This window comes from Kribbella sancticallisti (assembly GCF_039530625.1).
GTDB lineage: Bacteria > Actinomycetota > Actinomycetes > Propionibacteriales > Kribbellaceae > Kribbella > Kribbella sancticallisti.
Genome location: NZ_BAAAOS010000041.1, coordinates 1 through 113,684 on the forward strand (window position 1 = coordinate 1; position 113,684 = coordinate 113,684).

At 68.4% G+C, this 113,684-nt stretch carries 107 protein-coding genes and 1 tRNA gene (1 of these 108 running past the window's edge); 50 read left to right on the forward strand and 58 right to left on the reverse strand.

The features are described from left to right. The first annotated feature begins 79 nt into the window (after positions 1–79). Positions 80–1,150 (forward strand): helix-turn-helix domain-containing protein, encoded by a 1,071-nt coding sequence (locus ABD255_RS27145; RefSeq protein WP_344218832.1) that lies wholly within the window; start codon positions 80–82, stop codon positions 1,148–1,150. A 27-nt stretch (positions 1,151–1,177) separates the two neighbouring features. Here ABD255_RS27145 and ABD255_RS27150 read toward each other — a convergent pair. After that, positions 1,178–1,250: transfer RNA gene (locus ABD255_RS27150), tRNA-Thr, on the reverse strand. A 317-nt stretch (positions 1,251–1,567) separates the two neighbouring features. Between ABD255_RS27150 and ABD255_RS27155 the strand changes: the two genes are divergently transcribed. Beyond that, positions 1,568–1,810, forward strand: coding sequence for a hypothetical protein (locus ABD255_RS27155; protein ID WP_344218834.1), 243 nt, complete (start codon positions 1,568–1,570; stop codon positions 1,808–1,810). Here ABD255_RS27155 and ABD255_RS27160 read toward each other — a convergent pair. The 7 genes from ABD255_RS27160 to ABD255_RS27190 all read right to left on the reverse strand — a co-directional run bounded on the left by ABD255_RS27160 (position 1,794) and on the right by ABD255_RS27190 (position 11,541). After that, a complete protein-coding gene (locus ABD255_RS27160; protein WP_344218836.1) occupies positions 1,794–3,086 on the reverse strand; it encodes an MFS transporter in 1,293 nt (430 codons plus the stop codon). The two genes, ABD255_RS27155 and ABD255_RS27160, sit on opposite strands and share 17 nt — an antisense overlap. Positions 3,087–3,186: 100 nt before the next feature. Further along, on the reverse strand, positions 3,187–3,711 hold the full coding sequence (locus ABD255_RS27165) for a gamma carbonic anhydrase family protein (protein WP_344218838.1): 525 nt from the start codon (positions 3,709–3,711) through the stop codon (positions 3,187–3,189). Positions 3,712–3,721: 10 nt separating this feature from the next. After that, on the reverse strand, positions 3,722–5,011 hold the full coding sequence (locus ABD255_RS27170; protein ID WP_344218840.1) for an MFS transporter: 1,290 nt from the start codon (positions 5,009–5,011) through the stop codon (positions 3,722–3,724). Positions 5,012–5,229: 218 nt separating this feature from the next. Further along, positions 5,230–6,582: a GH1 family beta-glucosidase gene (locus tag ABD255_RS27175; protein ID WP_344218842.1), complete on the reverse strand. Its 1,353-nt coding sequence runs from the start codon at positions 6,580–6,582 to the stop codon at positions 5,230–5,232. After that, on the reverse strand, positions 6,572–7,258 hold the full coding sequence (locus ABD255_RS27180) for a YbjQ family protein (RefSeq protein WP_344218844.1): 687 nt from the start codon (positions 7,256–7,258) through the stop codon (positions 6,572–6,574). Before ABD255_RS27180 ends, ABD255_RS27175 begins: the two co-directional genes overlap by 11 nt. A gap of 27 nt (positions 7,259–7,285) precedes the next feature. Continuing rightward, positions 7,286–10,474, reverse strand: coding sequence for a penicillin acylase family protein (locus ABD255_RS27185; RefSeq protein WP_344218846.1), 3,189 nt, complete (start codon positions 10,472–10,474; stop codon positions 7,286–7,288). Between the two features lie 131 nt (positions 10,475–10,605). Further along, positions 10,606–11,541: a neutral zinc metallopeptidase gene (locus tag ABD255_RS27190; protein WP_344218848.1), complete on the reverse strand. Its 936-nt coding sequence runs from the start codon at positions 11,539–11,541 to the stop codon at positions 10,606–10,608. Between the two features lie 124 nt (positions 11,542–11,665). Here ABD255_RS27190 and ABD255_RS27195 point away from each other — a divergent pair, with 124 nt between their 5' ends. Further along, on the forward strand, positions 11,666–12,799 hold the full coding sequence (locus ABD255_RS27195; RefSeq protein ID WP_344218850.1) for an aminotransferase class V-fold PLP-dependent enzyme: 1,134 nt from the start codon (positions 11,666–11,668) through the stop codon (positions 12,797–12,799). A gap of 30 nt (positions 12,800–12,829) precedes the next feature. Here the strand turns inward: ABD255_RS27195 and ABD255_RS27200 are convergent, their stop codons facing one another. Further along, positions 12,830–14,908, reverse strand: a complete 2,079-nt coding sequence (locus ABD255_RS27200; RefSeq protein ID WP_344218852.1) for a DEAD/DEAH box helicase — start codon at positions 14,906–14,908, stop codon at positions 12,830–12,832. Positions 14,909–15,325: 417 nt separating this feature from the next. Here ABD255_RS27200 and soxR point away from each other — a divergent pair, with 417 nt between their 5' ends. The 3 genes from soxR (at position 15,326) to ABD255_RS27215 (ending at position 18,630) form a co-directional block, all read left to right on the forward strand. After that, positions 15,326–15,802 carry a redox-sensitive transcriptional activator SoxR gene (gene soxR / locus ABD255_RS27205; RefSeq protein WP_344218854.1) on the forward strand — a complete coding sequence of 159 codons (477 nt, stop codon included), beginning with the start codon at positions 15,326–15,328 and terminating at the stop codon, positions 15,800–15,802. A 152-nt stretch (positions 15,803–15,954) separates the two neighbouring features. Next, the gene (gene snpA, locus ABD255_RS27210) at positions 15,955–16,620 is read left to right on the forward strand and encodes a snapalysin (protein WP_344218855.1); all 666 of its coding nucleotides are present in this window, start codon (positions 15,955–15,957) and stop codon (positions 16,618–16,620) included. Positions 16,621–16,845: 225 nt separating this feature from the next. Then, positions 16,846–18,630: an exo-alpha-sialidase gene (locus ABD255_RS27215; RefSeq protein WP_344218857.1), complete on the forward strand. Its 1,785-nt coding sequence runs from the start codon at positions 16,846–16,848 to the stop codon at positions 18,628–18,630. Between the two features lie 173 nt (positions 18,631–18,803). Here the strand turns inward: ABD255_RS27215 and ABD255_RS27220 are convergent, their stop codons facing one another. Next, positions 18,804–19,829, reverse strand: a complete 1,026-nt coding sequence (locus ABD255_RS27220) for a LacI family DNA-binding transcriptional regulator (protein ID WP_344218859.1) — start codon at positions 19,827–19,829, stop codon at positions 18,804–18,806. 234 nt (positions 19,830–20,063) lie between these two features. On the opposite strand from ABD255_RS27220, the gene ABD255_RS27225 reads away from it, so the two are divergent. Further along, a complete protein-coding gene (locus ABD255_RS27225) occupies positions 20,064–21,143 on the forward strand; it encodes an ABC transporter ATP-binding protein (protein WP_344218861.1) in 1,080 nt (359 codons plus the stop codon). Between the two features lie 97 nt (positions 21,144–21,240). Here ABD255_RS27225 and ABD255_RS27230 read toward each other — a convergent pair whose 3' ends face one another. Continuing rightward, positions 21,241–22,251, reverse strand: coding sequence for a glycosyltransferase family 2 protein (locus tag ABD255_RS27230; RefSeq protein WP_344218863.1), 1,011 nt, complete (start codon positions 22,249–22,251; stop codon positions 21,241–21,243). Between the two features lie 201 nt (positions 22,252–22,452). Here ABD255_RS27230 and ABD255_RS27235 point away from each other — a divergent pair, with 201 nt between their 5' ends. Then, complete coding sequence (locus ABD255_RS27235; RefSeq protein WP_344218865.1) at positions 22,453–24,981, forward strand: YfhO family protein; 2,529 nt, start codon at positions 22,453–22,455, stop codon at positions 24,979–24,981. On the opposite strand, the gene ABD255_RS27240 is transcribed toward ABD255_RS27235, so the two are convergent. Together ABD255_RS27240 and ABD255_RS27245 are read right to left on the reverse strand one after the other, a co-directional pair. Then, positions 24,974–25,963, reverse strand: a complete 990-nt coding sequence (locus tag ABD255_RS27240; protein ID WP_344218867.1) for an ABC-2 transporter permease — start codon at positions 25,961–25,963, stop codon at positions 24,974–24,976. The two genes, ABD255_RS27235 and ABD255_RS27240, sit on opposite strands and share 8 nt — an antisense overlap. Then, positions 25,960–26,916: an ABC transporter ATP-binding protein gene (locus ABD255_RS27245; RefSeq protein ID WP_344218869.1), complete on the reverse strand. Its 957-nt coding sequence runs from the start codon at positions 26,914–26,916 to the stop codon at positions 25,960–25,962. Before ABD255_RS27245 ends, ABD255_RS27240 begins: the two co-directional genes overlap by 4 nt. 217 nt (positions 26,917–27,133) lie before the next feature. Between ABD255_RS27245 and ABD255_RS27250 the strand changes: the two genes are divergently transcribed. The 4 genes from ABD255_RS27250 to ABD255_RS27265 are packed head-to-tail and all read left to right on the forward strand — an operon-like array spanning position 27,134 to position 30,964. After that, the gene (locus ABD255_RS27250) at positions 27,134–27,442 is read left to right on the forward strand and encodes a metal-sensitive transcriptional regulator (RefSeq protein WP_425554539.1); all 309 of its coding nucleotides are present in this window, start codon (positions 27,134–27,136) and stop codon (positions 27,440–27,442) included. A gap of 32 nt (positions 27,443–27,474) precedes the next feature. After that, complete coding sequence (locus tag ABD255_RS27255; RefSeq protein WP_344218871.1) at positions 27,475–27,711, forward strand: heavy-metal-associated domain-containing protein; 237 nt, start codon at positions 27,475–27,477, stop codon at positions 27,709–27,711. After that, positions 27,708–28,712, forward strand: coding sequence for a hypothetical protein (locus ABD255_RS27260; protein ID WP_344218873.1), 1,005 nt, complete (start codon positions 27,708–27,710; stop codon positions 28,710–28,712). Before ABD255_RS27255 ends, ABD255_RS27260 begins: the two co-directional genes overlap by 4 nt. A 14-nt stretch (positions 28,713–28,726) precedes the next feature. Beyond that, the gene (locus tag ABD255_RS27265) at positions 28,727–30,964 is read left to right on the forward strand and encodes a heavy metal translocating P-type ATPase (protein WP_344218875.1); all 2,238 of its coding nucleotides are present in this window, start codon (positions 28,727–28,729) and stop codon (positions 30,962–30,964) included. Between the two features lie 45 nt (positions 30,965–31,009). On the opposite strand, the gene ABD255_RS27270 is transcribed toward ABD255_RS27265, so the two are convergent. The 6 genes from ABD255_RS27270 to ABD255_RS27295 form a co-directional block, all read right to left on the reverse strand. Beyond that, the gene (locus tag ABD255_RS27270) at positions 31,010–32,554 is read right to left on the reverse strand and encodes a glycoside hydrolase family 13 protein (protein ID WP_344218877.1); all 1,545 of its coding nucleotides are present in this window, start codon (positions 32,552–32,554) and stop codon (positions 31,010–31,012) included. 25 nt (positions 32,555–32,579) lie between these two features. After that, positions 32,580–33,551: a carbohydrate ABC transporter permease gene (locus ABD255_RS27275; RefSeq protein WP_344218879.1), complete on the reverse strand. Its 972-nt coding sequence runs from the start codon at positions 33,549–33,551 to the stop codon at positions 32,580–32,582. Continuing rightward, a complete protein-coding gene (locus ABD255_RS27280) occupies positions 33,548–34,411 on the reverse strand; it encodes a carbohydrate ABC transporter permease (protein ID WP_344218881.1) in 864 nt (287 codons plus the stop codon). The genes ABD255_RS27275 and ABD255_RS27280 overlap by 4 nt, the downstream gene beginning before the upstream one ends. Positions 34,412–34,500: 89 nt before the next feature. After that, a complete protein-coding gene (locus ABD255_RS27285) occupies positions 34,501–35,841 on the reverse strand; it encodes an ABC transporter substrate-binding protein (RefSeq protein WP_344218883.1) in 1,341 nt (446 codons plus the stop codon). A 275-nt stretch (positions 35,842–36,116) separates the two neighbouring features. Beyond that, complete coding sequence (locus ABD255_RS27290) at positions 36,117–36,848, reverse strand: hypothetical protein (protein ID WP_344218885.1); 732 nt, start codon at positions 36,846–36,848, stop codon at positions 36,117–36,119. A 209-nt stretch (positions 36,849–37,057) separates the two neighbouring features. Then, a complete protein-coding gene (locus ABD255_RS27295; protein WP_344218887.1) occupies positions 37,058–38,068 on the reverse strand; it encodes a LacI family DNA-binding transcriptional regulator in 1,011 nt (336 codons plus the stop codon). Positions 38,069–38,155: 87 nt separating this feature from the next. Between ABD255_RS27295 and ABD255_RS27300 the strand changes: the two genes are divergently transcribed. The 3 genes from ABD255_RS27300 to ABD255_RS27310 are packed head-to-tail and all read left to right on the forward strand — an operon-like array spanning position 38,156 to position 41,098. Next, positions 38,156–39,382, forward strand: coding sequence for a DUF4032 domain-containing protein (locus ABD255_RS27300; protein WP_344218889.1), 1,227 nt, complete (start codon positions 38,156–38,158; stop codon positions 39,380–39,382). Between the two features lie 58 nt (positions 39,383–39,440). Next, a complete protein-coding gene (locus tag ABD255_RS27305) occupies positions 39,441–39,968 on the forward strand; it encodes a SigE family RNA polymerase sigma factor (RefSeq protein ID WP_344218891.1) in 528 nt (175 codons plus the stop codon). After that, positions 39,965–41,098 carry a hypothetical protein gene (locus tag ABD255_RS27310; protein WP_344218893.1) on the forward strand — a complete coding sequence of 378 codons (1,134 nt, stop codon included), beginning with the start codon at positions 39,965–39,967 and terminating at the stop codon, positions 41,096–41,098. Before ABD255_RS27305 ends, ABD255_RS27310 begins: the two co-directional genes overlap by 4 nt. 5 nt (positions 41,099–41,103) lie before the next feature. Here the strand turns inward: ABD255_RS27310 and ABD255_RS27315 are convergent, their stop codons facing one another. The 3 genes from ABD255_RS27315 to ABD255_RS27325 all read right to left on the reverse strand — a co-directional run bounded on the left by ABD255_RS27315 (position 41,104) and on the right by ABD255_RS27325 (position 43,512). Continuing rightward, positions 41,104–41,451 carry a type II toxin-antitoxin system VapC family toxin gene (locus ABD255_RS27315; RefSeq protein WP_344218895.1) on the reverse strand — a complete coding sequence of 116 codons (348 nt, stop codon included), beginning with the start codon at positions 41,449–41,451 and terminating at the stop codon, positions 41,104–41,106. Positions 41,452–41,596: 145 nt separating this feature from the next. Next, positions 41,597–42,364, reverse strand: coding sequence for an SDR family NAD(P)-dependent oxidoreductase (locus tag ABD255_RS27320; protein ID WP_344218897.1), 768 nt, complete (start codon positions 42,362–42,364; stop codon positions 41,597–41,599). Beyond that, positions 42,361–43,512: an acyl-CoA dehydrogenase family protein gene (locus ABD255_RS27325; RefSeq protein WP_344218899.1), complete on the reverse strand. Its 1,152-nt coding sequence runs from the start codon at positions 43,510–43,512 to the stop codon at positions 42,361–42,363. Before ABD255_RS27325 ends, ABD255_RS27320 begins: the two co-directional genes overlap by 4 nt. Positions 43,513–43,598: 86 nt before the next feature. On the opposite strand from ABD255_RS27325, the gene ABD255_RS27330 reads away from it, so the two are divergent. From ABD255_RS27330 to ABD255_RS27350, 5 genes are all read left to right on the forward strand, one after another. Beyond that, on the forward strand, positions 43,599–44,183 hold the full coding sequence (locus tag ABD255_RS27330) for a TetR/AcrR family transcriptional regulator (protein WP_344218901.1): 585 nt from the start codon (positions 43,599–43,601) through the stop codon (positions 44,181–44,183). Positions 44,184–44,277: 94 nt separating this feature from the next. Further along, positions 44,278–45,189 (forward strand): S1 family peptidase, encoded by a 912-nt coding sequence (locus ABD255_RS27335; protein ID WP_344218903.1) that lies wholly within the window; start codon positions 44,278–44,280, stop codon positions 45,187–45,189. A gap of 41 nt (positions 45,190–45,230) precedes the next feature. Further along, a complete protein-coding gene (locus ABD255_RS27340) occupies positions 45,231–46,877 on the forward strand; it encodes a DUF7800 domain-containing protein (protein WP_344218905.1) in 1,647 nt (548 codons plus the stop codon). Between the two features lie 150 nt (positions 46,878–47,027). Next, the gene (locus ABD255_RS27345) at positions 47,028–47,909 is read left to right on the forward strand and encodes a S1 family peptidase (protein WP_344218907.1); all 882 of its coding nucleotides are present in this window, start codon (positions 47,028–47,030) and stop codon (positions 47,907–47,909) included. Positions 47,910–48,090: 181 nt separating this feature from the next. Next, entirely contained in the window at positions 48,091–49,005 is a 915-nt protein-coding gene (locus ABD255_RS27350; RefSeq protein ID WP_344218909.1) for a type IV toxin-antitoxin system AbiEi family antitoxin domain-containing protein, read from the forward strand. A 108-nt stretch (positions 49,006–49,113) separates the two neighbouring features. On the opposite strand, the gene rlmB is transcribed toward ABD255_RS27350, so the two are convergent. Both rlmB and cysS read right to left on the reverse strand, forming a co-directional pair. Continuing rightward, entirely contained in the window at positions 49,114–50,073 is a 960-nt protein-coding gene (gene rlmB, locus ABD255_RS27355) for a 23S rRNA (guanosine(2251)-2'-O)-methyltransferase RlmB (RefSeq protein ID WP_344218911.1), read from the reverse strand. A gap of 1 nt (position 50,074) precedes the next feature. Next, the gene (gene cysS / locus ABD255_RS27360; protein ID WP_344218913.1) at positions 50,075–51,508 is read right to left on the reverse strand and encodes a cysteine--tRNA ligase; all 1,434 of its coding nucleotides are present in this window, start codon (positions 51,506–51,508) and stop codon (positions 50,075–50,077) included. A 100-nt stretch (positions 51,509–51,608) separates the two neighbouring features. Here cysS and ABD255_RS27365 point away from each other — a divergent pair, with 100 nt between their 5' ends. The 3 genes from ABD255_RS27365 (at position 51,609) to ABD255_RS27375 (ending at position 54,771) form a co-directional block, all read left to right on the forward strand. After that, on the forward strand, positions 51,609–52,814 hold the full coding sequence (locus ABD255_RS27365) for a neutral zinc metallopeptidase (protein WP_344218915.1): 1,206 nt from the start codon (positions 51,609–51,611) through the stop codon (positions 52,812–52,814). A gap of 34 nt (positions 52,815–52,848) precedes the next feature. Next, on the forward strand, positions 52,849–53,409 hold the full coding sequence (locus ABD255_RS27370; protein WP_344218917.1) for a GNAT family N-acetyltransferase: 561 nt from the start codon (positions 52,849–52,851) through the stop codon (positions 53,407–53,409). 72 nt (positions 53,410–53,481) lie between these two features. Next, entirely contained in the window at positions 53,482–54,771 is a 1,290-nt protein-coding gene (locus ABD255_RS27375; protein ID WP_344218919.1) for a peptidase C39 family protein, read from the forward strand. A 239-nt stretch (positions 54,772–55,010) separates the two neighbouring features. Here the strand turns inward: ABD255_RS27375 and ABD255_RS27380 are convergent, their stop codons facing one another. Further along, positions 55,011–56,699: a DUF2207 domain-containing protein gene (locus ABD255_RS27380; RefSeq protein WP_344218921.1), complete on the reverse strand. Its 1,689-nt coding sequence runs from the start codon at positions 56,697–56,699 to the stop codon at positions 55,011–55,013. Between the two features lie 388 nt (positions 56,700–57,087). Between ABD255_RS27380 and ABD255_RS27385 the strand changes: the two genes are divergently transcribed. Both ABD255_RS27385 and ABD255_RS27390 read left to right on the forward strand, forming a co-directional pair. Next, a complete protein-coding gene (locus tag ABD255_RS27385; RefSeq protein ID WP_344218923.1) occupies positions 57,088–58,221 on the forward strand; it encodes a neutral zinc metallopeptidase in 1,134 nt (377 codons plus the stop codon). 1,131 nt (positions 58,222–59,352) lie between these two features. Continuing rightward, positions 59,353–60,237 (forward strand): neutral zinc metallopeptidase, encoded by an 885-nt coding sequence (locus ABD255_RS27390; RefSeq protein ID WP_344218925.1) that lies wholly within the window; start codon positions 59,353–59,355, stop codon positions 60,235–60,237. Positions 60,238–60,301: 64 nt separating this feature from the next. Here ABD255_RS27390 and ABD255_RS27395 read toward each other — a convergent pair whose 3' ends face one another. Continuing rightward, positions 60,302–61,987, reverse strand: a complete 1,686-nt coding sequence (locus tag ABD255_RS27395) for a DUF2207 domain-containing protein (RefSeq protein WP_344218927.1) — start codon at positions 61,985–61,987, stop codon at positions 60,302–60,304. Positions 61,988–62,061: 74 nt separating this feature from the next. On the opposite strand from ABD255_RS27395, the gene ABD255_RS27400 reads away from it, so the two are divergent. The 4 genes from ABD255_RS27400 (at position 62,062) to ABD255_RS27415 (ending at position 69,055) form a co-directional block, all read left to right on the forward strand. Further along, a complete protein-coding gene (locus ABD255_RS27400; protein ID WP_344218929.1) occupies positions 62,062–63,237 on the forward strand; it encodes a neutral zinc metallopeptidase in 1,176 nt (391 codons plus the stop codon). Positions 63,238–63,304: 67 nt separating this feature from the next. Then, entirely contained in the window at positions 63,305–67,237 is a 3,933-nt protein-coding gene (locus ABD255_RS27405; RefSeq protein WP_344218932.1) for a Pls/PosA family non-ribosomal peptide synthetase, read from the forward strand. After that, on the forward strand, positions 67,237–68,619 hold the full coding sequence (locus ABD255_RS27410; RefSeq protein ID WP_344218934.1) for a M1 family metallopeptidase: 1,383 nt from the start codon (positions 67,237–67,239) through the stop codon (positions 68,617–68,619). The genes ABD255_RS27405 and ABD255_RS27410 overlap by 1 nt, the downstream gene beginning before the upstream one ends. 43 nt (positions 68,620–68,662) lie before the next feature. After that, positions 68,663–69,055 (forward strand): RidA family protein, encoded by a 393-nt coding sequence (locus ABD255_RS27415; RefSeq protein ID WP_344218936.1) that lies wholly within the window; start codon positions 68,663–68,665, stop codon positions 69,053–69,055. On the opposite strand, the gene ABD255_RS27420 is transcribed toward ABD255_RS27415, so the two are convergent. After that, positions 69,033–69,914, reverse strand: coding sequence for a LysR family transcriptional regulator (locus ABD255_RS27420; protein ID WP_344218938.1), 882 nt, complete (start codon positions 69,912–69,914; stop codon positions 69,033–69,035). The genes ABD255_RS27415 and ABD255_RS27420 overlap by 23 nt on opposite strands. 71 nt (positions 69,915–69,985) lie before the next feature. On the opposite strand from ABD255_RS27420, the gene ABD255_RS27425 reads away from it, so the two are divergent. Beyond that, positions 69,986–70,954, forward strand: a complete 969-nt coding sequence (locus tag ABD255_RS27425) for a nitrilase family protein (RefSeq protein ID WP_344218940.1) — start codon at positions 69,986–69,988, stop codon at positions 70,952–70,954. Here ABD255_RS27425 and ispF read toward each other — a convergent pair. Genes ispF through ABD255_RS27440 form a run of 3 tightly spaced genes read right to left on the reverse strand, consistent with a single transcriptional unit; the run spans position 70,947 to position 72,658 of the window. After that, a complete protein-coding gene (ispF, locus tag ABD255_RS27430) occupies positions 70,947–71,426 on the reverse strand; it encodes a 2-C-methyl-D-erythritol 2,4-cyclodiphosphate synthase (protein ID WP_344218942.1) in 480 nt (159 codons plus the stop codon). The genes ABD255_RS27425 and ispF overlap by 8 nt on opposite strands. After that, positions 71,423–72,118, reverse strand: a complete 696-nt coding sequence (ispD, locus tag ABD255_RS27435; RefSeq protein ID WP_344218944.1) for a 2-C-methyl-D-erythritol 4-phosphate cytidylyltransferase — start codon at positions 72,116–72,118, stop codon at positions 71,423–71,425. Before ispD ends, ispF begins: the two co-directional genes overlap by 4 nt. Positions 72,119–72,172: 54 nt before the next feature. Then, positions 72,173–72,658 carry a CarD family transcriptional regulator gene (locus ABD255_RS27440; RefSeq protein ID WP_012918679.1) on the reverse strand — a complete coding sequence of 162 codons (486 nt, stop codon included), beginning with the start codon at positions 72,656–72,658 and terminating at the stop codon, positions 72,173–72,175. A 254-nt stretch (positions 72,659–72,912) separates the two neighbouring features. Here ABD255_RS27440 and ABD255_RS27445 point away from each other — a divergent pair, with 254 nt between their 5' ends. Next, complete coding sequence (locus tag ABD255_RS27445) at positions 72,913–73,467, forward strand: hypothetical protein (protein WP_344218946.1); 555 nt, start codon at positions 72,913–72,915, stop codon at positions 73,465–73,467. A 73-nt stretch (positions 73,468–73,540) separates the two neighbouring features. Here ABD255_RS27445 and ABD255_RS27450 read toward each other — a convergent pair whose 3' ends face one another. The 3 genes from ABD255_RS27450 to ABD255_RS27460 form a co-directional block, all read right to left on the reverse strand. Continuing rightward, positions 73,541–74,554, reverse strand: coding sequence for an iron-siderophore ABC transporter substrate-binding protein (locus ABD255_RS27450; protein ID WP_344218948.1), 1,014 nt, complete (start codon positions 74,552–74,554; stop codon positions 73,541–73,543). Between the two features lie 104 nt (positions 74,555–74,658). Then, entirely contained in the window at positions 74,659–75,336 is a 678-nt protein-coding gene (locus tag ABD255_RS27455; protein WP_132189066.1) for a response regulator transcription factor, read from the reverse strand. Next, positions 75,333–76,553: a sensor histidine kinase gene (locus tag ABD255_RS27460; RefSeq protein WP_344218950.1), complete on the reverse strand. Its 1,221-nt coding sequence runs from the start codon at positions 76,551–76,553 to the stop codon at positions 75,333–75,335. The genes ABD255_RS27455 and ABD255_RS27460 overlap by 4 nt, the downstream gene beginning before the upstream one ends. Before the next feature lie 208 nt (positions 76,554–76,761). On the opposite strand from ABD255_RS27460, the gene phoU reads away from it, so the two are divergent. After that, positions 76,762–77,472, forward strand: coding sequence for a phosphate signaling complex protein PhoU (gene phoU / locus ABD255_RS27465; protein ID WP_344218952.1), 711 nt, complete (start codon positions 76,762–76,764; stop codon positions 77,470–77,472). A 101-nt stretch (positions 77,473–77,573) separates the two neighbouring features. Here the strand turns inward: phoU and ABD255_RS27470 are convergent, their stop codons facing one another. Genes ABD255_RS27470 through ABD255_RS27485 form a run of 4 tightly spaced genes read right to left on the reverse strand, consistent with a single transcriptional unit; the run spans position 77,574 to position 80,503 of the window. Then, positions 77,574–78,320: a phosphoglyceromutase gene (locus tag ABD255_RS27470; protein WP_344218954.1), complete on the reverse strand. Its 747-nt coding sequence runs from the start codon at positions 78,318–78,320 to the stop codon at positions 77,574–77,576. A 10-nt stretch (positions 78,321–78,330) separates the two neighbouring features. After that, a complete protein-coding gene (locus ABD255_RS27475) occupies positions 78,331–78,819 on the reverse strand; it encodes a type III secretion system chaperone family protein (protein ID WP_344218956.1) in 489 nt (162 codons plus the stop codon). Next, complete coding sequence (gene mshA / locus ABD255_RS27480; RefSeq protein ID WP_344218958.1) at positions 78,816–80,105, reverse strand: D-inositol-3-phosphate glycosyltransferase; 1,290 nt, start codon at positions 80,103–80,105, stop codon at positions 78,816–78,818. The genes ABD255_RS27475 and mshA overlap by 4 nt, the downstream gene beginning before the upstream one ends. 47 nt (positions 80,106–80,152) lie before the next feature. Next, entirely contained in the window at positions 80,153–80,503 is a 351-nt protein-coding gene (locus ABD255_RS27485; RefSeq protein ID WP_344218960.1) for a hypothetical protein, read from the reverse strand. A gap of 353 nt (positions 80,504–80,856) precedes the next feature. On the opposite strand from ABD255_RS27485, the gene ABD255_RS27490 reads away from it, so the two are divergent. Next, positions 80,857–81,606, forward strand: coding sequence for an SDR family NAD(P)-dependent oxidoreductase (locus ABD255_RS27490; protein ID WP_344218962.1), 750 nt, complete (start codon positions 80,857–80,859; stop codon positions 81,604–81,606). A 156-nt stretch (positions 81,607–81,762) separates the two neighbouring features. Here the strand turns inward: ABD255_RS27490 and ABD255_RS27495 are convergent, their stop codons facing one another. Then, positions 81,763–82,398 (reverse strand): TetR/AcrR family transcriptional regulator, encoded by a 636-nt coding sequence (locus ABD255_RS27495; protein WP_344218964.1) that lies wholly within the window; start codon positions 82,396–82,398, stop codon positions 81,763–81,765. Between the two features lie 332 nt (positions 82,399–82,730). Here ABD255_RS27495 and typA point away from each other — a divergent pair, with 332 nt between their 5' ends. Beyond that, a complete protein-coding gene (typA, locus tag ABD255_RS27500) occupies positions 82,731–84,593 on the forward strand; it encodes a translational GTPase TypA (RefSeq protein ID WP_344218966.1) in 1,863 nt (620 codons plus the stop codon). A gap of 125 nt (positions 84,594–84,718) precedes the next feature. Beyond that, positions 84,719–85,291 carry a L,D-transpeptidase gene (locus ABD255_RS27505; RefSeq protein ID WP_344218968.1) on the forward strand — a complete coding sequence of 191 codons (573 nt, stop codon included), beginning with the start codon at positions 84,719–84,721 and terminating at the stop codon, positions 85,289–85,291. Positions 85,292–85,340: 49 nt separating this feature from the next. Here ABD255_RS27505 and ABD255_RS27510 read toward each other — a convergent pair whose 3' ends face one another. Then, positions 85,341–85,835, reverse strand: coding sequence for an O-acetyl-ADP-ribose deacetylase (locus tag ABD255_RS27510; RefSeq protein ID WP_344218970.1), 495 nt, complete (start codon positions 85,833–85,835; stop codon positions 85,341–85,343). 104 nt (positions 85,836–85,939) lie between these two features. On the opposite strand from ABD255_RS27510, the gene ABD255_RS27515 reads away from it, so the two are divergent. Continuing rightward, on the forward strand, positions 85,940–86,758 hold the full coding sequence (locus ABD255_RS27515) for a L,D-transpeptidase family protein (RefSeq protein WP_344218972.1): 819 nt from the start codon (positions 85,940–85,942) through the stop codon (positions 86,756–86,758). Positions 86,759–86,806: 48 nt separating this feature from the next. On the opposite strand, the gene ABD255_RS27520 is transcribed toward ABD255_RS27515, so the two are convergent. The 5 genes from ABD255_RS27520 to ygfZ all read right to left on the reverse strand — a co-directional run bounded on the left by ABD255_RS27520 (position 86,807) and on the right by ygfZ (position 90,525). Then, positions 86,807–87,160, reverse strand: a complete 354-nt coding sequence (locus tag ABD255_RS27520) for a DUF2516 family protein (protein WP_344218974.1) — start codon at positions 87,158–87,160, stop codon at positions 86,807–86,809. A gap of 91 nt (positions 87,161–87,251) precedes the next feature. Beyond that, positions 87,252–87,785 (reverse strand): hypothetical protein, encoded by a 534-nt coding sequence (locus ABD255_RS27525; RefSeq protein WP_344218976.1) that lies wholly within the window; start codon positions 87,783–87,785, stop codon positions 87,252–87,254. Between the two features lie 45 nt (positions 87,786–87,830). Next, complete coding sequence (locus ABD255_RS27530) at positions 87,831–88,292, reverse strand: helix-turn-helix domain-containing protein (RefSeq protein ID WP_344218978.1); 462 nt, start codon at positions 88,290–88,292, stop codon at positions 87,831–87,833. 98 nt (positions 88,293–88,390) lie between these two features. After that, the gene (locus tag ABD255_RS27535) at positions 88,391–89,392 is read right to left on the reverse strand and encodes an asparaginase (protein ID WP_344218980.1); all 1,002 of its coding nucleotides are present in this window, start codon (positions 89,390–89,392) and stop codon (positions 88,391–88,393) included. A gap of 125 nt (positions 89,393–89,517) precedes the next feature. After that, positions 89,518–90,525, reverse strand: coding sequence for a CAF17-like 4Fe-4S cluster assembly/insertion protein YgfZ (ygfZ, locus tag ABD255_RS27540; RefSeq protein WP_344218982.1), 1,008 nt, complete (start codon positions 90,523–90,525; stop codon positions 89,518–89,520). A 258-nt stretch (positions 90,526–90,783) separates the two neighbouring features. Between ygfZ and ABD255_RS27545 the strand changes: the two genes are divergently transcribed. Further along, on the forward strand, positions 90,784–91,182 hold the full coding sequence (locus ABD255_RS27545; RefSeq protein ID WP_344218984.1) for a hypothetical protein: 399 nt from the start codon (positions 90,784–90,786) through the stop codon (positions 91,180–91,182). Positions 91,183–91,362: 180 nt separating this feature from the next. Here ABD255_RS27545 and ABD255_RS27550 read toward each other — a convergent pair whose 3' ends face one another. Then, complete coding sequence (locus ABD255_RS27550) at positions 91,363–92,745, reverse strand: cation:dicarboxylate symporter family transporter (protein ID WP_344218986.1); 1,383 nt, start codon at positions 92,743–92,745, stop codon at positions 91,363–91,365. A 183-nt stretch (positions 92,746–92,928) separates the two neighbouring features. Here ABD255_RS27550 and ABD255_RS27555 point away from each other — a divergent pair, with 183 nt between their 5' ends. Together ABD255_RS27555 and ABD255_RS27560 are read left to right on the forward strand one after the other, a co-directional pair. After that, complete coding sequence (locus tag ABD255_RS27555) at positions 92,929–94,185, forward strand: sensor histidine kinase (RefSeq protein ID WP_344218988.1); 1,257 nt, start codon at positions 92,929–92,931, stop codon at positions 94,183–94,185. A 13-nt stretch (positions 94,186–94,198) separates the two neighbouring features. Beyond that, positions 94,199–94,855 (forward strand): response regulator, encoded by a 657-nt coding sequence (locus ABD255_RS27560; protein WP_344219108.1) that lies wholly within the window; start codon positions 94,199–94,201, stop codon positions 94,853–94,855. Here ABD255_RS27560 and ABD255_RS27565 read toward each other — a convergent pair. Beyond that, positions 94,852–95,346: a heme-binding beta-barrel domain-containing protein gene (locus tag ABD255_RS27565; RefSeq protein ID WP_344218990.1), complete on the reverse strand. Its 495-nt coding sequence runs from the start codon at positions 95,344–95,346 to the stop codon at positions 94,852–94,854. The genes ABD255_RS27560 and ABD255_RS27565 overlap by 4 nt on opposite strands. Before the next feature lie 168 nt (positions 95,347–95,514). Between ABD255_RS27565 and ABD255_RS27570 the strand changes: the two genes are divergently transcribed. Continuing rightward, on the forward strand, positions 95,515–95,877 hold the full coding sequence (locus ABD255_RS27570) for a DsrE family protein (protein ID WP_344218992.1): 363 nt from the start codon (positions 95,515–95,517) through the stop codon (positions 95,875–95,877). 56 nt (positions 95,878–95,933) lie between these two features. Here the strand turns inward: ABD255_RS27570 and ABD255_RS27575 are convergent, their stop codons facing one another. Continuing rightward, entirely contained in the window at positions 95,934–97,598 is a 1,665-nt protein-coding gene (locus ABD255_RS27575) for a putative sodium/potassium/calcium exchanger (protein ID WP_344218994.1), read from the reverse strand. Continuing rightward, complete coding sequence (locus ABD255_RS27580; RefSeq protein ID WP_344218996.1) at positions 97,598–98,161, reverse strand: hypothetical protein; 564 nt, start codon at positions 98,159–98,161, stop codon at positions 97,598–97,600. The genes ABD255_RS27575 and ABD255_RS27580 overlap by 1 nt, the downstream gene beginning before the upstream one ends. A gap of 277 nt (positions 98,162–98,438) precedes the next feature. Between ABD255_RS27580 and ABD255_RS27585 the strand changes: the two genes are divergently transcribed. Then, positions 98,439–99,593 (forward strand): molybdopterin-dependent oxidoreductase, encoded by a 1,155-nt coding sequence (locus ABD255_RS27585; protein ID WP_344218998.1) that lies wholly within the window; start codon positions 98,439–98,441, stop codon positions 99,591–99,593. Further along, a complete protein-coding gene (locus ABD255_RS27590) occupies positions 99,590–100,090 on the forward strand; it encodes a hypothetical protein (protein ID WP_344219000.1) in 501 nt (166 codons plus the stop codon). Before ABD255_RS27585 ends, ABD255_RS27590 begins: the two co-directional genes overlap by 4 nt. Here the strand turns inward: ABD255_RS27590 and ABD255_RS27595 are convergent. Further along, the gene (locus ABD255_RS27595; RefSeq protein WP_344219002.1) at positions 100,027–100,857 is read right to left on the reverse strand and encodes a beta-keto acid cleavage family enzyme; all 831 of its coding nucleotides are present in this window, start codon (positions 100,855–100,857) and stop codon (positions 100,027–100,029) included. The two genes, ABD255_RS27590 and ABD255_RS27595, sit on opposite strands and share 64 nt — an antisense overlap. A 126-nt stretch (positions 100,858–100,983) precedes the next feature. Between ABD255_RS27595 and dtd the strand changes: the two genes are divergently transcribed. Beyond that, positions 100,984–101,409, forward strand: coding sequence for a D-aminoacyl-tRNA deacylase (dtd, locus tag ABD255_RS27600; protein WP_344219004.1), 426 nt, complete (start codon positions 100,984–100,986; stop codon positions 101,407–101,409). Positions 101,410–101,589: 180 nt separating this feature from the next. Here the strand turns inward: dtd and ABD255_RS27605 are convergent, their stop codons facing one another. Continuing rightward, positions 101,590–102,816, reverse strand: a complete 1,227-nt coding sequence (locus ABD255_RS27605) for a choice-of-anchor P family protein (RefSeq protein ID WP_344219006.1) — start codon at positions 102,814–102,816, stop codon at positions 101,590–101,592. A 287-nt stretch (positions 102,817–103,103) separates the two neighbouring features. Here ABD255_RS27605 and ABD255_RS27610 point away from each other — a divergent pair, with 287 nt between their 5' ends. Then, positions 103,104–103,829, forward strand: a complete 726-nt coding sequence (locus ABD255_RS27610; RefSeq protein WP_344219008.1) for a LamG-like jellyroll fold domain-containing protein — start codon at positions 103,104–103,106, stop codon at positions 103,827–103,829. Positions 103,830–103,891: 62 nt separating this feature from the next. Here the strand turns inward: ABD255_RS27610 and ABD255_RS27615 are convergent, their stop codons facing one another. The 5 genes from ABD255_RS27615 to ABD255_RS27635 all read right to left on the reverse strand — a co-directional run bounded on the left by ABD255_RS27615 (position 103,892) and on the right by ABD255_RS27635 (position 107,144). Next, on the reverse strand, positions 103,892–104,188 hold the full coding sequence (locus ABD255_RS27615) for a DUF1416 domain-containing protein (RefSeq protein WP_344219010.1): 297 nt from the start codon (positions 104,186–104,188) through the stop codon (positions 103,892–103,894). Positions 104,189–104,190: 2 nt separating this feature from the next. Continuing rightward, positions 104,191–105,039 (reverse strand): sulfurtransferase, encoded by an 849-nt coding sequence (locus ABD255_RS27620; RefSeq protein WP_344219012.1) that lies wholly within the window; start codon positions 105,037–105,039, stop codon positions 104,191–104,193. Positions 105,040–105,051: 12 nt separating this feature from the next. Beyond that, positions 105,052–105,504 (reverse strand): DUF4395 domain-containing protein, encoded by a 453-nt coding sequence (locus ABD255_RS27625; protein WP_344219014.1) that lies wholly within the window; start codon positions 105,502–105,504, stop codon positions 105,052–105,054. A 284-nt stretch (positions 105,505–105,788) separates the two neighbouring features. After that, positions 105,789–106,613, reverse strand: a complete 825-nt coding sequence (locus ABD255_RS27630; RefSeq protein WP_344219016.1) for an RDD family protein — start codon at positions 106,611–106,613, stop codon at positions 105,789–105,791. A 45-nt stretch (positions 106,614–106,658) separates the two neighbouring features. Next, positions 106,659–107,144 (reverse strand): TlpA family protein disulfide reductase, encoded by a 486-nt coding sequence (locus ABD255_RS27635; protein ID WP_344219018.1) that lies wholly within the window; start codon positions 107,142–107,144, stop codon positions 106,659–106,661. Between the two features lie 178 nt (positions 107,145–107,322). Between ABD255_RS27635 and arfB the strand changes: the two genes are divergently transcribed. From arfB to ABD255_RS27655, 4 genes are read left to right on the forward strand one after another with little or no spacing between them, the layout of a single operon-like run. Further along, a complete protein-coding gene (gene arfB / locus ABD255_RS27640) occupies positions 107,323–107,748 on the forward strand; it encodes an alternative ribosome rescue aminoacyl-tRNA hydrolase ArfB (RefSeq protein WP_344219110.1) in 426 nt (141 codons plus the stop codon). A 57-nt stretch (positions 107,749–107,805) separates the two neighbouring features. Then, the gene (locus ABD255_RS27645; protein ID WP_344219020.1) at positions 107,806–108,441 is read left to right on the forward strand and encodes a hypothetical protein; all 636 of its coding nucleotides are present in this window, start codon (positions 107,806–107,808) and stop codon (positions 108,439–108,441) included. Further along, positions 108,438–109,016 carry a hypothetical protein gene (locus ABD255_RS27650; protein WP_344219022.1) on the forward strand — a complete coding sequence of 193 codons (579 nt, stop codon included), beginning with the start codon at positions 108,438–108,440 and terminating at the stop codon, positions 109,014–109,016. The genes ABD255_RS27645 and ABD255_RS27650 overlap by 4 nt, the downstream gene beginning before the upstream one ends. Next, a complete protein-coding gene (locus tag ABD255_RS27655) occupies positions 109,013–109,624 on the forward strand; it encodes a hypothetical protein (RefSeq protein WP_344219024.1) in 612 nt (203 codons plus the stop codon). Before ABD255_RS27650 ends, ABD255_RS27655 begins: the two co-directional genes overlap by 4 nt. Here ABD255_RS27655 and ABD255_RS27660 read toward each other — a convergent pair. Further along, positions 109,587–110,960 carry a hypothetical protein gene (locus ABD255_RS27660; RefSeq protein ID WP_344219112.1) on the reverse strand — a complete coding sequence of 458 codons (1,374 nt, stop codon included), beginning with the start codon at positions 110,958–110,960 and terminating at the stop codon, positions 109,587–109,589. The two genes, ABD255_RS27655 and ABD255_RS27660, sit on opposite strands and share 38 nt — an antisense overlap. 54 nt (positions 110,961–111,014) lie before the next feature. Next, a complete protein-coding gene (locus ABD255_RS27665; RefSeq protein WP_344219026.1) occupies positions 111,015–111,725 on the reverse strand; it encodes a winged helix-turn-helix domain-containing protein in 711 nt (236 codons plus the stop codon). Positions 111,726–111,886: 161 nt separating this feature from the next. On the opposite strand from ABD255_RS27665, the gene ABD255_RS27670 reads away from it, so the two are divergent. Further along, a complete protein-coding gene (locus ABD255_RS27670) occupies positions 111,887–112,126 on the forward strand; it encodes a MoaD/ThiS family protein (protein ID WP_344219028.1) in 240 nt (79 codons plus the stop codon). A 217-nt stretch (positions 112,127–112,343) separates the two neighbouring features. Beyond that, complete coding sequence (locus ABD255_RS27675) at positions 112,344–112,586, forward strand: hypothetical protein (RefSeq protein ID WP_344219030.1); 243 nt, start codon at positions 112,344–112,346, stop codon at positions 112,584–112,586. Between the two features lie 152 nt (positions 112,587–112,738). Here ABD255_RS27675 and ABD255_RS27680 read toward each other — a convergent pair whose 3' ends face one another. After that, on the reverse strand, positions 112,739–113,684 hold the 3' portion of the coding sequence (locus ABD255_RS27680; RefSeq protein ID WP_344219032.1) for a bifunctional metallophosphatase/5'-nucleotidase. Its footprint extends 830 nt past the window's final position; 946 of the gene's 1,776 nt are visible here — the last part of the coding sequence; the start codon falls outside the window, past its right edge — the gene reads right to left on this strand; the stop codon is at positions 112,739–112,741.

Below are 113,684 nucleotides of genomic sequence, written 5' to 3' on the forward strand. Positions count from 1 at the left end.
ACCCAGACCGCCAAATCACCGACTCAACCGAACATCACGAACTCCGGCTGTAGTACTAGGTGAGGCGACGCCGCCCCTGATGGACAAGGTCGTCACTGCAATTAGAGACGAGGTCGGCGCGGTATCGGCGAAGACATGCAAGACGGTCATCTCCGGAGTCTTCTCTCTCGCGGTACGGCAGGGGGCTATCCAGGCGAATCCGGTGAGGGAGTTGGAGTCCCTGGACGCCTCCCCGCTCAAGGCCCCGCGATCGTTCACAGATGACGAGCTCGCCAAGTGGTTCGCGATGGTGAGTCAGGATCGGCGTGCAGTTCTCGCTGATGTCCCCGACCTGTCGATCTTTCTACTCGGAACAGGTGTTCGCATCTCGGAGTCATTGGCTGTGTTGTGGAGTGAGGTGGATTTTGCGAGCAACGAGGTTCACGTCAATTCCCAGATCAACCGAGTCAAAGGCAAGGGGCTGGTAAGACGCCGAACCAAGTCGCGGGCGGGGCAGCGAATCCTCACGCTTCCCGAGTGGGCGATGGACATGCTTCGCCGCCGGTTCAGTGCCGACGTTCGGCCGGATCAGCCGATTTTTGCCGATGCGATCGGTGGTTTCAGGGATCCAAACAACGTGCGCAAGAGCCTTCGGATGGCACGCCAGCCCGTTGGGTCAGATCGCCGCCGTGAACTCGGCAAGGTACTGGCTAAGGCCCGGAGAGATGCGGGGCTTACCCAGGTGGATGCCGTGCAGCGACTGGGGTGTCCGAAGAACCGGATCAGTCTCATTGAGACAGGGCGGGTGCGGGTCGACGTCCCTGAGGCTCTGATGCTGGCCCAGACGTACAGACTCTCTGCCGCGCCGCGGAAGGCGCTGCTGGATCTCGTGGCGGAGGCTGGCGAACCATCGATCGCGGACGAGCTGGATTGGGTGACCTCTCACAACTTCCGGAAGACGACGGCGACTCTTCTCGACGAGGCCGGCCAAACGCCACGGCAGGTGGCGGACCAGCTTGGGCAGTCGCGCCCGTCGATGACGCAGGACGTCTATTTCGGCCGGAGGGCGCGAAACCCGGAGGCTGCAAGCGCTCTGGCGAAGGTCATGCCGACCGAAGGAACAGACCAAAAGCATGGGGTAAAGCATGGGCAGGAAGGTTCTGGTTCATGAATCTTCAGGCATATGCCCTGCTCAGAGAGCCGACGAGGGGACTCGAACCCCTAACCACCGCTTTACAAGAGCGGTGCGCTACCAATTGCGCCACGTCGGCGGGCTTGCTGTGGAGTCATCTTAGAGGATCGAGGGGCGGGGGCTGGAGAAGGGCGGGCGGGCGGGTGGGCTGGGCAGGTGGCAGGCTGGCGCGGCGGGGCTGAGGGGTCAGGGCTGGGCGCTGGGTGCTGGAGGTGCGGGGCTCGGTGGTGGAGGCGGGGCGGGTCGACTCTGGCTGGGGCGGGGTGTGTTCCGGGGTGGCTCATCGCCCGGCTTTGCGATCAGCAGTCTGGGTAACCCTTCACCGGCTTGGCCTGGGCGGTTTGGGGCGCGCTTGCCCTATAGAGCATTTGGGGAGTCGGCATCGCCGCGCTCGACTTGGCGATCGACATGCACCTGCAGCGCGTCGTACCGGCGGCGGTCGGATGGAACGCTTCGGTATCGATGCCCCGCGCGTGGACGGGTTTCGACAACCTGTATGGCGCGATCGGGTGGCCGCGGGATCTTCTTCGTGTTCGGTGGGCGCTCCTCGAGCACATGGATGCGCGGGTCACCTTCATTGTCGCCGGCATCGGTGGGCTGCTGGCAACGGTGGCTGCTGCGGTCAGGGTGGCGTGTTGAGTTCGGCGATAGGTTTTCGAAGCGCCCGAGCGCCCGGTACTGCGACCAACGCGACCGCCGCCAGCACCAGGAACGCGGCCGTCGGGTGATCCACCAACAGCCCGACCACCACCGCGACGAGAAGGCCGCCGAGGTTGCCCGCCATCCAGATCAGGCCGGCGGCGGTGCCTTCGGCTTCGCCTGTGCGGCGTTCGACTATCTCCAGGACTATCGGGAGCGCCGGCAGGAGGAGGAAGCCGATCAGGGTGATGGCTACGAAGGCCGTCAGGGTGGTTGGGAGGAACGCCAGGGTGGCGCAGGCCACGGCGGTGGTGGTCAGGCTGGTTACCAGGAGGGTGGATTCTGCTTTGTGGCGGGCGACCAAGACTGGAAGGGTGGCGCTGCCGATGACGCCGGCTACTACGTTGACGAGCAGGATCGTGCTGGCGATGTCTGCGCTGACGCCGGCCGGCTCCAGTAGTGCTTGGGCGAAGGTGGTCATGGCTACGAAGACGCCGAAGGGGAAGATCGCCAGTACGCAGAGCCGTCGGATCAGCGGATCGCCCCAGGCGAGCTGCAACGCGCCGCGCCTGGCATCGACAGGAGCAGGCTGGTGTCCGGTCTGGTCGGTGAGCAGGCTGGTCGCTGCGGCGGTGCCTTCGTGCTGAGCCGGGCCGGCCGCGAGACTACGTTGCTGCAGTTTGTGGAGGCCGGGTTTGCGGAGGGCGGCGATCAGGAGGAGGGCGGCGAGGGTCGAGAAGATCGCGGTGAGTGTCAGCATGGTGGGGATTTGGTTGCTGTCGGCAAATACTGCGGCTAGGAGGAAGGCGATGACCATGCCGGCGAAGATGCTGGCGGTGCCGGTTGCGATGCCCGTGGGGCGGTCCTTCTCGGCTAGGTAGCGGCCGGTGATTCCGGTGACGGCGTTGAGCACCAGGGGTTGGGCCACCGACGCCACTAGTTGGCCGGCCAGGAGCCAGCTGTAGTCGTCGCCGAGCAGGCGCAGTACTGCGCCGAGGGCGGTCAGGACGGCGCCTGCGATCAGGCCCGAGCGGAACCACTTGTCGAGGATGAGGCCGGCCGGGATCGCCAGTACGACGTACAGGAGGGGAAAGACCTGCGCGAGCCAGCCGATCGCGTTTTCGGAGACGCCGTAGCGGTCGGCGGCGACCGTGGTTACGCCGGCGAAGTTGAGCCAGACGAGTTGGGTCGACGCTCCGACCAGTGCGAACGCGACGATCGGGGCCCACCGGCTGCGGACCCCGGTTGGCGCTGCGTGGTGCTGTGTCTCGGCCATCTACTGTCCCTCCCTTCCCGAACAGTAGTGGGAACCCTCCGAGGGCGCACTGAACTGGAAGTGCACCCACGCGGACCTTTTCAGGAACTTGGGGTGAGCGCTACTCCTCGACTAGTTCGACGGAGGCTGCATGGCGGCGGGCGAGGTTGTGATAGACGGCGGCGTTGTGGTCGACGAAGAGTTTGGCGGTGCCCTCGAGCGGGATGATCTTCTTGGCGGGGCTGCCGAGCGCGACCGACTCGGCTGGGATAACGGAGCCGGGAGTGACGGTGGCGCCCGCGGCTACCAGGGTGCGCTCCCCCACGACGGCGCCGTCGAGGACGATGGCGCCGTTGCCGATCAGGGCCTGTTCGCCGATGGTGCAGTCGTGGACCAGGCACTGGTGGCCGACGGTGGCGTTCTTGCCGACCTCGCAGACCCCGCTGCCGACGTGGATGACGGAGTTGTCCTGGATGTTGGCGCCCTCCCGGATGACGATCCGGCCGAGGTCGGCGCGGATCACCGCGCCGTACCAGATCGACGCGTCCTTCTCGACGACCACGTCGCCGACGAGGGTGGCGGTGGGGGCGATCCAGGCTTCCGGGTGCACGGTCGGGCTGACGCCCTCGAAGGAATACAGCGGCATGGCAAGCAGACTAAGCGACCGAGCGGATATTGCGGACTAGTACTGCGCCTAGCAGGGTGACGGCGGCGGCTAGTGCGTACAGGACTGGGTAGCCGCCTAGTAGGCGGACTACGGGGGCTGCGATCGCGGGGGCTATCACCTGTGGGAGGGAGTTCGCGATGTTGATCATGCCGAGGTCCTTCGCTCGATCGCGGGCGCTGGGGAGTACTTCGGTTAGCAGGGCGAAGTCGACCGACAAGTAGACGCCGAAGCCGATTCCCAGAATCACCGCGCCGATGAGGGCGGCTGTCCAGGTCGGCCAGATCGCGAGGATGAGGGCGCCGGCTGCCATCACTACGCCTGACCAGGTGACGAATACCTTCCGGCGGCCGAGGCGGTCGGACCAACTGCCGGAGGACACCGCGGTGAGGATCACGCAGAGGCTGTAGATCGCGGTGAGGATCAGTACTCCGGTGTCGGGGTCGCCGTACTCGACAGCGTCTTGCAGGAAGAAGAACAGGTAGAGCGTGCCTAGGGCGTTGCCGAGGTTGAGGAGGAAGCGTGTCAGCCAGGCCCAGCCGAAGTCGGGGAAGCGGCGGGGACTGATCCAGAAGCCGGCCAAGAACTCGCGCCAGATCAGTGGAGGGCTTTCGGTCAGGCGTTGGTCGTTGCTGGTTAGTAGGTATGGGATCACTGAGAGCAGGAGGAAGACTGCGCAGGCGATGAAGCCGGCGGTGATTCCTCTGGCGGCTGTGGCGAGTCCTACGCCTACTAGGGCGCCTAGGGTTTGGGCTAGTGCTACCCAGCCGCCGACCGTGCCGCGTTGGAGTCTGGGGACGCGGTCGGGGACGGCGGCGGTGATTGCTGCTAGCAACGCGTTGCAGAACAGTTGCACTAGGCACCAGCCGAGGAGCATCCAGGCGACTGCGTGGGCGCCGGCTAGTACTAGGAGGCCGATGGTGCCGCCTACTGCGCCGCCGAGGACCCAGGGGACGCGGCGGCCGAAGCGGGAGTTTGTTCGGTCGGAGATGGCGCCGAATAGAGGGTTGGCGATGACGGAGACTGCTGCTCCTGCGCCGGTGACTAGGCCGAAGACGAACTCTTTGTTGCCGGGGGCGATGGCTTCGGACTGTTTGGCTAGGAGGATCTGGATGGGGCCGAGGAAGGCGGCGAAGACGCCGACGTTTGCCAGGACGACGGCGGTTGTCCAGCGGCGGGGTACGGGCGTGGTGGGTTCGGAGAGAGCGCCGGGTGGTTCGGGGGTGGCGCGGGGCGCTGACGGGTGGAGGGTGGTTGTGCTCTGGTCAGCGATGGGGGCCACGCCGCTGGCGGCGGGCGAGGGCTGGGAGGAGCTGGGCGAGGGCTCGGATAGAGCGGCGAGTGGTTCGGGGGTGGCGCGGGGCGCTGACGGGTGGAGGGTGGTGGATGTGCTCTGGTCAGCGATGGGAGCCACGCCGCTGGCAGTGGACTGGGGCGGGGACGAGCCGGACGTGGGTGAGCCTGGTGGCTGCTGGCGTGAGCCGGGTGGGGGCTCGGGGGTCATTTGCGGCTCTGGGTGATGAGGTCGCGGTACCAGTGGTAGGAGGCTTTGGGGGTTCTTTGTTGGGTTTTGTAGTCGACGTGGACCAGGCCGAAGCGTTGGGAGTAGCCGGCGGACCATTCGAAGTTGTCCAGGAGGGACCACTGGAAGTAGCCGCGGACGTCGATGTCGTCTGCGATGACCTGTTTGAGGGCACGTAGATAGCCGTCGAGGTAGTCGATCCGGCGTTGGTCGTCGACGCCGTCGTTGATCGCGCAGCCGTTTTCGGTGATGTAGATGGGAGGTAGGCGGTCACCGTAGCGGGTCTTGAAGGTGCGGAGGATCTCGGCGAAGGCGTCCGGGACTACCGGCCAGCCGAAGTCGGTTTTCGGATAGCCCTCCAAAGGACGGGGTTCGAACGGGAGACCCGGAGGAAGCGGGATGCCGTCGGTGGCGGCGGTGTCGGGGTCGCCGGTGGGGGCTCCGACCAGGACCGGGGCGTAGTGGTTGAGACCGAACCAGTCCAGCGGCGTGGAGATCACCGACAGGTCCTCGGCGACAGGCCCGGGCATCGCCTCCCCCATGCCAGATGGATATTCGCCGAGCAGGACCGGATCGGCGAAGAGCCAGTTGACCAGGTTGTCGTAGAGCCCGGCTGCCTCCACGTCTTCGGGGCTGTCGCTGGCCGGCCAGGTCGGGGCGTGGTTGGACGCGATCCCGATGTTCGACGCACCCCCAGCACGCAGAGCCTGTACTGCGCGCCCATGCGCCAACAGCTGGTGATGCGCCACCGGCAACGCCTCGAACCCGAGCGAACGACCCGGCGCGTGCCCGCCCACGGCGTACCCGAGCAGCGTGAGCACCACCGGCTCGTTGATCGTCATCCACATCGGCACCCGATCGGCGAAGCGACCGGCGAGGATCGTCGCGTAGTCGGCGAAGCGGGAGGTGATGTCGCGCGACGTCCAGCCGCCGGCGTCCTCCAGCGCCTGAGGCGTGTCCCAGTGGAACAGCGTCGGAGCGGGCTGGATGCCGGCGGCAAGCAACGAGTCGATCAGCCGGTCGTAGAAGTCGAGCCCGGCGGCATTGGCCGGACCGGCGCCCGACGGCTGGATCCGCGGCCAGGAGAAGGAGAACCGATAGACGTCGACCCCGAGGTCCCGCATCAGTGCGACGTCCTCGGCGTACCGGTAGTAGTGGTCGCAGGCAACGGCACCGGTATCGCCGTCGAGGACCCGGCCGGGCTCGGCGCAGAACGTGTCCCAGGTCGAAGGACCGCGACCGCCTTCGGTCACGGCCCCCTCGATCTGGTACGCCGACGTCGAGACTCCCCAGCGGAAGTCAGGGCCGAAGGCAAGCGGTTCAGCCGTCATTCGCATCATCCTCAGCGGCAGAAGTAGGAGGAGTAGAAGCAGAACCCTTGTCCTGCGGCCGCGCAACCTCGACCGGGCGGACGATCACCGCGGTGCCGTAGGCGGCGACCTCGCTCATCGTCTGGGCGATCTCGGTGCAGTCGAAGCGCATCGCCAGGATCGCGTTCGCGCCCATCTGCTGGGCCATCTGGCACATCCGCATCACGGCGACGTGCCGCGACTCGGCCAGCATCTGGGTGTACTCCGGCACCTCGCCGCCGCCCAGCGACCGGAAGCTGGCGGTGAAGTTCGACCCGAAGTCCCGGCTCCGCACGGTCAGCCCGAACACCTCGCCGAACACCTTGTCGGCCGTGTACCCGGGCAGGTCGTTCATGGTCGAGACCAGCACCGGGTACGGCGAACCCTGCGGCGCCACGTGTGGCACGTTCTGCTGCTGCGTCGGCCGATACCCACCAGGCCCCTGGCCATACCCGGGCTGCCCGTACCCCGGCTGCCCATAACCCGGCGGCGGCCCCTGCGGCGGCATGCCCTGCGGCGGCCCCTGCGGAGGCTGCCCCTGCTGAGGCCGGCCCTGTTGGTAACCACCAGGCGGGGCGTACCCCGGCGGCGGCCCCTGCTGATAGCCCTGCTGCGGCGGGTACGGCTGGTTCGGATTCGGAGGATAGTTCTGGCTCATGCGGTCATCTTTCCAGGCCCCCGGTCGTCATTGTCTGAAGACCTGGAACTCGTACAGCGAGTACCCGTACGACGTCGCCCGCGTCGTCCCGGTGATCCGCACATACCGCGCCTGGACCGGACCGAACCGCGTGACATCCTCCCCACCGTTCCCGGTAATAGTCGCGAACACCTGCTGCCAGTTCACGTTGTCCCGCGACACCTCCAGCCGGTACGCCGTGCCGTACGCCGCTTCCCACTGGAGCACCACCCGGCGGACCGTCTGCTCACTCCCGAGGTCGACCTTGAGCCATTGCGGGTCGGACCATCTACTCGCCCAGCGGGTCGACAGATTGCCGTCCACGGCTTTAGCAGGAGGCGAGTTGAACAGTCCGCTCTCGTAGCTACTGGCCGTCGCCGTCTTCCCCAGCGCCTGGTTGCTGACGTCATCACCCCGCCGCGCGGGGAACTCGATCACCTGCTGGTACGTCGGCCGGTTGACCCAGGCCATCCGGTCCTGCGTGATCCCGCCCATCGGCTGGTGAACGATCTGGTCCGCGCAGAACTGGTCCCCCGCAGTACAGTCGCCGGTGGCCGGATAGGTGTTCGCGGCCGGCACTTTCGTTGCTGCGAGCAAGGAATCGGCGAGCACGGAACGACAGGTCGCCAGCGAACCGCCACCGCAGTACGTCACCGGCTGTTCGGTTCGCACCGGATCGCCGAGCACCTTGCGCAGGTCGCGCTGGACGAATCCCCACCAGCCGCTCTGGAAGGCGGAGCCCTGCGCACTCGGTCGTTCGTCGATTTTCTGAGCCCGCACCAGCGCGGTGTAGAGATCCGGACCGAGCCCCTGGAACTGTGCCGGCACCAGCAACGGCCACCACGCGTCGAGGATCCGGATCGCCTCGGCGTGATCGTAGGTCTTCGAGGCCTCGCTCGGCGTCTTCCGATGACTTCCCGCGGCTTGCCACGCTTCCAACTTCGCCACCGCTGAGGCAACCGCAGGATCGGTCAGAGGCGCGCTCTTCAGCACCCGCAACAGATACGGCAACACCTGGTCGGCGCGCAGATCCACGGTCGCCGCGTCCTCCATCGCCTCGACGAGCCTGCCGCGGGTGAACTTCTGCCCGGATCCGATCACCGCCTCGATCCGATCGTCCAGCGGCTGGCTGCGATACACCGAGTTGTAGCCGAAGTTCCCGTCCGCCGCCGAGAAGCCGGGCGCCTGCTTGTTGTTCCAACTGGTCAGATAGTCCTGGTTGACCACCTGCGGATGCTCGGCGATCGGCGTGTACGTCGCCCGGTTCGTGGCCGGGTTCCACCCCTGCCACTCGTACGTGCTCCAGGTCGGCAGGTTCGGGTCGGCGCCGGCCGCGCGGACCGGGTTGTCGCCGGAGTTGAAGTACGCGATGTCGTTCTTGTCCGTGTAGAACCAGTTGAACGTGTAGCCGATGGTGCTCGCGGCGTTCTTGAAGTCGGTCGAGGAGTGGATCGCGTCCGGGTCGTTGAAGAGCATGAACCCGAGCGCCGAGCCCGCCTCGTTGCCGTAGGTCGCCCGGTTCTTGGTGAACAGCACCGGCCGGCCGCCGACCGTACCGCGATGCGTGACGATCCCGTACTTCGTTCGCAGCGCGACCAGCGTGTACGACCCGGCCGGCTCCGACGAGCCCAGGCTCGGGTACCACGCGTTGTGCCGTTCCAGCTTCTCGATCGGGGTGCACTGGTCCCGGAACAGGTAGTGCGTCGAGTTCTTGGTCGGGGTACCGCCGCCGGGTTCGCACAGCGGCACGGCGTACGTGTCGGTGATGTCCTGACCGGCCGAGGTGGCGCTCCACGAGTAGTCGGCGCCGCGGCCGATCAGCGTGTAGAAGTTGAGTCCGGCGAACGCGACGCCGCGCGAGCTGACCCCTGGGCCCTGGAGTTCTTGGCGGAGCAGGAGCTGCGGAGCGAAGTACCCGGTCTGCGGGCCGTAGACGGCGACCGGGTTGCCGCTCTCGGTGTGGGCGCCGGACACCACCAACGCGTTCGACATGCCCTTCGGGCCGAAGCCTTCGGGGAACATGCCGCCGTCGAGAATGCCACGCAGGGAATCCTTGCCCTGGGCCCGTTTCGGCGGCTTGACGTTGTCGCTGCTCAAAGGCTTCAGGCTCATGGTCGCGGCGGATCCGGTCTGGTCGACCACCTGCGGCTCAGGAGTCACCGAGCCGCGGTCCGGCATCGCGCGACCCGCCGGATCCGGCCCGACCACGCCATACGGAAAGGTCGCGCCGTTGTGCACGGTGGTGTTGGCCTCCGGGTCGTTCTGCGAACGGAACGACTCCCACACCTTGGTGCCCTGGGCAACGCCGTACTTCGCCTGCGCCTCGAGCAGGGCCAGCGCCGACGCCATCTCGCCGCCACCCCCGGTCCCGAAGATGCCGGCCACCACAGCGGCAGTGGCGACCACGTCGGTCACCTTCCACGGCCGCGGCGTCGGCAGCCCGAGCGCGACGTACTCGCCGGGATACGCGATGCCGACCGTGTTGATGTAGTGGTTGACGCCGTCCACCCAGGCCTGGATGTCCTTCTGCATCTTCAGCCCGTTGGCGCCGTACCGCTCGTCGGCGTCGTCGAACTGCTGTTGCAACTCGGCCTCGGTGTACGGCGCGGTCCGCCAGAACTGCTGCTCGAACGCGCGGTTCCCCGCGGCGCCACCGGCGAACGGTGTCAGTTGGCCGCGGCCGAGATGCCGGAACACGTCCATCACGAACAGCCGGTCCTGCGCCCCGGCGTACCCGGCGCCGAACATCGTGCCCTCGCGGGTGCTGCCGGTGATGTGCGGGATGCCGCGCGACTTGTCCCGCACGATCGTGACGTCCGCGCGGGGTTTCACCGTGCCGGCCACGTCACTCGGCGCAACCCCGAACGACGCGTCGTCGAAGTACGGATCGAGGCCGTCGTCGGTGATGCCCTGGGAGTTCCAGACCAGCCGCTCGTACGGCTTGACCGTGTCGCTGAAATGCGGCGGGCGGACCCCGAACCCCTTGAAAAGAAGGAGATCCGTGAAGGTCGCGTTGCCGTTCTGCCCCGGCGGCACGATGTCGGCACACTGCCCGACGCAGTAGTCCACCGGTACCGCGACCGCGGCCGGTCTTGCCTGACTGGTGGTGGACAGACCGCCAGCCAGTACTGCGCTGACGGCGAGCGCGGCGGTCGTCGTACGGACGGCACGAGCGAGTTGAACGGGGCGGCGCGTCACGGGTCCTCCCTAGAAGCATCGAGGTGATGACGGCAGGGATCGTCAAAAACTGAATATGACTCACCAGTAAGTTGAGGTCAAGAGTCCCGGACACTTGACCTCGAAGCCGGACCGTGGAAGGCCCGTCCTGGTCAGCTGACGGACGCGGCCTTGACCGCGAAGGTGTTGCAGGCGGCAGGATCGGCGGCCTCGAAGCCGGCCCGGGACCAGCGGCTGTGGTTGTTCTTGTGGCCGTGGGTCCGTTGCGGGTTCCATTCGTCACCACGGTTGCGGACGGTCCAGCGCCACTTCTGCAACCAGGTACCGCGAGCCGGGAAGAACTGCTTGTCGGCGCCGAGGTAGACCCCGCTCAGGCACGAGGCCTGCAATTCGCGGCGCCTGCTCTCGACCAGTTGCGCGTCCTTCCCGCTGATGTGGTTCTCGCGGGTGTGCGACGCCTCGAGGATTCCGGTCATCGCCTGGACGTGGTGCCCGTACTCGTGGGCGATCAGGAACGCCATCGTCGTACGGGTCCACAGCGGGTCGTAGGAGCGCTGGTTCTTCAGGTCGTAGTCGGCGTTCATGTAGATGATGCCGTTGCAGTAGACCGCCGTACTGGTGAGGTTGCAGAACTGGTTGGCCGGCTTGCCGGAGTACACCTGCAACTGCGGCGGGTAGAACTGGAACCCTGCCTCCCGCATCACCTGGGCCCAGGCCTTGTTCAAGCAACTGAGGAACTGGGTGTAGTAGGTCCGCACCTTGCTCACCGAGGTCGCCCGGGAGGTCGGCTCCTTGCACTTGGAGGCAGGGATGCGGCCGACCTGGTAAAGCGGGTTCTGCAGGACGGTCCGGTTCTCCGCGGCCAGCGGCGGCACCTTCGCGGTCGGGCCGGTCGGCTCTGGCGTCGGTGTCGGTGTCGGTGTCGTTTTCTGTGCTTGGGGCGGGGTCGTCGGAGCAGAAACAGTCGCCACCGAAGAGGTCACTGGACCGTCCGCGCCCGTCCGCCGTACCGCCACCACTCCCGCGGTCGCCGTGACCCCGAGGGCGGCGCAGATCAGCACCACACCGCTCCACCTGCTCTTGCGCACCGGGTGACCTTAACCCGCCGCCGGGCGAACCAGTTGCGCCGGCGCCTTTCGGCCATCCGGCCGCAACTTTTAGTGACCGGACCATGGCAGACGGATGCTCAGAGACACTATGGTGAATCGCACCATGGGCACACATGAGCGGCATCGGTTGACCGAGGTCATCAACGCCAGGGGTACGTTCACGCCGCTCGGCGTCTCCCGCAGCTCGGCCACGGTCGCTGCCGCGGTGGCGGAGGCGCTGCCCGAGTTCTTCGCGATGGAGGAGTTGGCCGACCGGGTCAGCGAGGCCATCGCCCACGCCACCGGCGCCCAGGCCGGCGCGCTGACGCACTGCACCTCGGCGTCGATCACCCTCACGGTCGCGGCCGCCATGGCCGGGTCCGATCCCGACCGCATCGCCGCATTGCCGGACACGACCGACATGCACAACCGGGTCGTACTCCCGGCCTGCCACGTCATCGACTACGGCCAGTCCAGCCTGCAGGCGATCCGGCTGGCAGGCGCGAGCGTGGTCCTCGCGGGCGACGAGAACCGTTGCAGCATTGACGATCTGGACGACGAGCTGGCTGGTAACGATGTCACCTGCCTGCTGCTGACGTCGTCGCGCCTGGTGCATGCGGAGCCGATCGATCTGATCGCCGCGGTGCGGGCCGCGCACCGGCGCGGCGTGCCGGCGATCATCGACGGCGCGGCCCAGTTCCCCCGGACCGCGGATCTGGTCGCGACGGGGGCGGACGCGGTACTGATCAGTGGACAGAAGTATCTGGCGGCTCCGACCGCCGGGCTGGTGGTCGGAACGCAGCGGCTGGTGCGGGCGGTTCGCGCGCAGGAGAAGGGCATCGGGCGCGGGATGAAGCCGACCAAGGAGGCGATGGCCGGCGTGCTCGCGGCGCTGGAGGAGTGGCAGGCGATGGACCGGGCGAAGTGGGAGGCGGACCAGGCAGCCAAGGTGGCCGCCTTCGTCCAGGCGGCCGACAAGCTGCCCGGACTCTCGGCCACCGATCTTCCCGACCCGACCGGCCTGCCGCTGTCCCGGGTCGCGATCTCGGTGGACGACGGCATCGATGCCGTCGTGCTCGCTTCGAGGCTCGAGGCGGGGCATCCCCCGATCTATGTGATCACTGATCAAGCCGCCGCCGGCGTGCTGGTCCTCGAACTGGTCCCCCTCGACGAGGACGAGCTCGAAGTACTGCTCACCCGGCTCGGCATCGAGGTGCAGGCGATGGAGATCAGGGCAACAGAAAAGCCCCCGGCCTGAGCCGGGGGCTTTCACTGATCGATCGAAACGTCAGCGCTGGTAGGACTTTCCGCCCTCGTAGCGGTTGCCGTCCGTACGGCGGGGTCCGCTGCCGGAGCGCTCCGGACGACGGCTGCCGCCGTTACCGCCACGGCCTTCGTAGCCGCCGCTGGGACCCTCGTAGCCACGGCCGCTCGGGCGGCCACCGCCGCCACCGAACCGCTTGCCGCCCTTGTTGAAGCCACCGCCGCCACGCGTCGGCTTGGGAGCCGGCAGCTTGACCGGGTAGCCCGACGGCTTGGAGCCACCGGTCAGGTCGGTCACGACGACGTCACCCGGACGGGCCCGGACCGGCTCGGTCTGGACACCGGCCGACTCGGCCAGGCGCACCATGCCGCGCCGCTGGTGCGGCAGGACCAGCGTGACGACGGCACCCTTGCCGCCGGCGCGCGCAGTACGGCCGGCGCGGTGCAGGTAGTCCTTGTGGTCCGCCGCCGGGTCCGCCTGGACGACCAGGCCGACGTCGTCGACGTGGATACCGCGGGCGGCGACGTCAGTTGCCACCAGCACCGGTACCGAACCGTCCTTGAACTGGTCCAGGGTCCGGTTGCGGGCGCCCTGGGTCAGGCCACCGTGCAGCGCCGCGGCCATCACGCCACGGTCGCGCAGCTGGGTGGCGACGCGGTCGGCGCCCAGCTTGGTGCGGACGAAGACGATGGTGCGGCCGTCGCGGCTGGCCAGCTCGGCCGTCAGCGACTGCTTGTGCGCGGGCTCGATCACGAGCATGTGGTGCTCCATCGTGCTGACCGACGCCTGGCCGGACTCGGTCGAGTGCGTGACCGGGTCCTTCAGGTAGGTCTTCACGATGGTGTCGACGTCGTTGTCCAGCGTCGCCGAGAAGAGCAGACGCTGACCCGACGGCGGGGTCATGTCGAGCAGCGTGGTGACCGCCGGCATGAAGCCCATGTCGCACATGTGGTCGGCCTCGTCGAGGACGGCGACCTCGACCGCGCCCAGGTCGGCAGCGCCCTGCTCACACAGGTCGATCAGCCGGCCGGGGGTGGCGATCAGCAGGTCGACGCCACGGCGCAGCGCGTCGATCTGCTTCGGGTAGGGCAGGCCACCCGCGATCAGCTTGATCGAGACGCCCATCACGTGGGCGAGCGGCTCGAGCGCGTCGTGCACCTGCATGGCGAGCTCACGGGTCGGCACCAGCACCATGCCGCGCGGACGGCGCGACTCGGTGTGGCCACCGGCCAGACGCATCAGCGTCGGCAGGCCGAACCCGAGGGTCTTGCCGGAACCGGTCTGACCGCGGCCGAGCACGTCCCTGCCGGCCAGCGCGTCCGGGATGGTCGCTTCCTGGATCGGGAACGGCGCGGTGATGCCGTCGCGAGCCATCCGCTGCACCAGCCGCGGGGCGAGCCCGAGGGCGGCGAAGCCATTGCCCTCAGCAACCGTGCCGAGGTCGGCCGGGGCTTCGGTGCGCGGCTTGGCGGCCGGCCGCTCCCGCTGCTCGAACTTGCGCTCGGGGCGCTCGTACGAACGGTCGTTCGTCCGGTCGGCGGGCCGCTCGGCGCGGGGGTCGCGGTCGAAACCGCGGCTGTCCCGGTCGTTGCGGTAGGCCGGCTTGTCCGAAGAGCCGCGGTCGTACGAGCTCTTCTGGTACGAGCTCTTCGGGTACGACGTGGCGTCGGTGCGGGTGCTCTTCGGGTACGAGGTGGTGCGGCTGTCAGACGTGGTACGGCTCTCCGAGGTAGGGCGGTTCTGCGAGTACTGCGGGCGGTCGGTGCGCGAGGTGTTCGTCCGCTCCGCGGCGCGATAGCCACGGACCGGGCGGTCGGTGCCACGGCGGTCGTCGCGCCGGTCACCGGAGGGGGCGTCGCGGCGCTCGCCACGGCTGCCACGGTCGGAGTACTGCGACGGGCCGCCGCGGCGCTCGGCCACGACCGGCCGCTCGACCCGGGCCGAACTGCGGTCCGTGCCGGGGGTGTTCGGGGCGTCCAGCTCAGCGGCCATCCGCTCGCCGTACGACTGGGTCTGGAACTTCTTGTGGCGCGGCTTCTTCACCCGGTCGGCGGCCTCGCTGCCGTCGGCGGGAACAAACTGGTCCTGGTGGTGCTGGGACACGCAATCTCTCTCTCAACGTCACGGACGGATGCCGGATCGGAGCCGCACGCAAGCGCCGGCCACAGAAATGGCCGGACGGGACGTGCTGGGCAGGAGATAGGCATCGACCTGCGGGTGCTATCGCGTTGCACCCATGTCGCCGGTGGTCCATCAGCGGGATGCTGAAACCGACGGGTCGGAGCGCCTGGGAAATGCTCTGGTGACGCGACTCGCGCACCGACGCCGAAAAGTATACCCCGTCCGGCCCCCGCTCTTGACCACACCCGGATTGAGGCGTAGGTCCCATCCGCTCCACCGTGTCCAACACCCGGCCCACTCCACCGATTCCCGAGGTCCGGTCCCGGCGCCTGAGGAGGCTCGGCGGGAGCAGGGCTCAAGTTCGCTTCAGGTCTTGTGTGGGCGGCCTAGGGTGGCGGTATGGCGGAGGAGACCATTCCCAGCAAGGACCACTGGCTGTCGATCGGGGAGATCGCCCATCGTTCCGGCGTCGCCGCGTCGGCCTTGCGTTTCTACGAGGACCAGGGCCTGATCGCCTCCCGGCGGACCGCCGGGAACCAGCGGCAGTACCTGCGCAGTACGTTGCGGCGGATCGCCTTCGTGCAGGCCGCGCAGCGGGTCGGCCTGGCACTGGCCGAGATCAAGGCCGCGCTGGACTCGCTCCCCGACGACCGGACTCCCACCCGTGCGGACTGGAGCCGCCTGTCGAAGACCTGGCGCGGCCGGCTCGACCAGCGGATCTCCGAGCTCGAGCGGCTGCGTGACGACCTGGACGGCTGCATCGGCTGCGGATGCCTCAGCCTGCAGCGCTGCAACCTCTACAACAAGTCCGACCGGCTGGCCGAGCGTGGACCGGGTGCCCGCATTCTGAACGTCGGCATACCCGGCGAGTTATGAAGGACATAGAGCCGGCGACGGCCAACGCGGGTTAACCCCTGCCTTTTTCCCGATCTGCTGTGGTTTTCCGCAACCCTTGGCAAGCTCCCGATCTGTAGCGAACAGTAATCCGCTGATCGCTTTCCGCCACAGACACGGAGTGAGGCCCTCCCATGTCGCATCGCCGTATCCTGACGTCCCTGGCCGGGCTGGCAGCCGCCGCCCTGGCCGTCCCAGCCTTCGCCGTCACCCCCACGGCCGAGGCCCCTGCCACGACCTCCGCCCCCACGACGGTCGCGGCGTACACCGGTTCGCCGCAGGACGAAGCCGCCACCAAGGCGTTCTACGACGCGGTGATGAAGTCCGCCCGCGCCAAGCAGGCCAAGGCCGGCAACGCCACCGCCGCGGTCACCGTCACCTACGCGGTCGACGCCCCCACCTTCGCCTCCCAGATCAGTTCCAGCACGCAGATCTGGAACTCCTCGGTCAGCAACGTGACCTTGGTTGAGGGAAGCAACTACGACTTCTACTACACCGAGGGCAACGACCCGCGCGGTTCGTACGCCTCCACCGACGGCCACGGCAGCGGCTACATCTTCCTGGACTACGCCCAGTCCCAGCAGTACGACCCGCTCCGCATCACCGCCCACGAGACCGGTCACGTCCTCGGCCTCCCCGACCACTACTCCGGCCCCTGCAGCGAACTGATGTCCGGCGGCGGCCCCGGCCCGTCCTGCACCAACCCGAACCCCGACGCCAACGAACGCTCCCGCGTCGACCAACTCTGGGCCAACGGCTTCACCAGCACCGGCAAGCCCGCCTTCCACACCTCCAACTGAGGTACCCCCCCCCACCTTCGGCTCGGACCGCCCGCCAGTGGACGGCCCCGAGCCGAAGTTCCTCCCCCAGGCGATCGATCTGGGGAGGATGACGTCCGCTCACGGGACTGGAATCCACCCCGGTCCTGCCAAGAGAGGAGCAACGAGGTCAAGGAGGACATAGGACGTACTATGACACGCCGGTGAGACGCGCGGTGACGAGGTTTCTTCGGGAGAGTTGTCGTCGTGACTCTCCGACGAATCACCCTCGCGATCCTCCTGGTGATCACGGCCTGCCTGACGCCGCCCCCGGCGCATGCCGCAGGTCTGGAAGGCAAGGCGATCCTGTCGCCCGGCACCGCCGGCTACAAATGTTTCCGGATCCCCGCCTTGGTCAAGGCCAACGACGGCTCTCTCATCCTTTTCGCCGAAGGGCGGAAACCCACCTGCGGTGACACCGGCACTCATGACGTGGTGATGACCCGCTCAACCGACGGCGGCGCGACCTGGAGCACGTTGCAGGTCGTACACGCCGGCGTGGATGTCACCGCCCACAACCCAGCACCGGTGGTCGATGCCCGGACCGGCCGGATCGTGCTGCTCACCACGCGGCAGTACAACACTGTCTGGGCACAGCACAGCGACGACAGCGGCCGGCACTGGACCTCTCCCCGGGAGATCACCGCCGACGTCAAACTCCCCTCCTGGAGCGGGTATGCGACCGGCCCGTCGCACGGCATCCAGTTGCTGCGCGGCGCGCACGCCGGGCGTCTGGTGGTGGGAACCCATTTCAGTACGGCAGCCGACGGCCGCAAGGGTGGCGCGCTCGTCTACAGCGACGACGGCGGCGTCACCTGGCACCTTGGCGCGCATGACGACACCGCCGACCCTGAACTGAGGGTGCAGGAACTGTCGGTCTTCGAACGCCCGGACGGCTCGCTGCTGGCGCTGGCCAGGGACGAGAACGGAAGCAGTACGTCGACTGTGGCGTCCGCCGTCTCCAGCGACGCCGGCGAGACCTTCTCCCGCGGGTTCCAGGCCCGCGCGGCCGAGCAGAGCCTCGCAGTACCGACTGTTCAGGCTTCGACCTTGGCACTGCGGGCCACCGACCAGGGCGACCGGTACAACCGCGTACTGCTGGCCTCGCCGACCAGGCAGGGTGAGACCCGGGAGAACCTGACCATCCGATCGACGTTCAAGGGCGGCGACGAGTGGGTCGATCCCCAGGGTGGCACGGTGATCTACGGCGGCATGGCCTCGTACACGGACATGACGTTGATCGACGACAACACCGTGGGCCTCGCCTACGAGCGGGCGGTGAACTGGTCCCACGGCTACATCTGGTTCACGAAGTTCACCGAGGCCGACCTCGGACTGCCGGACGGCAGCACGAGCGGCGTACCGACGACTACCGATGCCTCGGGCAACCAACTCGACGGGTACCTGCGCGGCGCGCCGGTCGCGACCGCGGGCCGCTTCGGCCGGGCCCTGACCCTGGACGGTACGGACGACTACGTGCAACTGCCGTTCGCCGAGAACCTCGCGGTCGGCAGCGGGGACTTCACCTGGACAGGATGGTTCAACTACGGCGCGAGTACCGCCGACCAGCCGCTGATGTGGGCCTACAACCAAGGCGCTGTGTACTCGCAACTCTGGCTGCGCGCCGAACCTGCGAGCGGGCGGATCCGAGCGCTGGCCCAGAGCGGCGAAACAGCTGTCGTGGTCGCCACCACCAAGGCCTACAACGACCGGACCTGGCACCACTTCGCGTTGCGGCGGCAAGGGTCGGTCTTCACCATCTACATCGACGGCGCCGCCGCCGCGTCGGCCACCGGAAGCCTCGGATCCGTGAGCCCGAAGCGCCCGTTCCAGATCCACCTCGGCCGGCGCCTCGACGGCCTGCAACATCTCCGGGGTTCGTTGGACGACATCCGCCTCTACGACCGAGCACTCACGCCCACGGAGATCGCCGCAATCCACACAACGAACAGCACCACACCAACCGGCCTCCGCCTCAGATACCCGTTCTGACAAAGAATAAGAACAAAGAAGAACAAAGAGAGAGAGACGCAGCGTCGACGGAGGTGCGGGCGGTGCCGCGGAGCGAGATCGACGGATGGCACCAACCACGACCGGCCTCTGCCCGCGGCACCGCCTTCATCCGCGCCTGGCAGCGTCTCTCTCCTTGTTCTTTGTTCTTGTTCTCAGGGTTGGCGGTGGGCGCCTGTGGTGTTGCGGACTACTAGTTCTGGGCGGAAGAGGAACTCGGTGTGGGGGGTGGCGTGGCCGCGCACCTCTTCGAGGAGGGATTGGACGGCGGCGAGCGCCATCGCGTTGACCGGCTGGCGGACCGTGGTCATCGGCGGATCCGTGAACTCCATCATCGGGGCGTCGTCATAGCCGACTACCGAGATGTCGTCGGGGACAGAGAGGCCGCGCTGGCGGGCGGCGCGGATCACGCCCAGCGCCATCATGTCGGAGCCGCAGACGACCGCACTGACGCCGACGTCGAGGAGGCGCTGGGCCGCGGCGGCGCCGCCTTCCACGCCGAACATGCTGAGCTCTACCAGCGGGTCGACCTCGGCGTCGGTCAGGCCGAGTTGAGCCTTCATCGCGGTGCGATAGCCGGCCAGCTTGCGCTGGACCACGATGAAGCGTTCCGGGCCCGAGGCGAAGCCGATCCGGCGGTGGCCGAGGGCGACCAGGTGGGAGACGGCCAGTTCCATCGCGGCGTACTCGTCGGAGGAGATGAAGGGAGCCTCGACGCCCGGCAGCCAGCCGTTCACGAACACGACGGGCAGGTTGCGGTCCACCAGCGACTGGTACCGGGCGTGGTCGGCGCCGGTGTCGGCGTGCAGGCCGGAGACGAAGATGATGCCGGAGACGCCGCGCTCGAGGAGCATCTCGACGTACTCCTCCTCGGTCGCGCCGGAGGGTGACTGCGTGCACAGGACCGGGGTGAAGCCGCGCTGGGACAGCGCCGACTCGATCACCTGGGCGAACGCGGGGAAGATCGGGTTGATCAGTTCCGGCATCACCAGCCCGATCAGGCCGGCCGAGCGGCGCCGCAGCCTGGTCGGCCGCTCGAACCCGAGCACGTCCAGCGCCGTCAGCACCGCCTGTTTGGTGTCCTCCGCGACGCCGGGTCTGCCGTTCAGGACCCGGGACACGGTCGCTTCGCTGACCCCCGCCTTGGCCGCGATGTCCGCCAGCCTCGCTCTGCTGCTCACGGCCGCACCCTACCGACCGATCGTTGTTCTTGCAGCAAGAACCTGCAAGAACTTGCAGACTGAACCGGAGCCGGGTCTGCGCGGAAGTGTCCAACTGGTGAACAGTACGGACATCTCACACGCCGTACGCCTTGTCAGGAGCTGCGGCTCAGGTGAGGATGGGCGCACCCCCGACCGGGGGCCTTTACTCGGATCGTCCGGCACGTTCCTGCCGGTGAAGGAAGGTACACAGTCATGGCTACTGTCTCGTTCAAGGCGGCGTCCCGGGTCTACCCCGGTTCTGAGACGCCCGCCGTCGACAAGCTCAACCTCGAGATCGAGGACGGCGAGTTCATGGTCCTCGTCGGCCCGTCGGGTTGCGGCAAGTCCACCTCGCTCCGGATGCTCGCCGGCCTCGAAGAGGTCAACGAGGGTTCGATCTACATCGGCGACCGCGACGTCACCCACCGCCCGCCGAAAGAGCGGGACATCGCGATGGTGTTCCAGAACTACGCGCTCTACCCGCACATGTCCGTCGCGGACAACATGGGCTTCGCGCTGAAGATGCAGGGTGTCTCCAAGGAGGACCGCGCCAAGCGGGTCCAGGAGGCGGCCAAGCTGCTCGGCCTGGAGGACTACCTCGACCGCAAGCCGAAGGCCCTGTCCGGTGGTCAGCGTCAGCGGGTCGCCATGGGTCGCGCCATCGTGCGTAACCCGCAGGTCTTCCTGATGGACGAGCCGCTGTCGAACCTCGACGCCAAGCTCCGGGTCCAGACCCGCACCCAGATCGCCGAGCTGCAGCAGCGTCTCGGCGTCACCACCGTCTACGTCACCCACGACCAGGTCGAGGCCATGACGATGGGCGACCGGGTGGCGGTGCTGAAGGACGGTCTGCTCCAGCAGGTCGACACCCCGCTGAACCTGTACGACAACCCGAAGAACAAGTTCGTCGCCGGCTTCATCGGCTCGCCCGCGATGAACCTGCTCGACGCCGCCCTGGTGGAGGGTGGAGCCCAGCTCGGCGATTACGTCGTCCCGGTCAACCGCAGCATCCTGGCCAAGGCCGGCAACGACAAGACGCTGACCCTGGGCGTCCGGCCGGAGGCGTTCAAGGTCTCCGACAAGGGCCTGCCGGTGCACGTGGCCGTCGTCGAGGAGCTCGGCGCCGACGCGTTCCTCTACGGGACCGCGGAGCACAACAACGAGCACCAGCAGATCGTGGCCCGGATCGACGCCCGGATGCCGGTCGAGAAGGGCTCGACCATCCACCTGGCCGCCGACCCGGAGAAGCTGCACCTCTTCTCCACCTCCACCGAGGAGCGCCTGATCGCCTGATCTCCGGATCCGGTACTGCGTACGCCGGCCCCGGGTGGTTCGTCCACCCGGGGCCGGCGTTTGCTTTCAACAGGTACAGCCTTGTGACAGGTACGGCTCAGTCGGCGCGATCGAGGCGGACGTCGTCCGCCGAGCGGCTCTGCAGCCGGTAGGTGGACGTCGCGGCGCCACCCAGCACCACCCCCGGCGGAGCCAGGTTGCTCTCCTTGATCAGGTAGTGCGGCCGGTGCTTGGACTCGTAGTAGATCCGGCCGATGTACTCGCCCATCACCCCGAGCATCACCATCTGCAGACCGCCCAGCCCGGTGATCGCGGCGATCAGGGTGACGTACCCCGGCATCTCCACGCCCTGGGTCGCGGCGACGATGATCACCCAGATCGCGTAGGCGACCGCGATCAGTGTCAGCAGCATGCCCATGTAGATCGCCGCCCGCAGCGGCTTGTTGTTGAACGACAGCAGACCGTCCAGGCCGTACTCGAACAGCTTGCGGAACGACCAGCGGCTCCGGCCGTCCTCGCGCTTCACGTTCTCGTACTCGAAGACGATCGACTCGAACCCGATCCAGGCGAACAGGCCCTTGGAGAACCGGTTGTACTCCTCCAGTTTCAGCAGCCCGTCGACCGCCCGGCGCGAGATCAGCCGGAAGTCGCCCACGCCGTCCATCAGTTCGACGTCGGCCCACTTGTTGATCATCCAGTAGTAGGTCCGGGCCAACAGCGTCCTGGTGGCGGGATCACCGGCCCTGGTCCGGCGCGCGATCACCTGGTCGAAGCCGCGGCCGTGCAGTTCCAGCATCCGCCCGATCAGCTCGGGTGGGTGCTGCAGGTCCGCGTCCATCAGGATCACCGCGTCGCCACCGGCGTGGCGCAGGCCGGCCAGCATCGCCGCCTCCTTGCCGAAGTTCCGGCTGAAGGACAGGTAGCGCACGGACGGGTCGGCGGCGGCGATAGCGGCCAGCGCGTCGAGCGTGCCGTCCTTGCTGCCGTCGTCGACGTAGATGACCTCGTACGGCTCCTCGGTGGCCGCCAACTCATGACTGACGGCTTGATGGAACCGCGCGACGACATCCACCTCGTTGTAACAAGGGACCACCAGCGTCAGCCGCATTGCACTCCTAGCCTCGTATTACCAGACTGATCCTGCCTTACTCGACAGGCCGATCTGGGGCTGATGCGATGGGCGGCAGCGGGAGAGATCGTTCACCCCGGCAGGAGTGTAGCCTGACGCGGGTACACCTCTAGACCGGAATCGACAGCACGTTTCGCGCAGGCGGGGGGCGCCATGCACGAATCACCCGGGGGGCGATCCTTGCATTCGGAAGACAGCGGTGTCCAGCCGCCGGCCAGTGAGAGGCCTGCGCGGAAGCGGCGCCGGATCCCGTGGCTGGAGATCTGGCTGTCCGGCGCCCTGGCCGCGGTGGGTTTCTCGGTGGCGGGGATGGCCCGGAACACCTATCCGTTCGGCCCCGACTCGCGCAGCACGAACGACCTCGGGACGCAGTACGTCCCGTTCTTCACGCATCTGTGGGACCTGTTGCACGGGCGGGCGCAGGGCGACTTCTTCTTCAACTGGCAGAGCGCCTACGGCGTCGGCTTCCTGGCGGACTTCGGTGTCGTTCTCGGCAGCCCGCTGTCGCTGCTGGTCGGGTTGTTCCCGCGGGATCGCATCGATCTGGCCGTCTTCGTCATCACCGCGCTGAAACTGGCGCTGGCGGCCGCCGCGATGGCGGCGTACCTGGTCCGGATGCGGCGCGGTCCGCGCTGGCTGGCGGCGGTGCTCGGCGCGTCGTACGGGTTGTGCGGGTGGGCGATCGACGACGGCGCGTACGTGCCGATGTGGCTCGACGGGCTGATCGCGCTGCCGCTGTTCTGCCTGGTCGCCGAGTGGACCGTGCAATCGCTGACCCCACCCCGCCACCCCGGTCAGGCGCGGCGCAAGCACCTGATCCTCAGTGTCGCCGTGGTCGCGCTGTTCTGGGTGTCGAACTTCTATACGGCGTACATGGCGACCATCGCCGGTGGTCTGGTGCTGCTGGCCCGGATCCTGACCAGCGACCTCAGCTGGCTCAACCGGCTCCGCGCGCTGATCCGGTACGGCGTGACGGTTGCCCTCGGCATCGCTGCCTCCGCACCGGTCCTGCTGCCGGTCTTCCAGGCAAATGGGGCCGCGGCCCCCTCTCCCCCGGGCATCTTCTCGCCGGTGCCGGTGGAGAACTTCATCGCCCGGCTGTTCCCGCTCTCGGAGGGCGTCGGCCGCAGCGCGAGCCTGTACGTCGGGACCGCGGCGCTGGTGCTCGCGCTGTCGCTGCCGTTCAACGGGTCCGTCAAGGCACGGACCCGGGTGGTCTGGACGCTGATGGTCGTCCTGGTCGGCGCGTCCTTCCTGTGGGAGCCGACGCACGTCGTCTGGAACGGCTTCGACACCCCGAACGGCAGCCAGTACCGCCAGGCGTTCGTGCTGTGCGCGATCCTCGTGATCGCTGCCTGGCTGTCCGTGGCGGATCGGACGCCGAGCTGGATCGCGCTCACCGGCGGCGTCGCGCTGCTGGTGGGACTGGCGCTCTATGCCCAGGACAATCCGTTGCTGACCAGCCACTCCCTGCAGCTGCTTGCCTTGTCGGCTGCCGGTGTCGTGGTGGTGATGCTGATGCTGCGCTACCTCCGCCGCTACCGGACGATCGCCCTGCTGGCAGGCGTGGCCCTGATCGCCGCGGTCGGGGCGGAGCTCACGCTCAGCGCCGTGGTGGTCGATGAGCAGCGGAGCAAGGTCCTCAGCGCGCCGGCCGTGCCCTGGGGCCGCCACCAGCAGGCGCTGGCCGACAGCGTCGAGGCGGCGGCCGGGTGGCCGAAGTACCGAGTTGATCCGGGGACGTCCACGACGCCCAACGATCCGGTCCTGCTGGGCGGTCAGGGCGCCGGCTACTACAGCAGTTTGTTGCCGGAGACCCTCAATCACACCTTGACCGGTCTCGGCTTCGGCTGGTCGGGCTACGGTCGTGCCTCCTACGAGCTGCAGAATCCGGTCACCGACGCGATCTTCTCCGTCGGCGCCACCATCGGCCCCTACGCCGGGATCACCCGCGCGGACGTACCACCCCTGGTCACTGTGCGGCCGAAACCGCTCCCCGACGCGCCCAAGGACAGTACTGCGTACGACATGCAGGAGCGGCTCCTCGGGGCCGACGTGTACGACATTCCGGTCTACAAGGCGAAGCGGGCCGCAGACGGGGTGTTCACGCTGCAGGCCTCGTGCCGGCCGGGCTTGACCGTCTATCTGTACCTGCCCAGGGTGGACGGCGAGGCGCGGTTCAACACCGCGAACTGGATGCCGTTGGCGGCCGCCCGGCGACCGGGGATCAACACCAGCAGCGCGATGGTGCAACTGGGCAAGGTCCCCGCCTCCGGCTTGATCGCGGCCGAGCTCAAGGTCAAGGCGGCACCAAACAACTTCCTGTACCAGGGGGCGATGGGGTGCCTCGACTCCGCCCGTCTGACCAAGGCAGTCGCCGCGCTACAGGCGAACGGTGCGGTCGCGGTACAGGCTGGTGGGCATTCGATCCACGCGACGCTCAAGCCCGGTACTACGGGCGTCGCGGTGATCGCGGCGCCTCACCTACCCGGCTGGCGGTGCTCCACGGACAACGGGCAGCTGAAGGAGGCGTCGAACTACGGCGGCCTTCTCGCGGTAGAGCTGCCTGGTCCGACCCGGAAAGTCAGCTGCGACTACCGGCCGCCAGGCCTCGAGCTGGGTTTGGCAGCCGCCGGCGGCGCAGGACTGGTGACGCTGTTGCTTGCCCTCGCGTCCTTGCTGTGGAGACGCCGCAGGCAGGCTAGCTGATGTCGCGGCGGGTGAAGGCGAAGCCGCCGAGCACGACCAGGACGACGGCGAGGATGCCGAGATACCAGGCACCGTGCTCGAACGACAGGTGCTTCTCGATGTAGTCGCAGCCGTAGCTGCCGTCCGGATTGCTCTGACAGTCGTTGAGGAAGTACGTCGCTCCGTGCTGGACGAAGGCGTCGAAGTTGAGCTTCACCAGCCAGGGCTGGGCCTTCTGGAGGAAACCGCCGAAGACTCCTTCGACCAGGACCAGATAGCCCATCGCGACGCCGATCGCTGCCGCGGTGTGCCGCAACAGCGACCCGTCGACTCCACCGAGGGCGGCTCCGACGGCTGTCACCAGGACCGCGCGGCCGGCTGTGGCGATGAGATCTCCCCACTGCTTGCCGGTCATCCCGGCGGTGGTTCCCAGCTGGTCGACGATCAGGAAGGTCCCCAGCATCAGGATCGCGAGGATCCCCACCGCCACCGGGACGAACCCGATCGCGGCGGCCAGCAGCTTGCTGCCGTACACCCGGAGCCGGCGGGGCTCGAAGGTCAGCCAGTTGCCGATCGCGCCGGTGCTGAACTCCGCCCCGACGAAGCTCGCGCCGATCAGGAAGGCCGCGAACACCAGCAGGTAGGACGATCCGAGCAGGGTCTCCGGCATCACCTCGGCGAAGACGGTCCTCGGTTTGCCGTACATGTCGATCGTCGGCGGACTGACCTGGCAGTACTGCTCGATCGGCGGTTTCGGATCCGGCAGCTTCGCCAGCTCCGCCTTGCACAGCTCGAGGTTCTTCGCGCCGTTCAGCTCCCAGTCCTTCGTGGCCTGATCGAACTGGAACTGCGCCTGCCGCTGCTGCTCGGCCGACAACGGCCGCGCGCTCTGCCAGGTCGCGAACAGCAGGAAGGCGGTGATCAACAGCACCGCGCCGACCCCGATGACGGTGAGGCGGCGGGCCACCAGGCGGCGGAGCTCGACTCCGGTGAGCCGGATCATCGGTCGCCTCCCAAACCCTCGTCGGCGGTCAACTCGAGGAAGACGGACTCGAGGTCGGCACGGACCGGGACCAGTTCGGATACGTACAACTCCTGCTGGGCCAGCTGTCTCGTCACCTCCGATGGATGCTCCGCTCCGTCGACGTACAAGTAGTTGCCGTCAGCCCGCACTGTCAGACCGGCCGAGGTCAGGATCCGGGCCGCGGCCTCCTGCTGCGCCCGCGGATCGCCGGCCGGACCGCCGAGTGCGACCTTCACGGTCGATCTGCCACTGCCGCCGATCACCTCGGCGACGGTGCCGGTGGCCAGCAACCGGCCGTGACCGATGATCGAGACGGTGTCGGCGACCTGCTCGACCTCGGCCAGGATGTGGCTGCTGACCAGCACGGTCCGGCCCTGCGCGCCGAGGCTGCGCATGGTCTCGCGGATCTCCCGGATGCCGGCCGGGTCGAGGCCGTTGGTCGGCTCGTCGAAGATCAGCAGGTCCGGCTCCTTCAGCAAGGTGGCGGCGATCGCCAGCCGCTGCTTCATCCCGAGCGAGTAGGTCCTGAACCGGTCCTTGCCGCGGTCGCCCAGCGAGGTCTCCTCGAGTACTTCGCCGACCCGCGTTCGCGGCGCGCCGATCGCGTCGGCGAGCAGTTCGAGGTTCTTCCGGCCGGAGAAGGCGGGAAAGAACTTCGGCGACTCGACGATCGCGCCGATCCGGCCGACCACCTCGGGCAGGTGCTCGGGGACCACCCGGTCGAAGACCGTCATGGTGCCCGCGTCCGCGCGGACCAGGCCGAGCAGCATCCGGATCGAGGTCGTCTTGCCGGAACCGTTGGGCCCGAGGAAGCCGTGCACGCCGCCGATCGGCACCTCCAGGTCCAGCCCCTGGACCGCGACCACCCGCCGGCCGCGCCGGGTGCGATAGGTCTTGCGTAGGGCCTGTGTACGGATGGCCAGGTCCGGCATGGCATCCCTCTCGTCCGCGCCCCCTCACCGAGGGGAGGCTCATCTTCGCAGAGGAAGACGTCCACCCCACGGCGTTTGGCGCCGACCGCCCGGCCTCATGCCGTTCAAATACCCCTGCCCCGTATTGGGGAAGACTTGCATTGGATACCCCAAGGGGGTAACGTACGTCGCGTCGACATACCCCCGAGGGGTAGCAGCAGGAGAAGAGGAACCCGCCATGACCACCGAAGAGCAGACCGAGCACGTGCACGGCTACACCTCCGAGAAGTCCAGTCACCTCAAGCGGCTGCGGCGGATCGAGGGGCAGGTTCGCGGGCTGCAGCGGATGGTCGAGGAGGACAAGTACTGCATCGACATCCTGACCCAGGTGTCGGCCGCCACGAAGGCGTTGCAGTCCTTCTCCCTGGAACTGCTGGACGAGCACCTGTCGCACTGCGTGGTCGAGGCCGCGCAGCGGGGCGGGCCGGAGGCGGAGGAGAAGGTCCGCGAGGCCTCCGACGCGATCGCCCGGCTCGTCCGCAGCTGAACAGCACACACAACCGAGCAAGGAGCACCGCTATGACCACCACGACCTACTCCGTCACCGGCATGACCTGCGGCCACTGCACCGCCGCCGTCACCGAGGAGCTCAGCAAGCTGTCCGGCGTCCAGCAGGTCAGCATCGACCTCAACGCCGGCGGCACCTCCGCGGTGCACGTGACGAGTGAGTCCGCCCTCGACGACGCCGCCGTACGCGAGGCCGTCGACGAGGCGGGCTACGAGCTGGCCGCCTCCTCCCCGGGCGCGAGGGCATGACCCGGGCTGTCGCGGTCCGGCTCGGCGCGTTCGCTGGTGCACTGGCGCTGGCGTTCGCCGGCGCGTTCGCACTGGGCTCCGTGGTCGACCCGGTCGCGGCAGCCGATCCGGGCGCCCACGCCGACGGCCAGGACGGCGGGATGACCGACGGTATGGGCGAGCAGGCCGGCGAGCATGGCGAAGGACACAGCGAGACCGGTGGGCAGCTCCCCGGGCTCGCGGTGTCCGAGTCCGGCTACACGCTGGTCCCGGCGACGACGTTCTTCCAGCCGGGCAAGCAGGAGAGCCTGCGCTTCACGATCCAGGGCCCGGACGGCAAGCCCGTCACGCAGTACACCGAGACCCATGAGAAGGACCTGCACCTGATCGTCGTACGGCGGGACCTGTCCGGGTTCCACCACGTGCACCCGACCAGGGCGGCGGACGGCACCTGGAGCATCCCGTTCACGTTCACCGCGGGTGGCACCTGGCGGATGTTCGCCGACTTCCAGCCGGCCGGGCTCGGCAAGACGCTGACACTCGGTACCGATCTCAACGTCTCCGGTCTCTACATCCCGGTCCCGATGAGCGAGCCCGCGAGCATCTACAGCTTCGACGGGTACGACGTGACGCTGGCGGGCAAGCCTGTCGCCGGCAAGGAGGCCGAACTGGTCTTCACCATCACCAAGGCCGGCCAGCCGGTCAAGGACCTGCAGCCGTACCTCGGGGCGTTCGGGCACCTGGTGTCCTTGCGCGGTGGCGACCTCGCCTACCTGCACACGCACCCGTCCGAGGAAGCGACGGCAGGGATGAAGGGCGGTCCGGAGATCAAGTTCGGCACCACCTTCCCGACCGCCGGCACGTACAGCCTGTTCCTGGACTTCCAGCACGCGGGCAAGGTGCACACCGCCGAGTTCACCGTGAACGTCGGCGCAACCGGTACTTCGATCGTCCCGCCGACCGCGCTGCCGAGCACGGCACCCGCGACCCCGGGGCACGAAGAAACCCCGCACGGCCACTGAGAGGAGGCCCAGCAATGACCACCCCCGACAACTCCGTGGAACTCATCATCGGTGGCATGACGTGTGCCTCCTGCGCGAACCGGGTCGAGAAGAAGCTCAACCGGATGGACGGCGTCACCGCGACCGTCAACTACGCCACCGAGAAGGCGAAGGTGACGTTCGCCGAGGGCATCAGCACCGACGAACTGGTCGCCACCGTCGAAGCCACCGGCTATACCGCCGCGTTGCCGGCTCCCCCGGCAGCCGACAGGGCCGAACCGGCCGACGAGCTGAAGCCGCTGCGCAACCGGCTCTTCACCAGCCTCGCGCTGGCGACCCCGGTCATCGCGCTGGGCATGATTCCGGCGCTGCAGTTCAACTTCTGGCAGTGGGCGTCGCTGACGCTTGCCGCGCCGGTGGTCACCTGGGCGGCCTGGCCGTTCCACAAGGCGACCTGGACGAACCTGCGGCACGGTGCCGCGACGATGGACACGCTGATCTCGGTCGGCGTGGTGAGCGCCTTCCTCTGGTCGCTCTACGCGCTGTTCATCGGCGAGGCGGGCCGGCCCGGCATGAAGATGCCGTTCACCCTGATCCCGTCCCGGGGCAGCGGCGCCGAGGAGATCTACCTCGAGGTCGCGGCCGGCGTCACCACCTTCATCCTGGCCGGCCGGTACTTCGAGGCGCGGGCCAAGCGCCGCTCCGGCGCGGCTCTGAAGGCCCTGCTGGAGCTGGGCGCCAAGGACGTCGCCGTACTGCGCAACGGCGCCGAGGTCCGGATCCCCGCCGATCAACTTGCTGTGGGCAACGAGTTCGTCGTCCGGCCGGGTGAGAAGATCGCCACCGACGGCGTGATCGTCACCGGCAGCAGCGCGGTGGACGCGTCGATGCTGACCGGGGAGTCAGTCCCGGTCGAGGTCGGCGAGGGTGACTCCGTCGTCGGCGCCACCGTGAACGCCGGCGGCCGGCTGGTCGTCCGGGCCACCCGGGTCGGTTCCGACACGCAGTTGGCACAGATGGCGCGGCTGGTGGAGGACGCGCAGAACGGCAAGGCCGCGGTCCAGCGGTTGGCCGACCGGGTCTCCGGGGTGTTCGTGCCGATCGTGATCGCGCTGGCCCTGGGCACGCTCGGGTTCTGGCTCGGCAACGGCTCGCCGATCGAGGTCGCCTTCACCGCGGCCGTGGCCGTCCTGATCATCGCTTGCCCTTGTGCGCTTGGACTGGCGACCCCGACGGCCCTGATGGTGGGGACGGGTCGGGGGGCTCAGTTGGGCATCCTGATCAAGGGTCCCGAGGTGCTGGAGTCCACCCGTCGCGTCGACACCGTAGTACTGGACAAGACCGGCACAGTGACGACCGGGCGGATGGCACTGGCCGACGTACTGCTTGCCGAGGGCGAGGACCGTGCGGAGGTACTGCGGTTGGCCGGGGCGCTGGAGCACTCCAGTGAGCACCCGATCGCCCAGGCGATCGCCCGAGGGGCTGCTGACGAGCTTGGCAAACTCCCGGACGTCGAGGACTTCGGCAACGTCGAGGGTCTCGGAGTGCAGGGGATCGTCGAGGGGCACGCAGTACTGGTCGGGCGGACGCGGTTGCTGGAGGAGTGGAGCCAGTACCTGCCTGAGTCCCTCGCCCACGCGAAGGAGCACGCCGAATCAGAAGGCAGTACTGCGGTCGCGGTCGGCTGGGATGGCAAGGCCCGGGCCGTGCTGGTGGTCGCGGACACGGTCAAGCCCAGTTCTGCCGAGGCGATCAAGCAGTTGCGGGCACTCGGGCTGCGGCCGGTCCTGCTCACCGGGGACAACGAGGCAGTGGCGCGGAAGGTCGCGGCCGAGGTGGGGATCGAGGACGTCATCGCCGAGGTGTTGCCGGCCGACAAGGTCGACGCGGTGAAGAAGTTGCAGGCCGAGGGCCGGGTGGTCGCGATGGTCGGCGACGGCGTGAACGACGCGGCCGCGCTCGCCCAGGCCGACCTCGGCCTGAGCATGGGCACCGGCACCGACGTGGCGATCGAGGCCAGCGACCTGACGTTGGTCCGCGGCGACCTCCGCTCGGCCGCCGACGCGATCCGGCTGGCCCGGAAGACCCTCGGCACCATCAAGGGCAACCTCTTCTGGGCCTTCGCCTACAACGTCGCCGGCCTCCCGCTCGCCGCCGCCGGCCTCCTCAACCCGATGCTGGCGGGCGCCGCGATGGCTTTCAGCTCAGTCTTCGTAGTCACCAACAGCCTCCGTCTCCGCCGCTTCCAGCCCCTCACCCCAACCGACAGCTGAAACACAGTCGCCGTCCGGAGGAATCCTTCGGACGGCGATGTGTTGTCAGCGGAGCCAGGCGGTGGTGTCGGAGGGGAGGCGGCCTTCCTCGAGCGGGCTGCTGGTGAGGAGGATCTCGGTGTACGGCAGGAGGTCGATCGAGTCAGGGGTGAGGTTGACGAGGCAGGTGAGGGATTCCCGGGTGAAAGCGAGTACGCCGGGGGCCGAGTCGAGCCAGGTGAGGGTGCCGTCGCCCAGGGATTGCCGACGGAGCTTCAACCCGTCGCGGTAGAGGGCGAGCATGGAGTTCTGATCGGCCTGCTGAGACTCGACGGTGAGGTTCTTCCAGTCGGCGGGTTGCGGCAGCCACGTAGTACCGGAGCCGAAGCCGAACGGGGGCTCCTTGCCCGACCACGGGATCGGAACACGGCAGCCGTCGCGGCCACGGTCCGCGCCGCCGGAGCGGGCCCACAGCGGGTCCTGCAGCAGTTCGTCCGGCAAATCCTCCACCTCAGGCAGGCCCAACTCCTCGCCCTGGTAGACATACAGCCCACCCGGCAACGCCATCGCGAGCAGAGCAGCAGCGCGCGCCCGGCGCTCACCTAGTACAGGATCCGTCTCCATCCCGTGCTTCCGATCCTGATGCGAGAACGACGTGTCAGGACGCCCGTACTTCGTGACGGGCCGGGTGACGTCGTGGTTCGACAGCACCCACGTAGGAGGTGCTCCGATCGGGACGTGCGTGGCCAGTGTCAGGTCGATCGACGCCCGCAACTCCTCGGCGATCCACGGCCGCGATAGGAAGTCGAAGTTGAACGCGGTCTGCATCTCGTCCGGCCGCAGGTAGAGCGCGAACCGCTCCTGGTCCGGCATCCACATCTCGCCGACCAGGAACCGGCCCTCGTAGGAGTCGGTGATCTGCCGCCAGCCGCGGTACACCTCGTGCACCTCGTCGTGGTCCGTGTACGACTCCTCGACGCTGTCCAGATCCTTGAAGAGCACGGCAGCGCTGTCGATCCGGATGCCGTCGACCCCGCGGTCGAGCCAGAACCTGAGGATGTCGTGGAACTCGTCGACCACCTCGGGATTGTGCCAGTTGAAGTCGGGCTGCTCGGGCGCGAACAAGTGCAGATACCACTGACCATCGGAAACCTGGGTCCAGGCCGGGCCGTTGAAGATCGACTGCCAGTCGTTCGGCGGCAGCCCACCGTCCCGGCCGTCGCGGAACAGGAAGCGCTCGCGCTCGACCGATCCCGGGCCGGCTGCCAGCGCCTGGACGAACCAGTCCTGCTGGTCCGAGCCGTGGTTGGGCACGATGTCGATGATGGTGCGGATCCCCAGCGCGTGTGCTTCCTCGATGTAGGCCTCGGCCTCGGCGAGGGTGCCGAAGCTCGGGTCGATCGCGCGGTAGTCGGCCACGTCGTACCCGCCGTCGGCCATCGGCGACGGGTACCACGGGTTCAGCCAGATCGCGTCGATGCCCAGCTCGGCCAGGTACGGCAGCCTGGCCCGCAGCCCCGCGAGATCACCGATCCCGTCACCGTTGCCGTCGGCAAAGCTGCGCAGGTACACCTGGTAGATCGCGGCTCCGCGCCACCACGTTTCCGACATTGCTTCTCCTTAGGGGTTGGGGGAATCAGCCTTTGAGGCTTCCGGCGGTGAGACCCGCCATGATGCTGCGCTGGAACACGAAGAAGACCAGGATCGTCGGCAGGCTGGCGATCACCAGCGCCGCGATCAGTACGTTCTGTGGCATCTGCGCGGACAGCGACGCGATGCCGACGCTGATCGACATCTTGTCGGTCTCGGGCAGCACCAGCAGCGGCCAGACGAAGTCCTTCCAGACCGTCACCACCGACAGGATCGACACCACGCCGAGGATCGGCCGGGACACCGGCAGCACGATCGACCACAGGATCCGCAGCGGTGACGCGCCGTCGATCTCGGCGGCTTCCAGCAGCTCGCGCGGGATCGAGTCGAAGAACCGCTTGAGCAGGAAGATGAAGAACCCGTTCGCTGCCGCCGGCAACCAGATCGCCCACGGGGTGTTCAGCAGGTTCCAGTGGAACAGCGGCACGTCCTTGGCGACCAGGTAGGTCGGCAGCAGCAGCACCATCGGCGGGATCATCAGCGTGGCCAGCATCAGCCCGAGGATCAGCTTGCCGAAGAACGGCCGGAGCTTGGACAACGCGTACGCCGCCGTCACGTCGACCGCGAGCGTGAACAGCCACGCGCCACCGGCGTACAGGGCGGTGTTCCGCAGGAAGACGCCGAGCTGGAGCTGGTTCCAGGCCTCCTGGTAGACGCCGAAGTCATATTCCTTCGGGAAGAAGCTCGGCGGGATCTGCGCCAGCTCGTCCGGCGACTTCAGCGCGCCGGTCACCATCCAGTACAGCGGGAAGACGAAGGCCACGGTGAAGCCGACCACGACGACCACCAGGACCGTCCAGTAGGTCAGCTTGCCGCGCCAGGACCGCAACGACAGCGGCGACACCAGGCCTCTGGTCTCGGCGCCCCGGCCCTTGCCGTTCTTCTTCCTCGTACTGCGCGGCGCCGGGGCGGGCGGGGTCGCCTGGAGCACCGGCTGCGGTTGCAGGGTCGTTGTCATCGGCCACCTTCGTTGTCTCGCGAGACGCGCAGGTAGATCGTGGAGAACACCAGCAGCACCACCATCAGCATCAGGCCGAGCGCGCCACCGCCGCCGAAGTCGCCGAAGTTGAACGCGTACTGGTACATCAGGTAGGCCACCGTCACGGTCGCGTTCTCGGGACCGCCGCCGGTCAGCAGGTACGGCTCGATGAACACCTGCATGGTCGCGACCACCTGGAGCAGCAGCATCACCAGCAGGATCAGCTTGGTCTGCGGGATCGTCACGTGCCAGACCCGCCGGAACAGGCCGGCGCCGTCGAGTTCGGCCGACTCGTACAGCTCGCCCGGGATGCTCTGCAGCGCCGCCAGATAGATGAGCGTGCCGGTGCCGAGGTTCATCCAGGTGGACACGAGAACCAGGGAAATGAGCGCGGTGCTGGTCGAGTCGAGCCAGGCCAGCGGCGGGAGGCCGAAGCCGTCCAGGACCTGGTTGAACAGGCCGGAGCCCGGGTCGTAGAACCATTTGAACAGCAGTACGGCGACCGCCGGGGGGAGCATCACCGGGAGGTAGACGACGAACCTCAGGTAGGCGACGGCATGCCGCAACTCGTTGAGGACCACGGCGAGCACGAACGGTACGGCGTACCCGACGACCAGCGCGAGGGCGCTGAAGGCGGCCGTGTTCAGCCACGCGGACCGGAAGGCCGGGTCCTCGATCACGGTGCGGAAGTTGTCGAAGCCGACCCACTTGGCCGGATCGACGAAGTTGTTCTCCTGGAAGCTGAGGATGATCTCGCGGATCATCGGATACCAGGAGAAGAAGGCGAAACAGATCAGCGCCCCGCACAGGAACCCGTACGCCGTGAGGTTGCGGCCCACCGCCCGACGCGCCGCGCCATTCTTTTCAAAGGGGTGCGCCGCACCCGGAGGAAGGGCACGGCGCACCGGCGGCTTGGAGGTAATGGCCATCAGGTGTTCTTGGCGAGGATCTTGTTGGCCTTGCTCTCGGCGTCGGAGAGCAGTTTGTCGATGTCGGCATCCTTGCGGGTGAGCACCGCGGACATCGCCACGTCGAGTACGGCGTACAACTCCTGCGCCTTCGGCGGCTCGAGCTTGTTGGTGATGCTCGCCTGCGCGGTCACGTACGGGGTGAAGTGGTCGACCGGGACGGTGGCGAACTTCTTCCGCAGTTCGGTGATCTCCTTGCCGGGCGCGCTGTCGCCGTACAGGTCCGGGATCGGCAGTCCGACCGGGCGGCCCTGGGCCTTGGAGCGCTCGTAGTTGAACTGGCCCTGGCCCGGCGTCAGTTCGTGGAACTCCAGCCAGAGCAGGCCGGCCTTGATCTTCTCCGGCGTCGCCTTCGGGTTGAACATGTACCCGTCGCCGCCGCTGAGCGAGGCCTTGCCCTCGGACTCCGGCACCGCGGCGACACCGTAGTCCTCGAACTTGCCCTGGAAGTCGTTGTTGACCGACTGGACCACGTCCGGCGCGCCGATCATCATGCCGAGCTTGCCCGAGCCCATCATCCGCATCAGGTCTTCCCACTGCAGCAACTGCTTGGTGCCCATGCTGTTGTCGTTCCAGCGCATCTGCTTCAGGTTCTCCAGCACGGCCTTGCCCTCGGCGCTGTTGAAGGCCGCGGACTTGCCGTCCTCGCTCACCATCGAGCCACCCCGCGCGTACAGGGAGGTGGCGAAGTGCCAGCCGCCGGTGTTGCCGGCGCTGTACTCACCGAAGCCGGTGTAGCCGGCGCCGAGCCCGGCGATCTTCTTGGCGGCCTCCTGCACCTCGGCCCAGGTCTTCGGCGGCGAGTCCGGGTTCAGCCCGGCCTGGGTGAACAGTTTGCGGTTGTAGACCAGTCCCATGTTGTAGTTGTTGCGCGGCAGCCCGTACGTCTTGTCGCCGTCCTTGAAGACACTCTGGACGTCGGGGCGGATGTCCTTGAGCGCCTTCACGCTGCCGACGTGCTCGCTGATGTCGGCGGCCTGCTTGGCCTTGATGATCTTCTGGACGTCGGTGTAGTAGACGTAGAAGACGTCCTCCTGACTACCGCCGGCCAGTTTGGCCTGGAAGGTGTCCGGGTTGATGCAGGGAAACGCGTCCTTGCTCTGGATCGTGATGTTCGGGTGCAACTTCTGGAAGGCCGCGACATCCTCGTCCCAGGCCGTGCGTTCCTTCGCGTTGCTCTTCGGCGGCTGGCATCCCACCGTGATGGTGACCGGCGCGTCCGCACCCGCGGATCCCTGGGCAGCCGGCTTGTCCTCGTCCCCGGATCCACAGGACGCGGCCGCCAGGCCCAGCCCTGCCACGAGCAACAGGCTTGCCGGCCGGCGCCAACCGGCCGCTGACACCCTGCGGTGGCTCGTTGTCCTCATCGATCTGCCCTTCTCGAAACGGCACCGGTCTGAGCCGGCCCACGATGGCGAGGGCGAGTCCCGCCCCTTGATGTGGTCCGTACCGTAGGCAATCTGACGGGATCAGCGCAATACTTCGATCTCAAGTTGCAAAAACGTGACTGCACTGCGGAACTGGCGGAGATCGCCAAGAGATGCTCGGTTGTCCGCCGTTGTCAGCGCCGTGGCGCCTAACCCCGGTGGACCTCCACGCCGTCGGTGGTGATGACGATCGGCGCCCAGGACCGGTCGGCGATGCCATCGCTGTCACGCAGGTGCACCAACCGGCGGCCGTAGAAGACGAACCCGTCGACCACCTTCGGGTCGTACACGTAGTGGGCGATCGGGGTGCTCGCCGTGATGTCGGGCGCGTAGTCCATCCGGCGGAGCAGGAACTTGTCGTCGTAGTAGAAGACCTGCTCGGGATTGTGGTTCGGGAGGTTCGACGGGAAGGTCACCGCGAGCCGGCGCCAGGTCTCACCGCCCTCCTGCCACGGCTCGATCTCGTGCGCCTCGACCCCGGGATAGGTGAAGAGGAAAGGCTCCACGAAGTAGTTCCAGTTCGCCGTACCGGTGAAGTAGGCGACGTGCGCCCGATCCCACTTCGTCTCCAGCGTGTACTCCGGGAACGAGGTCAGCGGGTCGTCCCGGCGCTCCACCTCCCGGCCGGCGGCGTCCAGGATCCGCACCTGCGCGGGATCGCCCTCGAACACGGCCGTCGACTCCGCGCCGACGAACGGCGACAACGTACTGCGCTCCTGGCGGGCGTCCACCGTGAGCGTCTGCTGCTTGCGGATGTCGGGCCAGCCGACGCCGTCCCAGAACGGTCCATCCAGTGACAACTTGGCCGTCAGGCCGGTCACCTTCGCCCAGTTCTCCAGCCCGCCGTGCACCTCGAGCACCTTCGCCAGCAACGCGTCCATCTCCACCGCTCCTCATTCCACCCTTCGGACTCTCTGCCACCCCCAATATGACCGACCGTCTTGCCGATGTCAAGACGACCGGTCATTTTGTAGATTCGGGGAGGATTTCACCCTCATCCAGGGGTGTAATCCTCCCCAAACCCACCCCGGGGCCGCGCTAGCGGAGGAGCCGAGCCAGGGGTCAGGGGTCAGGGGTCAGGGGTCAGGGGTCAGGCGGGGATGGTGGAGGTGGTTTTGAGGCGGGCGGTGGAGGCGCGGACGACGAGTTCGGGTTCGAAGAGGAGTTCGTCGGCGGGGACCGCGGCACGCTCGATCAGGGCTACGAGCATGTCCACGGCAGCCCGGCCCATCGCGTCGATCGGCTGCCGGACGGTGGTCAGGGGCGGGTCGGTGCAGTTCATCATCGCGGAGTCGTCGTAACCGATCACCGAGACGTCGTCGGGAACCGACAGCCCGGCCCGCCGTACTGCGCGGATCGCGCCGAGAGCCAGGATGTCGCTGGCGCAGACGATGCCGGTGGCTCCGTGCTTGACCAGCCGGGTGGCCGCCGCGTGCCCACCTTCCAGCGAGAACATCGTGTGCTCGACCAACTCCGGATCCGCCTCCGGCGAGGCCATGAAGGCGTCCAGCTTGCGCCGGGAGGGGATGTGGTCGCGCGGGCCGAGCACCATCCCGATCTTCTGGTGGCCGAGCGCCCGGAGGTGCCCGATCGCCATTTCCGCGGCGACCACGTCGTCGGACGAGACCTGCGGGAAGCCAAGGTGGTCGACGGCCGCGTTGACCAGTACGGTCGGCAGCCGGCGCTCCTGGATCAGTTCGTAGTGCCCATGAGGCGCGTCGGCCTGGGCGTAGAACCCACCCGCGAAGACGACACCCGACACCTGTTGCTGCAAGAGCAGGTCGACATAGTCGGCTTCCGACACTCCGCCGACAGTCCGCGTGCACAGCAACGACGTGAAGCCCTGCTGCGCCAGCGCTCCCCCGACGACCTCGGCGAACGCCGGGAAGATCGGGTTCTGCAACTCCGGCAGCACCAGTCCGACCAGCCGCGCCCGATCCCCGCGCAACTGCGTCGGCCGCTCGTAGCCCAGCACGTCCAGCGCGGTCAGCACCGCCTCCCGGGTCGCCTCGGACACCCCGGGCTTCCCGTTCAGCACCCGGCTGACGGTCGCTTCGCTCACGCCGACCTTCTTGGCCACCTCAGCAAGACGTCGTGTCATAACGCAAACAGTACGCCATATCGCGCAAGTTCTTGCGGCCGCTTGCGTTCGTTACCCGAGCCGTCAGGAACTGACACACTGGGGTGCGTGCCTCGCTTCGTCGCCACCCGCCCGGACACCGGTCTGTTGTCGCTCCCGTGGGAGATCCCGCTGGAGGACTGGCCGGAGGATCAGCTCGTCGCGCTGCCGCGCGGTATCTCCCGGCACGTCGTCCGCTTCGTCCGGGTCAGCGGCAGCGTCTACGCGATCAAAGAGGTGATGGAACACCTCGCGATGCACGAGTACCGGCTGCTGCGCGACCTCGAACGGCTGGACTCGCCCTCGGTCGAACCCGTCGGCGTCATCACCGACCGGCTGGACAAGTCCGGCGAACCGCTCGACTCGATCCTGGTCACCCGGCACCTGCAGTTCTCCCTGCCGTACCGCGCGCTGTTCTCCAGCACGCTGCGCCCGGACACGGTCAACCGGTTGATCGACGCGCTGGTCGCGCTGATCGTCCGGCTGCACCTGCTCGGCTTCTTCTGGGGCGACTGCTCGCTGTCGAACACGCTCTTCCGCCGCGACGCCGGCGCCTTCGCGGCGTACCTGGTGGACGCGGAGACCGGTGAGCTGCACCAGGACATCTCCGACGGCCAGCGCGCCCACGACCTGTACACCGCCGAGATCAACCTGTTCGGCGAGCTGTCCGACCTGCAGGAGGGTGGCCTGCTCGACGAGGACATCGACCCGCTGGAGACGGTCCAGTCGATCACCGCCCGGTACGAGGCGCTCTGGAAGGAGCTGACCGCGCCGGAGGAGTTCCACACCGACGAGATGCACCGGCTGGACTCGCGGATCCGGCGGCTGAACGAGCTCGGCTTCGACGTCGCCGAGATCGACATCATCACCGACTGGGACGGCAGCCAGGTGCGGATCCAGCCGAAGGTGGTGGACGCCGGCCACCACAGCCGCCGGCTGCTGCGGCTGACCGGGCTGGACGTCGAGGAGAACCAGGCCCGCCGGCTGCTGAACGACCTGGACTCGTTCGCCGCGGCGACGGACCAGCAGAACGAGGACGAGGAGATCGTCGCGCACCAGTGGCTGAGCGAGGTGTTCGAGCCGGTGGTGCGGGTGGTGCCGCGGGACATGAAGCGCAAGCTCGAGCCCGCCGAGGTGTTCCACGAGGTGCTCGAACACCGCTGGTTCCTGTCCGAGGAGGCCGGCCACGAGGTGGACACGATGCAAGCGGCCCGCTCGTACGTGAACGACGTACTGCGGGCCAAGCCGGACGAGAAGCTCACGCTGCCACCGCCGCCACCGGGCGAATCGGAGTAAATCGCGCCGCCCGTGCAACGTTCCCGGGGTGGCCGGCGTGGTACGGGTGGGAGGTGGGATGACCGACGACGATCAGCCGCCGGAATTCGACACGTGGGTGCGGCAGCGGGGGGCCTCGCTGCTGCGGTTCGCGTACCTCGTCACGCGTGACCACAGCCGGGCTGAGGAGGCCGTGCAGGACGCTCTCGTCGCCGCCTACCCACGCTGGTCCCGGATCCTGCAGCACGGCGACCCGGAGGCGTACGTCCGCCGCTCGATCGTGAACGCCGACATCTCCCGCTGGCGCCGGTTCTTCCGGCGCGAGACCCCGATCAGCGACTCGACCCTGTTCGAAGCGAACCCCCACGGCCAGGCGAGCGACCATGCCGGTGATCACGCCGAGCAGGACGCCGTCTGGGCCTTGTGCGCCTCCCTGCCGACCAAACAGCGCGCGGCCGTGGTGCTGCGTTACTACGAAGGACTTCCGGACGCGGACATCGCCGAGATCCTCGGCTGCACCGCCGGAACGGTCCGCTCCCAGATCCACCGAGCCCTGGCGTCCCTCCGGACCGCCCTGAACAGTCCCGAGGAGGTCAGCACCCGATGACCACACCCGAAGAACGTCCCGAACTGCTGCACACCGAGAGCGTGCTCACCGAGACCCTGGACCGCCACGCCGCCGAGGCGCCTGCCGATGACGCCCTTCTGTCCGGCGTCCACCGCCGCCTCCGCCGCCGCCGTACCGGCCGCACCATCAGCGTCGCAGTACTGGCGTGTGCTGCTGTGGCCGCCGGCGTCAGCGTCGGCAACTCCCTCACTCCTGAGGTCACGCCGGCGCAGAGCCCGGTCGCAGAGCCGCAGAGCACGCCGGTTGGCGAAGCCGAGATGGCTGCCAAAAGGCTGAGCAACCAACACGCTGGAGCCACCTCGTGGCGGTGGGAGTCGTACAAGAATGTTCAGGTCCAGGTGCCTGCCAGTTGGAACAACTATGTGTCGGGCCCGGCGCCCTGCGCACAGGGACCGACGGTCGGCCGGTTCGGACCGTGGCTCGAAGGCCGACGGAGCTGCGCGGTGGCGGTCAGGCCGCTGGCCGAGCGTCAGGAGTACCTCTGGTTCGACGACGTGCAGCAGCCGGGCGTGAAGCAGTACGACGGCGGCTGGACCGAGGAGACCCGCGACGTCGGCGGCGTCCACGTCAGCGTGCTCACCAGGAACGACGCCCTCCGCAAGCGCGTCCTCGACTCCGCGGTCGAACACGACGGACCTGACGTGTACGGCTGCACGTCCACCGACGTCGGTGGACCCGAGGCAGGCAAGGCCTTGTCCTCCCTGGGCACGGTCACCGCGGTGAACATCTGCGAGTACTGGGGCGGTGGAGTCAGCGAGGTTCCGGAGAAGGTGCTCATCTCCGGCTCACGGCTCGTGGGAGCACAAGCCAAGGCAGTGGGGGCGGCACTGACAGGCGGAAGGGTGATCACCCCCGAGGGCAACGAATTCCGGTACAGCAACTGCAGCGATGACGGCGGCCGGACCTTCAAGATCACCGCCTACGGGACCGGCGGCACCTGGTCGACCGTCGTGCGCTACTCGACCTGCTACCCCATCCCGGTCGCCACCACCTACGGGCAGGAAAGCTCACCGACGCTCGTCGAGTTGATTCGCACCGGCGTTCACAAACCGTCCCAGCTCGACGACCTCATCGACGTCCCCTCGGGCTTCACCCCGCCGGAACGCTGAGCCACTCAGCCCCCGGGAACCGCCACTGGCAGCCCGAGCACGTCCGCAGCGGCAATCAGCCTCGCGTCATACGTCACGAAGGCTGTCAGGTCGTCACCCAGTACGGCGTCCGCCGTGGCAAGGTGGACCGCGTCGAGGGGTCGGATGCGAGGGTCGTCGTAGGCAGCGGCTGTGGTGCGGACGATCTCGTCGATCTCGTAGACCGCGATCCGCGCGAGCGCCGCGGGGACGCCGGCCAGGAGCGCGGGCTCAGTACGCCGAAGTGCTCGCGGCAACTCCACCTCGGCCAGGGCTGACGAGACGAGCAACGCGCCTTGATCGGCGATCCAGTCGACCAGCGCATCCGACTCCACCTGGCCGGCGGTGACGGCTGTGCGGGCAGCAGGCGAGCGACGAGCACGCCGCGCTCGGTGATCTCGATCTTTCGAGTCCTGGACCGGTTCGACAGAGAAAGTACGGGTGTCCCCAGGCGGGAAACCCGTTGTCCACAGAGACTTTTCAGCGCGGGGGCATCCGGAGGGCGCCGTCCAGCCGGATGACCTCACCGTTGAGGAGTTGGTTGGAGACGATGTGGTCGACGAGAGCGGCGTACTCCGACGGGCGGCCGAGGCGGGCCGGGTGGGGCACCTGCTGCTCCAGGACCGTACGGGCGTCCTCGGGGAGGCCGGCCAGCATCGGGGTCTCCATCGTGCCGGGGGCGATGGTGACCACCCGGATGCCCTTGTCGGCCAGGTCGCGGGCCGCGGTCAGGGTGAGGCCGACGATGCCGCCCTTGCTGGCCGCGTACGCCGCCTGGCCGATCTGGCCGTCGTACGCGGCGATCGACGCGGTCATCACCACGACGCCGCGGTCGCCGTCCTCGCCGGCCGGCAGCGCGATCATCCGCTCGGCGGCGAGCCGGAGCACGTTGAAGGTGCCGATCAGGTTGACCTCGACCACCTGCCGGAAGGTTGCCAGCGGCAACGGACCCTTGCGGCCGACGACCCGGCCGGGGGTGGCGATGCCGGCGCAGGTGACGACCAGCCGCAGGTCGCCCAGCGATCCCGCGGCATCGAGGGCGGCGGTGACCGCGGCCTCGTCGGTGACATCGGTGGGGACGAAGACGACCCGGTCGCCCAACTCCTCGGCGATCGCCTTGCCCGCCGACGACGGCAGGTCGCAGATCACCACGCCGGCGCCGGACTCCGCGATCCGGCGCACGGTGGCCTCACCGAGCCCGGAACCACCACCGGTGACGAGAGCGACATCGGACCGGCCAAGCTTCATCGAACACTCCTGAGCAAATCGCGGCTGATCACCAGGCGCTGAATCTGGTTGGTTCCTTCGAAGATCTGGGTCACCTTGGCCTCGCGCATGTAGCGCTCGGCCGGGAACTCGCGGGTGTAACCGTAGCCACCGAGCACCTGGACCGCGTCGGTGGTCACCTTCATCGCCGCGTCCGTGCAGACCAGCTTGGCGATCGCCGCCTGCTGGGTGAACGGCCTGCCGAGGTCACGCCGCCGAGCGGCCTGCAGGTACGTCGCCCGGGCGGACTCCACCGCGGCCGCCATGTCCGCCAGCAGGAACTGCATCCCCTGGAAGTCCGCGATCGCGTGACCGAACTGCTTCCGCTCCAGCGCGTACTTCGCCGCCTCGTCGAGCGCGGCCTGAGCCAGCCCGACGGCGCAGGCCGCGATCCCCAGCCGGCCCGAGTCCAGCGCGGACAGCGCGATGCGCATCCCTTGACCCTCGGAACCGATCAGGTTCGCCACCGGCACGCGGACGCGGTCGTAGTTGACCAGCGTCGTAGTGGATCCGGTCAGGCCCATCTTCCGCTCGGGCGCACCGAAGCTGAGCCCTTCCGTGGTGGCCGGCACGTGGAACGCGGAGATGCCGTGCTTCGGATCGGCCGAAGTACGGGCGAAGGTGGTGTAGAAGTCGGCGTGTGAGCCGTGGGTGATCCAGGACTTGGTGCCGCTGAGCACATAGTGGTCGCCGTCGCGGACCGCCTTCGTCGTCATCGCGCTGATGTCCGAACCGGCCTGCGGCTCCGACAACGCGTACGCGCCGAGCAGGTCGCCGCCGATCATGTCGGGCAGCAGCAGTTCGCGCTGGTCCGGGGTGCCGAAGGTCGCAAGGGCGTAGCTGGTCATCGTGTGGACGGACAGGCCGACCCCGACCGACATCCAGGCGGCGGCGATCTCCTCGAGCATCTGCAGATAGACCTCGTACGGCTGCTCGGCGCCGCCGTACGCCTCCGGGTACGGCAGGCCCAGCAGGCCGGCCTTGCCGAGCGTGCGGAACGCCTCCCGCGGGAAGGTCTCGGTCTCCTCGGCGTGGGCGGCGTGCGGCGCGAGCTCGTGCTCGCACAGATCCCGGACCAGGCCCAGCAGGTCGGTGGACTCCTCGGTCGGGAGCAAGCGATCGACTGCCATCAGGCACCCCTCTCAACAGCTGCCCGAAATGATACTCCTATTGATACTGAAGACCATAACTCCGTATCGTTCTATGCTGTCTCGATATGACAACAGTCGTCCCGGGGCGCCGCACCCGCAGGCAGTCCGAGCTGCTCGATCGGCTCCTCTCGCTGTTTCTCACGCAGGGCTTCAGCCGGTTCACCCTGGACGACCTGGCGGCGGAGCTCCGCTGCAGCAAGACGACCCTGTACGCCCTGGCGCCGAGCAAGGAACAACTCGCCGTCGAGGTGGTCAAGCACTACTTCAAGAATGCCACCGCCGAGGTGGAGGCCGCGGTCGCCAAGCAGACCCGGCACGACCGCCGGATCGCGGCCTACCTGAACGCGGTCGCCGACGCGCTGCGGCCGGCCAGCCGCACTTTCCTGGACGACGTGGCGACGTTCGCGCCGGCCCGCTCGGTGTACGAGCGGAACACCCGGATCGCGGCCGACCGGGTCCGGTCGCTGATCGAGGACGGGATCGCCAGCAAGGCGTTCCGGCAGGTCGACATCGGGTTCGCGGCGGAGATGGTCGCGCACACCATGCAGGCGATCCAGCGCGGCGACATCACCCGCCGTACCGGCCTGACCGACGCCGAGGCCTACCGCGAACTCGCCTCCTTCGTCCTGCACTCCCTGCGGCACGACTGATTCTCGACGAGCGGCATGCGGAAATAGTTGCTGAGCGTGTCCGGTTGGTGCCAATTCCGTGCATGACGGCGTCGGCGATGGGAGGCTGTCGGCCATGACTTCTGCCTCCGCCCGCCGCGCGGCAGCGATGCTCGTCGCCGCCACCTTGACCCTGCCGATCCTGCCCGCGACAGCAGCCGCTCCCACGTGGTCGAACCCGCGCTCCGCGACCGTCCCGGTGAAGCCGGAGCCGCCGCGGACCGCGAAGGCGATTCGGGCGGTGCTGGAGCGGGATGTGTCGCTCCCCGGGACAGCCTGGATGACGAGGCCGGACGGCAAGGTCGTCGTGTCGTACGACGCGACGGTGGTCGGCGCGAAGTACCAGGCGTTGACGCGGTTGACCAAGCAACTGGGAACAGGGGTCGTGCTGGAGAAGCTGCCCGGCAAGCTCACCAAGCGGATCGGCGGCGGTGCCCCGATCTACGGCGGCGGCTTCCAGTGCTCCGCCGGCTTCAACGTCCAGCGACGAGGCCGGTACTACTTCCTCACCGCCGGTCACTGCGGCAAGGGCGCGAGCAGGTGGTTCCACGACGAGAACGAGAGGAGCCTGGCCGGCACCCTCCACCACGCCAGCTTCCCCTGGAACGACTACGCCCTCGTCATCTACCCCGCGGGCGTCAAGCCCGGCGGCAGCGTGAACCTCTACAACGGCCGGTCCCAGGACATCGTCAGGGCGGTCAACCCCGGCCTCGGTCACTACGTCTACCGCAGCGGCGGCACCACCGGACTGCGCAGCGGACGCGTGACCGGGCTCAACGCGACGGTGAACTACCCCGAAGGCCGAGTGGCCGGGCTGATCCGTACCAGCGTCTGCGCGGAAGGTGGCGACTCCGGCGGCCCGCTGTTCTACCGGACCTTCGCCTTCGGCCTCACCTCCGGTGGCACCGGCGATTGCGACTCCGGCGGAGTCACCTACTTCCAGCCGGTCGTCGAGGCCCTCAACGCCTATGGCGTGAGCGTGTACTGAGCGACCTCCCCGGCTTGGAGCGAGCCGGTAGCGTTTCCGGAATGCAGCTGAAGCTTGGGCCGCTCCTGCGGTACGTCGACGAAACCCGGGCGACCGTCTGGGTGGAGACCACCGACGCGTGCGAGGTGGAGATCCTCGGCTACCGGGCGAAGACCTGGTCCGTGCACGGGCATCACTACGCGCTGGTGCTGATCGAGGGGCTGCGACCGGCGACCGAGACGCCGTACGAGGTGCATCTGGACGGCAACCAGGTCTGGCCGCCCGCGGACAGCCCGTACGGGCCGAGCCTGATCCGGACGCCGCGGGCGGACGGGACCTTCCGGCTGACCTTCGGGTCGTGCCGGAGGTCGGCGCCGTTCGACGAGCAGGGGTTCAAGGACTTCGGGCCGGACGCCCTGGTCGCGCTGGCCGAGCGGATGGCCGGCGGAGACGACGAACGGCCCGACGCCCTGCTCCTGCTCGGCGACCAGGTGTACGCCGACGACCCGTCGGGCGCAGTACTGGAGAAGCTGCGGGAGGCGCACGGCGGCCGGCAGGGGTCCGAGGTGGCCGACGAGATCGGCAACTTCGAGGAGTACACCTGGCTCTACGACGACGCCTGGCTGACTCCGGCGGTCCGATGGCTGTTCTCGACCGTGCCGCTGTGCATGCTGCTCGACGACCACGACCTGCGGGACGACTGGAACACCTCGCTGACCTGGCGTCGCTGGGTCACCAGCCAGCCGTGGTGGCACGACCGGGTCGTCGGCGCCTACGCGTCGTACTGGGTCTATCAGCACCTGGGCAACCTGTCCCCCGAGCAACTCGAGCGGGACCCCACGTATGCCGCTATGCGCCACCTCGACGACGAGGACGAGCGAAGCTCCTACCTGGACGCCTTCGCGTGGGAGGCGGACGAGGACCCGGCTTCCACCCGGTGGAGCTTCTACCGCGACTTCGGCGCCCGGTCCCGGGGCGTCCGGCTGGTCGCCATCGACTCCCGTTGCTCTCGGCACCTGGAACCGGGTGATCGGGCGATGGTCGACGCGCACGAGTGGGAATGGGTCCGGCGGCACACGGTCGACGCGACGCAGCCGATCCACCACCTGATGGTCGCCTCCACGCTGCCCATCCTGCTGGCTCCCGGTCTGCATCACCTGGAGGGCTGGGACGAGGCGATCTCCTCGGGTGCCTGGGGTTCGCGTGGGAAGCGGCTCGGCGAGAAGATCAGGCAGGGCATGGATCTGGAGCACTGGGCGTCGTTCCGGAAGTCCTTCGACGACGTGACCGACCTGTTCACCGATCTGGTGAAGGCCGACGAGCCGCCGAACTCGATCCTGATGCTGTCCGGCGACGTGCACTGCAGCTACCTGGCCGAGGCCGAACTGCGCACCACCGACCACCCCCGTACGGCGATCCGCCAGCTGACCATGTCGCCCTTCCGGAACCCGGTCGGGTGGCACATCAGGCTCGCGAACAAGCTGCTCGACAGCCGCGGCATGACCAAGTTCCTCCACACACTGGCCCGCTCCGCGAAGGTGCGGGACGTCGCAGCGACCTGGCGCACGGCGTACGGGCCGTGGTTCGACAACGGGGTGATGACGGTGACGGTGGACGGCGACGACGTGGCCGTGGACGTGGACCACGCGACTGTCGCGCAGGGCCGGCAGGTGCTCAATCCCACGCTCCGCTACGAGATCAAGGCCTGATCGAGAGCCGGTTACGCAGAGTGCGCGAAGGATTACCCTTACGCTCCGGATTGGCACGAGTACTTTGTGACAGTTTCCGGTAGAACAGATCACGGTTGAGTCAAGGACGCACCCGCCCAGAGCGCGTCCTCATCGTGAGGAGGCACAACCATGAAACTCCGTCCCTTTGTGGCCCTGCTGGCTACCGCCGGTCTGGCCGCGACCACCGCCCTGCTCTCCACCCAGGCCAGCGCGGCCCCAGGTCCCGCGGCGATCGCCTCGGCGAGCACCATCACCTCCACGCTGGCCAAGGAGGCGTCGATCCCGGGTACCGCCTGGATGACCGACCAGAAGTCCGGCCGGATCATCGTCTCGTACGACGACACCGTGAGCGGCGCGAAGTTCGACGCGCTCACCGCCGTCACCAAGCGCTTCGGCAGCCAGGTCACGCTGGAGAAACTGCCTGGCGTCCTCAGCAAGCACATCAGCGGCGGCCACGCCATCTACGGCGGCGGGTACCGCTGCTCGCTCGGCTTCAACGTCCGCAGCGGCAGCACGTACTACTTCATCACCGCCGGCCACTGCACGAACGCGGCGACCACCTGGTACGCCAACTCGTCGCAGACCACCGTGCTCGGCACCCGGTACGGCACCAGCTTCCCGGGCAACGACTACGGCATCGTCCGCTACAGCACGTCCTACACGAACCACCCCGGCAACGTGTACCTGTACAACGGTTCGTACCAGGACATCACCGCCTCGGGGAACGCCTCCGTTGGCCAGGCGGTCCGGCGCAGCGGTAGCACCACCGGCCTCCGCAGCGGCTCCGTCACCGGCCTCAACGCCACGGTGAACTACGCCGAGGGCACCGTCACCGGCCTGATCCGCACGAACGTCTGCGCCGAGGGCGGCGACTCCGGCGGCCCGCTCTTCGCCGGCAGCATCGCCCTGGGCCTGACCTCCGGCGGCAGCGGCAACTGCCGCACCGGCGGCACCACGTTCTTCCAGCCCGTCAACGAGGTCCTGAGCCGCTACGGCGTCAGCGTCTACTGACCGCCAGCCAGTTGTAGTGACCCAGGACACTACGGCGGGACCTCGGACAGGCTATTTCCTGTCCGAGGTCCCGCTTTGTTGTCCGAGGCCCCGGGAAGTGGTTGTCCACAGGTGCGGAGAGGGAGGTCGCGCGGAGTGGGAGCGAGGCATGTTCACTGGTGTGAACAAAAAATTGAGGAGGGTGGCCACCGAGCGCGGCGGGTGGTTCAGCCGCGCTGATCTGCTGGAAGCGGGCTACACCGACAGCGAGATCCGCCTTCGGGTCCGGAAAGGGCTATGGATGCGGCTTTGCCGAGACGCGTACGTCGAGAAGGCCTCCTGGCGAGGCGGCGAGTCTCCTTGGGAACGTACCGGTCGGCTGCACGAGTTGATGGCACGGGCGGTGACCCATCGGATGGGTGGCGAGGTGGTGATCAGTCATCAGTCCGCCACCCTCCTCCACCGCTTGCCGGCCTGGAATCTGGACCACGGCCGGGTTCAACTGACCAGGTCGAGGGGACGGGCAAGGTCAGACCGCACCGTGCAGATCCACCGATCCCCACTCGCACCGGACGACATCTGTCAGCAGGCGGGGCATCGCTTGACCGTGCCGGCCCGTGCTGTCGTCGAAACCACCTGTACTTCGTCGTACGAGGTCGGCGTGGTGTTGGCCGACGCAGCGTTGCGAGACGGCCTGGTGACCACTGGACAACTGGTCAGGATGGCAAAGCGGCTCGAACACTGGCCCGGATCGCCGGCAGCGCGCGCCGCGGCGGAATTCGCTGATGGCGCGAGCGAGTCCGTCGGTGAGTCCCGGCTGCGGGTCCTGCTGGCGAACGAAGGCATGCCTGCGCCGGAATTGCAGGTGGAGATTCGCGATTCGGGCGGTCGCCTGATCGGCCGGGTCGACTTCCTGGTGCGGCAGCGTTTGATCGTCGAGTTCGACGGAGCCCTGAAGTACGAATCCTCGAAAGATCTGCTGGCGGAGAAGTGGCGAGAGGACCGGCTCCGCGAGCTCGGCTACTCCTTCGCCCGCGTCGGCTGGACAGACCTGGACAGTCCCCGCGAGACCGGAGAACGCCTCCGCCGATCCCTCGCCCGCGCCACCGCGCCCTGATCCGCCGTTTGCTCTGCGGCCTGATCCGGGGACCGCGGACACCAAATGGAGACCTGGGACAGGCCGTTTCCTGTTCCAGGTCCCCAATTGGTGTTCAAGGTGACGAGTTCAGCCGCGGCGGCGGGAGATTTCGTAGAGGGCTACGCCGGTGGCTATGCCGGCGTTGAGCGACTCGGTGGCGCTTGTCATCGGGATCGAGACGATCAGGTCGCAGTTCTCCCGGACCAGCCGGGCCAGACCCTTGCCCTCGCTGCCGACGACCAGGACGATCGGCTCGGTGGCGGCCTCCAACTCGGGCAGTTCCACCTCGCCGCCCATGTCCAGGCCGATGATCATCAGGCCGGCGTCCTTGTACGACTTCAGCGCGCGGTTCAGGTTCGTCGCCCGGGCGACCGGGATCCGGGCCGCGGCGCCGGCCGACGTCTTCCACGCCGAGGCCGTCATCGAGGCGGTCCGGCGCTCCGGAACCAGTACGCCGTGCGCTCCGAAGGCGGCGGCCGAGCGGGTGATGGCGCCCAGGTTGCGCGGATCCGTCACGCCGTCGAGCGCGACGATCAGCGGCACCTGGCCGGCGTCGTACGCGCGGCTCAGCAGATCGTCCGGGTGCGCGTACTCGTACGGCGGGATCTGCACCGCGAGGCCCTGGTGGGCGCCGTGGCTGGTCAGCCGGTCCATCTCGGGCCGCGGCACCTCCAGCAGCGAGATGCCGTGCTCGGTCGCGATCAGCAGCGCCTCCCGCAGCCGGGCGTCCCGCTCGGTGCCCTCGGCAACATAGAGCGCGTTGATCGGCACGCCCGCGCGCAGTGCCTCGACGACCGGGTTGCGGCCGTAGACCCACTCGACGGTCGACTCGCCGACGTCCTTGCTGTTCCGGCGGCTGGGGGCGCGCTTCTCGGCGCGCTCCTTGGCCTTCGCCCGCTTGTGCGCGGGGTGCTTGGTGCGGTCCACCGCCTTCGGCGTCGGGCCGCGGCCCTCCAGGCCCTGGCGGACCCGGCCACCGGATCCGGCGGTCGGGTTGCCCTTGGGCTTCCGGCGGATGGCACCCTTGCGCTGACTACTGCCTGGCACTTCAGTTTCCTTCGGTCGAGTGGTGCGCGGCGATCGTCCAGCGGGCACCCTGTGGGGTGTCCTCCACGACGACGCCGAGCGCCTTGAGCCGGTCGCGGATCTCGTCCGACGCGGCGTAGTCCTTACGTTCCCGGGCGGCCTGGCGCTGGTCCAGCAGCGCCTTCACCAGCCCGTCCACCACCTCGGTGAGTTCCTCGGTCCCGCCGGCCCGCGAGGCCCACGGCTCGGCCAGCGGATCCAGCCCGAGCACGCCGAGCATCGCCCGGACGGCGGCCAGATTCTCTTGCAGGGCAGGAGAATCCCCGTCGGCGACGAGCTTGTTGCCGTCCCGCACGGTGTTGTGCAGTACCGCGACCGCGGCCGGCGTCCCCAGGTCGTCGTTCATCGCGTCGGTGAATGCCTGCGGCAACTGGGCCGAAGGCTCGACGCCACCGGTCACCTCGGTGGCCCGGGTGACGAACCCCTCGATCCGCTGGAAACCGGTCGCGGCCTCCTCGAGCGCGGCCAGGGAGAACTCGACCACCGAGCGGTAGTGCGAGCTGACCAGGTAGTACCGCAGCTCGATCGGGCGGACCTGCTCGACCACGTTGCGGACCACGGCGCCGTTGCCGAGCGACTTCGACATCTTCTCGCCGGCCGCCGTGACCAGCGCGCTGTGCATCCAGAAGCGGGCGAACTTCTGCCCGAGTGCCGTCGACTGGGCCAACTCGTTCTCGTGGTGCGGGAAGCGCAGGTCGAGCCCGCCGCCGTGGATGTCGAACTCGGCTCCCAGGTACTTGCCGGCCATCGCGGAGCACTCGAGGTGCCACCCCGGGCGGCCGCGGCCCCACGGCGTCGGCCAGGAGGCCGTCCGCGGAGTTTCCGGCGTGTAGCCCTTCCACAGCGCGAAGTCGCGGGGGTCGCGCTTGCCGCGCGGGTCCGCGTCCTCGGCCGCCTCCATGTCCTCGATCCGCTGGTGCGACAGTTCGCCGTAGGCCGGCCAGGACTTCACGTCGAAGTACACGTCGCCCGAGCCGTCCGGCGCGACGTACGCGTGCCCGCGCTCGACCAGTTCGTCGATCATCTCGACCATCTCGGGGATGTGCCCGGTCGCGCGCGGCTCGTACGTCGGCGGGCGGCAGCCGAGCACCTCGTAGGCCCAGTGCAACTCGCGCTCGAACTCGTAGGCGTGCGCCCACCACGGGATGTCCCGCTCGGCGGACTTGGCCAGGATCTTGTCGTCGATGTCGGTCACGTTGGCGATCACGGTGACCTCGTAGCCCGAGCGCTCCAGCCAGCGGCGCAGGACGTCGAACACGATCTCCTTGTAGATGTGCCCGACGTGCGGGGCACCCTGCACCGTCAGCCCACAGTGGTAGATCCCGACCTTGCCCGGCTGGACCGGCTCGAAATCCCTCACTGCTGCTGTCGCGGTGTCGTACAAGCGAAGTGTCACCGATCTAGGGTAACGGTGATTCGAGACTGCTCTTGACAATTCTCGTGACTGGCCCTTGCGCTCCGTAGGGTGAAGCGAGCGTTTGCCGCAGGAGGAGACCTTGTCGAACCAGCCGCCGCCGTACGGACCGCCGTACCAGGGGCCGCCGCAGTACCCGGGAGCACCGCCGCAGTATCAAGGACCTCCGCCGCAGTACCAGGGGCCTCCGCCGCAGTACGGGGCCCCGCAGTATGGGCAGCCGCAGTACGGGCCGCCGGCGGGGCAGCAGTTCGGCTGGGGGTCGGGTGGGTTCCCGCCGCCACCCAGGAGGAAGAAGAGCAAGGCGCCCTGGATCGTCGGTGGGCTGGTGGTGGTGTTCGCGGGTGTGGTGAGCCTGTGGATCGTCGGCGTGGTGCTGAAGAACAACCGGCAGAACGACTACGTCACCCAGCCGACGTACTCGCCGACCTCCCACCCCACGACGGCTCCGACGTCCTCCCCGACCTCCGAACCGACGACGGCGCCGACCACGGCACCTCAGCCGACGGCACCCCGGACCACCCGAACGACCCCGGCGACTCCGCCGCCTCCGTCTGACTCGGACATCCTCACCAAGAACAGCATCTACAAGTCAGGCGTGCAGCGGACAGTGAACTGCCGGGAGTCCAGCGCCCGGGCCAACAGCGCCGCGAACGCACGCATCTACTACAACAAGGTCCTGGCCTGCCTGAACCAGGCCTGGCCGCGGCAGCTCGCCCTGGGCAAGCAAAGGTTCGCGCCGCCGACACTGATCGGTTTCACCGGTCCGGTCCAGACGCCGTGCAGTGGCGGCTCGCCGAGTTCCTTCTACTGCTCGGCCAACGAGACCATCTACATGGACGCCAGGACCGACCTCCAGCTCTACAAGCGGTACTCGAGCTATCCCAACCGGACTCAGGTGCTCACCTACCTCCGGGCGCAGATGGTGGACACCGTGGCGCACGAGTACGGCCACCACCTGCAGCACCTGACCGGGATCCTGCGGGCCAACAACAACATCGAGTACCAGCGGTCCGGCGACGCCGCGCTGCAGATGAGTCGCCGGCTGGAGATCCAGGCGACCTGCCTGGGCAACGTCTTCATGGGTGCGAACAAGGGCAGCTACAAGTTCACCGGCCAACTGAAGGCGCAGCTGGACTATCTGCACTCGCACCAGGGTGACGAGTACGGCACCCGCCGCGACCACGGCAGTAGGAAGAGCATCCCGCGGTGGGCGAACGCAGGCTTCAACACCCGCAGTCCTCGGGTCTGCAACACCTATGTGGCCGCTCCGGCCCTCGTCTACTAGTTATTGGGTTGCGGCGAACTCTTAGGCTCAACAGGTGACCTACAAGCTGCCTATCGAGACCGACCGTCTGACTGTTCGCCGCTACCTCGAGACCGACTACGACGACCTGCTGAAGTTGCAGTCGAGCCCCGAGGTCACCCGCTTCCTGCTGTACGACCCGAAGACGCCCGAGCAGGTCCAGGAGTCGCTCGCGGGTCGATTGGCCGACGTACCGATGACCGCCGACGGGCAGGCGCTCACGGCCGCGGTGATCCTGCGCGAGACCGGTCAGCACGTCGGCGAGGTCACGTTGTTCGTCCACAACGCCGAGCAGCGGACCGGCGAGATCGGTTTCGTCTTCCACCCCGATTTCCACGGCCGGGGGTTCGCCGCCGAGGCCTCGATCGAGCTGCTCCGGGTCGGCTTCGAGGAACTCGGCATGCACCGGATCATCGGCCGGCTGGACTATCGCAACACCGGTTCGGCGAACCTGCTCACCCGGCTCGGGCTGCGGCAGGAGGCGCACTTCGTCCGGAACGAGTTCCTCAAGGGCGAGTGGACCGACGAACTGGTCTTCGCGATGCTCGCGGACGAGTGGACCGCTCGCGGAAAGTAATTTACCAACCGGAAACACGTCGCGGCACGCGTTCACCGCGACAGCGGGCGGCGGCGGGTCTACCGTCGATTCATGACCGCCGCCCGCCCCCTCGCCGCTCTGATCACCGGTGTCGTCGTGCTGAGCCTCGCCACCGTGCCGAGCGAGGCCACGAAAGCACCTCAGCAGCGCGACATCACCTACCAGACGTGGACGTCGTCCTCCGACTTCCTCTCCGGCACCCAGTCCGGCACCACCGTCACCGACGGCAGCCTGACCTTCGGCACCGCCACCGGCACCACCTCGTACGTCGACCCGTTCGGCGACGGCTCCGCGAAGAGCTACGACCAGACCAGCTGGACGTCCCCGCAGGTGGCGACGAGCTACGGCCTGACCGAGCTGATCGCCTCCTGGAACGCGACCACCCCACCCGGCACCTGGGTGGAGGTCTCGATGGCGGGCCACACAGACCTCGGCACGACCACCAAGTGGTACGTGCTGGGCCGCTGGACCGGCGGCGACGACACAGCTGCCGGTGACATCCACCGCACCTCGGTGCCGAGCCAGGGCGACACCAACGGCTACGTCGCCGTCGACACCTTCGTCGCCGCCAAGGACCGCAGCCTGGACAGCTGGCAACTGAAGGTGACGCTGTACCGGCTCTCGGGGACCACCCAGACGCCAGTCGTCCGGTCGATCGGCGCGGTGGCGTCGCGACTGCCCGACGAGAAGAAGGTGCCCGTCGGCCGACCCGGTGGCGCCGCGGGCCAGGTGCTCGACGTACCGACGTACTCGCAGGAGACCCACATCGGGCACTACCCGCAGTGGGACGGCGGCGGTGAGGCCTGGTGCTCGGCCACCTCGACCGCGATGGTCCTCGACTACTACGGCGCCGGTCCGACCGCGGCCGAGACCGCCTGGGTCGATCCGGCGGACGCCGACCCCCAGGTCGACCACGCGGCCCGCGCGGTCTTCGACTACGCCTACGACGGCGCCGGCAACTGGCCCTTCAACACCGCGTACGCCGGTACGCGGGGCCTCGACGCCTTCGTCACCCGGCTCAGGTCGCTCACCGAGGCCGAGCAGTTCATCAAGGCCGGCATCCCCCTGATCGCCTCACTCTCCTTCAAGAAGGGCGATCTCCCCGGCGCGGGCTACGGCACGAACGGCCACCTGATGGTGATCGTCGGCTTCGACGCGGTCGGCAACGTGGTCGTCAACGACCCCGCCTCCCACCTCATCGCCTCGAACGACCAGGTCCGCACCACCTACGACCGCCAGGCCTTCGAGAACGCCTGGGTCCCCCACTCGGGCGGCCTGGTCTATGTCATCCACCCGACGGGTACTCCGCTCCCCCCGACGGGCACCCAGGCGAACTGGTAGCCCCCACGAACAGGAACCGCCCGTATGCCGGGGGCGGCGTACGGGCGGTTCCGTCGGTTCCGTCGTACTAGTGACGCTCGCCGCGCGCCGGCTCCGCGACTCCGACGCACCTCTGCGCACGATTGCCGGTCAAACCGGCTACGCCACCGAGTTCGCCCTCGCGAAGGCTTCAAGCGCGCGTACGGCGTTGCCCCCGGCCACTATCGCCGCGAGCACCACCCATTGCCCAACTGAAGGACTTACCGGGTGAAGAGCGCGCCCGTCAGGTTGGTCGTCAGGTTGCGGAGGGAGTCCGGCAGGTACTGCAGGTGCCAGCCGCGCGGACCGCGGTACCAGTGGAAGCCCTCGTCTTCGTCCTCGTCCGAGTCGGTCGCCACCAGTGCGGAGATCCAGCGCTCCGAGCCGCCCAGCACGACGGCGTACGGGAGGGCGCGGGAGCAGAGCTCGGCGTGCTGGTCCGACGGGAGTTCGCTGACGTCCATCTCGAGCAGTTCGCCACGGATCGCCGCGACCTGACCGAGAACCCGGCCGGCAGCCGGAGCCTTGGCGGGCATGTGGCGGCCGACGATGAGCAGGCCGACGCCGACCGCGGTGATCGCCAGGCCGAGCAGACCCCAGGTGGACAGCAGGGCCAGCACCACCGTGAGGATCACGCCGAGGACGGTGACGCCGATACCGATGGTCGCCCACAGCGAGCGGGTGCGGTCGGGCCGCTCGGTGAACCAGCCGCGCTTGACGACCCCGTCGTACAGGGCGTCCTGCACCTCGCCGAGGTTGGCGCGGACCTGACGGCCGAGCTCCGAGACCAGGACCGAGTCCGAGTCGCCGAAGATGGCGCGGACCAGCACGTTCTCGTACCGCTGCAACTGCTCCGACGGCGCGTTGGCGACCCGGCGGAGCTCCCAGTCGGGCCGGGCGAACTCGGTCTCGTGCTCCAGCTCGGTGATCGTGATGTGCCCGCGAACGGCCAGGTCGATGATGGTGGCGGTCACGTCGACCGGGTCGATCCGCTCGTCGATCAGCGTGCCGACCTCGCCGGGACGCAGGTCGGCGGGCGGGGTGAAGTCGATCCGGGTGTCCTGCCCGAGGCTGAACAGCGACGCCGGTACGACGCGGCGCGGGTCGACCTGGTCGCGGCCGCGCAGGCGGTAGAGCAGGAACAGCGCGACGGCACCGAGCAGCAGCACCGCGAGCGCGGTGATCAGCTGGGCGGTGTCGGTGGAGAAGGCACGCTTGAAGGTCTTGCGGTACTCGACGATCGCGTTCGCGCCGATCTCGCCCTTGGGGAAGCCGACCGTCATCCGCACGGTGTTGCCCGGCGGCAGCCCCTGCTGCTTGAAGGTCGGGCCGGCCGTCTCGGCGATCTGCGCCAGCGTGCACGGGGTGTTGCTGTCGATCGCGCCCGCGAAGCAGGAAACGTGCGTGACCTCGGGGGTGCTGTAGACGATGTTCGCGTCCTGCACCGTCAGCGCCAGGCCAGTCAGCGGGCTGAACCGCACCTCGGTACCGTTCAGCGTCTCGGCGACCGCGCCGCGGACGGTGTAGGTGAAGTCGAGCTGGGTGTCGCCGGAGATGTCCGCGACCGCGATCGAGCTGATGTCGCCGGCGGTGGTCAGCTCGGACTTCTTGTCCTGGCCGCCCGCCTTGACCTGCAGGTCCTCGATCTTCTGCACGTGGTCGACGTCGTCCTGCAGGTGGTCGCGGGTCACGACGAACCGGGTGAAGGTCCCGGTCACGTTGCTCAGCTTCCAGGTCTCGGAGACCTTCAGCAGACCGTCACGCTCGACCCGGATCTCACTGTCGTAGTTGGTGACCACTGGATCCGCGGCCGTCGACCGACCGTCCTGACCGGTCGCACCGGCCTGGACGCTGGTCAGGGCCAGGAAACCGAGGGCACACAGGGATACCCCGAGCAGACGTAGACGCATCGCCCAATCACACCGTATCGAGAGGGTCAGGTTGAAATCGGCCCGCGGCACCAGGCCCCTGCCCAGCAGCCGGTAGCCGGGGCAGGTCGTACTCAGTGGTTGCCAGACCGCACCATACCGCGACTCATGCCTACCGCAACGACTCCTCGATCCACCCCTTGAGCAGGCCCGCCGGCAAATCACACCGGGGACGGCGTCAACCACCAGTACTGGGCCCAGCGCGGGTTCAACAGCCGCAACCCGGCGGTCTGCAACACCTTCGTGGCCTCCGGGGCCCGGGTGAGGTGACGGGGATCCGCCGCCCTCAGTACAGACGTGGAGCGGTCCGGGTGGTTAGCCTGGTCCCCCGGATCACGCCCTGTGTGTCCCGGGGGGATGAGGAACGACCGTGTCTGACCAGGAATGGAGCGAGCCACCAGGGCCGCATCCGCCGCCGGGAGCACTTCCCGACGGCTCGATACCGCTTTACGGCAGCTACCCAGCGCCTGGCGCGCCCGGCGGTGAACCCGCGCAGCCGCAGGTGGGCTGGGGGCCGGAATTCGATGGGACCTCGCCTGATCAGAGCAGCCAGTTCCACTTCAAGAAGGGTGGGCCGCAGCCCCGGCGACGCCCGACCGGGGTGATTGCCGGCCTGCTGCTGCTCAGCGGTGTGGCGGTGTTCGTGGTGATCGTCGCTCTCATACTTCGCGACGGCGAATCGTCCTCCACGGCAGCCGAACCGGGCGCGGGCCAAGTAGCCTCGACCGAGGTCCCCGGCGACAGTCCGACGGGCTCGCCGCAGTCAGGCGCCAGCGCACGGACAGTGACGGCCGATGCCTTCTACACCACCGGGGCACAGCCCACGGTCGGCTGCAGTGAGCCGCAGATCCCCCTGAGCAAGGTCGCGAACGTCCGGACGTACTACGAGAACCTGGTCGCCTGCCTCAGCAAGGCCTGGGCACCCAAGGTGCAAGCGGCGAAGGACACCTTCCAGGCGCCGCGGCTGGTCTTCTGGACCGGCAATGTCCAGTCGCCCTGCGCCGGTGGCTCGTCCGTCTCCTTCTACTGCGGTACGAGCCAGACGCTCTATCTGAAGTTCACCGACGACATCAAGCTGTGGGCCCGGTCTCCCGACAACGCCAACCGGTCGTTCGCGCGGATGTGGGCGACGTACACGGCCGGGCACGAGTTCGCCCACCACGTGCAGCAGATCACCGGCATCCTGCCCGCCGCCCGGCAACTCCAGTACGACGCGCCGAACCCCGACACGCGGCTCGAGCTGAGCCGGCGGATCGAACTCCAGGCATCCTGTCTGAGCGCCGTCTTCGCGGGAGCGAACAAGATCTCCTACGGCATCGACGGGCTGGACCTGAACACCTACCAGAATTACGTCCAGGCTCAGACCGGGGATGAGAACAACCGCGGCGGACCGCGGGACCACGGCGCCCGGGCCAGCCACCTGTACTGGACCGGGCGCGGCTTCACCACGCTCGACAGCGTCAGCTGCAACACGTTCACGGCTTCGGCCAGCAAGGTCTCGTGAGGAGTATCGATGTCGGACAACTGGAATCCACCTCCTGGGCGGAACCCGCAGGAGCCGGACCCGGAGGGCGAACAACCCACCGAGCCACCGGCCGCGGAGTCACCGCGCAGGGCTGGCCAGTCGCCCCTGTGGTGGACCGAGTCCACCGAACCCCAAAAGGAGTACTTGCGCCCGGCCCCACCCGGCGACACCCCGGACCACCCATCCCCGGGCCACCCCACGAACAACCTGAAGTGGAACCTGCCGCCGTACACCCCACCCAGTACTTCTCCCGCCGGCCAGACCGGCTGGTGGCAGTCCACGCCAGATCGGCCCGGTCCCCAGCCTGACCAAGACACCGGCCAGCCGGGCGCAGGAGCAGCCGGCACGGCGCCGACCGGCGCGCAAGCAGGCGGTGCGCAGGCAGGTGGTGCGCAGGCAGGTGCCGCGAGCGGTGGACAGGCGGGCGGCGCCGGCGGTGCGCAGGCACCTCGCGGCGAGACCGGCGGCCCCGGCCAACCGAGCGTGGGAGCGCCGGGCCCCGGTGCGGGAGCGCTCGGTGCAGGAGGGCCCGGTGCAGGAGGGCAGCAGGCCGGTGCGCCCGGTGGGGCGCAGACCGGCGCGGGAGGCCGCCCGCAGGAAGGCTCAGGCGGGCCGGGGCAGACGAACTGGAGTTTGCCGCCTGCGGGTGGGCGGCAGGGCGGTCGGCATGCTGCGCCGCCGCCTGTTGGTGCGCGTGGGCAGCAGGGTGGGCCGCAAAGTGCGGGGCCCGCTGGTGGACCAGCCGTAGGCGGCGGGTTCGGGCAGGGCGGAGCGACTGGCGGGCAGAGCGGACCAACCGGCGGTGGGTTTGCGCAAGGCGGACCAACCGGCGGTGGGCTTGCGCAAGGCGGACCGGCCGGCGGCGGGTTCGGACAGCCGGGTGGAGCAGCAGGCGGCGGGTTCGGACAACCGGGTGGAGCAGCAGGCGGCGGGTTCGGACAACCGGGTGGAGCAGCAGGCGGCGGGTTCGGACAGGCGAGTGGAGCAGCAGGCGGCGGGTTCGGGCAGCAGGCGGGGCAGGCTCAGTCCTGGGAGTATCCGCCGATTCCGATTCCTCAGCCTCCGGGACCTGGGCGGCGGCGCAAGCCTCGGCAGATCTCCAAGGGGTTGTTGATCGGGCTGGTTGTGCTCGCGGTGCTGGTGGTCGGGTCCGGGCTCACGTTCGTGCTCAGCCGAGGAGGGGACGACAAGGTTCCGGCCTCGTCCGGCACCCCGTCGACCAGCACCTCCGAATCCCCGTCCGGTACGCCGTCGCCCACCCCGGGCCAGGCGCCGTCGGTCGACGAGATCGTCACCGCCAGCAAGCTGTACGCCGTCGGCCCGCTGAGCCCGACCCAATGCGTGGAGCCGAAGGTGGCCCCTTCGACCTTCACCACGATGAGGCTCTACTACAACGCGATCCTGCCGTGCATGAACCGCACCTGGCTGCTGGCGATGAAGAAGGCGGACCTGCCGTACCGCAACCCGAAGGTGGTCGTGTTCAACGGCCCGGTCACCACCGTCTGCGGACCGCAGAACGGCACCCGCGCCTTCTACTGCGACCAGAACGAGAGCATCTACCTCCCGTACGCGCTCGGTGCCGCGTACTACAAGCGCAACCCGATCTCCGGCCGCGTGTGGATGATGAACACCTTCGCCCACGAGTACGGCCACCACGTGCAGAAGCTGTCCGGCATCTACGCCGCCTCCATGACCCGGGAGACGGAGGCGAGCACCGGAAACCAGAAGATCGCCGAGAGCCGTCGGCGTGACCTGCAGGCGGCCTGCCTCGGTTCGGCGTACCTGGGGTCGGCTGGTCCGTACATCCCGATCCGCGGCCCGCTGCTGGCCACCTGGCGGGTCCTGATCGCCAACACCGGCGACGAGTACTCCCGGCCGCGGGCGCACGACCGCGGCTCCCGGGTGAGCCACAACTACTGGTCCCTGGTGGGCTTCAACAGCAAGAGCCCGAACACCTGCAACACCTTCGTGGCCGCCCCGGACCTGGTCGACTGACCCCCGGACACGACAAAGGCCCGGATCCCCTTGCAGTACAGGGGGTCCGGGCCTTTGAACGAGCTCAGAACAACCGGCGCGCAGTCGACAGCGAGCCACCGAAGGCCGTGACGAAGTTCGACAGCGACTCCCCGATGTCGGACAGGTGCCAGTTCTCCGGCCCGGAGTACCAGCCGATGCCCGCGTCCGGGTCGTCGTCGTCATCCGTGGCCGCGATCTCCAGCGCCCACTTCTCGGTCAGGCCGAGCACAGCGGCGTACGGCAGGCAGCGGGACGCGAACTCGAGCCGGTGGCTGTGCGGGAGATCCGTGGACGACTCATCCGTCAGGTACCGCTGCAAGCCGGCCACACGCCCCAGTACTGCGGCGCCGCGCGCCGTGCGTGCGGGAGCGACCTGACCGGACAGGGTCAGCGCCACACCGGTCAGCATCACCGCGAAGCCGACCAGCCCGTACTTCGTCGCGATGGCGAGCACGATCGTCAGCAACACCCCGGCGCCGAACAGTACGAGCCCTGCCGTGGTCCAGCGGTTCCGCACGGCGTCCGGGCGGTTCGCGAACCACCCCTGCGTGACGACATCGGCATACAGCTGCTCGCGGACCATGCCGAGTCGCGGCCGGAGTGCCTGGCCCAGGGTGGAGACCTGCACGGTCTCCCCTTCGGCGAACACCGCGTCCAGCAATGCCTTCTCGTACGGAAGCAGCTCCGGGCCGCCCGCGTTCAGCCGGTGCAACTGCCAGTCCAGCTTGCCGAAGTGGGTCTCGCGCGGCAGCTCCTCGATGGTCAGGTAGTTGCGCACGGCGAGGTCGAGCAGGGTCGCCGTGATGTCGACGACGTCGGCGGTCTCGTCCACCACCGTGCCGACCTGACCCGGCCGGATGCCGTCGGGCGCGGCGAACTGCGGCCCGCCCGGTCCGTCCAGCACTGGGCGCTCCGGCGCTCCGGTCCCGGTCTTGCCCGCGTCCCGGCCGCGGAAGAACCACAGCGCCGCGGCACCGAGCACGCCGATGCCCAGCAGCAGCACGCTCAGCCCGAGGGTGGCCGAGTCCATCGTGAAGGCGCGCCCAAGGCTCCAGCGGGTCTTGAACTCCGCGTTGGGCTGCACGGTGGCCTGGCCGCTCAGCCCGGTCAGGAAGGTCAGCCGGCCGCCCGCGGGGACGCCGTTCTGCTCGATCTGCACCGCGGCGGACTCGCCCAGTTGCGACGTCGTGCACGGCATCGTCGAGCCCGGCCGGCCGGCGAAGCAGGTCAGCCAGGTGGCGAACGGGACGTTGACGGTGACCGAGGCCTTGGGGATGGAGACGCCGTAGCCCTGGACGATCGGCCAGCTCACCGCGCGGCCGTCGACCGAGTCGGCGACGACGTTGTCCACGTCGTAGCTGTAGACGATCTTCGACTGGCCGGACACCTTCAGGCTGAGCTCCCGGCCGTTCTCGACCTCGCTGTTGCCGAAGTTCTCGGCGGGCTGCCCGTTCACCGTGGCCGAGATGTTGGTCACGTCGTAGGTGCGGTCCTGCTCGGCGTCGGAGCGGACGCGGGTGGTCAGCGTCCGCCGGAAGGTGTCGCCGCCGGCGGTCAGATCGACCGTCTCCTTGACCTTGAGGACACCGTCACCGGTCAGCGTCGCCTCGGCCACGTAGCCGGTGACCTGGTCGTCCGCGGCCTGGGCGGGCAGTGTGCCGAGGGCAACGAAGGGAACCGTCAGAGACGCGAGCAGGGCGGCCGGCAACAGGCGGCGCTTCAGTGACATGGGTCGAGAGTAGTCTCGTGCCGGTTCGTCCAGCGAACTCGTTCGACCGACTCAAGCCGAAGGGGCAACGACACGTGAGCACCCCGTACGGGCACGGCGACCGCCCCCAGGACCGGGTGGCGCCGCCGCCCGGCGTACTGCCTCCGCCGCAGGCGTCGCAGTGGCAGCAGACGCAGTACGCGCCGCAGGGTCAGTACCAGCAGCCGGGCGGTCAGTACCCGCAGCCGGGGCCGCAAGGCCAGTACCAGCAGCCGGGACAGTTCCGGCCCCAGCAGCAGTACCCGGGCCAGTGGGCGCAGCCGTACTACGGCGCAGGCGGTCCCAACCAGTTCAACGGCTTCCAACCCCCGAAGCGCCGGGGCGGAGCGCTCAAGCTGCTCCTGCTCGGCTTCAGCGTGGTCTCGTTCCTCGGCATCGCGCTGAGCGCCGTCGGGGTGATGCTGGCCGGTGGCGCCGACACCGACACGACCGAGCCGCAGATCAGCGGTCCGTCGATCGCGCCGACCGCGACGACGCGTCCGGAGAAGGGCACGGCGGAGGACTACCTGCTGAACGCCCCGATCTACCAGGCCGGCGGGCTCGGCGAGCTGAACTGCCCGGCCGAGAAGTTGGGTGACGGCAGCCTGGCCTCGCAGAAGGTGTACTACGAGAAGCTGTTCAAGTGCCTGAACGACGGCTGGCGCCCGGTGTTCGCCAAGGCCGGCCAGACCAAGCCCGACCCGGGCCTCGTCGTCTTCGACCAGCAGGTCATCACGCCGTGCGGCACGTTCCAGCCGTTGTCCGGCCGGGTGCTGGCGTTCTACTGCTATGGCAACCAGGTCATGTACACCGACGTGAAGCAGATGAACAAGGCCTTCGGGCCGAAGCAGGACCTGGCCTTCCTGATGACGATCGCGCACGAGTACGGCCATCACATCCAGGGCGTCAGTGATCTCTTCTACGCCCGGGCCGTCTACCTCCAGGACCACCCGGAGGAGAAGCTCGACAGCTCCCGCCGCAACGAACTCCAGGCCTCCTGCTTCGCCGGCGTCTTCAGCCGAGCGGTAGCGAAGTCGTACCCCTTCACCAGCCGGATGAAGGAGTTCGAGTTCCAGGCCAGCAACAGCTTCGGCGAGTCCCCGGACACCCCCGCCAGCGAACGCACCCACGGGCTAGCCACCAGCCAGGGCTTCTGGATCGTCAACGGCCTCAACGTAGGCGAAACCCGAGCCTGCAACACCTTCGCCGCCGCTCCAGACCTGGTGAAGTAGGTACTACGCACGAGCCTGTTGGTGTGGAGTTCAGGAGGGCGTCAACTCAGCGGCGTATCATCCGGCCGTGACTTTGCGACGGGGGGACAGTGCTCCGCCCGCGCGAACACTGGTTGACATCCTGCAGGCTACGGCCTCGACATACGCGGATGAGCCGGCGCTCGACGACGGCAGTGTCAGTCTGAGTTATCGCGAACTGCTCGGGCACGTGGCGAGGTTCGCGCGGCGGTTGAGTGAGCTGGGGATCGGGCCGGGCGACCGCGTCGGCGTACGGATCTCGTCGGGGCACAATGACCTGTACGTCGCGATCCTGGGCACCTTGCAGGCCGGCGCGGCGTACGTGCCGGTTGACGCGGACGATCCCGAGGAGCGCGCCGAGCTGGTGTTCGGCGAGGCCGGCGTCTCCGCGATCGTCACCGACGACCTGGAGATCGCCTCCACCCGGCCCGTCCCGTCGCCGGACGACGCGGACGGCTACTACGACTTCCCGTACTCCGCCCGGATGGACGACAGCCCACCCAGTACTGCGGCCGCGGCCGGCCCCGGCAGCCACGGTGACGGGCCGGGCGCGGACGACGACGCGTGGATCATCTTCACCTCCGGGTCGACCGGCGTGCCGAAGGGTGTCGCCGTCACGCATCGTTCGGCGGCCGCGTTCGTGGACGCCGAGGCGCGGATGTTCCTGCAGGCGGAGCCGATCGGCCCGGACGACCGGGTGCTCGCCGGGCTGTCGGTGGCGTTCGACGCGTCCTGCGAGGAGATGTGGCTCGCCTGGCGGTACGGGGCCTGTCTGGTTCCGGCGCCGCGGTCGCTGGTGCGCAGCGGTATGGACCTCGGGCCCTGGCTGGTCGCGCAGGGCATCACCGTTGTCTCGACCGTGCCGACACTGGCCGCACTCTGGCCGGCCGACGCATTGGACAACGTTCGCCTCCTGATCTTCGGCGGCGAAGCCTGCCCGCCGGAGCTGGCCGAGCGGCTCGCTGTCGACGGCCGCGAGGTCTGGAACACCTACGGCCCGACCGAGGCGACAGTGGTCGCCTGTGGTGCCCAGCTCACCGGCGTGGGCCCGGTCCGGATCGGTCTGCCCCTGGACGGCTGGGACCTGGCCGTTGTCGATGCCGCAGGCAACGAAGTACCGGCGGGCGGGACCGGTGAGCTGATCATCGGCGGCGTCGGCCTGGCCCGCTACCTCGACCCGGCGAAGGACGCGGAGAAGTTCGCGCCGATGCCGTCGCTGGGCTGGGAGCGCGCCTACCGCAGCGGCGACCTGGTCCGGAACGAACCGGAGGGCCTGGTGTTCATGGGCCGCGCCGACGAGCAGATCAAGCTCGGCGGCCGCCGGATCGAGCTTGGCGAGGTAGACGCCGCTCTGCAGGCTCTACCCGGTGTCTCGGGTGCGGCAGCCGCAGTACGGGCGAGTGCTGCGGGGAATCAACTGCTCGTCGGGTACGTCGTACCGGATGACCCGGAGGCGTTCGACCAGAAAGCTGCGACTGAGCGGCTCCGCGAGGCACTCCCAGCGGCACTGGTGCCGCTGCTGGCGATCACGGGCACCCTGCCGACCAGGACCTCCGGCAAGGTGGACCGGGCCGCCCTGCCCTGGCCATTGCCGGGCATGGACACGGACGGCCCGGCTGCAGAGCTCGACGGTACGGCGGGGTGGCTCGCCGAGCGCTGGACCAAGATCCTCGGCGCGAAGGTGACCGGAGCCGACAACGACTTCTTTCTGCACGGCGGTGGCAGCCTTGCTGCCGCCCAGCTGGTCTCTGCTCTGCGCGAGCGCTTCCCAGAAGCCACAGTCGCCGACATCTACGAGTACCCACGGCTGGGAGCACTCGCTGACCGGCTGGACTCCTTCACCACGACAAAGGCACCGGTGGAGATCAGAGAAGTCCGGCCGACCCCACCCGGCACGCAACTGCTGCAGACGGCTCTGACGCTGGTGCTGCAGACAGTGGTCGGAGTGCGCTGGTTGGTCTGGCTGTTCACCCTCAACAACCTGCTGGCTCTGAGCGACGGCCCGCACCCGTGGATGCGCACCGTGTCGTGGTGGTGGATCCTGGCCGGCTGGCTGATCCTGATCACCCCCGCAGGCCGCATGGGCATCGCTGTCGTCGGTGCGCGACTACTACTCCGTGGACTGAGGCCGGGCGTCTACCCGCGCGGCGGCAACGTGCATATCCGGCTCTGGGCGGCAGAGAACCTCGCTGACGCAGCAGGCGCGGCAAACCTCGCAGGCGCACCCTGGATCGCCTACTACGCAAGGGCTCTCGGCGCGAAGATCGGCCGCGGCGTAGACCTGCACACCCTTCCACCGGTCACCGGTATGTTCACGATGGGCCGCGGCGCCTCGATCGAACCAGAGGTCGACCTGTCCGGCTACTGGATCGACGGCGACCGCCTGCACATCGGTAGCGTCACGGTTGGCGCCGAGGCTGTCGTGGGCTCCCGCAGCACGCTGCTGCCCGGTGCTGAGATCGGCCGCAACGCAGAGATCGCTGCTGGTTCGGCCGTGTCCGGCAAGGTCCCGCCCAATGAGCGCTGGTCGGGCTCACCCGCGACCCGGGTCGGCCGAGCACGCCGCCCTTGGCCGGAGGAGCGTCCCGCCCGCGCACCGTGGTGGGTGCTGGCGTACGGAGCCGCCTCTGCCCTGATGTCACTCCTGCCGCTAGGAGCCGCCGCCGCAGCCATCCTCGTACTGCGGAACGCCGTGAGCGGGACCACCTCGCTCGGGGACGCCGCAGTACAGGCGTTGTGGGCGGTTCCGTTGATGACGCTGGTTGGGTTCCTGACCCTGGCCGTGCTGACCCTGCTCGGCGTCAGGTTGCTCGGACTCGGCATCAGGGCCGGGCACTTCCCGGTGCGCAGCCGGATCGGCTGGCAGGTGTGGGCGACCGAGCGGTTGCTCGACTCCGCCCGGACCCTGCTCTTCCCGCTCTACGCGAGCCTCCTGACCCCGTGGTGGCTGCGCGCACTCGGCGCCAAGATCGGCCGCGACGTCGAGGCGTCCACGGTGCTGCTGCTGCCGAAGATGACCACCGTGGGCGAAGGCGCGTTCCTGGCCGACGACACGATGATCGCGTCGTACGAACTGGGTGGCGGGTGGCTGCACGTAGCCGGCGCCAAGGTCGGCAAGCGAGCCTTCCTGGGCAACTCGGGCATGACCGCGCCCGGCCGCTCCGTACCGAAGAACGGGCTGGTGGCGGTGCTGTCGGCCGCGCCGAAAAAGTCCAAGGCCGGTACTTCGTGGCTCGGCAGTCCGCCGGTGAAGCTGCGCCGGCAGACCGTGGCGGGTGACCAGAGCCGGACGTTCAACCCGCCGCTGCGGCTCAAGTTCGCCCGGGCCGCTGTGGAGTTGTGCCGCTTCGTGCCGATGATGTGCACGGTCCTGATCGCCCTGGGCGTGCTCTTCACCCTGCAGGCGCTGGACCTCTGGCTCGGCCCGTGGCTGACCTTCCTTCTCTCCGGCGCGGTGATCCTCGCCGCCGGCGCTGTCGCCGGAGCGATGGCGACGATCTCCAAGTGGCTGATCGTCGGCAGGACCCGGGCCGTCGAGTACCCGCTGTGGAGCACCTTCGTCTGGCGGAACGAGGTCGTCGACACCTTCGTCGAGATGGTCGCCGCGCCCTGGTTCGCCAACGCCGCCGCCGGTACGCCGGTACTGGCGCTGTGGCTCCGCACCCTCGGCGCCAAGATCGGCAAGGGTGTCTGGTGCGAGACCTACTGGCTGCCCGAGGCCGACCTGATCACGCTCGGCGACGGTGCCACGGTGAATCGCGGCTGCGTGCTCCAGACTCACCTGTTCCATGACAGGGTGATGTCCATGAGCACCGTCACCTTCGGGCCCGGGTCGACCCTTGGGCCGCACGGAATCATCCTGCCCGCGGCATCGGTCGGGGAGGGCGCGACCGTGGGCCCCGTGTCCCTGGTGATGCGTGGGGAGTCCGTGCCCGCCGGGACCCGCTGGGCCGGCAACCCGATCGCTCCCTGGCAGGGTTGATGGTTGCCCGTGACACCAACCGGGGCGGGGCGGGGAAGGTAGCGAAGGCGCTGCCGGGTGCGGACGCTGCCGGGGATCGGTATGTGCCCACCCACGGCAACGGCGGCTACCGCGTCGAGTCATACGAGCTGGACCTCGACTACCGGGTCAACAGCAACCGTCTGACCGGCAAGGCCACCATCACGGCGGTGGCGACCCAGGCGTTGTCCCGGGTGAGCTTCGACCTCACCGGACTCCGGGTGGCGAAGGTGTTCGTGAACGGCCGCCGTGCCGCGCGCTACGCACACCGCAACGGCAAGCTGCACGTCTGGCCCGCGGTGGCGATCGCCGACGGCGCCGAGTTCGTCGTGGACGTCCAGTACGCCGGCAATCCCGCGCCGGTCGACAGCCCATGGGGTGAGCTCGGCTGGGAGGAACTGACCGAGGGCGTGATCGTGGCGAGCCAGCCGAGCGGCGCGGCCACCTGGTTCCCCTGCAACGACCACCCCGGCGACAAGGCGCACTACCGGATCACGATCACCACCGATTCGCCGTACCACGTGGTGGCGAACGGGCGGCTCGTGTCGCGCCGTACGAAGGCGAGCCGCACCAGCTGGGTGTTCGACCAGGCCGCACCGATGGCGACGTACCTGGCGACCGTGCAAATCGGCCGGTACGACGTACTGGAGCTGGCTGAGTCCCCGGTCACGATGCGCGCCGTACTCCCGGCCTCGCAGGTGCGGGAGTTCCGCTCGGACTTCGGGCGGCAGCTGGACATGATGCGGCTGTTCATCAAGCTTTTCGGGCCGTACCCGTTCGGTGGTTACACGGTCGTGGTGACGGATGACCCGCTGGAGATTCCCCTGGAGGCACAGGGGATCTCGGTGTTCGGCAGCAACCACGTCGACGGCCGTCGCGGCTCTGAGCGGTTGGTCGCGCACGAGCTGGCCCACCAGTGGTTCGGCAACAGCCTGACGCCGTCGGAGTGGCGGCACATCTGGCTGAACGAGGGATTCGCCTGCTACGCCGAGTGGTTGTGGTCAGAGGAGTCCGGCGGTCTCACGGCTGCCCAGCAGGTGTCCAAGGCCTACAGCCGGCTGCGGGGACTCGAGCAGGACCTGCTGCTCTCAGACCCCGGGCCCGAGCTCATGTTCGACGACCGGCTCTACAAGCGCGGCGCAATCACCTTGCACGTACTGCGCCAACTGCTGGGCGACGACACCTTCTTCGAACTCCTGCGTACCTGGACGCGGCAGAACCGGCACGGCTCGGTCACCACAGAGGACTTCATCTCCTTGGCAGCAGGCCTGGCGCCGGACGCGGACGCAGTACGGGACCTCTTCAGCGCCTGGCTCGACTCTTCAGTCCTCCCCGCCCTGCCGCGCTCGTCTCGCCGCCACTGACTCTCCGGCGAGCGGTTGTCCGAGGCTGTCCTACTGTCTCTCCATGACCTCTTCTCGCATCGCCGTGTCCACCAGCGCGGCACCGACGCCTCGCGGGCACTACTCGCAGGCCCGGATCGTCGGCAACCTGATCTTCACCGCCGGTGTCCTGCCGTTCGACCCCGAGACGAACGCCCTGATCGGCGAAGGCGACGCCGCCGAGCAGACCCGCCAGGTCCTCCGCAACCTCGCCGCGATCCTCGCCGAGGCAGGCGCCACCCTCGACGACACCGTCAAAATGACCGCGTTCCTTGCCGACCTGGATCGCGACCGCGAGGCCTACGACTCGGTCTTCCCCGAGTTCTTCACCCCGCCCTACCCCGCGCGCATCACCGCAGGCGCCCACCTCGGCAAGGCCCTGGTCGAGATCGAACTCATCGCCGCTCTACCATCCTGAGGCCTCCTGAGGCCTCCACAGCCGCCTCCACGAATCGCTTGACCAGCGGGGACGTCTCGCGCCACCCGGCGCCAATCACCCAGCCGGCCGCACGACCGCGCAAAGGGATGAGCTGTACTCCGACAGCGATGGAAGCCGCACTAGCCGGTACTACGGCCGGCCCGACCCCCGCAGCCACCAGGGCGAGCACTGTCTGGAGGTCGGCTGCCTCCTGGAGCACCCGCGGCCGGCACTTGAGTTCGGAGTACAGGCTGGTGATCTGCTGTGACAGGCCTGGGCCACGCTCTGGGACTAAGCGGACGAGAGGGCGCTCGTCCAGCCAACGGGCAATATCGCTGGGCGCCTCCTCCGCTGTCGGCAGCGCAAGCGCCAAGCGGTCCCGCTGGAGGCGGACATGCTTCAGTCCGGCCGGCACGGGCAAACGAACGAAGCCCACCTGCAGGCTCCCCGCTGCCAACCGTTCGCACTGGACCGCCGACGACATGTCATCCAGCGAGACAGCCACTCCGGGATAGCGGCTGCGGAACAACGCGACCGCCCGCGGCGCGAGTTCGATCCCCGAGAGCCCGAAGCCGATCGCGAGGGATCCCTCGACTCCGGTCGCGACCTGCGCGGCATGGCGCTCGAAAGCGTCGGCCCGGGCGAGCAGGTCCACCGCCTCCGGCAACAACCGTTCGCCCGCGGACGTGAGCCTGGCGCCGTGCCGGCCGCGATCGAAGAGCACCGAGCCCAGCCGGCGTTCGAGCAACTGGACCTGTTTCGTGAGCGCCGGCTGGCTGGTCGACAGCTCTGCCGCCGCGACCCCGAAGTTCCCGGACCGCGCGACAGCCGCGAAGGCCCGCAGCAACCGAAGATCCATAACCTCAGGATATGAAAGGTCGCCGAGCAACTATTGGACGGCATGGACCGATCGGCGTTTCGATAGACGTCATGACCACCTTGCGCAGCGCTGTCGTCCAGTTCGAGGCCGTTCCGGACCGTCCCGACCTGAACCTCGCCACCGTCACCCGGCTGGCCCGGCAGGCCGTGTCCGGCGGCGCCCAACTGGTTGCCTTCCCGGAGATGTGCCTCCTCGGCTACTGGCACCTCCGCCGTCACACCGCCGACCGCCTGCGCGAGTTGGCCGAGCCGGCCACCGGCCCGAGCGTCACCAAGGTCGGCGAACTCGCCCAGGAACTGAACGCCGGGCTGGGCGTCGGCTTCCTCGAGGTGGCCGACGGCCTGCTCTTCAACTCCTACGCCGTCTGCCTCCCCGACGGCGCGATCCACGTGCACCGCAAGCTGCACGCGTTCGAGCACGAGGCGATCTCGAGCGGTTCGGCCTTCACGGTGTTCGACACGCCTTGGCAGGTCCGGGTGGGCGTCTTGATCTGCTGGGACAACAACCTGACCGAGAACGTCCGCGCCACCGCCTTGCTGGGAGCAACCGTTCTGCTGGCTCCGCACCAGACCGGCGGCACCGACTCGCGCAGCCCGCACGGGATGAAGCCGATCCCGCAGCACCTCTGGGACGACCGGGCCGCCAACCCCGCCGCCCTCGAAGCCGCCTTCAACGGCCCGAACGGCCGCGGCTGGCTGATGCGCTGGCTGCCGTCCCGGGCGCACGACAACGGCCTGTTCGTGCTGTTCAGCAACGGGGTCGGGCAGGACGACGACGAGATCCGCACCGGCAACGCGATGATCCTGGACCCCTACGGCCGGATTCTCGCGGAGACTCCAGCGCCGGCGGAGGCCGTCGTACTGGCTGAGCTGGATCTCGACTTGGTGCCGATGGCAACAGGTCGTCGGTGGATGCGTGGCCGGCGGCCGGAGCTCTACGGAATCCTGACGGAACGGACCGGCGAAGAACTGAACCCCAGAGAGGCTCGTTTCTCGACCGACCCGGTCGAGCTCAGCTGACGGGGTAGACGAGAGCCGTGGCGATCGCGGCGATGCCTTCGCCGCGGCCGGTGAGGCCCAAGCCGTCGGTGGTGGTCGCCGAGACGGACACCTCGGCGTCGCAGGCGGCACTCAGGGCCTTCTCGGCTTCAGCGCGACGGGAGGCGAAGCGGGGGCGGTTGCAGATGACCTGGATGGTGATGTTGCCGATCTCGAAGCCGGCGGCGCGGACGCGGCGGGCCGCTTCGCCCAGCAGGGCGGCTCCCGACGCACCGGCCCACTCGGGCTCCGAGGTGCCGAAGTTCGATCCCAGGTCGCCGAGACGAGCAGCGGAGAGCAAGGCATCACAAGCCGCATGAGCAGCGACATCGCCGTCGGAGTGCCCTGAGGGTCCAGCGGTTTCCTCGGGCCAGTGCAGCCCAGCGAGCCACATCGGCCGGCCTTCCTCCACCGGGTGCACGTCGATTCCCGTGCCTACCCGCGGAATCGTCACGACGTACGCCTTTCCGACAGGATCGACTCGGCCAGGATGAGGTCGCGCGGCCGGGTCACCTTGAACGCGTCCTCGGACCCGGCAACCGTCCGGACGGTGACCCCGAGCCGCTCACACAACATCGCGTCATCGGTGGCCCCGGCAACAGTCCCGGCATGGGCCCTGCGCAACAAGTTCGGCTCGAACCCCTGCGGAGTCTGTACTGCGACCAGCGCCGACCGGTCGGGCGTGTCGACCACCATGCCGCCCGGGTCGATCCGCTTGATCGTGTCCGTCACCGGGATCACCGGCACCACGGCAGGAGCCCCGGAACGCACGGCGAGGACCACCCGCTCGATCACTTCGACCGGGACGAACGACCGGGCCGCGTCGTGCACGAGCACACAGTCGATTCCATCGACCGGAACCAACTCCAGGGCCAGCCGGACGGAATCGGTCCGCTCGGCGCCGCCGGCAACCACTCGCAGTACGGCCGACCCGACGTACGGCTCGAGGAGTTTGTGGACGTCGTCCTCGGTGCCCGCCGGTACCGCGACCACAAAGCAGGCGAGGTCGGCGGCGGTCGCTGCCCTCAGTCCACGGACTGCGTGGACCAGCAGCGATTCGCCACCGACCTCTCGAAATGCCTTGGGTTCTTCACCACCCAGCCGTAGCCCCAGACCGGCCGCCGGGATGATCGCCGCAGTACTCACGACGCCATCCTGCCAGTTCGGCCGCGCGAACGCGGTCGGGTGTGCCTCCTTGAATCAGGAAGCGAGAACCTCGTCGAGGATGGCTTCCGCCTTGTCCTCATTCGTGTGCTCGGCCAGGGCCAGTTCGGAGACGAGGATCTGACGAGCCTTCGCCAGCATCCGCTTCTCACCAGCGGAGAGACCGCGGTCACGCTCACGGCGCCACAGGTCGCGGACGACCTCTGCCACCTTCATCACGTCACCGGAGTGCAGCTTCTCCAGGTTCGCCTTGTAGCGACGCGACCAGTTCGTCGGCTCCTCCGTGTGCGGCGCCCGCAACACGTCGAAGACGCGCTCCAGACCAGCCTGATCCACGACGTCACGCACGCCGACAAGATCGAGGTTGCACGCGGGGACCCGGACGACCAGGTCGTTCTGAGCGACGATCCTCAAGACCAGGTAGGTCTTGTCCTCACCTTTGATCTGACGGGTCTCGATGTCCTCGATGACGGCCGCACCATGGTTGGGGTAAACAACCGTCTCGCCGACTGTGAAAGTCATATGTCACGTGCCCCTTTCCGAGTCCTATCCTACCACGCAGTCGGTGGTCCGGCCGGGGCGTTTGCGCTGGTCAGAGCCCATTTCTCGCCTTGACAAACGCTGTCCCGCGTGCCTCGCACGCGCGGAAATGGTTGCCCGGGACACCCCCGAAAGGGGTGGCCGCCGTCGGGTCCGGCCGCCGCGCTCGCTACGCTGTGCTTCGCCGGAGGCCCATGCCTGACGGCGTCCACCGGGTTGTAGGAGAGGGAACACCAGTGTCCATCACGTCGTCCTCGCAGGCCTTCCGCCGCGTCGCCCTGGCCGGTGCCACCGTCGCACTGAGCACCGCGGTGGCGGCGTGCGGCGCCGGCTTCGGAGCCCAGACCTTGCAGCCCTACCAGCCCTCCGAGGGCACCAACGCGGACTCCGGCAGCATCGGCGTCCGGAACATGCTGGTGCTCGCCTCGGAGGAGGGCAAGGGCGAACTGCACGGCGCGATCGTCAACTCCGGCAGGGCCGACGACACGTTGTCCGCGATCGCCATCGCCCCGGCGGAGGACGGCACCGACGGCGCCGGCACCGGCGGCGGCGGGGAGACCGCGGTCAAGATCGAGAACTTCAAGCCGGCCGACCTGAAGGCGGGCACGTCGTTCACGCTGCCGCCCAAACAGGGCCTGCCGGTCACCGTCACGGGAGCGAAGCCGGGCCAGATGATCCGGGTGACCCTCACCTTCGGACAGGCCGGTCCGATCACCACGTCGATCCCCGTCCTCACCGAGGACCACTACTCGCCGTCACCGCGCAACGACGGCGAAGAAGCCCACGGCTGAGCGACCAGCGCACGCAGTACGGGCGGTGCCACCCCGCGAGGGGAGGCACCGCCCGTAGTACGTCGGGGGAGGCTCAGGAAGCGGCCTGGGCGGCCTTGGAGAGACCCGGGAGGATCTTGTCCAGCACCCACGGGACGCTGAGCACGCTGACCGCGCTCATCCCGGAGATGACCTGCTGGTCCGTCATCAGGTACGCGCTGCCCTTCTTGAACGCGCCGAGCGACGCGTAGACCGGGTCGGCCGCGAACTTCTCCGGCGTCATCCCGTCGATGTAGCCGACCACCACGTCCGCGTCGGCGTCGGCGATCTTCTCCTTGCTGATGGTGAGCGCGAACTCCTTCTTCGTGTTCGTCTTCTCCAGCGCCTCGACGCCCGGGGCGTTCACGAAGCCCATCTCGTTCAGGATCCGCACCCGCGGGTCACCCGGCATGTACACGTAGTTCTCGGTGCCGTACGACGCGATCGTCAGCGTCTTGCCCTTGAACTCCGGGTGGTCGGCGGCGGCCTTCGCCGTCAGGTCCTTGATGCCGGCGACCAACTTGTCCGCCTCGGCCGACTTGCCCAGCGCCTTGCCGATGATCGTGGTCTGGTCCTGCCAGCTGGTCTGCCAGGGCGCCCCCGGGTACGCGACGGTCGGCGCGATCTCCGACAGCTTCGTGTACGTCGCCTTGTCGAACCCCTCGTACGGCGCCAGGATCACGTCCGGGCGCAGCGCGGCCAGCTTCTCGAACGGGATGCTGTCGGTGGTCTCGAGCAGGGTGGTCTTGGCCGGATCGAACTTGTCCGCGTTCCACGCGGTCGTCCCGGCCGGCGTCGGGCCGTAGGTGACCTTCGGCATCCCGACCGGCGTCTCGCCCAGCGCGTACACCACGTCCTGGGCGTTCCAGCCCAGCGTGACGATCCGCTCCGGCTTCTTCTCGATCGTCGTCTCACCGAAGGTGTTCTTCAACGTGACCGGGAACCCGGCCGACGCCTCCGCCGCCGGCGCCGCCTCCCCGCCGTCGTCACTGCCACACGCTGCCAGCGTGGTGGCGACCACCAGGGTGGCGACCGCCACCGCGGCGGTACGGGTCCGGGACCAGGACATGCTGTTCTCCTTAGCTGGAATTGCCTCAACTAAGGAGAGCCTAAGCTAACCGCCCCGGCGGCGCTCAGCCGCAGTGGTGTGAGCCTTGCCTCGTACCGCGGGGCTCAGGCCTCGAACTTGTACCCAAGGCCACGAACCGTCACCAGGTGCGACGGATTCGACGGGTCCTTCTCCAGCTTGGAGCGCAGCCGCTTGACGTGGACGTCGAGGGTCTTGGTGTCGCCCACGTAGTCGGCGCCCCAGATCCGGTCGATCAACTGGCCGCGGGTGAGGACCCGGCCGGTGTTGCGGAGCAGCATCTCGAGCAGTTCGAACTCCTTCAGCGGCAGCCTGATCTCGGTGCCGGAGACGGTGACGACGTGGCGTTCGACGTCCATCCGGACCGGGCCCGCCTCGAGGGTGTCCGGCAGCAGTTCGACGTCCTGGCCGCGGCGCAGGACGGCCCTGATCCGGGCGAGCAGTTCGCGCGGGCTGTAGGGCTTGGTGACGTAGTCGTCCGCGCCCAGTTCGAGCCCGACGACCTTGTCCACCTCGGTGTCCTTGGCGGACACGATGATCACCGGGACGTTGCCCCGGCTGCGCAGCGCCCGGCAGACCTCGGTGCCGGACAGGCCGGGCAGCATCAGGTCCAGCAGGACGATGTCGGCGCCGGCCCGGTCGTACTCGTCCAGCGCGTCCGGTCCGGTCTCCGCGACGGCGACCTCGAACCCCTCCTTGCGCAGGACGTACGACAACGCGTCGCTGTAACTCTCTTCGTCCTCGACGACCAGCACACGGGTCACGAAGCTGCCTCCTTGGTTTGGTCCACTGACGGGGTCGGCGTCAGGTGTTGCTGGAGCTCCTCCTGGGTGGAGGGGTCCGTGGGGTGCCCGGTCGCGGGATCGAGCCGCAGCGGGAGTCGGACGGTGAAGGTCGATCCCTGGCCCTCGACGCTCCAGACGCGCACGTCGCCGCCGTGGATCGAGGCGATGTGCTTGACGATGGACAGGCCGAGGCCAGTACCACCGGTCTCACGGCTGCGGGCCCGGTCGACCCGGTAGAACCGCTCGAAGATGCGTTCCAGGTCGCTGCTCGGAATCCCGACGCCCTGGTCGCTGACGGTGATCTCGACCAGGTCCCCGATCGGCCGGGCGGCAACCGCCACCCTGGTCCCGTCGGGGCTGTAGTTGACGGCGTTCTCGACCAGGTTGCCGATCGCGATCGCCAACTGGTCCTCGCTGCCCATCACCTCCAGCGCCGGGTCGGTCTTCACCACCAGGCTGATGCCGCGGTCCTCCGCGTCCACCCGGCAGCGGTCCACCGCGGCCTCGATCACGCCGTTGATGTCGACCGGGCCGGGATTCTCCAGCGGGTCGTCACCCTGCAGCCGGGACAGCTCGATGATCTCCTTGACCAGCCGGCTCAACCGGGCCGCCTCGATCCGCATCCGGCCGGAGAACCGCTGCACGGCCTCCGGGTCGTCGGCGGCCTCGGAGACGGCGTCGGCAAGCAGGATGAGCGCGCCGATCGGGGTCTTCAGTTCGTGGCTGACGTTCACGGTGAAGTCGCGGCGGATCGCGTCCAGCCGGCGTTCGCGGGTCCGGTCCTCGACCAGCACCAGCACCAACTGGCTGCCCAGCGGTGCCACCCGAGCGCTCACGTACTGCGTGGCGCCGAGCCGGCCGCGGACGATCTCCAGGTCCTGCTGGCGGATCTCGCCGTCCCGGCGGACCGCGCGGACCATGGTCAGCAGGTCTTCCACCACCAGCCGCTCACCCCGGACGATGCCGAGCACGTGCGCGGGAGCGCTGGCCTGGAGCACCTGGTCCTCGGGGCCCATCACGACCGCCGACGAGCGCAGTACGGACAAGACGGTGGCCACTCCGGTCGGTACGACGGGGTCGGGCGTGACCGGCACCTTGGTCTGGGAACGCTCGCTCAGCACCATCGCACCGAGTGAAAGCAGAGCCAGGGCCGCGCCGATGACGCCGCCCAGCACCGCAGCCAGCGTGGGGTCCACGGAACCGATGCTACGCGGGCGCCGAGCGGGGAAAGACCGAATGAGCACCGGATGACCGGAACGCGTCCCAACTGTTCATCGGGCGTTCACCACTCGTCGCCAACCGGCAACCTCGACGGCATACGGTCACCGTTGGGCGGGAACTGTTCCGTGCCCGCGGGAGCCCGCCCACCGCAGTACCGGACACCACAGATCGGATGCAGACACGATGCGCGACACCTACCACGAGCAGCTCGACGACATCCTCGCCGAGCTCGAACGGATGACCCGGACCGTGTCCACAGCCGTCCGCCGCTCCACCACCGCGTTGCTGGCGGCCGACATCCGGCAGGCGGAGGAAGTGATTGCCGCCGACATCAAGCTGGACGCGGCCGGCGAGGGCGTCGAGGAGAAGGTCTTCGAGCTGATGGCCCGGCAGGCGCCGGTCGCCAACGAGTTGCGGATGCTGGTCGCCGCGCTGCGGATGGTCGCCGACCTGGAGCGGATGGGCGACCTGGCCGCGCACGTCTCGAAGATCGCCCGGCTGCGCTACCCGGCACCGGCGATCCCGGCCGAGCTGCACGGCGTGATCGAGGAGATGGGCCGGGTGGCCGGCCGGATGGTCGACGGCGCCGGTGACGTGATCAAGACCCGCGACGTCGACGCGGCCGCCAGGCTGGAGGCCGTCGACGACGAGATGGACAAGCTGCGCAGCAACCAGTTCCGGCTGATGATGGACGACTCCTGGCCGCACGGCGTCGAGGTCGCGGTTGATATCGCCCTGCTCGGCCGGTACTACGAGCGGATCGCCGACCACGCCGTCTCGATGGCCCGCCGGGTCGTCTACCTGGTCACCGGCGAACTCCCGGTAGCCGTCGGCGGCACCGCGGCCGGCTCCGGCGCGGGCGCCTCGACCCCGTCCCCGAACGGCAACAACTGATCCCTTCGAACAAGTAGCCTGCGGCAACCGATTGGTTGCCGCAGGCTACTTGTTGTTGCCCAACTTCCTGTTTTTCTATTTCTTTGTTTGCTGTTCGGGTGTCAGCGGCCCTGGTTCTTGACGGCCTCGATGGCGGCCGCGGCGGCGGCCGGGTCGAGGTACTCGCCGCCAGGCTTGATCGGATTGAAGTCCTCGTCGAGCTCGTAGTACAGCGGGACGCCGGTCGGGATGTTCAGGCCGACGATGGTCTGCTCGTCCAGCTTGTCCAGGTGCTTCACCAGCGCCCGCAGGGAGTTGCCGTGGGCGGTCACGAGCACGGTCTTGCCATCACGCAGGTCCGGCACGATCGCGTCGTACCAGTACGGCAGCATCCGCTCGACGACGTCCTTCAGGCACTCGGTGGCCGGCAGGATCTCCGACGGCAGCCCGGCGTACCGCGGGTCGCCGGCCTGGTCGTACTCCGAGCCGCGCTCGATCGGCGGCGGCGGGGTGTCGTAGGAGCGGCGGAACAGCATGAACTGCTCCTCGCCGAGCTCCTCCAGCGTCTGCTTCTTGTCCTTGCCCTGCAGGCCGCCGTAGTGGCGCTCGTTCAGCCGCCAGGACCGGCGGACGTCGATCCACTGCCGGCCGGCCTCCTCGAGGGCGATGTTCGCCGTCCGGATGGCGCGGCGCAGGACCGACGTGTGCAGGACGTCCGGCAGCAGGTCGCGCTCCAGCAGCAGCTGGCCGCCGCGGTGCGCCTCCTCGACGCCCTGGGCGTTCAGGTCGACGTCGACCCAACCGGTGAACAGGTTCTTGGCGTTCCAGTCGCTGTGGCCGTGGCGCAGCAGGATCAGGCGGTAAGTCATACCCCGCAGCCTACCGAGGCTCCAGCCAGCCCTTGAAGGCGTCCAGATTCCGGGTCGGTTCGCCGCGGGAGAGCCGCCACTCGTACTCCTTGCGGATGGAGGTGGCGAAGCCCAGCTCGAGGATCGTGTTGAACGAGGAGTCGGCGTACTCGAGCACCGCGCCGAGCAGCCGGTCCATCTCGACCGGGGTGATCGCGTGCAACGGGACCCGGCCGTCCAGGTGGATGTCGCCCAGGTGGTCGATCGCGAAGGCGACGCCGTACATCTTCAGGTTGCGTTCCAGCAGCCAGCGGTAGACCGCCTCGTGGTTCTCGTCCGGCCGGCGGGCCACGAAGGCGTGCACGTGGACGGCCTGGCTGCCCACGGTCAGCGACACCGTGGTCTTCAGCTTCCGCTCACCGGGCAGGTCGGCGCTGAACGCACCGGGTGCGGTCTCGGTGAACTCCAGGTCGTTCTCGTTCAGCACCTGGCGGATCACGTCCGCCGCGGACACCCTCATCGGCCAACCTCCGCGGCCAGTTCGGCCGCCATCGTCTGCTGCGCCCTCCGGTAGGCCGCCAGCGTCTTCTCCGCGGTCAGTTCCCAGCCGAAGGCGCGGGCATGCTTGACCGCCGCGTCGCTCATCGTCTCGCGCATCGACGGATCCGTCGCTATCCGGTGCAGCGCGTCGGCGAAGTCGCCGATGTCGTGCCCCGGCACCAGCAGGCCGGTGACACCGTCGGAGACCGCCGTCGTCAGCCCGCCGACGGCCGCCGCGACCACCGGCGTCCCGCAGGCCTGCGCCTCCAGCGCGACCAGCCCGAACGATTCGGAGTACGACGGTACGCAGACCACCGAGGCGGCCCGGTACCACTCGGCCAGCCCGGCCCGTTCCATCGGTTTCACGAACCTGGTGACGTCGTCGACGCGCAGCGCGCGGGCCAACTCGGCATGCGACTCGGGGTGTTCCATCCCGTTGCCGGACGGACCGCCGATGATCGCGACCACCAGCCGGTCCCGCAGCGACGGGTCCTGCTCGAGCATCCTGGCGGCCGCCCGGATCAGGATGTCCGGCGCCTTCAACGGCTGGATCCGGCCGACGAACGCGAGCACGATCGCGTCCTCGTGGATCCCCAGCGCCTTCCGCGCCACCCCCTGGTCCCCCGGGCCGAACACCTCCAGGTCGACGCCCGGGTTGACCACGCCGACCTTGTCCGGCTCGGCGCCGTACAGGCTGATCAGTTCGCGCGCCTCGTCCTCGGTGTTGGCCAGCAGGCGATCCGCGGCCTCGACCACCTGCTCCTCGCCGAGCAGCCGGGCCGGCGGTTCCGGTACGTCGTCGTCGGCCAGGCTCGCGTTCTTCACCTTGGCCATCGTGTGCATCGTGTGCACCAGCGGCACCGCCCAGCGGTCCCGGGCGAGCAGCCCGACCTGGCCGGACAACCAGTAGTGCGAGTGGATCACGTCGTAGTGCCCGGGCTCGCGGATCGCCTCGGCGCGCAGTACGGCCCGGGCGAAGGTGCACAACTGCGCGGGCAGTTCGTTCTTCGACAGGCCCTCGTACGGGCCGGCGGCGACGTTCCGCACGGTCACTCCCGGCAGCAACTCCACCTTCGCGGGCAACGCGGACGCGGTCGCGCGGGTGAACACGTCCACCTCGGTCCCGAGCGCGGCCAGCCGCTTGGACAGCTCGACCACGTAGACGTTCATCCCGCCGGCGTCCCCGATCCCGGGCTGATCCAGCGGCGACGTGTGCAGGCTGATCATCGCGACCCGCCGAAGAGGACGGTCGAAGGGTTGGGTCACCCGGTCAGCGTATCCCCGGCACGACTTCGCGGAATCGGGACTTCTCCCTATCCCGGGTCACTTGGGAGGGTGCCGGGCGGGAGGGTGCTGGGCGGAAGGGTGCTGGGCGGGATGGTGCCAGGCGGGAGGGTGAGTGCCTGGCCGGTCTCGAGCGCCGCCGCCAGGCTGCGGGACAGGGCGGACCGGACATCGGCGCTGTCCTCGCTGAGTTCCTCGATCAGCGCGCTGCTTCCGGCCGCCTCCGTCGTCGCCGGCAGTTCGACGTACCGGTCGTGGTCCTGCGCCGCGATCTCCAGTGCGGCCTCGGCCCGGAGTACGGCGTCGGCTCCAGCGTCATCCCGAAGAGCCCGCAGAGCAGGAGCACCCTGCCCAGCACCGCGACGCCGCCGGCCAACCACACCGCCAGTCCGTCGGGCAGAGGACGTAGAGGATTTAGCGCAGCAGTATCCAGCCGCAAGCCATGATCCCGGCGAAGACCACCAGGCCCGCCACCTTCTCGCCCGAGACCATCTGCCGCCCACTGGGCGGCTTAGGCACCGCGCTCGCCGGCACCAGCGCCGTGGGATTCTCACTGAGCAGGGCGGATCTCCGGGTCGATCGTGGGCGAGAAGACCGGCTTCGGCGTGCGCCCGGACTTCGGCTTGCGCTTGTGCTTGGCCATGCCACCCCCTGGTTCCCGGTCCCCGCACCTCGACGTTCTACTGTGCGGACTGGTTCCACGGGATGGCAACCAGGCTGGGAGACTACAAGTATGAGCGGAGCGCCGAGGCCTGTTGCCGTAGTGACCGGAGCCAGTAGTGGGATCGGGGCCGCGTCGGCCCGGCATCTCGCCCGGGAAGGGTTCGAGGTGGTGTGTGCGGCCCGCCGGCTCGACCGGGTCGAGGCGCTGGCCAAGGAGATCGACGGGCGCGCGGTCCAGTGCGACGTGACCTCGGCCGAGGACGTCGCCCGGCTGGCTACCGAGGCCGGTGAGCGAGTGGACGTGCTGCTGAACAACGCCGGCGGCGCCTTCGGCTTCGAGCCCGTGGCGGAAGCCGACCTCGACGCCTGGCGCAAGATGTTCGAAGTGAACGTGATCGGCGTCGCCGCCGTCACCAAGTCGTTGCTGCCGGCCCTGATCGCGGCGCGGGGCCAGATCATCGTGATGGGCTCGACCGCGGGTCAGGTCGCCTACGAGGGTGGCGGCGGGTACGTCGCGGCCAAGCACGCGGCGAAGGCGGTCGTCGACACCCTGCGGCTGGAGTTGTACGACCAGCCGGTGCGGGTCTGCGAGATCGCCCCCGGGATGGTGAAGAGCGAGGGCTTCGCGCTGACCCGGTTCGAAGGCGACCAGGCCAAGGCCGACGCCGTGTACGCCGGTGTCGCCGAGCCCCTCACCTCCGACGACATCGCCGACATCGTCGCCTGGGTCGCCACCCGCCCGCCCCACGTCAACATCGACCGCCTCACCGTCCGCCCCCGCGCCCAGGCCGCCCAGCACAAGGTCCACCGGGTTCAGTAGGTCCCGCAGAGTGACGGCGTCCTTTGCCAGGGGAAGCGCCGGGTCGGCTGATCTCCAAGGGCGCTGATGGCGGTCTGCTACCTGCCTCTGATGCTGTGGGGACCGCTGCTCGGGGCCGTCACCTGGGCCTACTCCCGGCGCCGCTGCACCAGCTGATCACTTTGCTCGCAGGCGGTCCACTGCCGGCGACTGGATCGGCAGTGGGGTGGAGGGTTCAGGCAGCCCGTACTGCGCGTGCAGGCGGCGGCGGATCGCCTCGACCGGGAACGTGTCCGGGTAGATCGCCAGCTTCACCGTGACGCCCTCGAGTGTTGCCCTGAGCAACATTTCCTCGACGGCCGGGTCGGCGGCGCCGCGAGCGGTGAAGATCGAGCGGATCGCGTCCTCGATCTGCGCCACCCGGACCGACTTGGCCTCCTCCACCTCGGCGAAGACCGGGTGCGTACCGGGCTGCATCATCAGCGAGATCGCCAGCCGTTGCACCGGCAGCGTGGACGCCGCCGCCATCAGGGTGCCGTCGATGATGCCGGCCAGTTTCTCGTCCGCGCTGCCTCGCAGATCCAGGATCGCGCCGATGCCGTCCAGCCAGCGGTCCAGCAGTTCGGCGGCCAACCGCTGCTTGTTCGGGAAGTAGTAAGTCACCAGGCCCCGGGACACCCCGGCCCGCTGGGTCACGTCGGAGATGGACGCGGCCTCGAACCCCTTCTCGGCGAAGACCTCCAGGGCAGCACCGAGGATCCGCTCGCGGGACCGTTCCCGCAGCGCTTCGTTCGTGCTGACCGACCGCGGCACGTTCTTCTCTCTTCGGCCAGGGCACTGGAGGCCGAGCAACCCCCCACATCATGCTCGGCGCCCCAGGCCCGCCCCCGTTGTTGCAGGCCCCTCCCCAGGCGCCCAACTCATAGACTGTACGTACAGCGAACGAATGTCAAAGGCTCAACCGGTTCGTGGACACCCAGAGTCACGCGTTCTCGCGTGCACGCAGAGTCACGGGTTTCGTGGGCACCCTGTGTCACAGGTACGATGTGATGGCTGCGCCCTGCGTCTTGTGGCCCTGACGGAACGACACAGTGAGACCGCCGTAGCCACCGACTGACCTCTCGACTTGCTTGGAGCGCTTCCGCATGCCCCTCCGTAATGATCTGCGCAACGTGGCCATCGTGGCCCACGTCGACCACGGGAAGACCACCCTGGTCGACGCGATGCTGTGGCAGTCCGGTGCCTTCGGAGCCCACCAGCACGTCGACGAACGAGCGATGGACTCGGGTGACCTGGAGCGTGAGAAGGGCATCACGATCCTGGCCAAGAACACCGCCGTGCGGCACAAGATGGCCAACGGCGAACAGATGACGCTGAACATCATCGACACCCCCGGCCACGCCGACTTCGGTGGCGAGGTCGAGCGCGGCCTGTCGATGGTGGACGCGATCGTGCTGCTGGTCGACGCCTCCGAGGGCCCGCTGCCGCAGACCCGCTTCGTCCTGCGCAAGGCGCTGGCCCGGAACATGCCGGTGATCCTCGTGGTCAACAAGGTGGACCGTCCGGACGCCCGGATCGCCGAGGTCGTGGACGAGACCTACGAACTGTTCCTCGACCTGCTGGACCACGACGCCGACCAGAGCGCACTGGACTTCCCGGTCGTCTACGCCTCGGCCCGCGCCGGCCGCGCCTCGCTGACCCAGCCGGAAGACGGCGGCATGCCGGATTCGGAGGACCTCGAGCCCCTCTTCGAGACGATCCTGGCGAACGTGCCGGCCCCGGAGTACACCGAAGGCGCGCCGCTGCAGGCCCACGTCACCAACCTCGACGCCTCGCCGTTCCTCGGCCGGCTCGCGCTGGTCCGGGTGCACGAAGGCACCCTGAAGAAGGGCTCGCAGGTCGCGTGGTGCAAGCACGACGGCACCATCCAGAAGGTCAAGATCACCGAACTGCTGATCACCGAGGCGCTCGAGCGGGTTCCCGGCGACTCGGCCGGACCGGGTGACATCGTCGCGATCGCGGGCATCCCCGAGATCATGATCGGCGACACCCTGGCCGACCCGGAGAACCCGAAGGCGCTGCCGTTCATCACCGTGGACGAGCCGGCCATCTCGATGACCATCGGGACGAACAGCTCGCCGCTGGCCGGCCGGGTCAAGGGCACCAAGGTCACCGCGCGCCTGGTGAAGGACCGGCTCGACCGGGAGCTCATCGGCAACGTGTCGCTCAAGGTGCTGCCGACCGAGCGGCCGGACACCTGGGAGGTGCAGGGCCGTGGCGAGCTGGCGCTGGCCATCCTGGTCGAGCAGATGCGCCGCGAGGGCTACGAGCTGACCGTCGGCAAGCCACAGGTGGTCACCCGGGAGATCGACGGCAAGCGGCACGAGCCCGTCGAGCGCCTCACCATCGATTGCCCCGAGGAGTACCTGGGCACCGTGACGCAACTGCTCGCGGTCCGCAAGGGCCGGATGGAGCAGATGACGAACCACGGCACCGGCTGGGTCCGGATGGAGTTCCTGGTCCCGGCCCGCGGCCTGATCGGCTTCCGTACCGAGTTCCTCACCGACACCCGCGGTACCGGTATCGCGCACCACGTCTTCGAGGGTTACGAGCCCTGGTTCGGCGAGCTACGCACCCGCCCGTCGGGCTCGCTGGTCTCGGACCGCACCGGCGTCACGACGTCGTACGCGATGGTGAACCTGCAGGAGCGCGGAACGATGTTCTGCGAGCCCGGGACCGACGTCTACGAGGGCATGGTGGTCGGCGAGAACTCCCGCGCCGACGACATGGACGTCAACATCACCCGCGAGAAGAAGATGACCAACGTCCGGTCGAACGCGGACGAGTTCGAGAAGCTGGTGCCGGCCCGCAAGCTGTCGCTCGAGCAGTCGCTGGAATTCTGCCGCGAGGACGAGTGTGTCGAAGTCACCCCGGATGCCATTCGGATCCGTAAGCTCGCGCTGACTCAGATCGAGCGCGCGAAGCTCGGCCGCAAGAACAAAGCCTGAAACGGTAAGTCACTGGCCTGGTTGGCCGATCCGGCGGGGGAAAATCCCGGATCGTTATCAACCAGGTCAGTTGCCGTGGCGTCTGTATCAGTGCAAGCACATCAGTTGGGGGAAGGAAAAGGACTATGGGGATTCTGCGTACGCTCGGCGCCACCACGACCGCGGTCGTGATGCTGGGGGTCGGCGTGCTGACCACGACGACGGCACAGGCGGCTCCGGCCGCGAAGACCGTCGTGGCGCCGAAGGTCGCGCCCAAGGCCGCTGTCGCGCCGAAGGTGGCCACCAAGGCCACCGCGAGCAGCGCCGTGGTGCCGGGCCGTCTGCGGGTCGACAAGCGGTGCATGAAGGGCCGGATCCTCTGCATCAACAAGAAGACCCGCAAGGTGGTCTTCCTGGTGAACGGAAAGGTCGTGGCGTACGGCGACGCCCGCTTCGGCGGCAAGCGCACGCCGACCCGCAACGGCAACTTCAAGGTCTACCGCAAGTCGAAGAACCACGTCTCGTCGATCTACAAGTCGCCGATGCCGTACGCGATGTTCTTCAGCGGCGGCCAGGCCGTGCACTACTCGTCGGACTTCAAGGCGCGCGGCTACAACGGCTCGTCGCACGGCTGCGTGAACATGCGGGACAAGAAGAAGATCGCGCTGATCTTCAGCAAGGTGAAGATCGGCGACCGGGTGCTGGTCTACAGCGCCTGATCCTCAGTTTTCCTGGCGGCGGCCGGTTCTTCGGAACCGGCCGCTGCTGTCATTCCAGGGCCTTCGAGAAGGCCTTGTACAGGCGGGGCTCGACCAGGCAGAAGGTTGCCTTCTCGACCTGCGTGGACGACCCCAGGAGCGTCTGTACGGCGATGTCGGCCGCCGACTGCGCCGGCCAGCCGTAGATGCCCGCGGAGACCGCAGGAAGCGTCAGGCGGGTGGCACCCAACTCGTCCGCCAGCCGCAACGCGTTCCGGTAGCAGGACTCGAGCAGCGCCGGATCCCGTTGCCCGGCGGTGTAGTTCGGCCCGACGACATGGATCACGTACTGCGCCGGCAGGTTGCCCGCCGTCGTCCAGCCGGCCTCCCCGGTCGGGACGCCGTTCGGGTAGCGCTCGACGCACTCGGCCAGGATCGACGGCCCACCGGCACGGTGGATCGCGCCGTCCACGCCGCCGCCTCCGCGCAGCGCGTGGTGCGCCGCGTTGACGATCGCGTCGGCCGCGACGGTGGTGATGTCGGCCGTCGACAGTTCGATCTTCATCGGACATAGCTTAGGCTTACCCGGTGCTGGCGTCCGCTCGACGCCAACCAATTGATCTGTGAGGGCGTCCCACTCCGTGAGGACGGATCAAACGAGGGGTTCCGATGCGCTGGATTCGTAGTGCGCTGGTTATTCGCAACGTGCTGGCTGTTGCTGTCACGACGGCGGCGGTGGCCGGGCTGGCCGGTGCCGGGATCACGGCGTCCGCCGCTCCGGCCGAGCTGAACACCGCCGACCTGAAGACGGTGCCGTTCGAGGTGAGCGGCGAGCTGCCGATCTACCCGAAGGCGTTGTGGAGCAACGGGTCCAGCAGTGTCGAGGTCCGCAAGGTCGAGGCCCGGCTGATCCAGCTGAAGCTGCTCGACAAGCGGTGGCTGGACAACTCCTACGGCACGATGACCCGGTCCGCGGTGAAGAAGTTCCAGACCAGCCACGACATTCCGCCGCTCGGCTACGTCGACGAGAACACCTGGAAGAAGCTGTCCGCGGCGACCCGGGAGCCGACCCGGGCCGAGCTGTACCCGCCGGCGCCGGTGGTGAACGGCGTCAAGCTCGACGAGCGCTGCGCGTCCGGCGTCGCCCTGTGCATCGACAAGTCCACCCGCAAGCTGCGCTACGTGGTCGACGGGGTGGTGAAGATGCAGTTCGACGTCCGCTTCGGCGCCCAGAAGACCGCTACCCGCGAGGGCGGCTTCTCCGTCGGCTGGAAGAGCCGCAACCACGTCTCCAAGCTGTACGACTCCCCGATGCCGTACGCGATGTTCTTCAGCGGCGGCCAGGCCGTCCACTACTCCTCCGACTTCGCCGCCCGCGGCTACAACGGCGCTTCCCACGGCTGCGTCAACGTCAGAGACCTGGCGAAGATCCGCCAACTGTTCGACCTGGTCAACGTCGGCGACAAGGTCATCGTCTACCGCTCGTAGCCGCCGCGCGGCTACGGCGGGTGGGGCGCCGACCGGGCGTACGCAGTACTAGAGGGGGCGGGGGCCGCGGCGGCGGCGGATGCCCCAGCCGCCGCCTCGGCCTCGGCCTGAGGCGGCGCGGAGGGCGGGACGGGCGTCCACCAGATACACACCGGCGGCGACGATGCCGATCAGGCCGATGAAGCTCAACCAGCTCTGGAAGATCTGCGACAGGGTGAAGGTGGCCAGGATCAGCACCCAGCCGGGTTTGGTCAGCTTGTCGGCGGCGACGAAGACGGCGCGCGGCCGGAAGGCCGCGTCCAGGAGCGCGACCAGCTTCAAACCGAACAGCACCCACCAGATGACACCGATGGGATCTCCGAACCCCGGGAACAGAGTTGGGAACGTGGCGAGTGCGAGCATGCGTACGAGCCTAACCCAGGCAGCGGGTGGCCCACCTCTGCCGAACGACAGAACTGGACCACCCGCACCGTGAAAAGCCGGGAAACTACTCTCAGTCGCCGACCTTCGAGGCGGCGGTGCCGGCGGCCTTCGACGCGGTCTTGGCGGTCTTGCGGGCGCTGGTCGCGGTCGCCTTGACGTTGCGGCTCGCGGTGTCGGCGGTCTTCTTCGCGGTGGTCCGGGTGGCCTTGGCCTTGCTCACCGTGGTCTTGGCCTGGGCGACCATGTCCTCGGTGGCCTTCTGGCTGCGGATCCGGGTGACGATCTCCTCGCCGCGGGCGGCCAGGTCGGCGTAGGTCTCCTCGGCCTGGCCGAGCACGGTGGTCAGCCCGGCCTGCGCGACGGCCGGCAGCTCACGGAGCTTGGCCGGCACGGTCCTGGCGTCGGCGGCGAGCACCTCGAAGCGCTTGCCGAGCTCAACCTGAGCCTTGGTCAGCTCCTTGCTCAGCTCGGTCTGCAGCGCCTTCTGGTCCAGCTTCGCGAACCGGGTGCTGACGTCCTCGCTGACCGCGCGGAACTTCTCCACGGCCAGGTCGCCGGCGCCGGCGACCGCGTACAGCGGGGTGACGGGGGTACGGGTTGCCATCAGGCATCTCCTCGGAAGGTTTCTTCAGCGGGGTCGGTACTGCGGCTACTTCTGGGTGGTGCTTTTTCTTGCAGGGGTCTTCTTGGCGGCCTTCTTGGCGGCGGGAGCGGGCTTGGCCGGCTCATCCTCGGGCGCGTTCTCACGGACGAAAGAGGCGTACACATCGAGCAGTACGCGCTTCTGCCGCTCGTTCAGCGCGGGGTCGAGCAGGACCGCCTCGACCACTCCCGGAGTACGCCGGGCGCTGTCGTCCTCGTCGTCCGGATCGAGGATGCCGGCCCGCACGTACAGGGTCTCCGCGGAGATCCGCAGCGCCTTCGCGAGCTGCTGCAGTACGTCGGCCGACGGCTTGCGCAGGCCTCGCTCGATCTGGCTCAGATACGGGTTCGACACACCTGCCAGGTCGGACAGCTGCCGCAACGACAACTGCGCGTGCCGGCGCTGCTCGGCGAGATACTCCCCCACCGAACCGACTGCGCCCGCGGCACGATCACTCAACTTGGCCATGCGTCCAGTGTGCTAGCAAGGTGCTTGCAATTGCAAGCAGGCACGGCGTGAGGCCGCTCACCCCCGCCCGGAGGTGCCGTTCAGGGCCGAGGTGCTGGTCAGGCGAAGGTACTGAGGTGCGGTTGGACCGCGCCGACCTGAATGCCGCCGCCGTACAGCGGCGAACTGGTCTGCTGGTCAACGACCTCGTGCGAGAGACCCAACTTCTGCAGGACCGCGGCCATCACGACCGCGCGGGCGCGCGGCGTACCGTCTTCGACCTTGACGGCGATGCCGCGGCCGTCAGCAAGTCCTACTGCGTAGACGCTTTCGGCTCCGGCCTTGCAGAGCAGGCCGGGAACTGCGCGCATCAAGGCGGCCTCGTCGCGGCGGCTGCCGCTGGCGTACTCGGGGTGGTTGCGCAACGCGTTCGCCACCCGGGCCTCGAGGGTGTCGGGCGCGGCCGCGGCGAAGAGGCCGAAGGAGCGGGCCAGGCCGGCGAGGCTGATGGCGAGGATGGGTGCACCACAGCCGTCGACCGCGACGTACGAGATCTTCTCGCCGGAGGAGTCCTCGACGGCGGTCCGGATCGCCTGCTGGAGCGGGTGCTCGGGCGAGCGGTAGTCGTCGCGGCCCCAGACGGCGTCCGGGCTCTTCTCCCGCGCCGGGTCGTGGATCGGCCAGCCGTTCGCGACGCAGGTCGCGATCATCGCCGCGTGCTTGCCGGAGCAGTTCATCGTGAGCGGGTCGAGCCCGTGGCCCGCCCGGACCCACTCGTCCCGCGCCTGCTCGTCGATCGGGTAGGCCGCCGGCGTCCGCAGTACCGACTCGTCCAGCCCGGCGCCGGCCAGGATCCGCCGTACTCCGTCCAGGTGGAACGCCTCGCCCGAGTGGGACGCACCCGCCAGCGCGAGCAATTCGCCGTCCAGGGCAAGGCCGTGGCGGAGCATGCCGAGCGCCTGCATCGGCTTGTTCGACGAGCGCGGGAACATCGGCTGGTCGACCACGCCGGCAGACCACTCGACGGCTCCGTCGGGAGCGGTCACCACCACGGAGCCGCGGTGATGGCCCTCCACGAATCCGCTGCGCACGACATCGGCCAGGATCACAGGTTCGGTCACGGCTGAACTGTACGGCTCGGCGGTCAGGTGCAAAAACCCAAGTTGGCAATGATCCGCCTCACAACCGACCGATAGACCGCCGCGTCCCGCCGTGCGGGCTCAGAGTCGCGAGCGGTCGGGCGGGGTCAGAGCCGGGAGCGGACGTGGAGGCCGACCTCGGGGTCGACCAGGAGTTCCTGGGTGGCGGTGACGGTCGGCTGATCCTCGGCGACTACTTCCAGCAGGGCTGCCGGGTCGACGTTGCGCTTGATCAGAGCGAGCGCGATCGGGCCGTACTCGTGGTGCCGGGCGGCCGAACCGATGAAGCCGACCTGCTTCTCACCAGCCCGTACTGCGTACCCGTGCGCCGGCAGGTGATCCACCGAACCGTCCAGGAGCAACCGAACCAGGCGGCGCGGAGGCCGGCCCAGGTTGTGCACCCGTGCGACCGTCTCCTGGCCGCGGTAACAGCCCTTGTCGAGGTGTACGCCGACGCCGAGCCAGCCGAGTTCGTTGGGGATCGCGCGCTCGTCCGTGTCCAGCCCGAGCCGCGGGGCTCCCGCCTCGATCCGGAGCGCCTCGTACGCCCAGACTCCGGCAGGCGGGCCGGCTTCTTCCGCGAAGGCCGAGAGCTCGCCGCGAGGAAGGAAAACCTCATGCCCACCGAGGGAGTCAGCCCCGCTCCGCACCAGCGCACTGGAGGTTGAGGAGGGGGTGCCTGGGCGCCAGATGATGGCGTAGTCCGTGGTGACGTCCGTGATCTCCACCCGCGACATGAACACCATCTTCTGGAGCCACTCGACCAGCGCGGCCGCAGCACCCGGTTCCGTGTGGAGCCAGAAGGTCTCGCCGTCGTCGACGCCGTACATGGCGTGCTCGATGTGGCCCGTGGGCGACAGGAGCAGCGCGGTCGTGGAGGTGCCCGGGCGCAGGCCCTCGAAGTACTGGGTGGTCAGTGCGTGCAGCCAGGTGAGCCGGTCGGGTCCGGTGATGGTGACCACATCGCGGTGCGAGAGGTCGACGAACCCCTGGCCGGCGACCAGGGCCCGCTGCTCCCGCAGATCGGAGCCGTAGTGAGCGGCAACCCCGGCGTCCAGGCCGTCCGCTTCCACGGCACCCGGGAGATCCAGCAGAGGGCTGCGTGTCAATGACATGTCACCAGAGTACGTCGATCGAGGTACGCCGACTGCCTCCCACTGTGGGATGTGGACAACACCCCTCCCGACGAGGCTGAAAGGACCAACCTGAGAGGAGCAGAACGATAACGAAGAAGGCATTCCGGCCGTCCAGGCACCGAGCAGTACGCCGCTGAGCTGGGCCTGCCGTTCGGCACGGGCAAGGAGCGGCGGGACCAGGTCCGGGCCACCTTGGACCACCTGGAGAGGCTCGATGGCGACCGGCACACCCCGGTCATGCTCGCTGCGGGGGGACCCCGCTCGCTGGCATTGGCGGCCGCTAGAGCCGACATCGTCTCGCTGGCCAAGTCGGCTGTGGCTCCGCGAGAGGAGGTCGTCCGACTGGCCCGGGAGTTGCGTGAGCTGGCAGGACCGCGGGCAGACGACATAGAGCTGGCCATGAACCTGTTCGCGGCCGGTACTCGGGAGCTGCCGCCGTGGACGAAGCAGGCGGCTGGGGTGACGCCGGAAGAGCTCGAGGCGAGTGGCTCGCTGATGCTGTTGCGCGGTACGCCGCAGGAGATGGCTGACGAGTTGCAGCGGCGCCGGGACGAGTTCGGCGCCTCCTACATCAGCGTCAACGCCACCTACCTCGAAGACCTCGCACCGGTGATCGAGAAGCTCGCGGGACGGTAGCTGGCGGAGTACGGGACGGCGCAGTACGAGCGGACAGCGCGGGCGGGCGTAGTACAGGCGGGCGTAGTACAGGCGGGCGTCGTACAGGCGGACAGCACGCTGCCCGTCAGGTCCCAGACGGAGTGGGAGCTGACGGGCAGCGTGGAGGGGTGGGACAGATGGTCTAGTGGTGCGCCTTGTCTAGTGGTGCGCTGCGGCCCCGCCGGTGTCGGCGACCGCGCCGGCTGCCGGTAGATCGCCCGCGTGGGTGTCGCCGGCCGCGAAGGCCGCCTCGTCGAACGGATCCTCACCGGCGAAGACCTGCCGGGCCTGTTCCTTGTCGAACGCCCCGGTCCAGTGGCCGACCAGGACCGTCGCGACCGCGTTGCCGGCGAAGTTCGTCAGCGCCCGGGCCTCGGACATGAACCGGTCGATGCCGACGATCAGGCCGACGCCGTCGAGCAGTTCCGGCCGGTGCGACTGCAGACCGCCGGCCAGCGTCGCGAGCCCGGCGCCGGTCACGCCGGCCGCACCCTTGGACGCCACGATCATGAACACCAGCAGGGAGATCTGCTGCCCGAGCGAGAACGGCTGGTCCATCGCCTCGGCAATGAACAGCGACGCCATCGTCAGGTAGATCGCGGTGCCGTCCAGGTTGAACGAGTAGCCGGTCGGGACGGTGATGCCGACGACCTGCTTGCCGACGCCGAGGTGCTCCATCTTGCCGATCAGCCGCGGCAGCGCGGTCTCCGACGACGAGGTCGACACGATCAGCAGGAACTCGCGTCCCAGGTAGCGCAGCAACTGGAAGATCGACATCCCGGTGACCACCTTGAGGATGCTGCCGAGCACGACCAGGACGAACAGCGCGCAGGTGATGTAGAAGGCGAGCATGATCTTGCCCAGGCTGACCAGAGCTTCCCAGCCGGTGGCGCCGACGACGGCCGCGATGGCGCCGAACGCACCGATCGGGGCGGCCCACATGATCATCGCGAGCACCTTGAAAGCGAGCCGCTGGAGGTGCCCGATGCCGTCCAGTACCGGCTGACCCTTCGAGCCCATCGCCTGCAGGGCGAAGCCGACCAGCAGCGCGACGAAGACGGTCTGCAGCACCTCACCCTCGGTCAGGGCGGACACCAGCGTCTTCGGGATGATGCCGAGCAGGAAGTCGGAGGTGCTCTCGTGCGCGCCGGAGGCCTGGCTCTGGCCGGTCTCGCGGAGCTTGTCGGTCAGGTTCAGACCGGAGCCGGGCTGGACCAGGTTGCCGACCACGAGGCCGATGGCGAGCGCGACCGTCGACATCACCAGGAAGTAGACCAGCGCCAGTCCGCCGACCTTGCCGACGCTGGCGGCCTGCCGGACCGAGCCGATGCCGAGCACCAGGGTGCAGAAGATGATCGGGCTGATCATCATCTTGATCAGGTTCACGAAGCCGGTGCCGAGCGGCTTCAGCTCGGTGGCGAAGGTCGGGAAGAGGAAGCCGACGCCGATGCCCAGCAGGACGGCGACGATGACGGCGATGTAGAGGAAGTGGGTCCGGTCGTTGCGGACCGGTGTCGGGCGGGGTGCGGTGGGACTCGCCATGGTGACTCCTGAATCGGCCGGGCGGCGGGGTTCTGAGTAACTGTGACGTGACGCACAGGCGAACTGCTCATTTCGTTCATATCGTTCGCCATCGGCGCCTTGCCGGCGCCCACGCGGTCGCCGTAAGAGCCCACTGACGGCACTGGTGTGCACAAATGTCCGCAGGCTGTGCAAACTGACCACATGAAGCGACGGCCGTCCGAACTGCGTCGCCAGGTGCTCTGGCTGCAGACGATCACGACCGCCGTGCTGGTTGTGATGATCTGGATCACCCTGCTCGCCCGCGCCCGGGACCAGGCCGATCGCGACGCGGCCGCCGCCGGTCTGCGGGCCCCCGGCTGGGGTGAGCTGATCCAGCTGGAGATCCGGTCCATGCTCGGCATCGCCAGTCTGACCCTCGGAATCGCCGTCGCCGGCAATGCCCTGGTGACCTGGCGGGTACGCCGAGCCACCCGCGGGATGGGCACGCAGTCCCTCGCCTGGATGCTCGACTTCTACGAAGGCGTACTGCGCGCCGCCCGCGAAGGCCTGCTGCTGGTCGACTCCGACGGCCGAGTCCAACTGGTCAACGACGAAGCCCGCCGCCTGCTCGGCCTACACCACGTCGAACCAGGCTCGACCATCGAGGAGCTCCACCTCCCCGCCACTCTGGCGGGCCTCCTCCGCGCCGGCCGGACGGCGTACGACGAACTGCACCTCGGGGCGCAGGGGGTCGTCGTGGTGAACCAGCAGCCGGCCAGGTCCGGCCGGATCATCACGCTGCGAGACCACACCCAGCTGCAGGCGCTGCTCGGCGAGCTGGACGCGGTGCGGAGTCTCGCCGAGTCGCTGCAGGCTCAGAATCACGAGGCGTCGAACCGGCTGCACACCGTCGTCAGCCTGATCGAGATCGGCCGGCCGGACCGCGCCCGGGAGTTCGCCGTCTCCGAACTGCAGCTCGCGCAGGCGATGACGGACCGGGTGGTCGGCACGGTCGGTGATCCCGTCTTGGCGTCACTCCTGCTCGCCAAGCTGGCCCAGGCCCAGGAGCGCGGCGTACTGCTCACGCTCGAGCTCGGCACGGAGGCGCTGAACACCCGGCTTCCCGCGCAGGACGTCGTCACGGTGGTCGGCAACCTGCTCGACAACGCGATCGAGGCCGCCCGCGACGGGTCCGCTCCCCGGCGGGTCGAGCTGAAGGCCGGGACCACTCCGGACGCGATCGACCTGGCCGTCACGAACACCGGCGCGGAGCTGGGGGCCACCGAGCTGGCGCGGATGTTCGAGCGGGGCTGGACGACGAAGCCGGAACCAGGTCACGGGCTGGGATTGGTGCTGGTACGCAGTACGGTCGAGCGCTGGCAGGGGACGTTGATGGTCGACCCGGACTCCGAGCTGGACGACGTACCGGCTTTGACTGTGCGGGTTCGGTTGCCGCGGGCGGTGAGCGCTAGTGCTTGATCTTCGGGTCTTGGTGGTTGAGGACGATCCTGTGGCTGCTGAGGCGCATCGGGTTTATGTGGATCGACTGCCGGGATTTGCGTGCATTGGGATCGCCAGTACTGCGGCGCGCGCGCTGCAGGTGCTCAGCCGGGGCGAGGTGGACCTGGTCCTGCTGGACATGAATCTGCCGGACGGTCACGGGCTGGACGTCGTACGGCGAATGCGTGCTGCGGGCAACCAGACGGACGTGGTAGCGGTGACTGCCGCACGGGAGGTGGCGGCGGTTCAGGCGGCGGCGCGGATCGGGGTGGTGCAGTACGTGCTGAAGCCGTTTGCCTTTGAAACGTTGAGGGATCGACTCAGTGCCTATGCGCGGCAACGGCGGGCCGCGGAGGCCGGTCAGGTGGTCGCGGACCAGGACGAGGTGGACCGGTTGTTGCATCCAGCAACTGTTTCTTCGGTGCCGAAGGGGTTGGCCGGGTCGGTGCTGGATCGGGTGGTCACGTTGCTCGGAAACCGCGAGGGGTGGACCGCGGAGGAGGTCGCAGCTTCGCTGGGTACGTCGCGGATCACGGCCCGGCGGTATCTGGAACACCTGGCCGACCAAGGCCAGGCGTTGCGCACCCAACGCTACGACGGTCGCAGCGGCCGCCCGAAGGTCGAGTATTGCTGGGTGTCGGAGAGCTAGGCCCGGATCAGCGTGGCCCAGAGGTGCGGCTGGAGGGGCTGCCCCTCGGCGGCCATGTCGTAGGCCCACAACAGCTCGCCCTTGACCAGGCCGTACAGCCGGTGGCCCGCGGTGACCTCTTTGGCGGTCGCGGTCCGCGCCACCACGTCGGTCCGCATCTCGATCTTCGCGCCCTCGATCTCGCCGTACCAGATCTCCGCGAACCCGGTCGGGTGTGCGAGCACCACCTCGAGCTTGTTGTCCGGCCGCGGCCGCCAGAACCCGGTCTCCATCGCCAACGGCCGCTCCCGCTTGCCGTCCTCGCCGACCACGAAGGTCTGGCTGACGAAGTGCAGGAATGGCTTGCCGTTGTGACTGAAGTCGATCTGCTGACCGAACTCGAACTTGTCGATCGTCGGGTAGTCGCCGTGGCCGCGCCCCTCCCACCGGCCGAGGAGCCAGGCCAGCGGCATCAGGTCGGGGTGCAGGTCCTGCGGGATCTCGAACGGCATCGCGGTCGCCGTCAGCTCGCGCTGCGGCCGCGGTACAGCCGGTAGACGACGAACGCCGAGAACCAGCCCATGAACACGGTGACGAGCACCAGCAGGGTCGTGAAGATGACGTGTAGCACGTTCGCCAGTCTAGGGGATGCACGCGGCGGTCTGAGCTACCGTGGCGTGATGTCCCGCACGCTGGTGATCAAGCTGACCGCAGGCGCCGAAGAACCCGAACGCGCCAACCAGGCCTTCACAGTGGCCGCGACCGCTGTGGCCACCGGAGCCACGGTGTCGTTGTGGCTGACCGGAGAGGCCGTCTGGTTCGCCGTACCGGGCCGAGCCGAGTCCTTCGAACTCCCCCACGCGGCACCTCTCGCAGACCTCCTCGCCGGGGTCCTGGCCGGTGGCACCCTCACCGCCTGCACCCAATGCGCCAAACGCCGCGACCTCACCGAGTCCGATCTCTTACCCGGCACCCGAGTGGCAGGCGCCCCCACGTTCACCGAAGAGATCCTCGCCGAGAACGCCCAGGCAATCGTCTACTAGCCGCGCACACCGTGCGGTCGGCTAGCTCCCGCACCCAGCTAATCCGGTCTGGAGTGCTACTCGCGTTCGCGGCCGCCGGCGCCGGTTTCGCGGCCGGAGCGTGAGGCGTCGCGGCGTTGCTGGGCTTCGGCGCCTGCGGTGCGGCCGGCGGTACCGGCCTCGACCGGCTGGCCGGAGCGTTGGGTGGCGCCGTTGGGGTCTGCGGTGCCGCTCTGCAGCGACTGCAGTTGCTTGATCTCGTCAGGCGACATCCGGCTCTGCCCGCTGGTCTGCCCGTTCCGTCCGTTCGCCTGACCGCCCTGACTGCGCGCCTCCGCCAGACTTGCCTCGACAGCGTCCGCACGCACACCCTGCCCACCCTGAGCCTGCCCACCCTGCACTTGGGCGCCGTCCTGCCCACCCTGGACCTGCGCACCGTTCTGGCCGCTCTGGACCTGCGCACCGTTCTGCCCACTCTGAACCTGAGCGCCACTCTGCCCGCTCTGGACCTGAGCGCCGTTCTGCCCGGTCTGGACCTCGGCACCGTTCTGGCCTGTCTGGACCTCGGCACCGTTCTGGCCGGTTACCTCCGGGCCGGTCTGATCGGTCTGCGCCTGGGCTTCGGCCTCGGCCGCTGCGTGCTGGTCTCCGCCGGTCGGCAAGCCTGGCTGCGGGCCAGCCTCGCCACGCTCTTCCTGCTGCTGCGCCGGCTCCTGCCCGTCCTGACGCTCTTCCTGCTCGTTCTGCTGCTCGTTGTCCTCGCCGATCACCGCCGGCGACGCACCATCCTCGTCGACCAACTGCCCATCACGCTCAGGCTCCTGCTGCTCAGCCTCGCGAGCCTCGCGCTCCTGGTCCGTCTCCCCGATCACCTCAGGAGCGGCGCCATCCTCATCAACCAGCTGACCGTCAGCCTCAGCCTCGGGCTCCTGCTGCTCGGCCTGCCGCGCTTCACGCTCCTGGTCGGTCTCGCCGATCACCTCCGGCGCGGCACCATCCTCGTCAACCAGCGGGCCGTCCCGGTCGGCATCCTGGTCGACCTGCGGGTCAGCCTGCTGGTCGTCCCGTTGCGCCTCGGTGTCCTCGCGCTCCTGGTCCTCGCGCTGCTGGTCCTCTAGCTCATCGATGATCTCGTCCGCCGCGACAGCCCCAGCACCCGCGGCGGCAGCGGCCAGAAGTACGTCCGGCCCGTCCCCCTCGCGGTTCTCCTCCGCCCGGCGCCGTTCGTCGGCCTCGCGGCGCTCCTGGGCGTCCCGCTCGTTCCGGGCCGCCTCGCGGTCCTCGACAGCGTCCAGTTGTCCGTCGCCGTCGCGGTCCTCCCGCTGATCCCGCTGCTGGTCGGCCTCGTCCCGACTCTCCACCTGATCGACCCGACCATCCCCGTCGCGATCCAGGTCGCGGTCCTCCTGCTCCTCACGCTCCAGCCGTTCGCGCTCGAGATCCTCAGGCGTCAGATCGGGGTCGTTGTCCAGCCGATCGCGCTGCTCCTGGATCCGGCGCGCCTCGTCCTCGTACACCTGGGAGCGCTCGTCGGGCGTCAGCCGGTCGATGTTCGAGCCGAAGTCCGGGTTCTGCTCGCGCTCGTCGCGGATGACCCGGACGAGTTCCTCGATCAAGGCCCGCAGTTCCTGCTCGCGGGAGGGTGTCTGCCGCTGCGCGTTCCGGCGCTGGATCAGCTTGCTGGAGATCGTCCGGACGATCCGGAACATGTCCCTCAGCAGGTCTTCCTCGATCGACGCCATCAGGCCACCTCGCTCGCATAGACGGAGTACCCGAAGCCGGCCGTGGTACCGGCGTCGTCGGCTTCGGGTTGAGTCGCGTACAGGTGAATCTCGGCGCCGGGCCGCAGCCAGACCGCCAGGTGCCGGCGCCGGCCGCGCCATTCGGCCGGGATCCGCGGATCGTTGCCCGGTCCAACGAAGACCGGGTGGCCCCAGTGCCGCCGGGCCAGTTCGAGCTGGTCCGGCCAGTGATCGTCCAGCCCGTCCTCGGCGGCGGGGAGCTCGGCCGGGGCGATCTCGTACGCCGACCACCCGCTGCGGGGGCTCTCCGGCAGTACGGCGTCGGGCAGCACCAGCATCACCGTCTCGCGCGGGGTGACGAGGCCCCAGGTGTACCGGTTCGGGTCGATGTTGCCAGGAGCCCAGGGACGCCAGCCGGTGGCGGCGGTGACCCGCGACACCAGGGAGCGGATCGCGTCCAGCCCCGTCTCCGGGGGCCCCCAGACACGGTTCCAGTCGGACACCTCCGCGAGGTCGGCCATAGCGCGCTCGTCTTCGTCCGACGACCGCTGCTGCGTCCTCACGTGACCCACTCCTCTCCTCCGAACCTTCCCAGCCTAAAGGTGCGGGGTGGCACCGGGTTGGGACGCAACACCTCATCCTGTGGATCCGGCTCTCGTCAACACCCTCGTCCACAAGCTGCAATCGGCCCAGCGCCGGGCGAAGGATAAGGGTGTAGGGCGAGGCCCGCGGCGACCTGTTCGGGAGCGGTAAGGAGCGCCGGCCAGGACGGATCGGCGTTCGTGAGCAGTAACCGGTCGGGGGGTCCGGCGCCGGCTTCCAGAGGTTGTGATGGGAAGCATGAAGCTTCCGGTGCCTTCGGCGGAGAAGTCGTTCCCGTCCCCACTGCATCACCCGCGGGTCGCGACGGTGCTCGGGCGGCAGCTCGGGGTCGCCGTGACGATCTGTTTCCTGACCGGGCTGATCAGCCACTTCCAGCAGGCGACCCCGGGCTGGCTCGAGATCCCGAGCCGGCCGGCGTCGCTCTACCGGGTGACCCAGGGGTTGCACGTCCTGACCGGCATCGTCTCGGTGCCGCTGCTGCTGGCGAAGCTCTGGACGGTCTACCCGAAGCTTTTCGCCAAAACAGCCCCCAAGCTCGGCGCCGTCCTCGAGCGGTTGTCGATCCTGGTGCTGGTCTCCGCGCTGGCTCTGGAGCTCTTCATCGGCTTCCTGAACACGCTGCAGTGGTATCCCTGGCCGTTCCCCTTCAAGGAGACGCACTACGCGCTCGCCTGGATCATCGTCGGCGCCCTGCTGGTCCACCTCGGCGTCAAGCTGCCGCTGATCATCGCGCACTGGCGAAGAACCCCAGCCGACCGTACGCCGGTACCGGAGCCGGCCGAGTCGTTGCCGCCAGCAATCACCGGGATGACCCGGCGCGGGTTGTTCCGGACCGTCGCCGGCGCGGGCGCGCTCGTCGGAATCACCTCGATCGGGCAATCGGTCCCCGCGTTCGGGCCGATCGCAGTACTGGCTCCGCGCAAGCCGAACATCGGACCGCAAGGGCTTCCCGTGAACCGCACCGCGAAGGACGCGGGTGTGACCGCGGTCGAGGCGGACTGGCGGTTCAGCGTCGCGGGACCCCAGCAACTCTCGTACTCGCTGGATCAACTGCGGGCGTTGCCGCAGAGCAGGTCTGACCTGCCGATCGCCTGCGTCGAGGGCTGGAGCCAGGGCGCGCGCTGGGAAGGTGTGCGGATCAAGGATCTGCTCCGGCTCTGCGGTGCTCCCGAGGGATCGCGGCTGCGGGTGGTGTCGATGGAGAAGGGCGGGTTCTACGCGACCAGCGAGCTTCCGCCGCAGTTCGCCGAGGACCCGCTCACCTTGCTGGCGCTCAGGGTGAACGGCGGAGAGCTCGACCTGGATCACGGATTCCCGGCCCGCATCATCGCGCCGAACCGACCCGGCGTACTGCAAACGAAGTGGGTCCACCGGTTGGAGGTACTGACATGAGCGCTGCGGCCGAGCCGGTTTTGCAGTTGGACAAGCGGACTCGCATCGCACGTGCCTGCCTAGGTGCTGTGGGCATCGGAGTCGGGCTCTGGGGTTTGAGGCTGTTGCTGCAGGCACTCAGCTTCGACGCGTTGATCCGGCTGCCGCTCTGGCTCGGCGGCGCTGTCGTCGCGGACGACTTCCTCCTTGTACCGTTGACGATCGGCGTCGGCTGGCTGCTGACCCGCTGGTCACTCGGACCCGACCACCACCGCACGGTGACCGCCGTCCGTACGACGCTCCTGTACGTCGGCGTGACCACGCTCGTGGCGATCCCGCTGCTCCTCCGGCAGGGCAAGGGAGTCAACCCGACCGTGCTACCGCGCGACTACCTGCGCGACTGGTTGTTGCTTGAGGCGACGATCGTGGTCACCGGCGTACTGGTGGCGGTGGTTCAGGCGCGGCGTTTGACGTTGAGGAGGTCGCGGGCCTCGTCCGGGGACATCGGCGGGCGCTGAGCGAGGGTTGCCAGCGCGGCGGCGCGCTCGACCAGTTCGGCGTTGTGGGTGACGGGGTGCCCCTTGGCCAGCGTGAGAGTGTCCTCCATGCCGACGCGGAGGTGGCCGCCCTTCGACAGCGCGGCCAGCGCCACCGGCAGGGTGGTCCTGCCGACGCCAGTGGCGGACCAGGACGTCACTCCCGCGGGGAGAGCGCTGACCGCGGCGAGCAGGGCGTCCGCAGTACCGGGCATGCCGCCGGGGACGCCCATCACCAGGTCGCAGTGCACCTTGCCGCCGTACGGGAGGCCGAACTTGTCGAGCAGTCGGTTCAGCGCGGCGACGTGGCCGAGGTCGAACAGCTCGAACTCCGGGACCACCTCCCGCTCCTGGGTGAGCTGATAGAGCTCGGTGACGAATGGCCAGGGATTCATGAAGACGTCGTCGCCGAAGTTGACCGTGCCCATCGTCAGCGAGCAGGAGTCCGGAGCGGCGTCCAGCACGCGCAGCCGGTGCTCGAACGGGTCCGTCACGGCTCCGCCGGTGGACAGCTGCACGATCAGCGCGGTGTTCTCGCGGACGGCGGTCACGGTCTCGGTCAGCCTGCCGAGGTCGAGCGTCGGCCGGTGGTCCGCGTCGCGGATGTGGATGTGGATCATCGCGGCGCCGACCGCCTCGCAGCGCTTGGCGGTCTCCACCAGCTCGTCGAGCGTGGTGGGCAGCGCGGGACAGTCCGCCTTCGCGGTCTCGGCGCCGGTGGGTGCAACGGTGATCAACGTCGACGTCATGGACGAATCGTGCCAGATGTTGCCCTTAGACGGGACATTTGCCCGCCGATCGTCCCGGAAACCGGACGATCTCCGGTGCGGCTGCCTGCCGCTCGTCGGGTGGGCGCCAGTTGGGAGGATGGGCGTATGAGAGCAGTCGTGCAGCGGGTCAGCAAGGCGTCCGTAACGGTCGAGGACGAGGTGGTCGGGGCGATCGAGGGGCCGGGGCTGATGGTTCTGCTCGGTGTCACCCACGACGACACCGAGGAGAAGGCGGCCGCGCTGGCGGCGAAGATCTGGACACTGCGGATCCTGCGCGACGAGCGCTCGGCAGCCGACGAGCAGGCGCCGATCCTCGCGATCAGCCAGTTCACCCTGTACGCCGACACCCGCAAGGGCCGCCGCCCGTCGTGGAGTGCCGCCGCCCCCGGCCCGGTCTCGGAACCCTTGTACGAGAGCTTCTGCGCCGCCCTGGAATCCCTCGGCGCCAAGGTAGAACGAGGCCGCTTCGGCGCCAACATGCAGGTCTCCCTCACCAACGACGGCCCAGTAACCCTGATCCTCGACGCCTGACTTCTGTTGGTACTACGTGCCGCCGCCCGCAGTACCCCGACGCGCGTGGCGGGTAGTACGTAGTACAGACAAAGAAGCGGGCCCCTGGCTCGGATCACGAGGATCCGGACCAGGGGCCCGTTCGTAGTACCTGGCTGAAGCGGTGAGGTACGGCTCAGCGAGGGGTGGTGAGCGGCTGGATCAGCCGATCACGCCGGCGGCCGAGTGGCCGACGATGACCTTGGTGTTCAGGCTGTAGACGTCGATCACCAGGGCGTTCACGGAGATGTACCGGCTCTGACGCACGACCTGGTTGAAGGTCAGCTTGGCGACGCCGGGGATGTCCAGGGTGCTGTTCGGCTCGGTCGGGACGTTGTAGCTCTTGTTGCCGACCTTGATCGAGACGACGTTCGAGGAGGAGTTCAGGCCGACCTTGCCGTCCTTGGTCTTCCAGGCCGACGCCGAGGACTCGATGGCACCGATGGACAGGTTGCCCACCTTCACGCCCGCGACGTGCGAGGTGAAGTTGACGGCCGACTTCTCGGCGCCCATGTAGCCGTTCTTCGTGGTGTAGATGGCGCCCACGTAGGCGACCTTCGGGATCACGACCTCGGCGACCGCGTTCCGGATCGTCTTGCCTTCCGTGCCCTGGCAGGTGGCCTGGTAGGAGGTCGGACCGGACTTGACCAGCTTGTCGACGTACGCCTTGGTGCCGTACGCGTCACCGATCACCATCGCGGTGGCCGGCTTGGTGATCTCCGCGCGGGTCTTCAGCACGGCGACGTCGACACCCTTGGGGATGTAACGGTTCTTCGTGGTCGCGTGCAGCACGACGGCCTGCGCGTACGAGTAGATGCCGGCGCTCGTCTTCACGCCGCCGACGCGGTTCAGCACGATGTACCCCAGGCCCGGAACGGCGACCTTGGTGTTCGGGCCCGGCTTGACCAGCGACGGCACCGAGACGCCACCGATCTTCACCGACGCGAAGGTGGTGCTGCCGGTGTAGGACAGGTTGCCGTTCTTGTAGACCGCGGTGGTGGTGGTCTTGGCGCCGGTCAGTGTCAGCAGCGAGCCGATCCGGATGTCGACGGCGGTGGCGTTGCTGGTCACACCGTTGCCGTGCTGGTTGTTGAACGAGTGCGTGTCGGTGGTGACGGTGCGCGCGATCGCCTGGTTGTTGACGTTCGCGGTGGCGAGGTCGTTCTGGTCCGACCGGTTCGAGTCGGTGGTGCAGCTGAACTGAGCGACGACCTGCGGGCCGTGCCCCACGACGCCGGCCTGCACGTCGGTTCCGAACGCGTAACCGCTGTAGCCAAATACCGGCGCGGCGGACGCCGAACCCGAGGTCAGCGCAATCGTAGAAGCTACGCCGACAACCGCCGCGACTCCGACGGCAGCGAGCTTCTTGTATCCGATGCGGGGTCTCATGACCCCTCCTCCCTGAGTGATGCGTGACCCTAGTAGGCGGGCCAGGACACAGACACAACTCAGGCGGTTGCGGTAGGTAACGAGCGGATGCCTGTCCGAGATCAAACCGTTACGCAACCGACCGGCCCGTGAGAAACGCGGTCTTGCGCGTAACCGCGACCCGTGAGATCAACGCCACCCGAACTCCCTGACACTGCAACAAGTTGCAGTCACCAGCCGCAGCCAGCCGAGCGTTCCGTTGCTAGCGTCCGAAGGATCGAGCAACCGAACAGCAACGAGGGGGAAGTATGTTGCGAGGGACTTTGATGGGGGTGGCCGCACTCGGCCTGGTCGCGGCGAGCGCCACGCCGGCGATGGCGGTCTCACAGAAACTGCGCTGGAAGTTCGACAGCGTGAGTGCTGTCGTGACGACGGTGGTGGACGACAGCGGCAAGGGACACACCGGTACTGCGGTGACGGCGAACGGTGGTCAGGTCACGGCGCTGGCACCGGGCCGGGACGGAATCGGGCAGGCGGTGCAGTTCCCGGGGGTCTGCTCGGGTACCTGCCCGAGGGCGCTGATCAGCAGTCCGGACGCGGCGGATCTCAATCCGGGGACGGCGCTGTTCACCTACGGCGCCTGGGTCAACGTGACGTTGGCCGAGCTGGGCTCCGACCATGGCTCGAACATCTTCCAGAAGGGCGCTTCCAACACGTCGCAGTGGAAGCTCCAACTGGACGATGCCGGCGGAAAGCCCAGTTGTGTGGTCAGGGAAGCGGGCGGGGCGAACGCGCTCAAGGTGACGGCACTGACCGGTGTTGCCGACGGCAATTGGCACAAGGTCTCCTGCCAGCGCACGGCGACCACGCTGCAGATCCTGATCGACAACAACTACAGCAATTCCGGGCTCCTGGCCTCGACGTTCGTGATCGACCCGACCGGGATGCCGGCGACCGTGGGCGCGCGCAGTACCGGCACCAACGGCGACCAGTACCACGGCAGGCTGGACGACGTCTACTTCAACATCGACTGAGGACGCAGGCCGAAGGGCCCGTCGCGCAAGCTCCGGGCCCTTCGGGGAACAGCAAACTACTACTAGACGGCGACGGCGACCTCAGCCACCTCGCCATACTGGGCCACGACCTGGCGGTCGACCGGCTCGGCCTTCGGGGCCAGCGTGCGCAGCGTCCAGCTGCCCGGCGCCGCGAAGAACCGGAAGTGACCGGTCGCCGACGTCGGTACCTCGGCCGTGAACTCACCAGTGGAGTCGAGCAGCCGCACGTACGCGCCGCCGACCGGCTCGTCCCCGCGCAGTACCTGGCCCTGGATCACGGCTTCCTTGTCGATGTCGACGCCCTTGAGGTCCAGGCCGCCCTTCGTCGCTCCGCACATGGTCAGGCCTTCCCGGGCTCGTCGCCGAGTGCAACCGGTACGCCGACCAGCGAGCCCCACTCGGTCCACGATCCGTCGTAGTTCTTCACGTTCTCCTGGCCGAGGATCTCGTGCAGCACGAACCAGGTGTGCGCCGAGCGCTCGCCGATCCGGCAGTACGCGATGGTGTCCTTGCCGAAGTCCACGCCGGCGTCGGCGTACAGGGTCTTCAGCTCGTCGTCGGCGCGGAAGGTGCCGTCGTCGTTGGCCGCCTTGCTCCACGGGATGCTCGCCGCGGTCGGGATGTGACCCGCGCGCTGCGCCTGCTCCTGGGGCAGGTGCGCCGGGGCCAGCAGCCGGCCGGCGTACTCGTCGGGGCTGCGCACGTCGACCAGGTTCTTCACGCCGATGGCCTGCTCGACCTCGTCGCGGAAGGCGCGGATGTTCAGGTCCGGCTCCTTCGCGCTGTACTGCGTCGCCTCGCGCTTGACCACGTCGTCGGTCAGCTCGCGGCTGTCCAGCTCCCAGCGCTTGCGGCCGCCGTCGAGCAGCCGGACGTCACCGTGGCCGTAGAGCTTGAAGTACCAGTACGCGTAGGCCGCGAACCAGTTGTTGTTGCCGCCGTAGAGCACGACGGTGTCGTCGTTCTTCACGCCCCGCTCGGACAGCAGCGCGGAGAACTGCTCCCGGTTGACGAAGTCGCGGCGGACCTGGTCCTGGAGGTCGTCCCTCCAGTCCAGCTTGATCGCACCGGCGATGTGGCCGGCGTCGTACGCCGAGACGTCCTCGTCGACCTCGATCAGGACCACGTTCGCGTCGTTCTTGTGCTCTTCGACCCAGTCGGCCGAGACGAGCGCGGATTCCCTGCTCATGGTTGCTGCTCCTCAGGTGGTAGTAGCGGTGGTTGGCGTACGAATTCGGTGAATCAGCAGATAGGCCTCGCAACCGAGGCACAGCCCGACGGCGGCGTTCACGAGCGCCGCGACCAGGGCGAAGCCGGTGGCCACCACGCCGAGCACCTCGACGCCGGCCAGGTAGCCGATCAGGCCGAGGACGGCGAAGACCAGGCCGACCAGTTGCGCGAACCGCGGCGGCGCGGCGTCCTCCAACTCCTCAGGCGGACCCAGCCGCGGCCGGACCAGCCGCTTGAAGAGCAGCCCGTACGGCGATGCCTGGACGCCGAAGACGACCGAGATCGCGAAGACGGCGGCCTGGACCGCCAGCGGCCACGGGTTGTTCAGCACCAGGGTCACCGCGAGAACGACAGTGGTCAGCGCCGCGGCGAACCGGAGTCCGCGCGGATCGACCTGTGGTGGTTGTGTCGCCTGACCAGACATGACACGACTCCCGGAGAAGGAGGTGGTTCGAGCCGGACCCGCCCGGGGAATGCGGGAGGCGACGTACTGGGAACCGTGCTCAGCTTCCGGTTCCGGAGCGCTCTGGACGCCGCCTGGTCAGTGGGGACGACACAGGGACGAGCGCATACGGCAGTTGTCCACCGCCCGGCGCTTGGTCAGCCATGTCGTGTAAGCCACGGTCACGAGACTACGGAAACCCGGCCGGGGTGCCAGTACTGGTCCCAGTTACTGAGACAATTGATCAGTATTCGGACAAGCCAGGCTCAGCTCTTGCTCCTCGGCGGCTGAGGTCCGACCACGACGTTGGTGGCGGCGAACTTGTCGTGCAGGGCCTGCTTCTTCTCGTCCCACAGCGGCCAGAGGACGTTGAGCAGGCTGACCAGGCCCAGCAACGTGCCGATCAGTGGCACGGCGCCGAGCAGACCCAGGCCATGGAAGAAGCCGCAGCGCTTCAGCACAGCCAACTGGGGCGGCGGGCCGGGCACGTCGCGGAGCCGGACGCTGATGCCGACCGCCTTCTTGCCGATCGTCGCGCCACTCCGGGTGAGGAACAGGTAGTCGTAGACGAAGGCGACGAGCAACCCGATCAGCGAGGCCGGGATGATCCACTGATAGGCCTCCGCCGGCGGCGTCATGCTGAAAGGCGACTCGCCCCGGTCCAGCAGTTCCTGCTGGTGCTCGAGCGCGATCACGAAGTACTGGTAGTAGAAGTACCCGGTCAGCGGCAGGCTGACGAAGAACACGATCAGGGCGTCGATGACGCGGGCGAACACTCGCTTCCACCAGCCGGCCAGCGGCTGCCCGTCGGGCGTCACCGGGCCCCGCGGTCCGTAGCCGAACCCCTGCTGGGCTTGCTGGCCATGCTGACCCTGCTGGCTTTGCGGTCCGTAGCCCACCCGGCCCATCCCCGGTTGCCCGAGGCCCGGCCCGAACCCCTGCTGCTGGCCGGAGCCCGGCTGCCCGAACTGCCCCTGGTACGGCGGTGGGCCCTCGCGGGGGCGGCGGTAGTCGGTCCAGAACCCGCCATCCCAGTAGCGCTGTTGGGTGGGATCCTGGGGATCGTCGTACCAGCCGGCGGGGAAGCTCATCGCCAAAGCATCACTTACTCGGAGCCCAGTTCGCCATTCGGCCCGTCAGCGGGGCTGGCGATCGACGGCAACGCCGAGGGCGGCGATCACGTCGGCCTTGCGGGGCTGACCGCTGGCCCGGGTGACGAGCGCGCCGGTGGCGTCGAGCACCAGCACCGTCGGAGTCCGCAGAACGTCCAGCCGCCGGACCAGGTCCAGGTGGGCCTCGGCGTCCAGTTCGACGTGCCGAACGCCCTCGACCATCGTCTCGACCTCGCCGAGGATGCGCCGGGTTGCACGGCAGGGCGCGCAGAAGGCGGAGGAGAACTGGAGCAGTGTGGCGCGCTCACCCAGTTCGGCGCCGAGATCCGCGGCCGTCAACCGGTCGGCTGCTGCTTGGGGGGAGGTGTCGTCCTGCACTGCTGCCTTCTCACCGGTTGCGCTGCTGACCGCGCGAGTACCGCGGAACCGTCCGTCGAACCGGGATTTGAGCACGCTCAGCAGGACGCCGATGACGACGGCGCCCACAAGCACGCTGAGACCCAGACTCACGTCTTCCAGCGTACGTGCGTGCGGTGCACGCTCAAACGCTCGTTCATCCCTTGGACCGCGTACTCAGGAACCGGCGACGGTGATGACGACGCGACAATTCTTCTGCTGGTTGGCCGCCGAGGTGTTCGGCGAGCAGTCGGCCGCCCGCCCTCAGCCTGCGATCGGCTTGAATAGCCCCATGGACACCGGCCTGATCGTGCGACACGGTGTCGTCATCCCCGAAACCGAGCTGACCTGGCGGTTCTCCCGCTCCAGCGGACCCGGCGGACAATCGGTGAACACCACCGACAGCCGAGTCGAGCTCAGCTTCGACGTCGCCGCGACCACCGCCCTGAACGACGTACTGAAAGCTCGCGCCCTCGAGCGCCTCGAGACGCGCCTGGTCGACGGAGTACTCACCGTCACAGCCTCCGAACAACGTTCACAATGGCGCAACCGCGAAGCCGCCCGGACCCGCCTGGCCGGACTCATCCGGGAGGCAATCGCAGCCCCACCTCGCAAGCGCCGCCCAACCCGACCGAGCAGGAACGCCGTCCGCCGACGCCTCGACGAGAAGAAGCGCCGAGGCGAAACCAAGCGCCTCCGCGGCCGCCCCCAGGACTGATCCGTCAGGCACCTAAACCCCAGTCCGGTAGCCCCCTGGCTGGTTACGCTTCAGCACGTGCAGGAACCAACGGGGAGCAGTGACCGGGAGGAATTGCCGGATCTGCAGGACATCAAGGTGCGGGGCCGGTCGATCAAGACCTGGATGCTCAGCGCCGGAGCGGTCGTGCTGGCGATCTCGGCAGTCTTCGGCGGCTTGGACAAGGCCGCCGCCGAGACCCCGCAGGTCGCCGCCGGGACGCCGATCGACACCGGCCAGTTCGAGGTGACGATCCAGCGTGTGGTCACAGTGGCCGACCTGAAACCGCTGTTCCGCCCGGACAACGGCGGCGCGCTGATCGCCGTCGTGACCAAGCTGAAGGTCACCGACGACACCGGCGTCGCCCCGCCCTCCGACCTGATCCGGCTGATCGGAGTACCGGGAATCAAGGACACCGATCGCCCGATCGGCACCACCAACCTGCGCGACCAGACCCGCGACCCGGTACTGACCCCAGAGGCGGCCGAGGACGTCGCGTACGTCTGGAAGTTGCCCAAGGCCACCGAACTCCCCACCGAGGTAAAGCTCACGGTCCGGGCCTACGAGCACCAGGACGAGTCGCTGCTGGACCACCACGAGAAGTGGCTTCCGGGCGAGATCGCGGCGGAGAGCACGGTCAAGGTCAAGGACAACACCAGGCAGGCGAGCCGGTGAACGTCCGCAAGCTGGTGAACGTCGGGCTGGTCCTGCTCGTCCTGGTCGCGATCGTCGGGCTGTACCGGCTGACGCCGACGCAGAAGGATATTCAGCAACCCGTTGCGGTGAAGGGAATCACCGGCAAGGCAGTCCAGGCCCCGAGGTTCGAGCTGACCGTGGAGAGCATCCGCGTGAGCAAGAAGCTGAAGGTCCCGCGAACCACCCCGGATCGCGACACGCTGACCGACTTCGTCGTGGTCGACGCCGTCGTGAAGGCGACTCGGGAGCCGCTCCACCTGCGCAAGGTGGAGATCAGGACCGCGGCCGGCGTCACCTACCTCGGCTCCAACCGGAGCGGGCTCGACCGAGTCCTCCTGACCGGCTTCCAGTTCGCGCCGGACATCCCGGCCCGCGGCTCGTTCGTGGTCGAGATGCCGGCCACCGAGTTGCCCGGGGCAACGCTGTTGGTGACGGAGAAGGCGATCTTCACCGATCTGGAGCCGCAGGCAACGATCCCGCTCGGTGTCACCGAGTCCACGGTGGACGGGTTGCGAACCGAACTGGCGACCCTGAAGAGCGTGAGTGACCTATGAGCGGCGCCCGCCGAGCCAGGCCAGGCTGGATCCGCAAGAACGCGATCGCGCTGGTGTCATTGGTGATCACCGTGCCGCTGGCCGGCTGGTGGACCACCCACTCCGACTACAACTCCTGGTACGACGCCGAGCCCCGCGACGCGGTACCGGTCGCCGCGGGCGGTACGGCGTACGCGGACGCCACCTGGTACGCCGCCAGCGTCGAGGTGGACCCGCAGCCCCGCAGTACGAGGTCTACGCCTTCGGTGCTCCCGCCGGGGACCACCCGGGTGCGCGTGTATTTCCGGCTGCAGGTGGACGACTTGGCCAAGCTGGAATCGGTCGGCGGCTGCCGCATGCATCTGCGTGCTCCGGACGGACGTATCTGGGACGAGTCGACCCTGGAGGACGAGTTCCAGGACCGGCCTAGCGGATGTGCTGGTGGCTATGACGAGAAGCCGGCCAGCTTCCGGGACCCGAAGTTGGCGCAGTACTACCTGAAGCCGCAGGCGGGGAAGCCGTACGAGACCGTGGCTGTGTTCGTAGTACCGACTGAGGTGGCTGCGACGGCTCAGCCGACGATCACCTGGGCTACCCGACTTCCTGAGTATCTGGCATTCCCGAGGTAGCCGCGCTCAGGTCGGTGACGCCCTTGTCCTCCTGCGGGCCGGCGTGTGCGGCCTGCGCCCGCGGCCGTAGGTAGCCGGCCAGACCGCCGACCATCCGGTCGTACGCCGCTGCCAGCAGGCTGACCTGGAGCATGATCTTCAGGCCGGTCGTGACCAGGTTCAGCGGCTCGTCGATCACCTGCCAGAACTGCAGCGAGTGCGGCCCGATGACGAAGTCGCGCAGGAAGATCCAGACGTAGCTGGCCAGGAACGTGACCGCCGCCCAGGCCAGGAAGTACCCGAGCATCGGCCGCAGCCCGGATCGCACGACCAGCCGGAACGCGTCCATCACCGGCGTCCAGCGGTCCTTCCAGTCCGAGACCACCGAGTTCCCGGCGGCCCGGACGATCCGCGGCGTCTGCTGCCAGCGGTTCGTGATCCGGTCGAACCGCCAGCGCGGCTGAATCCGCTCCGGCTTGTGCACGGCCCGGCCGTAGATCACCGCGGTCATCGTGATCCACATCAGCGGCAGCACGGCCGCAGTCCACAGGTCGGCGACCCCGGCGGCCAGGAACCCGGTGACGGTGTCCCAGACCTCGCGGACCTTCTCGACGCCGAGCACATGGTCCAGCACCCAGATATAGGCGTCGTGCACCCAGACGGCGACCTGGCGCTCCTTTAGCCAGGCCTTCGGCGAGGGGATGAACGAGGTGGCCTGGTAGGCGACGACGAAGATCCACAGGGCCTCGAGGTAGGTGATGAACACGCGGCGCACCGGGCCGCCGGCGTTCTTGCCGCCGCGCTTCTTGAACACGAACCGCAGCAGGTACGCCGTGACGCCGAGGCCGATGAACAACCAGGTGGACAGCGACTCGAGCCCGGTCGCCGGCCCGTCCACCGTGCCGCCATTGAGCACGGTCGCGACAGTGTCGTTGACCTTGTGCACGGCCAACTCGTACTCGTAGTCGAGCGCCTCGGCCTGGAGGAACTTGTACGCCGCGTAGAACGCCAGGAAGGGCAACAGCGCGGCCGCCAGCGCGTCGATCGGCCGATTCTCCTTGCCTGGCTCGACCCCGTCCGGCGCGAGCACGCCCTCCGCTACGGCCCGGCGGTGAAACGGCAACTCGCCCCGGAGTACGAGGAACATGGCGACGTACATGGCCAGCGAAACCAGCACCAGCAACGCCAGTACGGCGATTCCTGCCGCCTCCGCCTTCGCTCCCGCCTGAACCGCCACCCACTGCAGCCCCCGATGCGCCAACTGCGCAATCAGGAAAACCGCCAACAGGCGCGGCCAGGCCTTCCCGAACAAGGCCCCCGCGCGCCCCACCGTAGTGAGCAACGTCCCCGATTCCATCGCCACAAGCGCGCAATCTACCGGCCATAGGGGGCTCGGCCGTGGGTGTTGGGGTCAGACGGTGACGTCGGCTGTTTCGCGTTGGGTGCTGGGCGGGATGACGAAGCGGTAGCCGACGTTGCGGACGGTGCCGATCAGGGACTCGTGCTCGGGACCGAGCTTCGCGCGGAGACGGCGGACGTGGACGTCGACCGTGCGGGTGCCGCCGAAGTAGTCGTAGCCCCAGACTTCCTGGAGGAGTTGTTCGCGGGTGAACACCCGGCCGGGGTGCTGCGCGAGAAACTTGAACAACTCGAACTCCTTGTAGGTGAGATCGAGCGCGCGGCCGTTCAGCTTCGCCGTGTACGAGGCTTCGTCGATCACCACGTCACCGCTGCGGATCAGCGAGGTGTCAGGGTCCTCGTTGCGGGCGGCGGCCAGGCGGCCGATCACCAGCCGCAGACGGGCCTCGATCTCCGCCGGTCCCGCGGTGTCGAGGAGCACGTCGTCCGCTCCCCAGTCGGCGTTCACCGCGGTCAGGCCGCCTTCGGTGACGACGAGGATCAGCGGTACGTCGATGCCGGTGGTGCGGATCAGGCGGGAGGCTCCACGCACGCTGACGAGGTCACGCCGGGCGTCGAGCAGTACCGCGTCGGCGTCGGGTGCGTCCACGAGGGCGGCGACCTCGGCGGGCAGGATCCGGATCTGGTGCGGAAGTAGGGCGAGCGACGGCAGCACCTCGGTGGAGGCCTGCAGCGCGTTCGTCAGCAGAAGCAACGTGCTCACGCTGTCTCCTTGTGCTGGTCGTCGAATCCCTGGTGAGAGACCCGGTCCTGATGCACGTCAGGCCCCAGCGGCGTCATTGCCGGGGGCCCGAGACACACTGGATAGCAACAGCAAGCTGACATAATAGCGGAACACTTAACCGATTAGTGAGGCGTAACCAGATGCCGGAAGTGACCATCAGGTACTTCGCCGCCGCCCGCGCCGCCGCGGGTGAGACCACGGCGACCGCGCAGGCTTCCTCGGTCAAGGAACTCGTCGGCACGGTCTCCGCCGGCCGCCCCGAACTCGCCCGCGTGCTCGGGATCTGCACGTTCCTGCTGGACGGCGAGCGGGTCGATCTCGATACCGACCTCCGCGAGGGCGCCCTCGTGGACGCTCTCCCACCCTTCGCCGGCGGCTGACCCGGGGCTGTCGGCGTCCATCACATACGCCACACACGTCACACGCCTTACAGGAAAGAGGTTTCCGGACCGGACTAGCCCGGAAAGCGAGCTTTTACCCGAATGTGTTCGCGGTGCTACCGTGCGCATTCGGTCTTTTCACGGAAGGTGACCGATGGCGCACGTTGCTCAGACTTCGCACCGTCGTGGTGCTCGCGCTTCACATCGCAATGACCGCATGGACGGTCCGATCCAGACCACCACCTGGCTCGGGCTGACCTTCGCCCTGATCTTCGGGATGGTCCTGGTCGGCCGCTCGCATGTGGGCGTCCGCGCCGCCGGACTCACCTTGCTGATCATGGTGATGCCGCTGACGGTCGCGGTTTTCGCCGCCGCCGTCCGCCGGGGACTCGGCTCCGGCCGGGCGGCCGTGGGAACCGGCGTCGCCCTGACCTTCGTGGCTCTCCGCTTCCTGCTGTAGTTCTCCGCTCTGTAGTTGTCCGCTCTGTAGTTCTCCGCTCTGTAGTTCTCCGCTTCCGACGTTGGTCGAGCGTCCGCGCGGGCGCCCACGCCCGAGCCGCCCCTGCTGGAGGAGCGACTCGGGCGCGGCGTAGCGCAGTACCGGAGTACGGGTCAGGACGTGATGCTGATCCGGTCCGTCGGACCCGGCGTGTACGGGTCGTGCGCGCTGAGGTAGCTGGCGAAGGCGTCAATGTCGAGACCGCCGAAGAACTTGTCGGTCGCCGTGGTGAAGGCCGGGAAGCCGTCACCGCCGTCGGACAGGAAGTTGTTCGTGACGATCCGGTACGTCGTACCGTCCACCAGCGGCTGGCCCGCGATCTTGATCGAGCCGGCGACCACCTTCGAGCCCGGCGCCGCGGCCGGGTTGTAGGTGTAGGTGATGCCCGCGACCTGGAGCACCTTGTTCGCGGCCTGGTTCACGCCGGAGAACTGCTGCTCCAGCAGGGCCTTGATCTGCGTTCCGGTCATGTCCATCGAGACCAGGTAGTTGTTGAACGGCTGCACCGTGAACGCGCTGCCGAAGGTGACAGCGCCCCCAGTGGCGACCAGGTCCGACCGGATCCCGCCCGGGTTCATGAACGCGACCACCGGCGTCTTGCCGTTGGTGACGGTCGAGGTGTCGGCCAACTGGGCGTCGGCGATCAGGTTGCCCAGCGGAGACTCCCCCGCGTCGTCCGCCGTCCGCACCACCGTCGGCGTGGTGATGTGGCCGATCACCTTGGACTCGATCGGCGCGACCAGCTTCTGGTACTTGGTGATCAGCTCGGTCAGCTGCCGGTCCTTCGGGACGTCCCGGGTGACGATGTGGTTGTTCGCCAGCGTGTTCAGCCGGTCGACGTCCTTGGTGGCCAGGTCGATGCTCAGCCGGACCTCGGTGACGATCTTGCCGAAGGAGGACGCGCTGGTGACCAGCCGCGGCTTGCCCGCCGGGTCGTTGATCGAGCAGTTGTAGGCCTGGTGGGTGTGGCCGGAGATGATCGTGTCGATCGCCGGGTCGAGGTTCTTGGCGATGTCGGTGATCGGGCCGGAGATGCCCGGGCAGCTGTTGAACGCGCGC

Excerpts from the sequence above, each read along its gene's own strand:
- ABD255_RS27145 (WP_344218832.1), top strand. The coding sequence starts at position 80 with ATGGACAAGGTCGTCACTGCAATTAGAGACGAGGTCGGCGCGGTATCG.
- ABD255_RS27160 (WP_344218836.1), bottom strand. The coding sequence starts at position 3,086 with ATGGCCGAGACACAGCACCACGCAGCGCCAACCGGGGTCCGCAGCCGG.
- ABD255_RS27165 (WP_344218838.1), bottom strand. The coding sequence starts at position 3,711 with ATGCCGCTGTATTCCTTCGAGGGCGTCAGCCCGACCGTGCACCCGGAA.
- ABD255_RS27175 (WP_344218842.1), bottom strand. The coding sequence starts at position 6,582 with ATGACGGCTGAACCGCTTGCCTTCGGCCCTGACTTCCGCTGGGGAGTC.
- ABD255_RS27180 (WP_344218844.1), bottom strand. The coding sequence starts at position 7,258 with ATGAGCCAGAACTATCCTCCGAATCCGAACCAGCCGTACCCGCCGCAG.
- ABD255_RS27195 (WP_344218850.1), top strand. The coding sequence starts at position 11,666 with ATGGGCACACATGAGCGGCATCGGTTGACCGAGGTCATCAACGCCAGG.
- soxR (WP_344218854.1), top strand. The coding sequence starts at position 15,326 with ATGGCGGAGGAGACCATTCCCAGCAAGGACCACTGGCTGTCGATCGGG.
- snpA (WP_344218855.1), top strand. The coding sequence starts at position 15,955 with ATGTCGCATCGCCGTATCCTGACGTCCCTGGCCGGGCTGGCAGCCGCC.
- ABD255_RS27225 (WP_344218861.1), top strand. The coding sequence starts at position 20,064 with ATGGCTACTGTCTCGTTCAAGGCGGCGTCCCGGGTCTACCCCGGTTCT.
- ABD255_RS27230 (WP_344218863.1), bottom strand. The coding sequence starts at position 22,251 with ATGCGGCTGACGCTGGTGGTCCCTTGTTACAACGAGGTGGATGTCGTC.
- ABD255_RS27240 (WP_344218867.1), bottom strand. The coding sequence starts at position 25,963 with ATGATCCGGCTCACCGGAGTCGAGCTCCGCCGCCTGGTGGCCCGCCGC.
- ABD255_RS27245 (WP_344218869.1), bottom strand. The coding sequence starts at position 26,916 with ATGCCGGACCTGGCCATCCGTACACAGGCCCTACGCAAGACCTATCGC.
- ABD255_RS27250 (WP_425554539.1), top strand. The coding sequence starts at position 27,134 with ATGACCACCGAAGAGCAGACCGAGCACGTGCACGGCTACACCTCCGAG.
- ABD255_RS27255 (WP_344218871.1), top strand. The coding sequence starts at position 27,475 with ATGACCACCACGACCTACTCCGTCACCGGCATGACCTGCGGCCACTGC.
- ABD255_RS27260 (WP_344218873.1), top strand. The coding sequence starts at position 27,708 with ATGACCCGGGCTGTCGCGGTCCGGCTCGGCGCGTTCGCTGGTGCACTG.
- ABD255_RS27265 (WP_344218875.1), top strand. The coding sequence starts at position 28,727 with ATGACCACCCCCGACAACTCCGTGGAACTCATCATCGGTGGCATGACG.
- ABD255_RS27270 (WP_344218877.1), bottom strand. The coding sequence starts at position 32,554 with ATGTCGGAAACGTGGTGGCGCGGAGCCGCGATCTACCAGGTGTACCTG.
- ABD255_RS27275 (WP_344218879.1), bottom strand. The coding sequence starts at position 33,551 with ATGACAACGACCCTGCAACCGCAGCCGGTGCTCCAGGCGACCCCGCCC.
- ABD255_RS27290 (WP_344218885.1), bottom strand. The coding sequence starts at position 36,848 with ATGGACGCGTTGCTGGCGAAGGTGCTCGAGGTGCACGGCGGGCTGGAG.
- ABD255_RS27295 (WP_344218887.1), bottom strand. The coding sequence starts at position 38,068 with ATGACACGACGTCTTGCTGAGGTGGCCAAGAAGGTCGGCGTGAGCGAA.
- ABD255_RS27305 (WP_344218891.1), top strand. The coding sequence starts at position 39,441 with ATGACCGACGACGATCAGCCGCCGGAATTCGACACGTGGGTGCGGCAG.
- ABD255_RS27310 (WP_344218893.1), top strand. The coding sequence starts at position 39,965 with ATGACCACACCCGAAGAACGTCCCGAACTGCTGCACACCGAGAGCGTG.
- ABD255_RS27320 (WP_344218897.1), bottom strand. The coding sequence starts at position 42,364 with ATGAAGCTTGGCCGGTCCGATGTCGCTCTCGTCACCGGTGGTGGTTCC.
- ABD255_RS27325 (WP_344218899.1), bottom strand. The coding sequence starts at position 43,512 with ATGGCAGTCGATCGCTTGCTCCCGACCGAGGAGTCCACCGACCTGCTG.
- ABD255_RS27330 (WP_344218901.1), top strand. The coding sequence starts at position 43,599 with ATGACAACAGTCGTCCCGGGGCGCCGCACCCGCAGGCAGTCCGAGCTG.
- ABD255_RS27335 (WP_344218903.1), top strand. The coding sequence starts at position 44,278 with ATGACTTCTGCCTCCGCCCGCCGCGCGGCAGCGATGCTCGTCGCCGCC.
- ABD255_RS27340 (WP_344218905.1), top strand. The coding sequence starts at position 45,231 with ATGCAGCTGAAGCTTGGGCCGCTCCTGCGGTACGTCGACGAAACCCGG.
- ABD255_RS27345 (WP_344218907.1), top strand. The coding sequence starts at position 47,028 with ATGAAACTCCGTCCCTTTGTGGCCCTGCTGGCTACCGCCGGTCTGGCC.
- ABD255_RS27375 (WP_344218919.1), top strand. The coding sequence starts at position 53,482 with ATGACCGCCGCCCGCCCCCTCGCCGCTCTGATCACCGGTGTCGTCGTG.
- ABD255_RS27380 (WP_344218921.1), bottom strand. The coding sequence starts at position 56,699 with ATGCGTCTACGTCTGCTCGGGGTATCCCTGTGTGCCCTCGGTTTCCTG.
- ABD255_RS27395 (WP_344218927.1), bottom strand. The coding sequence starts at position 61,987 with ATGTCACTGAAGCGCCGCCTGTTGCCGGCCGCCCTGCTCGCGTCTCTG.
- ABD255_RS27410 (WP_344218934.1), top strand. The coding sequence starts at position 67,237 with ATGGTTGCCCGTGACACCAACCGGGGCGGGGCGGGGAAGGTAGCGAAG.
- ABD255_RS27415 (WP_344218936.1), top strand. The coding sequence starts at position 68,663 with ATGACCTCTTCTCGCATCGCCGTGTCCACCAGCGCGGCACCGACGCCT.
- ABD255_RS27420 (WP_344218938.1), bottom strand. The coding sequence starts at position 69,914 with ATGGATCTTCGGTTGCTGCGGGCCTTCGCGGCTGTCGCGCGGTCCGGG.
- ABD255_RS27425 (WP_344218940.1), top strand. The coding sequence starts at position 69,986 with ATGACCACCTTGCGCAGCGCTGTCGTCCAGTTCGAGGCCGTTCCGGAC.
- ABD255_RS27440 (WP_012918679.1), bottom strand. The coding sequence starts at position 72,658 with ATGACTTTCACAGTCGGCGAGACGGTTGTTTACCCCAACCATGGTGCG.
- ABD255_RS27450 (WP_344218948.1), bottom strand. The coding sequence starts at position 74,554 with ATGTCCTGGTCCCGGACCCGTACCGCCGCGGTGGCGGTCGCCACCCTG.
- phoU (WP_344218952.1), top strand. The coding sequence starts at position 76,762 with ATGCGCGACACCTACCACGAGCAGCTCGACGACATCCTCGCCGAGCTC.
- ABD255_RS27470 (WP_344218954.1), bottom strand. The coding sequence starts at position 78,320 with ATGACTTACCGCCTGATCCTGCTGCGCCACGGCCACAGCGACTGGAAC.
- ABD255_RS27475 (WP_344218956.1), bottom strand. The coding sequence starts at position 78,819 with ATGAGGGTGTCCGCGGCGGACGTGATCCGCCAGGTGCTGAACGAGAAC.
- ABD255_RS27490 (WP_344218962.1), top strand. The coding sequence starts at position 80,857 with ATGAGCGGAGCGCCGAGGCCTGTTGCCGTAGTGACCGGAGCCAGTAGT.
- typA (WP_344218966.1), top strand. The coding sequence starts at position 82,731 with ATGCCCCTCCGTAATGATCTGCGCAACGTGGCCATCGTGGCCCACGTC.
- ABD255_RS27505 (WP_344218968.1), top strand. The coding sequence starts at position 84,719 with ATGGGGATTCTGCGTACGCTCGGCGCCACCACGACCGCGGTCGTGATG.
- ABD255_RS27510 (WP_344218970.1), bottom strand. The coding sequence starts at position 85,835 with ATGAAGATCGAACTGTCGACGGCCGACATCACCACCGTCGCGGCCGAC.
- ABD255_RS27515 (WP_344218972.1), top strand. The coding sequence starts at position 85,940 with ATGCGCTGGATTCGTAGTGCGCTGGTTATTCGCAACGTGCTGGCTGTT.
- ABD255_RS27520 (WP_344218974.1), bottom strand. The coding sequence starts at position 87,160 with ATGCTCGCACTCGCCACGTTCCCAACTCTGTTCCCGGGGTTCGGAGAT.
- ABD255_RS27525 (WP_344218976.1), bottom strand. The coding sequence starts at position 87,785 with ATGGCAACCCGTACCCCCGTCACCCCGCTGTACGCGGTCGCCGGCGCC.
- ABD255_RS27530 (WP_344218978.1), bottom strand. The coding sequence starts at position 88,292 with ATGGCCAAGTTGAGTGATCGTGCCGCGGGCGCAGTCGGTTCGGTGGGG.
- ygfZ (WP_344218982.1), bottom strand. The coding sequence starts at position 90,525 with ATGTCATTGACACGCAGCCCTCTGCTGGATCTCCCGGGTGCCGTGGAA.
- ABD255_RS27545 (WP_344218984.1), top strand. The coding sequence starts at position 90,784 with ATGCTCGCTGCGGGGGGACCCCGCTCGCTGGCATTGGCGGCCGCTAGA.
- ABD255_RS27550 (WP_344218986.1), bottom strand. The coding sequence starts at position 92,745 with ATGGCGAGTCCCACCGCACCCCGCCCGACACCGGTCCGCAACGACCGG.
- ABD255_RS27555 (WP_344218988.1), top strand. The coding sequence starts at position 92,929 with ATGAAGCGACGGCCGTCCGAACTGCGTCGCCAGGTGCTCTGGCTGCAG.
- ABD255_RS27565 (WP_344218990.1), bottom strand. The coding sequence starts at position 95,346 with ATGCCGTTCGAGATCCCGCAGGACCTGCACCCCGACCTGATGCCGCTG.
- ABD255_RS27570 (WP_344218992.1), top strand. The coding sequence starts at position 95,515 with ATGTCCCGCACGCTGGTGATCAAGCTGACCGCAGGCGCCGAAGAACCC.
- ABD255_RS27575 (WP_344218994.1), bottom strand. The coding sequence starts at position 97,598 with ATGGCGTCGATCGAGGAAGACCTGCTGAGGGACATGTTCCGGATCGTC.
- ABD255_RS27585 (WP_344218998.1), top strand. The coding sequence starts at position 98,439 with ATGAAGCTTCCGGTGCCTTCGGCGGAGAAGTCGTTCCCGTCCCCACTG.
- ABD255_RS27590 (WP_344219000.1), top strand. The coding sequence starts at position 99,590 with ATGAGCGCTGCGGCCGAGCCGGTTTTGCAGTTGGACAAGCGGACTCGC.
- ABD255_RS27595 (WP_344219002.1), bottom strand. The coding sequence starts at position 100,857 with ATGACGTCGACGTTGATCACCGTTGCACCCACCGGCGCCGAGACCGCG.
- dtd (WP_344219004.1), top strand. The coding sequence starts at position 100,984 with ATGAGAGCAGTCGTGCAGCGGGTCAGCAAGGCGTCCGTAACGGTCGAG.
- ABD255_RS27605 (WP_344219006.1), bottom strand. The coding sequence starts at position 102,816 with ATGAGACCCCGCATCGGATACAAGAAGCTCGCTGCCGTCGGAGTCGCG.
- ABD255_RS27610 (WP_344219008.1), top strand. The coding sequence starts at position 103,104 with ATGTTGCGAGGGACTTTGATGGGGGTGGCCGCACTCGGCCTGGTCGCG.
- ABD255_RS27615 (WP_344219010.1), bottom strand. The coding sequence starts at position 104,188 with ATGTGCGGAGCGACGAAGGGCGGCCTGGACCTCAAGGGCGTCGACATC.
- ABD255_RS27620 (WP_344219012.1), bottom strand. The coding sequence starts at position 105,039 with ATGAGCAGGGAATCCGCGCTCGTCTCGGCCGACTGGGTCGAAGAGCAC.
- ABD255_RS27625 (WP_344219014.1), bottom strand. The coding sequence starts at position 105,504 with ATGTCTGGTCAGGCGACACAACCACCACAGGTCGATCCGCGCGGACTC.
- ABD255_RS27630 (WP_344219016.1), bottom strand. The coding sequence starts at position 106,613 with ATGAGCTTCCCCGCCGGCTGGTACGACGATCCCCAGGATCCCACCCAA.
- arfB (WP_344219110.1), top strand. The coding sequence starts at position 107,323 with ATGGACACCGGCCTGATCGTGCGACACGGTGTCGTCATCCCCGAAACC.
- ABD255_RS27655 (WP_344219024.1), top strand. The coding sequence starts at position 109,013 with ATGAGCGGCGCCCGCCGAGCCAGGCCAGGCTGGATCCGCAAGAACGCG.
- ABD255_RS27660 (WP_344219112.1), bottom strand. The coding sequence starts at position 110,960 with ATGGAATCGGGGACGTTGCTCACTACGGTGGGGCGCGCGGGGGCCTTG.
- ABD255_RS27670 (WP_344219028.1), top strand. The coding sequence starts at position 111,887 with ATGCCGGAAGTGACCATCAGGTACTTCGCCGCCGCCCGCGCCGCCGCG.
- ABD255_RS27675 (WP_344219030.1), top strand. The coding sequence starts at position 112,344 with ATGGACGGTCCGATCCAGACCACCACCTGGCTCGGGCTGACCTTCGCC.